General features: G+C 65.8%; 87 protein-coding genes, 2 tRNA genes and 3 pseudogenes. 41 read left to right on the forward strand and 51 right to left on the reverse strand.

Annotated features, from left to right (window positions below; genetic code table 11):
• The first annotated feature begins 168 nt into the window (after positions 1 to 168).
• The 9 genes and pseudogenes from HUK65_RS08845 to ndk all read left to right on the forward strand — a co-directional run bounded on the left by HUK65_RS08845 (position 169) and on the right by ndk (position 8,340).
• Entirely contained in the window at positions 169 to 528 is a 360-nt protein-coding gene (locus tag HUK65_RS08845) for an ArsR/SmtB family transcription factor (protein WP_179905804.1), read from the forward strand.
• Positions 506 to 976: an SRPBCC family protein gene (locus HUK65_RS08850; protein ID WP_179905805.1), complete on the forward strand. Its 471-nt coding sequence runs from the start codon at positions 506 to 508 to the stop codon at positions 974 to 976. The genes HUK65_RS08845 and HUK65_RS08850 overlap by 23 nt, the downstream gene beginning before the upstream one ends.
• Positions 977 to 1,191: 215 nt before the next feature.
• Positions 1,192 to 2,010: a hypothetical protein gene (locus HUK65_RS08855; protein WP_179905806.1), complete on the forward strand. Its 819-nt coding sequence runs from the start codon at positions 1,192 to 1,194 to the stop codon at positions 2,008 to 2,010.
• A 69-nt stretch (positions 2,011 to 2,079) separates the two neighbouring features.
• Positions 2,080 to 3,486, forward strand: a complete 1,407-nt coding sequence (locus HUK65_RS08860) for a hypothetical protein (RefSeq protein ID WP_179905807.1) — start codon at positions 2,080 to 2,082, stop codon at positions 3,484 to 3,486.
• 358 nt (positions 3,487 to 3,844) lie between these two features.
• A pseudogene (locus HUK65_RS18725) lies at positions 3,845 to 4,003 on the forward strand (IS5/IS1182 family transposase); the annotation flags it as partial.
• A 194-nt stretch (positions 4,004 to 4,197) separates the two neighbouring features.
• A complete protein-coding gene (rpe, locus tag HUK65_RS08870) occupies positions 4,198 to 4,896 on the forward strand; it encodes a ribulose-phosphate 3-epimerase (RefSeq protein ID WP_179905809.1) in 699 nt (232 codons plus the stop codon).
• Positions 4,897 to 5,063: 167 nt separating this feature from the next.
• Positions 5,064 to 5,939 carry an MBL fold metallo-hydrolase gene (locus tag HUK65_RS08875; protein ID WP_179905810.1) on the forward strand — a complete coding sequence of 292 codons (876 nt, stop codon included), beginning with the start codon at positions 5,064 to 5,066 and terminating at the stop codon, positions 5,937 to 5,939.
• 88 nt (positions 5,940 to 6,027) lie between these two features.
• A complete protein-coding gene (locus HUK65_RS08880) occupies positions 6,028 to 7,803 on the forward strand; it encodes a SulP family inorganic anion transporter (RefSeq protein WP_179905811.1) in 1,776 nt (591 codons plus the stop codon).
• A 114-nt stretch (positions 7,804 to 7,917) separates the two neighbouring features.
• Positions 7,918 to 8,340, forward strand: a complete 423-nt coding sequence (gene ndk, locus HUK65_RS08885) for a nucleoside-diphosphate kinase (RefSeq protein ID WP_179905812.1) — start codon at positions 7,918 to 7,920, stop codon at positions 8,338 to 8,340.
• Between the two features lie 174 nt (positions 8,341 to 8,514).
• Here ndk and HUK65_RS08890 read toward each other — a convergent pair whose 3' ends face one another.
• From HUK65_RS08890 to HUK65_RS08905, 4 genes are all read right to left on the reverse strand, one after another.
• Complete coding sequence (locus HUK65_RS08890; RefSeq protein ID WP_179905813.1) at positions 8,515 to 10,554, reverse strand: ASKHA domain-containing protein; 2,040 nt, start codon at positions 10,552 to 10,554, stop codon at positions 8,515 to 8,517.
• A 117-nt stretch (positions 10,555 to 10,671) separates the two neighbouring features.
• Complete coding sequence (locus HUK65_RS08895) at positions 10,672 to 11,097, reverse strand: universal stress protein (protein ID WP_179905814.1); 426 nt, start codon at positions 11,095 to 11,097, stop codon at positions 10,672 to 10,674.
• Positions 11,098 to 11,205: 108 nt separating this feature from the next.
• Positions 11,206 to 11,622: a universal stress protein gene (locus tag HUK65_RS08900; protein ID WP_179905815.1), complete on the reverse strand. Its 417-nt coding sequence runs from the start codon at positions 11,620 to 11,622 to the stop codon at positions 11,206 to 11,208.
• A 120-nt stretch (positions 11,623 to 11,742) separates the two neighbouring features.
• Positions 11,743 to 12,153, reverse strand: coding sequence for a universal stress protein (locus HUK65_RS08905; protein WP_179905816.1), 411 nt, complete (start codon positions 12,151 to 12,153; stop codon positions 11,743 to 11,745).
• Positions 12,154 to 12,375: 222 nt separating this feature from the next.
• Between HUK65_RS08905 and glmU the strand changes: the two genes are divergently transcribed.
• Both glmU and glmS read left to right on the forward strand, forming a co-directional pair.
• Positions 12,376 to 13,719, forward strand: coding sequence for a bifunctional UDP-N-acetylglucosamine diphosphorylase/glucosamine-1-phosphate N-acetyltransferase GlmU (gene glmU, locus HUK65_RS08910; RefSeq protein WP_179905817.1), 1,344 nt, complete (start codon positions 12,376 to 12,378; stop codon positions 13,717 to 13,719).
• Positions 13,720 to 15,540 (forward strand): glutamine--fructose-6-phosphate transaminase (isomerizing), encoded by a 1,821-nt coding sequence (gene glmS, locus HUK65_RS08915; protein ID WP_179905818.1) that lies wholly within the window; start codon positions 13,720 to 13,722, stop codon positions 15,538 to 15,540.
• 218 nt (positions 15,541 to 15,758) lie between these two features.
• On the opposite strand, the gene ctrA is transcribed toward glmS, so the two are convergent.
• A complete protein-coding gene (ctrA, locus tag HUK65_RS08920; RefSeq protein WP_179905819.1) occupies positions 15,759 to 16,475 on the reverse strand; it encodes a response regulator transcription factor CtrA in 717 nt (238 codons plus the stop codon).
• 94 nt (positions 16,476 to 16,569) lie between these two features.
• Entirely contained in the window at positions 16,570 to 16,848 is a 279-nt protein-coding gene (gene sciP / locus HUK65_RS08925) for a CtrA inhibitor SciP (protein ID WP_179905820.1), read from the reverse strand.
• Between the two features lie 151 nt (positions 16,849 to 16,999).
• Between sciP and mnmA the strand changes: the two genes are divergently transcribed.
• From mnmA to rsmA, 3 genes are all read left to right on the forward strand, one after another.
• Positions 17,000 to 18,142 (forward strand): tRNA 2-thiouridine(34) synthase MnmA, encoded by a 1,143-nt coding sequence (gene mnmA, locus HUK65_RS08930; RefSeq protein WP_179905821.1) that lies wholly within the window; start codon positions 17,000 to 17,002, stop codon positions 18,140 to 18,142.
• A 78-nt stretch (positions 18,143 to 18,220) separates the two neighbouring features.
• Positions 18,221 to 19,201, forward strand: coding sequence for a 4-hydroxythreonine-4-phosphate dehydrogenase PdxA (gene pdxA / locus HUK65_RS08935; RefSeq protein ID WP_179905822.1), 981 nt, complete (start codon positions 18,221 to 18,223; stop codon positions 19,199 to 19,201).
• Positions 19,198 to 20,064: a 16S rRNA (adenine(1518)-N(6)/adenine(1519)-N(6))-dimethyltransferase RsmA gene (gene rsmA / locus HUK65_RS08940; RefSeq protein ID WP_179905823.1), complete on the forward strand. Its 867-nt coding sequence runs from the start codon at positions 19,198 to 19,200 to the stop codon at positions 20,062 to 20,064. Before pdxA ends, rsmA begins: the two co-directional genes overlap by 4 nt.
• Positions 20,065 to 20,112: 48 nt before the next feature.
• On the opposite strand, the gene HUK65_RS08945 is transcribed toward rsmA, so the two are convergent.
• Genes HUK65_RS08945 through HUK65_RS08960 form a run of 4 tightly spaced genes read right to left on the reverse strand, consistent with a single transcriptional unit; the run spans position 20,113 to position 26,079 of the window.
• Positions 20,113 to 21,324: an efflux RND transporter periplasmic adaptor subunit gene (locus tag HUK65_RS08945; RefSeq protein WP_179905824.1), complete on the reverse strand. Its 1,212-nt coding sequence runs from the start codon at positions 21,322 to 21,324 to the stop codon at positions 20,113 to 20,115.
• A 9-nt stretch (positions 21,325 to 21,333) separates the two neighbouring features.
• Positions 21,334 to 23,697: an ABC transporter permease gene (locus tag HUK65_RS08950; protein WP_179905825.1), complete on the reverse strand. Its 2,364-nt coding sequence runs from the start codon at positions 23,695 to 23,697 to the stop codon at positions 21,334 to 21,336.
• The gene (locus tag HUK65_RS08955) at positions 23,694 to 24,419 is read right to left on the reverse strand and encodes an ABC transporter ATP-binding protein (protein ID WP_179905826.1); all 726 of its coding nucleotides are present in this window, start codon (positions 24,417 to 24,419) and stop codon (positions 23,694 to 23,696) included. Before HUK65_RS08955 ends, HUK65_RS08950 begins: the two co-directional genes overlap by 4 nt.
• A 58-nt stretch (positions 24,420 to 24,477) precedes the next feature.
• Entirely contained in the window at positions 24,478 to 26,079 is a 1,602-nt protein-coding gene (locus tag HUK65_RS08960) for a Na/Pi cotransporter family protein (RefSeq protein ID WP_179905827.1), read from the reverse strand.
• 170 nt (positions 26,080 to 26,249) lie between these two features.
• On the opposite strand from HUK65_RS08960, the gene HUK65_RS08965 reads away from it, so the two are divergent.
• Positions 26,250 to 27,239, forward strand: a complete 990-nt coding sequence (locus HUK65_RS08965) for a DMT family transporter (RefSeq protein WP_179905828.1) — start codon at positions 26,250 to 26,252, stop codon at positions 27,237 to 27,239.
• Between the two features lie 163 nt (positions 27,240 to 27,402).
• Here the strand turns inward: HUK65_RS08965 and HUK65_RS08970 are convergent, their stop codons facing one another.
• Positions 27,403 to 28,587 carry a trans-sulfuration enzyme family protein gene (locus tag HUK65_RS08970; RefSeq protein WP_179905829.1) on the reverse strand — a complete coding sequence of 395 codons (1,185 nt, stop codon included), beginning with the start codon at positions 28,585 to 28,587 and terminating at the stop codon, positions 27,403 to 27,405.
• Positions 28,588 to 28,773: 186 nt separating this feature from the next.
• Between HUK65_RS08970 and HUK65_RS08975 the strand changes: the two genes are divergently transcribed.
• Complete coding sequence (locus HUK65_RS08975) at positions 28,774 to 30,417, forward strand: alpha/beta hydrolase (protein WP_179905830.1); 1,644 nt, start codon at positions 28,774 to 28,776, stop codon at positions 30,415 to 30,417.
• A gap of 27 nt (positions 30,418 to 30,444) precedes the next feature.
• Here HUK65_RS08975 and HUK65_RS08980 read toward each other — a convergent pair whose 3' ends face one another.
• The gene (locus HUK65_RS08980; RefSeq protein ID WP_179905831.1) at positions 30,445 to 31,047 is read right to left on the reverse strand and encodes a riboflavin synthase; all 603 of its coding nucleotides are present in this window, start codon (positions 31,045 to 31,047) and stop codon (positions 30,445 to 30,447) included.
• Positions 31,048 to 31,241: 194 nt separating this feature from the next.
• Between HUK65_RS08980 and HUK65_RS08985 the strand changes: the two genes are divergently transcribed.
• The 3 genes from HUK65_RS08985 to HUK65_RS08995 all read left to right on the forward strand — a co-directional run bounded on the left by HUK65_RS08985 (position 31,242) and on the right by HUK65_RS08995 (position 35,856).
• A complete protein-coding gene (locus HUK65_RS08985) occupies positions 31,242 to 32,540 on the forward strand; it encodes a capsule biosynthesis protein (protein ID WP_407692426.1) in 1,299 nt (432 codons plus the stop codon).
• A gap of 197 nt (positions 32,541 to 32,737) precedes the next feature.
• Positions 32,738 to 33,784 carry a polysaccharide biosynthesis/export family protein gene (locus HUK65_RS08990; RefSeq protein WP_179905833.1) on the forward strand — a complete coding sequence of 349 codons (1,047 nt, stop codon included), beginning with the start codon at positions 32,738 to 32,740 and terminating at the stop codon, positions 33,782 to 33,784.
• Positions 33,785 to 33,819: 35 nt separating this feature from the next.
• Entirely contained in the window at positions 33,820 to 35,856 is a 2,037-nt protein-coding gene (locus HUK65_RS08995; protein ID WP_179905834.1) for a capsular polysaccharide biosynthesis protein, read from the forward strand.
• 231 nt (positions 35,857 to 36,087) lie between these two features.
• On the opposite strand, the pseudogene HUK65_RS18730 reads toward HUK65_RS08995, so the two are convergent.
• Both HUK65_RS18730 and HUK65_RS09005 read right to left on the reverse strand, forming a co-directional pair.
• Positions 36,088 to 36,261 (reverse strand): annotated as a pseudogene (locus HUK65_RS18730) (CoA-binding protein); the annotation flags it as partial.
• Between the two features lie 109 nt (positions 36,262 to 36,370).
• Positions 36,371 to 36,589, reverse strand: a pseudogene (locus tag HUK65_RS09005) (selenium-binding protein SBP56-related protein); the annotation flags it as partial.
• Between the two features lie 85 nt (positions 36,590 to 36,674).
• Between HUK65_RS09005 and HUK65_RS09010 the strand changes: the two are divergent.
• The gene (locus tag HUK65_RS09010; protein ID WP_268839354.1) at positions 36,675 to 37,466 is read left to right on the forward strand and encodes an IclR family transcriptional regulator; all 792 of its coding nucleotides are present in this window, start codon (positions 36,675 to 36,677) and stop codon (positions 37,464 to 37,466) included.
• An 84-nt stretch (positions 37,467 to 37,550) separates the two neighbouring features.
• On the opposite strand, the gene HUK65_RS09015 is transcribed toward HUK65_RS09010, so the two are convergent.
• Positions 37,551 to 37,626: transfer RNA gene (locus HUK65_RS09015), tRNA-Thr, on the reverse strand.
• 210 nt (positions 37,627 to 37,836) lie between these two features.
• On the opposite strand from HUK65_RS09015, the gene HUK65_RS09020 reads away from it, so the two are divergent.
• Positions 37,837 to 38,712 carry a hypothetical protein gene (locus HUK65_RS09020; protein WP_179905835.1) on the forward strand — a complete coding sequence of 292 codons (876 nt, stop codon included), beginning with the start codon at positions 37,837 to 37,839 and terminating at the stop codon, positions 38,710 to 38,712.
• A gap of 10 nt (positions 38,713 to 38,722) precedes the next feature.
• Here HUK65_RS09020 and HUK65_RS09025 read toward each other — a convergent pair whose 3' ends face one another.
• Positions 38,723 to 38,974, reverse strand: coding sequence for a DUF2312 domain-containing protein (locus tag HUK65_RS09025; protein ID WP_179905836.1), 252 nt, complete (start codon positions 38,972 to 38,974; stop codon positions 38,723 to 38,725).
• Positions 38,975 to 39,111: 137 nt separating this feature from the next.
• Between HUK65_RS09025 and HUK65_RS09030 the strand changes: the two genes are divergently transcribed.
• From HUK65_RS09030 to HUK65_RS09050, 5 genes are all read left to right on the forward strand, one after another.
• Positions 39,112 to 39,327, forward strand: coding sequence for a hypothetical protein (locus tag HUK65_RS09030; protein ID WP_179905837.1), 216 nt, complete (start codon positions 39,112 to 39,114; stop codon positions 39,325 to 39,327).
• Positions 39,328 to 39,414: 87 nt separating this feature from the next.
• Positions 39,415 to 39,711, forward strand: a complete 297-nt coding sequence (locus HUK65_RS09035; RefSeq protein WP_179905838.1) for an FtsB family cell division protein — start codon at positions 39,415 to 39,417, stop codon at positions 39,709 to 39,711.
• Between the two features lie 103 nt (positions 39,712 to 39,814).
• Positions 39,815 to 40,825 carry a pyruvate dehydrogenase (acetyl-transferring) E1 component subunit alpha gene (gene pdhA, locus HUK65_RS09040; protein WP_179905839.1) on the forward strand — a complete coding sequence of 337 codons (1,011 nt, stop codon included), beginning with the start codon at positions 39,815 to 39,817 and terminating at the stop codon, positions 40,823 to 40,825.
• Positions 40,826 to 40,840: 15 nt separating this feature from the next.
• Positions 40,841 to 42,226, forward strand: coding sequence for a pyruvate dehydrogenase complex E1 component subunit beta (locus HUK65_RS09045; protein ID WP_179905840.1), 1,386 nt, complete (start codon positions 40,841 to 40,843; stop codon positions 42,224 to 42,226).
• Between the two features lie 11 nt (positions 42,227 to 42,237).
• Complete coding sequence (locus HUK65_RS09050; RefSeq protein WP_179905841.1) at positions 42,238 to 43,536, forward strand: pyruvate dehydrogenase complex dihydrolipoamide acetyltransferase; 1,299 nt, start codon at positions 42,238 to 42,240, stop codon at positions 43,534 to 43,536.
• A gap of 174 nt (positions 43,537 to 43,710) precedes the next feature.
• Here the strand turns inward: HUK65_RS09050 and HUK65_RS09055 are convergent, their stop codons facing one another.
• Complete coding sequence (locus tag HUK65_RS09055; protein ID WP_179905842.1) at positions 43,711 to 45,135, reverse strand: amidohydrolase; 1,425 nt, start codon at positions 45,133 to 45,135, stop codon at positions 43,711 to 43,713.
• A 103-nt stretch (positions 45,136 to 45,238) separates the two neighbouring features.
• On the opposite strand from HUK65_RS09055, the gene HUK65_RS09060 reads away from it, so the two are divergent.
• Positions 45,239 to 46,402, forward strand: coding sequence for a M20 aminoacylase family protein (locus HUK65_RS09060; protein WP_179905843.1), 1,164 nt, complete (start codon positions 45,239 to 45,241; stop codon positions 46,400 to 46,402).
• Positions 46,403 to 46,444: 42 nt separating this feature from the next.
• Here the strand turns inward: HUK65_RS09060 and HUK65_RS09065 are convergent, their stop codons facing one another.
• From HUK65_RS09065 to hpt, 5 genes are all read right to left on the reverse strand, one after another.
• Positions 46,445 to 46,810, reverse strand: a complete 366-nt coding sequence (locus HUK65_RS09065; protein WP_179905844.1) for a VanZ family protein — start codon at positions 46,808 to 46,810, stop codon at positions 46,445 to 46,447.
• 90 nt (positions 46,811 to 46,900) lie between these two features.
• Positions 46,901 to 48,046 (reverse strand): AI-2E family transporter, encoded by a 1,146-nt coding sequence (locus tag HUK65_RS09070; protein WP_235441863.1) that lies wholly within the window; start codon positions 48,044 to 48,046, stop codon positions 46,901 to 46,903.
• A gap of 237 nt (positions 48,047 to 48,283) precedes the next feature.
• On the reverse strand, positions 48,284 to 49,174 hold the full coding sequence (locus HUK65_RS09075; RefSeq protein WP_179905846.1) for a c-type cytochrome: 891 nt from the start codon (positions 49,172 to 49,174) through the stop codon (positions 48,284 to 48,286).
• Between the two features lie 175 nt (positions 49,175 to 49,349).
• Positions 49,350 to 49,805, reverse strand: coding sequence for a c-type cytochrome (locus HUK65_RS09080; protein ID WP_179905847.1), 456 nt, complete (start codon positions 49,803 to 49,805; stop codon positions 49,350 to 49,352).
• A 98-nt stretch (positions 49,806 to 49,903) separates the two neighbouring features.
• Positions 49,904 to 50,446 carry a hypoxanthine phosphoribosyltransferase gene (gene hpt / locus HUK65_RS09085; RefSeq protein ID WP_179905848.1) on the reverse strand — a complete coding sequence of 181 codons (543 nt, stop codon included), beginning with the start codon at positions 50,444 to 50,446 and terminating at the stop codon, positions 49,904 to 49,906.
• Between the two features lie 80 nt (positions 50,447 to 50,526).
• Here hpt and HUK65_RS09090 point away from each other — a divergent pair, with 80 nt between their 5' ends.
• Together HUK65_RS09090 and rnd are read left to right on the forward strand one after the other, a co-directional pair.
• Entirely contained in the window at positions 50,527 to 50,994 is a 468-nt protein-coding gene (locus HUK65_RS09090) for a type II toxin-antitoxin system RatA family toxin (RefSeq protein ID WP_179905849.1), read from the forward strand.
• Positions 50,995 to 51,074: 80 nt separating this feature from the next.
• Positions 51,075 to 52,259, forward strand: a complete 1,185-nt coding sequence (gene rnd / locus HUK65_RS09095) for a ribonuclease D (RefSeq protein ID WP_179905850.1) — start codon at positions 51,075 to 51,077, stop codon at positions 52,257 to 52,259.
• Positions 52,260 to 52,507: 248 nt separating this feature from the next.
• Here the strand turns inward: rnd and HUK65_RS09100 are convergent, their stop codons facing one another.
• The 9 genes from HUK65_RS09100 to HUK65_RS09140 form a co-directional block, all read right to left on the reverse strand.
• A complete protein-coding gene (locus HUK65_RS09100) occupies positions 52,508 to 53,731 on the reverse strand; it encodes an acyl-CoA dehydrogenase (protein ID WP_179905851.1) in 1,224 nt (407 codons plus the stop codon).
• Between the two features lie 87 nt (positions 53,732 to 53,818).
• Complete coding sequence (locus tag HUK65_RS09105) at positions 53,819 to 54,904, reverse strand: 2'-deoxycytidine 5'-triphosphate deaminase (RefSeq protein ID WP_179905852.1); 1,086 nt, start codon at positions 54,902 to 54,904, stop codon at positions 53,819 to 53,821.
• Positions 54,905 to 55,008: 104 nt separating this feature from the next.
• A tRNA-Pro gene (locus HUK65_RS09110) sits at positions 55,009 to 55,085 on the reverse strand.
• Positions 55,086 to 55,165: 80 nt separating this feature from the next.
• Positions 55,166 to 56,026, reverse strand: a complete 861-nt coding sequence (locus HUK65_RS09115) for a MerR family transcriptional regulator (RefSeq protein ID WP_179905853.1) — start codon at positions 56,024 to 56,026, stop codon at positions 55,166 to 55,168.
• Entirely contained in the window at positions 56,026 to 56,331 is a 306-nt protein-coding gene (ihfA, locus tag HUK65_RS09120; protein ID WP_179905890.1) for an integration host factor subunit alpha, read from the reverse strand. Before ihfA ends, HUK65_RS09115 begins: the two co-directional genes overlap by 1 nt.
• A gap of 142 nt (positions 56,332 to 56,473) precedes the next feature.
• Positions 56,474 to 57,448, reverse strand: a complete 975-nt coding sequence (locus HUK65_RS09125) for a beta-ketoacyl-ACP synthase III (RefSeq protein WP_179905854.1) — start codon at positions 57,446 to 57,448, stop codon at positions 56,474 to 56,476.
• Entirely contained in the window at positions 57,445 to 58,563 is a 1,119-nt protein-coding gene (gene plsX, locus HUK65_RS09130; protein WP_179905855.1) for a phosphate acyltransferase PlsX, read from the reverse strand. Before plsX ends, HUK65_RS09125 begins: the two co-directional genes overlap by 4 nt.
• A 20-nt stretch (positions 58,564 to 58,583) precedes the next feature.
• Complete coding sequence (rpmF, locus tag HUK65_RS09135) at positions 58,584 to 58,790, reverse strand: 50S ribosomal protein L32 (protein ID WP_179905856.1); 207 nt, start codon at positions 58,788 to 58,790, stop codon at positions 58,584 to 58,586.
• Positions 58,791 to 58,977: 187 nt separating this feature from the next.
• The gene (locus tag HUK65_RS09140; protein ID WP_179905857.1) at positions 58,978 to 59,736 is read right to left on the reverse strand and encodes a GNAT family N-acetyltransferase; all 759 of its coding nucleotides are present in this window, start codon (positions 59,734 to 59,736) and stop codon (positions 58,978 to 58,980) included.
• Positions 59,737 to 59,846: 110 nt separating this feature from the next.
• On the opposite strand from HUK65_RS09140, the gene msrB (HUK65_RS09145) reads away from it, so the two are divergent.
• Positions 59,847 to 60,242, forward strand: a complete 396-nt coding sequence (msrB, locus tag HUK65_RS09145) for a peptide-methionine (R)-S-oxide reductase MsrB (protein ID WP_179905858.1) — start codon at positions 59,847 to 59,849, stop codon at positions 60,240 to 60,242.
• A gap of 100 nt (positions 60,243 to 60,342) precedes the next feature.
• Here msrB (HUK65_RS09145) and HUK65_RS09150 read toward each other — a convergent pair whose 3' ends face one another.
• On the reverse strand, positions 60,343 to 60,726 hold the full coding sequence (locus HUK65_RS09150; RefSeq protein ID WP_179905859.1) for an aldehyde dehydrogenase family protein: 384 nt from the start codon (positions 60,724 to 60,726) through the stop codon (positions 60,343 to 60,345).
• A gap of 452 nt (positions 60,727 to 61,178) precedes the next feature.
• The gene (locus HUK65_RS09155) at positions 61,179 to 62,333 is read right to left on the reverse strand and encodes a DUF418 domain-containing protein (protein ID WP_179905860.1); all 1,155 of its coding nucleotides are present in this window, start codon (positions 62,331 to 62,333) and stop codon (positions 61,179 to 61,181) included.
• 17 nt (positions 62,334 to 62,350) lie between these two features.
• On the opposite strand from HUK65_RS09155, the gene HUK65_RS09160 reads away from it, so the two are divergent.
• Complete coding sequence (locus HUK65_RS09160) at positions 62,351 to 62,740, forward strand: hypothetical protein (protein ID WP_179905861.1); 390 nt, start codon at positions 62,351 to 62,353, stop codon at positions 62,738 to 62,740.
• A 193-nt stretch (positions 62,741 to 62,933) separates the two neighbouring features.
• Here HUK65_RS09160 and HUK65_RS09165 read toward each other — a convergent pair whose 3' ends face one another.
• Positions 62,934 to 64,412 (reverse strand): NAD-dependent succinate-semialdehyde dehydrogenase, encoded by a 1,479-nt coding sequence (locus HUK65_RS09165; protein WP_179905862.1) that lies wholly within the window; start codon positions 64,410 to 64,412, stop codon positions 62,934 to 62,936.
• 255 nt (positions 64,413 to 64,667) lie between these two features.
• Between HUK65_RS09165 and HUK65_RS09170 the strand changes: the two genes are divergently transcribed.
• On the forward strand, positions 64,668 to 66,263 hold the full coding sequence (locus HUK65_RS09170; protein WP_179905863.1) for a sensor domain-containing diguanylate cyclase: 1,596 nt from the start codon (positions 64,668 to 64,670) through the stop codon (positions 66,261 to 66,263).
• Between the two features lie 254 nt (positions 66,264 to 66,517).
• On the opposite strand, the gene ilvN is transcribed toward HUK65_RS09170, so the two are convergent.
• The 3 genes from ilvN to HUK65_RS09185 all read right to left on the reverse strand — a co-directional run bounded on the left by ilvN (position 66,518) and on the right by HUK65_RS09185 (position 69,549).
• Positions 66,518 to 67,078 (reverse strand): acetolactate synthase small subunit, encoded by a 561-nt coding sequence (gene ilvN, locus HUK65_RS09175; protein WP_179905864.1) that lies wholly within the window; start codon positions 67,076 to 67,078, stop codon positions 66,518 to 66,520.
• A gap of 126 nt (positions 67,079 to 67,204) precedes the next feature.
• Positions 67,205 to 68,959 carry an acetolactate synthase 3 large subunit gene (locus HUK65_RS09180; protein WP_179905865.1) on the reverse strand — a complete coding sequence of 585 codons (1,755 nt, stop codon included), beginning with the start codon at positions 68,957 to 68,959 and terminating at the stop codon, positions 67,205 to 67,207.
• Between the two features lie 335 nt (positions 68,960 to 69,294).
• A complete protein-coding gene (locus tag HUK65_RS09185; RefSeq protein WP_179905866.1) occupies positions 69,295 to 69,549 on the reverse strand; it encodes an accessory factor UbiK family protein in 255 nt (84 codons plus the stop codon).
• Between the two features lie 111 nt (positions 69,550 to 69,660).
• On the opposite strand from HUK65_RS09185, the gene lgt reads away from it, so the two are divergent.
• The 3 genes from lgt to pgeF are packed head-to-tail and all read left to right on the forward strand — an operon-like array spanning position 69,661 to position 72,420.
• Positions 69,661 to 70,557, forward strand: coding sequence for a prolipoprotein diacylglyceryl transferase (gene lgt, locus HUK65_RS09190; protein WP_179905867.1), 897 nt, complete (start codon positions 69,661 to 69,663; stop codon positions 70,555 to 70,557).
• Positions 70,554 to 71,639 carry a class I SAM-dependent methyltransferase gene (locus tag HUK65_RS09195; protein WP_179905868.1) on the forward strand — a complete coding sequence of 362 codons (1,086 nt, stop codon included), beginning with the start codon at positions 70,554 to 70,556 and terminating at the stop codon, positions 71,637 to 71,639. Before lgt ends, HUK65_RS09195 begins: the two co-directional genes overlap by 4 nt.
• 16 nt (positions 71,640 to 71,655) lie before the next feature.
• Positions 71,656 to 72,420, forward strand: coding sequence for a peptidoglycan editing factor PgeF (gene pgeF / locus HUK65_RS09200; RefSeq protein ID WP_179905869.1), 765 nt, complete (start codon positions 71,656 to 71,658; stop codon positions 72,418 to 72,420).
• Here pgeF and HUK65_RS09205 read toward each other — a convergent pair whose 3' ends face one another.
• The 5 genes from HUK65_RS09205 to HUK65_RS09225 form a co-directional block, all read right to left on the reverse strand.
• Positions 72,421 to 73,281, reverse strand: coding sequence for an ATP-binding protein (locus tag HUK65_RS09205; RefSeq protein ID WP_179905870.1), 861 nt, complete (start codon positions 73,279 to 73,281; stop codon positions 72,421 to 72,423).
• A gap of 8 nt (positions 73,282 to 73,289) precedes the next feature.
• Positions 73,290 to 74,144 carry a twin-arginine translocase subunit TatC gene (gene tatC / locus HUK65_RS09210; protein ID WP_179905871.1) on the reverse strand — a complete coding sequence of 285 codons (855 nt, stop codon included), beginning with the start codon at positions 74,142 to 74,144 and terminating at the stop codon, positions 73,290 to 73,292.
• Positions 74,141 to 74,638, reverse strand: a complete 498-nt coding sequence (tatB, locus tag HUK65_RS09215; RefSeq protein WP_179905872.1) for a Sec-independent protein translocase protein TatB — start codon at positions 74,636 to 74,638, stop codon at positions 74,141 to 74,143. The genes tatC and tatB overlap by 4 nt, the downstream gene beginning before the upstream one ends.
• Positions 74,639 to 74,689: 51 nt before the next feature.
• Positions 74,690 to 74,923: a twin-arginine translocase TatA/TatE family subunit gene (gene tatA / locus HUK65_RS09220; protein WP_179905873.1), complete on the reverse strand. Its 234-nt coding sequence runs from the start codon at positions 74,921 to 74,923 to the stop codon at positions 74,690 to 74,692.
• 133 nt (positions 74,924 to 75,056) lie between these two features.
• Positions 75,057 to 75,902 (reverse strand): sensor domain-containing diguanylate cyclase, encoded by an 846-nt coding sequence (locus HUK65_RS09225; protein WP_179905874.1) that lies wholly within the window; start codon positions 75,900 to 75,902, stop codon positions 75,057 to 75,059.
• Positions 75,903 to 76,289: 387 nt separating this feature from the next.
• On the opposite strand from HUK65_RS09225, the gene HUK65_RS09230 reads away from it, so the two are divergent.
• Positions 76,290 to 77,771: a DEAD/DEAH box helicase gene (locus HUK65_RS09230; protein ID WP_179905875.1), complete on the forward strand. Its 1,482-nt coding sequence runs from the start codon at positions 76,290 to 76,292 to the stop codon at positions 77,769 to 77,771.
• Positions 77,772 to 77,879: 108 nt separating this feature from the next.
• Here the strand turns inward: HUK65_RS09230 and HUK65_RS09235 are convergent, their stop codons facing one another.
• From HUK65_RS09235 to dnaG, 4 genes are all read right to left on the reverse strand, one after another.
• Positions 77,880 to 78,296, reverse strand: a complete 417-nt coding sequence (locus HUK65_RS09235) for a secondary thiamine-phosphate synthase enzyme YjbQ (RefSeq protein ID WP_179905876.1) — start codon at positions 78,294 to 78,296, stop codon at positions 77,880 to 77,882.
• Between the two features lie 52 nt (positions 78,297 to 78,348).
• Positions 78,349 to 78,891 (reverse strand): hypothetical protein, encoded by a 543-nt coding sequence (locus HUK65_RS09240; protein WP_179905877.1) that lies wholly within the window; start codon positions 78,889 to 78,891, stop codon positions 78,349 to 78,351.
• A 171-nt stretch (positions 78,892 to 79,062) separates the two neighbouring features.
• The gene (gene rpoD, locus HUK65_RS09245) at positions 79,063 to 81,075 is read right to left on the reverse strand and encodes an RNA polymerase sigma factor RpoD (RefSeq protein WP_179905878.1); all 2,013 of its coding nucleotides are present in this window, start codon (positions 81,073 to 81,075) and stop codon (positions 79,063 to 79,065) included.
• A 190-nt stretch (positions 81,076 to 81,265) separates the two neighbouring features.
• Positions 81,266 to 83,221, reverse strand: a complete 1,956-nt coding sequence (dnaG, locus tag HUK65_RS09250) for a DNA primase (RefSeq protein WP_179905879.1) — start codon at positions 83,219 to 83,221, stop codon at positions 81,266 to 81,268.
• 156 nt (positions 83,222 to 83,377) lie between these two features.
• Between dnaG and msrB (HUK65_RS09255) the strand changes: the two genes are divergently transcribed.
• The 3 genes from msrB (HUK65_RS09255) (at position 83,378) to gap (ending at position 87,081) form a co-directional block, all read left to right on the forward strand.
• Positions 83,378 to 83,929 carry a peptide-methionine (R)-S-oxide reductase MsrB gene (msrB, locus tag HUK65_RS09255; protein WP_179905880.1) on the forward strand — a complete coding sequence of 184 codons (552 nt, stop codon included), beginning with the start codon at positions 83,378 to 83,380 and terminating at the stop codon, positions 83,927 to 83,929.
• 208 nt (positions 83,930 to 84,137) lie between these two features.
• On the forward strand, positions 84,138 to 85,961 hold the full coding sequence (locus HUK65_RS09260) for an SLC13 family permease (protein ID WP_179905881.1): 1,824 nt from the start codon (positions 84,138 to 84,140) through the stop codon (positions 85,959 to 85,961).
• A gap of 124 nt (positions 85,962 to 86,085) precedes the next feature.
• A complete protein-coding gene (gap, locus tag HUK65_RS09265; RefSeq protein ID WP_179905882.1) occupies positions 86,086 to 87,081 on the forward strand; it encodes a type I glyceraldehyde-3-phosphate dehydrogenase in 996 nt (331 codons plus the stop codon).
• Positions 87,082 to 87,207: 126 nt separating this feature from the next.
• On the opposite strand, the gene prfB is transcribed toward gap, so the two are convergent.
• The gene (gene prfB, locus HUK65_RS09270) at positions 87,208 to 88,335 is read right to left on the reverse strand and encodes a peptide chain release factor 2 (RefSeq protein WP_179905891.1); all 1,128 of its coding nucleotides are present in this window, start codon (positions 88,333 to 88,335) and stop codon (positions 87,208 to 87,210) included.
• A 98-nt stretch (positions 88,336 to 88,433) separates the two neighbouring features.
• Entirely contained in the window at positions 88,434 to 90,938 is a 2,505-nt protein-coding gene (locus HUK65_RS09275) for a penicillin-binding protein 1A (protein WP_179905883.1), read from the reverse strand.
• Between the two features lie 230 nt (positions 90,939 to 91,168).
• On the opposite strand from HUK65_RS09275, the gene HUK65_RS09280 reads away from it, so the two are divergent.
• Together HUK65_RS09280 and clpX are read left to right on the forward strand one after the other, a co-directional pair.
• Positions 91,169 to 91,792 carry an ATP-dependent Clp protease proteolytic subunit gene (locus tag HUK65_RS09280; RefSeq protein ID WP_179905884.1) on the forward strand — a complete coding sequence of 208 codons (624 nt, stop codon included), beginning with the start codon at positions 91,169 to 91,171 and terminating at the stop codon, positions 91,790 to 91,792.
• 169 nt (positions 91,793 to 91,961) lie between these two features.
• On the forward strand, positions 91,962 to 93,230 hold the full coding sequence (gene clpX / locus HUK65_RS09285) for an ATP-dependent Clp protease ATP-binding subunit ClpX (RefSeq protein WP_179905885.1): 1,269 nt from the start codon (positions 91,962 to 91,964) through the stop codon (positions 93,228 to 93,230).
• A gap of 240 nt (positions 93,231 to 93,470) precedes the next feature.
• Here the strand turns inward: clpX and HUK65_RS09290 are convergent, their stop codons facing one another.
• The 3 genes from HUK65_RS09290 to aroA all read right to left on the reverse strand — a co-directional run bounded on the left by HUK65_RS09290 (position 93,471) and on the right by aroA (position 96,566).
• Positions 93,471 to 94,442 carry a D-2-hydroxyacid dehydrogenase gene (locus tag HUK65_RS09290; protein WP_179905886.1) on the reverse strand — a complete coding sequence of 324 codons (972 nt, stop codon included), beginning with the start codon at positions 94,440 to 94,442 and terminating at the stop codon, positions 93,471 to 93,473.
• A gap of 127 nt (positions 94,443 to 94,569) precedes the next feature.
• Positions 94,570 to 95,172 carry a (d)CMP kinase gene (locus tag HUK65_RS09295; protein WP_179905887.1) on the reverse strand — a complete coding sequence of 201 codons (603 nt, stop codon included), beginning with the start codon at positions 95,170 to 95,172 and terminating at the stop codon, positions 94,570 to 94,572.
• Positions 95,173 to 95,213: 41 nt separating this feature from the next.
• Complete coding sequence (aroA, locus tag HUK65_RS09300; protein ID WP_179905888.1) at positions 95,214 to 96,566, reverse strand: 3-phosphoshikimate 1-carboxyvinyltransferase; 1,353 nt, start codon at positions 96,564 to 96,566, stop codon at positions 95,214 to 95,216.
• Positions 96,567 to 96,983: the final 417 nt, after the last annotated feature.

Raw genomic sequence — 96,983 nt, forward strand, 5'->3', positions numbered from 1 at the left:
GGCTCGTGTTCTACAACACCGAGCGACCGCACCTCGGATATCGCAACATGGGCCGACGACCCATCGAAACCGTCATGTCATTCGTCAGTCAAGAAGGTTAAGTGGACAACTTAGCCTTTCGGATAAGTTTTGATTGACGCCGCGTCGACAGCCCCATAACTTAGCCATATGGCTAAGCATGATTCCCTGCTGGACCTCCTGTTTACCGCACTGGGCGACCCGACGCGGCGTGCGATCCTGACGCGGCTTGCGCAAGGCGAGGCCAGCGTGACCGAGCTGGCCGCGGCGCATGATATGGCGCTGCCATCGTTCATGAAACACCTGCGCAAACTGGAACAGGCAAGGCTTATCACCACGAACAAGGCTGGCCGCATCCGGTCCTGCGCGCTGTCGGCGAATGCCTTCGCGCCAATTGAGACATGGCTGGACGCACAGCGGGCGCTGTGGACTGACCGGCTTGACCGCCATGATGACTATCTCCGCAACCTTCACAGGAGACGACAGGATGAAGCTGAACCCGAGAACTGATCTGAAACTGGAACGCACCCTTGATGCACCGCGCGCGCTTCTGTGGGAATGCTGGACAACGCCCGAACATATCAGGCAATTCTTTGTGCCCGAACCGCATCGGGTCAAGGCCTGCGAGATCGATCTGCGCGTTGGTGGACGGTTCAACACCGTGTTCGATGTGAATGGCGCCGAGATGAAGAACGAAGGAGTCTGGCTGGAGATCGTGCCCATTGAGAAACTGGTTTTCACAGATGCCTATAGCGAAGGCTGGGCGCCAAGCGAGGATCCGTTCATGACTGCAATCATTCTGTTCGAAGATGCCCCGAATGGCGGCACCCGCTACACCGCCATTGCCCGCCACCGCACCCCTGACGCCCGCCAATCGCATGAGGATATGGGTTTCTTCAGCGGCTGGGCCACGGTTGCTGACCAGCTTGTCAGCTACGCCAGGACGCTGAAACGGTGAGGGCGATGTGAATACGTCTGCAAGGTCTGGACTTCAGAGCCAGACAGATTCACCGTTGATCCAATCCACCAGAAGCTGAAATTGAACGCCTAAGCCATTGAACATGTTTGCGTGGGCAAGCAAGGCACCTTCCAAAACCCTCCGCAAGTGTCGAACGTCTGTTGACATCGCTGCGAAATACTTACTCCCTTGCGCAAGGCAGATGAGGAAAAGTGATGGTCACCAGTGAAATTGCTCGGGTGTTCAAGAACATGTCGGTGGCTGTGGTGCTGACCGTGGGGGCGGTGCCGGGCCATGCGCAAGTGGACATGCCGCTGGACGAGGTGCAGGACATCCTCTCAAGTGATCCCGCCCTCGCCACGATTACCGAAACCATCCTGATCCCTGACGAAGCTCTGGATGTGGTCAATGCCTATTACAGGCGCCTGTTCGGGACCGATGTCATCGCAGAGCACATCCGGCAAAACGTGCCTCCGAATACCATGGCGGACCTGATGGATCCTGACCTCAACCGCCATTTCCCCGCCGCATATATGATTGCGGACATGTTCCCAATGCTCTCCGAGCAAGGCGTGCGGTATCTGCTGCTCCCGGATTTGCAAACAATGTTGCGGGGCTTTGTGTATCAGATGGACGTCATGCCCGCGGAAAAATGCGACGACGCCATGAACAGACGCGTTCCCCCCGAGCAGGGCGTCGAATGGGGCCGTGCGGCGCTGATGACCATGGAGCCAGACGCGCTGGCGCAGTATCTTGACGCCAAGTATCAGAGTGTTCTCCTGGCGATCGACCCCGAACAAGGGGGGCGGATCCTGTCGCCTGATGACATGCGGGTCGCGCAAGACACTATGCTGGCAGAGATGGATGAGTTTTTCTCTCAGATTGGTGGATCATTCGCAGGCGGGCTGCAGGCATTTGAGTCGCTTCCCGCCTGTGAACAGGTCTCCAGACTGATCACACATTCGTTGGAGCTTGAGCCTGACACGCAGGATTTTGCCTTGAGGTTGCTTGTCTCGGCCGCTGCCCCGGATTGACCCCCGCGTGGCGCGGCCGGGGAGCGGGATTGCAACCGTGTAATACGAAAACAGGAGTTTGAGCGTTTGATGAAGATACGTGGGTACTTTCCGCGCCTGGGTGCGGTGATCGCTGTTGCTGTTGCTGTTCTTGGCGCGTCCTCCTTGCACGCCTCCGAAGATTTCGACCAGGCGGCGTTGCTTGCGCTTGTGAATGCCGAGCTTGAAGGCACCTCCTGGACCGCCGAATCCCTGCGTTTCACCGATGACCGCATGGAACAGCAGCAGGGAGATCAACGCCTGCTGGTGCGCGGGATGGTGGTCACGGTTCGCGCGCACCGGCCGCTCTACCGCCGGACGGAAACGGTCGATGACGTGGTCTTCGCCGAAGTGAGCGTTGCGGTCGGCGACCGGTTCGAGCTGACGGGCGATGCCGCGCTCTTCACCGGCCCGGGTGAGCGCGCGAAGGACATGCGCTTCAACAATCTGGATGATATGGCGTTCCTTGGCCGGTCGTGGGAGGGAACGCTGCTTCACTACCGTGAGCTTCTGATCGAAGGCACCGAAGAAGCCGTTGCCGCCCGCGCCGCCATCGACGCCGCGCGGGCCGAGGCCGAGGCCGCCGCCCGCGCCGAGGCCGAGCGCCAGAACGCCCTTTACGCAGGCGACTGGATCAGCCTGAGCCGCTGCGGCGCGATGGATTTCGAACACCACATCACCCTGACCCCAACCGACACCATGGGCCGCTTCACCGGCGAGGTGCGCTACCGACCCATCTACCCGGACCCGCCCTTCGCGCAGGGCAGCTATGCGGTCTCCGCGCGTATCGATCCCCGGGGCGACCGGCTTGTGGTCGATCATGAGCGCTGGATCGAACAACCCCGCGGGACGCGCATGGTCAACATCACCCTCACGCCCGAGGAGACCGGAAATGACGCGCCGGTGACCCTGACCGGCACATCCGGCGCGATCATCAGCGGGATGATCCAGGGCGTTCTGGGTGGAGTGCCGCGCGGGAACTGCAGCTATCGTCTGCAACGCCCCGATGATTTTGCGGTCGAGCGCGAGGCGACACTGGCCCCGGTGCGCGCCCTCCTGGAGCGGTTGGAGAAAGGCGTCTGGATCGACGGCAGCCAGACCGGGCCCGAACGTGACGGACGCACCGATTGGCCCGTCCGGGTGCAAGTGACCGAGATCACCGAGGAGTACATCCTCGCCACCGCCGAGTTGCGCGCCTTCCATGCCAACAGCCGCCGGGTGCTGGGCGATGTGGAATGGCCCTTCGCCCTCTTCCTCACCCGCGGGATCGAGGAGGCGGAAGTTCAATGGGGCATCCGGCAGCGACCGCGCGGTGGCGACATGCGCAATCTCTACACCCGCAGCAATTTCTGCACGGACCTGGGCCTTGCTTTGAACTCCGAAACCGGGGTGATCAGCGGCAGCAACAATGATCGCCAGGGCTGCATTGACGAATTGCGCCTGCCGCTTGTGCCCTGAACCGGGTCTCTGCTGACGGAGCAAGGAGCTGCGGGGCAAGACCGGCAAAGCCTGAAAGGTCTGCATCTACCTGAATTCATGGGCAGGGGTGGTGCAGAACCTGGCGGCTTGCCCCGCCCCGCCTGGGCCTCTTCGTCTCAGGACCCATTGATTTCAGCCTTGCGGCATGATTCACGCTCGGCAATGAGGCCGATCAATGAGCCGCCTTTCCCGGCGGACTGAGTGCAGCGGGAAAGCAGTCCGGGTGGCCGCTGAAAATGCCCGATGCCTCTGATTCACTTCGCCTTTCCGGCGCTGGGCGGCAACGCTTCCGGGGCGGAAGGAACGTGGTCAGCCGGACCTGTTCATCACCAGTTCGATGCGGGCTCGGATCCCGGACGACCATGTGCTGTTGAGGATTGATCGGGGTCTTGACCTCGCGTGGCTTCGCGCCGGAGTGACCAAGCTCGATTGTGCCGATAACGCCCGCCCTGGCATCGATCCCGAAGGTTCCGTGCGCCTGATGCTGGAATTCTTCCAGCGCCAACCGCCTTGCCTGATCGGCATGGAGCCCAGCGCCGGCGCGCACCATCGGGCGCGCGAACAGATCAGTCGCGCATGTGATCCGTCCGAGAGCGCGGGCGCCAGTTGCAGGCGCAGCGGCGCGTTCCCGCTCTGGACACTGTCGCGCCGAACCTGTCATAAGCGCGCTGAACAGACCGGGGTTTCACCATGCGCTTTTCCCGCCAGATCAAGATCGCTCCCTCCATCCTTGCCGCCGATTTCGCCAACTTCGGCGCCGAATGCCGCGCGGTTGAAGCCGAAGGCGCCGACTGGATCCATGTCGATGTGATGGACGGGCATTTCGTGCCCAACATCACCTTCGGCCCGGCCACCTGCGCAGCCATCCGTCCCCATATCCGTGGCATCATGGATGTGCATCTGATGATCGCCCCGGTGGATCCCTATATCGAGGCTTTTGCCCAGGCTGGCGCCGATATCATCACCGCCCATCTTGAGGCCGGCCCCCATATCCATCGCACCCTTCAAGCCATTCGGGCCACCGGGAAGAAGGCCGGCCTGGCCCTGAATCCCGGAACCGGGCTGGACGGGGTCGAGACCATGCTGGACATGATTGACCTGGTCTGCGTCATGACCGTGAACCCGGGTTTTGGCGGGCAGAAATTCCTTGACCTCTCGGCCAAGGTCCGCGCCCTGCGCAACCTCATCGGTGATCGCCCGATCCATATCGAGATCGACGGCGGGATCACCCCTGAAACCGCCCCCGTCATGGCCCGCGCGGGCGCCGACGTTCTGGTTGCCGGATCGGCGGTTTTCAAGGGCGGCAGCGCCGCCGCGCCTGAGGCCTATGGCCAGAACATCCGCGCCATCCGCAATGCCGCAGACCTGACCAGGGGCCAGATCGTCTGACAGCCCTTTCACCTTTGCAGAAATATCCTCGGGGGGAGGCGCCCGGAACGGGCGACGGGGGGCAGACAGCCCCCCTCCACGGTGCCGGTCACGCGCAATAACATTCAAGACTTGCAATGTGTCTAGATATTGCTATATCTCCCTCAACCGCAATGCAGGAGGCAGAGATGACCAGCACCCCACGCGCCGAAGTGTCCGCATTCTTCGACGAAGCCACATTTACCGTTTCCTATGTGGTCAAGGATCCCAGTTCCAACGCTGTCGCCATCGTCGATTCAGTGCTGGACTTCGATTACGCCTCAGGGCGCACCGACACGCGCTCGGCCGATGCGATCATCCGGCATGTCCAGGACAACAACCTGCGGGTTGAATGGATCCTCGAATCCCATGTCCACGCCGACCACCTCTCCGCCGCGCCCTATATCCAGCAGCGTGTGGGCGGCAAGATCGGCATCGGCGACAACATCACCCTGGTGCAGAACGTGTTCGGCAAGGTCTTCAACGAAGGGACCGAGTTCGAGCGTGACGGCAGCCAGTTCGACAAACTCTTCCGCGAGGGCGACAGCTTCACCATCGGTGACATGCAGGGGCAGGTCCTGCACACCCCCGGCCACACGCCCGCCTGCCTGACCTATGTGGTGGGCGAGGCGGCTTTTGTCGGCGACACGCTCTTCATGCCGGATTTCGGCACCGCGCGCTGTGACTTCCCCGGCGGCTCGGCGGAAACGCTCTATCATTCGATCCAGAAGATCCTTGTCCTGCCGGATGATACCCGCATCTTCGTCGGGCATGACTACAAGGCGCCGGGCCGTGAGGACTATGCCTGGGAAACCACCGTGGGCGAGCAGAAACGCCTGAACATCCATGTCGGCGAAGGCAAACCCGCCGAGGAGTTCGTCCGCATGCGCGAGGAACGCGACGCCACCCTGGCCATGCCGCGGCTGATCATCCCCTCGTTGCAGGTCAACATGCGTGCAGGCCAGATGCCGCCCGCCGATCAGGACGGCAATGTCTACATGAAGGTGCCGGTCGATACGCTCTGACCCGCACCGCACACCGCACACCGCCCCGCGCGAACGCGAGATCGCGCGGGGCTCCTGTCCGCCTCAGCTTCAGTTCCGGCAGTGCCCCATGCTCAACCGCCTCTTTCCCAATCTTGACTGGCTGCAGGGCTATTCCCGCGCTGCCTTCGGCAATGACCTGATCGCCGCGCTGGTGGTGACCATCATGCTGATCCCGCAGGGCATGGCCTATGCCATGCTGGCCGGGCTGCCCCCGCAGGCGGGGCTGTATGGGGCCATCGTCCCGCTGCTGCTTTACGCGGCGCTTGGCACCTCGCGCACGCTGGCGGTGGGGCCGGTGGCGGTGGTGGCGCTGATGACGGCAGCGGCGGCGGGTGAAATCGCCACCCAGGGGACACCGGGCTATCATCTGGCCGCGCTGGGGATCGCCGTGATCTCGGGCGCGATCATGCTGGCCATGGGGCTGTTCCGGCTGGGCTTCATCGCCAGCTTCCTCAGCCACCCGGTGATTTCCGGCTTCATCACCGCCGCCGGCGTGCTGATCGCCGCCAGCCAACTGCGCCACCTGCTGGGCAATGACACGCGCGGGCGCACCCTGCCCGAGATCGTGCCCTCCTTCTTTCAAAACCTTGGCACGATCCACCTGCCAACGCTGGTGCTGGGGCTGGTGGTGCTGGGCTTCCTGTTCTGGTCGCGCAAGGGGCTGGCCCCGCTGCTGCGCCGCGCAGGCCTGGGGGCCGGGGCGGCAAGCCTGCTGGCCAAGGGCGCGCTCCTTGTGGCTGTCGCAGGCTCCACATTGATCGTCTGGGCGCTGGGGCTGGACCAGTCCGGCGTGCGCGTGGTGGGCGAAATCCCGCGCGGCCTGCCGGATTTCGGGCTGCCCGCGCTGGACCTGGGCCTGCTGCAACTCCTCATCATCCCCGCGCTGATGATCGCCATCGTGGGCTATGTCGAATCGATCTCCATCGGCCAGACCCTTGCCGCCAAACGCCGCCAGCGCCTGGACCCGGACCGCGAGCTGATCGCGCTGGGCGCCGCCAACCTGGGCGCGGGCCTGTCCAACGCCATGCCGGTGACGGGGGGGCTGTCGCGCTCCATCGTCAATTTCGATGCGGGCGCCGAGACACCGGCGGCAGGCGCCATCACCGCGCTGATGATCGCCGTGGCGCTGATCTTCCTCACGCCGCTGCTGCACTTCCTGCCCAATGCCACGCTGGCCGCGATCATCGTTGTGGCCGTGGCGTCCTTGCTGGATTTCCGCGCCCTGCCGCGCACCTTCGCCTATTCCCGCGCCGATGGGGCGGCCATGGCGGGCACCATCCTCGTCACGCTCTTCATCGGGGTCGAGGAAGGGCTGCTGGCCGGGGTCGCGCTCTCGCTGGTGCTGTTCCTCTATCGCACCTCGCGCCCGCATATGGCGGTGATCGGCCAGGTGGCGGGGACCGAGCATTTCCGCAATATCGAGCGTCACCACGTCACCACCGACCCGGGTGTCTTCTCCATCCGCGTGGATGAAAGCCTGTATTTCCCCAATGCCCGCGCGCTCGAAGACCGCATCCTGCGCGCCGTGGCCGAACAGCCGGAGCTGCGCCATGTGGTGCTCAACTGCGTGGCGGTGAATTTCATCGACGCCTCGGCGCTGGAAAGCCTGGAAGAGATCAACCAGCGTCTGCGCGACGCCGGGGTGCAGTTCCACCTGACCGAGGTCAAGGGCCCGGTCATGGACCGCCTGCAGCGCAGCCACTTCCTGGATGAGCTGTCAGGCCAGGTGTTCCTGACCCAGTATGACGCCATGGCCAGCCTGTCGCCCGAACGCACCGCCCGATGCCTCGCGGCCCCGCGCGCGCAGAGTGCCCGGCAGGACACGGCCGGGCAGGGGGCCTGAGGCGCCGTTCACCCTGCCACCGCCAGGGGGCTTCCCCCCCGCCAAACCGCGTGCTAAGGCGCGCCAGACCTTGGCGCAGCCCCTGCGCCCCTCATTCCGACGGAGATACCGAATATGGCCACCGAACGCACCCTGTCCATCATCAAGCCCGATGCCACCCGCCGCAACCTGACCGGCAAGATCAATGCCAAGTTCGAAGAGGCCGGCCTGCGCATCATCGCGCAGAAGCGCATCCACCTGACCAAGGCACAGGCCGGCAAGTTCTACGAGGTGCACAAGGAGCGCCCCTTCTACGATGAGCTGTGCGAATTCATGGCCTCGGCCCCGGTGGTGGTGCAGGTGCTGGAAGGCGAAGGCGCCATCGTCAAGAACCGCGAAGTGATGGGCGCCACCAACCCCGCCGATGCCGCCCCCGGCACCATCCGCGCCGAGTTTGCCCAGTCGGTCGGTGAAAACTCAGTCCATGGTTCGGACGCGCCGGAAACCGCCGCGGCTGAAATCGCCTTCTACTTCTCGGGGCTTGAGCTGGTCGGCTGACCCGCTACCCATGACGCATACAAGGCCGCTGCCCATCCCGGGCGGCGGCCTTTTCATTGGCTTTCACATGCCAAGACCCCCAAGGCCACTGCGCCTGCGCAGCGGCAGCGCCCCCAAGGCGCGAGGGTGGGTGGGTGGGCGCGCCTTGGGGGCGCTTCTTCGCCTCGATGCAGCTTACGCCCGCCGCCGCCGCCGGCGCCCGCCTTCGGCGTCACCCCCGCCGGTGTTGAAGGACAGATCGGGCAGCTTCACCACCTGTGCCAGCTGCGGGAACGGGTCGACCGCATGGGGCATGGCGCTGGCATTCACAAAATGCTCCTGAAACCGCGGTTCGATCGCCGTCTCCACCTTGTGGATCTGCTGCACTGTTGTCTCGATCGCCGCCCGCGCGCCGGTGTTGCACAGGGCAATGCGCGCGCCCGTCCCGGCGGCATTGCCCGCGCTGGTCACTTTCTCCAACGCCGCATCCGGTATCATACCCAAAACCATCGCATGTTTGGGCGAGATATGCGCCCCAAAGGCGCCTGCCAGCACCACCCGGTCCACCTGATCCACGCCCAACTCATCCATCAGCAGCCGCGCCCCTGCATAAAGCGCCGATTTCGCCAGCTGGATCGCCCGGATATCGCCCTGGGTTACGGTAATACGCGGCCCGCCCTGGGCGCTGGCATCATGGATCAGATAGGCATGGGTGCGCCCTTCGGGCTGGCAGCGCCAGGTGCCGGTCTGCTCGGCTGATCCGATCAGCCCCGCGGCATCGACGATCCCGGCCATGCGCATTTCGGCCACCGCCTCGATGATGCCGGAGCCGCAGATGCCGGTGATCCCGGTTGCCGCGGTGGCTTCGGCAAAACCGGGCTCGTCCGACCACAATTCACATCCGATCACCCGAAAGCGCGGCTCCTTGCTGACCGGGTCAATCTCCAGCCGCTCGATCGCGCCGGGGGCGGCGCGCTGGCCAGAGCTGATCTGAGCGCCTTCGAACGCGGGGCCCGTGGGCGAGGAACAGGCCAGAACGCGGTCGCGGTTGCCCAGCAGGATTTCCGCGTTGGTGCCCACATCGACCACCAGCACCAGGTCTTCGGATTTGTCCGGCGCCTCGGACAGGGCCACGGCGGCGGCGTCAGCGCCCACATGCCCGGCAATGCAGGGCAACATGTAAAGCCGCGCGGCGGGGTTCATCGCGCTCAGCCCCAGATCGCGCGCGGGCAGCTCCACCGCGTCCGAGGTCGCAAGCGCAAAAGGCGCCTGGCCCAGTTCCACCGGGTCGATGCCCAGGAACAGGTGGTGCATGACCGGATTGCAGACCACGACAGCCTCCACCAGATCGCGGGTGTCCACACCGGCCTCGGCCGCGGTCTCTGTAATCAGCGCGTTCATGCCGTCACGCACGGCGCGGGTCATCTCCTGATCGCCGCCGGGGTTCATCATGGCATAGCTGACGCGGCTCATCAGATCCTCGCCGAACCGGATCTGCGGGTTCATGATCCCGTTCGAGGCCAGCACCGCCCCGGTGCGCAGGTCCACCAGATGCGCGGCGATGGTGGTCGATCCCAGATCGATGGCCAGCCCGCACAACGGCGCCTCGCGCAGGCCGGGCCAGAGATCGATCAGCCGCCATGCACCGCCTCGATGATCCCGGAACAGCGCCACCGTGACCGCCCATTTGCCCGCGCGCAGGGTGGGCTGAAGTTTGCGCATAACATCAATATCCGCGCGGATATCGCTGATATCCCACTGTGTTTTCAACGCCGCTGCCAGCCGCTCCAGATCGCCCGAGGGCTCGTGCATATCCGGTTCGGCCACCTCGACATAGAAAACCCGCGTTGCCGGGTCCATGACGATATCGCGCGCGGTGGCCGATTTGCGCACCACCTGGCGGTGCACCTGGCTTTCGGCGGGCACATCGATGACCACATCCCCCAGGATCTGCGCCTGACAGCCCAGCCGCCGCCCGTCGATCATGCCGCGCTTGTCCTTGTAGCGCTGTTCGACCGCGTTCCAGCCTGACAGCGCATCCGGCGCGACAGTGACCCCATGCTTGGAAAACTCGCCCACCCCGGGGGAAACCTGGCACTTGGAACAGATGCCCCGCCCGCCGCAGACGCTGTCCAGATCAACGCCCAACTGCCGCGCGGCCGTCAGAACGGGCGTTCCGGCCGGAAAGCGCCCGCGTTTGCCCGAAGGGGTGAAGATCACAAGCGGATCGGCCATGTGCATGCGCTCCTGCGGTGGCTGCCTATCGCCTGCATACAGAAACGCCCGGTCCTGAACAGACCGGGCGCGGCATTCGATGGCTGATTTGCGGCAGCCAGGGGCGCGGCGACCCGTTCAGCTAAAGCGGCGCGAGACCAGAACCGACACCGGCGAATGGCGCACCACCCGCGCCGCGGTGGAGCCGATGAAATAGTCGCTGAACCCCGGCTTGTGCGAGGCGATCATGATCAGGTCGGCCTTGCATTCGCGCGCACATTCCAGAATCTGCGTGGAGGGTTTGCCCGCCCGCAGATCAATCTCCACCTGCTTGCCCCGCGCCGTAGCGGCCAGGGATTCAAGTTGCGAGCGCACCGCCTTGCGATGATTGAGCAATTGATCCTTGGTCATGGCGGCGACCATATAGGCGGGGATCTCATCGAGCACATGCACGATGGTGATGGTCCCGCCCGGGTTGAGCATCTTGCCCGCCTTCTCGATCAGCCCACGGGTGGTTGCGCCCTTGCTGAACAGCGCGGCGGCGACAACGATGGAATCATACATTCGGTCTCTCCTGTCCCTGTGGCCGCGGCAGCGCCCGGCCATGTTGGCGCCACCTTGCCACCGGGAGGGTATAAAATCAAATCCGTTGCGCTGCTGGCGCGGCGCAATTCAGCGCGTGATCATCACCGAGGTCTGCGCATGCCGTACCACCCGTGTGGCGGTGGAGCCGATGAAATAGTCACTGAATCCAGGCTTGTGCGAGGCGATCATGATCAGATCGGCCTTCACCTCCTCGGCCGTGCCAAGGATCCCCGCCGAAGGCGTGCCATTGCGGATGACAATGCTGATGTTGTCGCCCCCCGCACCCTGCGCCAGGGTCTCCAGCTCTGCCTGCGCCTCGCGTTGGCGATTGGACATGAATTCGGCGGGAATGCGCGCGGCGGCGTATTGCGGTATCTCGTCGATCACATGGATCAGCACGATCCTGCCGCCGGGGTTCAGCATTGAGCGGGCCTTTTCGATCAGGCCGCGCGTGGTCTGACCCTTGCTGAACAGGGCCGCGGCGATCAGGACGGTATCATACATTTTTGCCTCCGGATGGGTTGGCGCAAGGAAAGGGTCCGGGCGAGTGTAACGCCCGGCAGCGCGATGCGATAGCCCGCAGCGCCGGGCCAGCAGCCCAAAGCGACATGAGCGCGCCGAAACTCAGCGCGTGATCAGGACCGACGTCTGGGCATGGCGCACGACCCGCGCCGCGGTGGAGCCGATGAAGAAATCGCTAAGTCCGGGTTTGTGCGAGGCGATCATGATCAGATCGGCATTGCTGTCCTCGGCCGCCTGCAGGATCTGCCCAGAGGCTGCGCCCGAACGGACCTCGAATTCGACCCGCGCATCAACGCCACCGGCCAGGGTCTTGAGTTCCATGCGCGCCTCGGCGTGGCGCCGGTCGGACAGATCGCGCGGCAACTCGGCGGCGATGTAGCTTGGCACTTCCTCCAGCACATGCAGCAGCCGGATTTCACCGCCTGCGTCAATCAGTTGGGTCGCCGTCTTCAGCAGCGCATTGCTCTGGGCCGAGTTGCTCAGATCCACGGCAACGATAATGCGAGAATACATGGGTGGTTTCCTTCCTGTTCCGGTCGCGTCGACAGGACGCTAGGGCAAAGCATGGCGCAAGACGTTGATCCTGGTCAAATGCCGTTTGAATCTTGGGGGTGGCAAAGCGGTCGGCGGCATTCCGCAGGTGTTGCACCCTGTCACCAAGCGTGACCAAGCCGGTCGTTGCATCCCCGCACGGGGCGGGTAAAACAGGGCAAAACAACATCGGGGCATTTGGGCATGGCGGTTTCACTGGTCATTTTGGCGGCCGGGCAGGGCACACGGATGAATTCGGACCTGCCAAAGGTGCTGCATCCGCTGGGCGGTGTGCCGCTGGTGGTGCATGCGCTGACGGCCGGGGCGGCGCTGGAGCCGGAGCGGATCGTGGTAGTGACCGGTCATGGCGCCGATCAGGTGCAGGCGGCTGTCGCAGCACATGCCCCCGATGCCGTGTCGGTGCGCCAGGAAGAACAGCTTGGCACCGGGCATGCCGTGGCGCAGGCGCGCGCTGCGCTGGACGGGGCGGCGGGCGATGTGGTGGTGCTCTATGGGGACACCCCATTCCTGACCCCGGATACGCTGGCGCGGCTGCGCGCCGCGCGCACGCACCATGATGTGGTGGTGCTGGGGTTCGAGGCGGCAGACCCCGGCCGCTACGGGCGGCTGGTCATGGATGGCGAAGCCCTGGACCGGATCGTTGAGTTCAAGGATGCCACCGACAACGAGCGCGCGATCACGCTGTGCAACAGCGGGGTGATCTGCGCCAATGGTGCGGTGGTGTTCAACCTGCTGAAGAGCGTCGGCAACGACAATGCGTCGGGCGAATACTACCTGACCGATATCATTGCCATTGCCCGGGCGCGGGGATTGCGCGCCGGTGTGGTGCGTTGCGACGAATCCGAAACACTGGGCATCAACACCCGCGCCGAACTCTCCCGGGCCGAGGCCGCCTTTCAGGCCCGCGCCCGGGCTGCCGCGCTGGAAGATGGCGTGACCCTGGTCGCCCCCGACACGGTGCATTTCGCCTTTGACACGGTTCTGGGCCGTGATGCGGTGGTCGAACCCAATGTCGTCTTTGGCCCCGGGGTGACGGTGGAATCCGGCGCCACCATCCGCGCCTTTTCGCATCTGGAAGGCTGCCACGTCAGCCGCGGCGCCGTGGTCGGCCCCTACGCCCGGCTGCGCCCCGGCACCGAGCTGGCCGAAGATGTCCGCATCGGCAATTTTGTCGAGGTGAAGAACGCCGTGATGGACCCGGGCGCCAAGGCCAATCATCTGGCCTATGTGGGCGATGCGCATGTGGGTGCCGGGGCCAACCTGGGCGCGGGGACCATCACCTGCAACTATGACGGGGTCAGCAAGCACCGCACCGAGATCGGCGCCGGGGCGTTCATCGGGTCCGACACCATGCTGGTGGCGCCGGTGCGGGTGGGCGCGCGGGCGGTCACGGGCTCGGGCTCGGTCATCACCGAGGACGTGCCCGATGAGGCGCTGGCGCTGGGCCGGGCGGCGCAGGTGACACGGCCGGGACTGGGCGCAAGGCTGATGGCGCGGCTGCGTGCCGCACGAAAGGGGCAGGCATAAATGTGTGGTATTGTTGGCGTTCTGGGCACGCATGAGGTTTCACCCCAGATCCTGGATGCGCTGAAACGGCTGGAATACCGCGGCTATGACAGCGCGGGCATTGCCACCCTGAACGGCGGAAATCTGGAACGGCGCCGGGCGGTGGGCAAGCTGGTGAACCTGTCGGATCTGCTGGTGCATGAGCCGCTGCCGGGTAAGGCCGGGATCGGGCATACCCGCTGGGCCACCCATGGCGCGCCGACGGTGGCCAATGCGCATCCGCACGCCGCCGGACCGGTTGCGGTGGTTCATAACGGCATCATCGAGAACCATCGCAGCCTGCGCGAAGAACTGACCGCCGCCGGGGTGCGGTTCGCCAGCGAAACCGACACGGAAACCATCGTGCAACTGACCGCGCAGCACCTGGCCCAGGGGCTGGACCCGGTTGAAGCCGCCCGCGCCACGCTGGCCCGGCTGGAAGGGGCCTTTGCCCTGGCCTTCCTGTTTCAGGATCAGGAAGACCTGCTGATCGGCGCGCGGCGCGGCTCACCCCTGGCCGTGGGCCATGGCGAGGGCGAGGTCTATCTGGGCTCGGACGCCATCGCGCTGGCGCCCATGACCGACCGCATCACCTATCTTGAAGAGGGTGACATGGCCGTGCTGCAGCGCGGCGCGGTCACGGTTTATGATGCGGACAACCGGCGGGCCAACCGCGCCGTCACGCATATCCGGCTGGACAACCTGCGGGTGGACAAGGCCGGGCACCGCCATTTCATGGCCAAGGAGATCGCCGAACAGCCATCGGTTCTGCGCGGCGCGCTGGAGTTCTACAGCGGCCCCGGAGATGAGGCGCCCTGCCTGCCCGAAGGGGTCGATTTCGCGGCGGCCGGGCGTGTGGTGCTGGTGGCCTGCGGGACGGCCTATTATGCCGCGCAGGTGGCGAAATACTGGTTCGAACAGATCGCCGGAATTGCGGTGGAATGTGATATTGCGTCAGAGTTTCGCTATCGCAATCCGGTGCTGGGCCCGCGGGATGTGGCCATCTTCATCAGCCAGTCGGGGGAGACCGCCGATACGCTGGCCGCGCTGCGCCACGTGCAGGGCCGGGTGGGGCAGGTGCTGAGCGTGGTGAACGTGCCCACCTCGACCATCGCGCGGGAAAGCGATGTGGCGCTGCCGATCCATGCGGGGCCGGAAATCGGCGTGGCTTCGACCAAGGCCTTCACCGCGCAGCTTCTGGTGCTGGCGCTGCTGGCGCTGCGGGCCGGGCGCGATACGGGGCGGCTTGATGCTGACACGCTGGCCGCGCACCTGCGCGATCTGGCCGCGCTGCCGGGCTTCATGGCGCAGGCGCTGGACCGGGGCGAGGCGCTGCGCGACATTGCCGCCGAACTGGGCGAGGCGCGGGACGTGCTGTTCCTGGGCCGCGGCCCGATGTATCCTCTGGCGCTGGAGGGCGCGCTGAAGCTGAAGGAAATCAGTTACATCCATGCCGAAGGTCACGCCTCGGGCGAATTGAAGCACGGGCCCATCGCCTTGATTGACCAGCATGTGCCGGTTGTGGTCATGGCTCCGCGCGATGCGCTGTTCGACAAGACCATGTCCAATGTCGCCGAGGTCATGGCCCGCCAGGGGCAGGTGATCCTGCTTTCCGACCGCGCAGGACTGGCCGAGGCTGGCCCCGGCATCGCCCACGGTCTGGCCATGCCCGCCGTGCCTGACTTGCTGGCGCCCATCGTCTATGCGGTGCCTGCGCAGTTGCTCGCCTATCACGCGGCGGTCTATCGCGGCACGGATGTGGACCAGCCGCGCAATCTGGCAAAGTCGGTAACCGTGGAATAGCGCATCGCCCTGGATTGGCGGACGGTAGGTGGCATGCGACCATGTGTCGGCCGCATGTCAGCAATCGGCCAGCCAGCGCGCAGCGGTCAATGGGGGCGGTGGTGCGACTGCGGTCGCGCCTGACTGTTCTGGTCCTGCACAGAACTCCGGAAACAGGGCCTCCACCGGAAGGTCAAGCCCCCTCGGGGCGCCAGACAGCGCCCTTTTCTTACAGGGGATCAGGCCCGCATCGCCGCGGATTGCAGTACCCCGGCATCCGCCGCCGGGTCGCGCAGCACATAGCCGCGGCCCCACACGGTTTCGATGTAGTTTTCCCCACCCGTCGCCGTGGACAGCTTCTTGCGCAGCTTGCAGATGAAGACATCGATGATCTTCAACTCGGGCTCGTCCATGCCGCCATAGAGATGGTTCAGGAACATCTCCTTGGTCAGAGTGGTGCCCTTGCGCAGGCTCAGAAGCTCCAGCATCTGGTATTCCTTGCCGGTCAGATGCACGGACTTGCCATCCACCTCGACCGTCTTGGCATCCAGATTGACCGAGACCTTGCCGGTGCGAATCACCGATTGCGCATGGCCCTGGCTGCGGCGGATGATGGCATGGATGCGCGCCACCAGCTCCTCGCGGTGGAAGGGTTTGGTCAGGTAGTCATCTGCCCCGCTGCCGAATCCCCGCAGTTTCAGTTCGGTATTGTCCTCACCGGTCAGAATCAGGATGGGCGTATCGATTCGCGCCAGACGAATCTGGCGCAGAACGTCCAGCCCCGTCATATCCGGCAGATTCAGGTCCAGAAGGATGAGGTCGTAGTCGTATAGCTTGCCAAGCTCGATCGCCTCTTCGCCCATATCGGTACAGTAAACATTGAAATTGGCGTGGGTGAGCATGAGTTCAATGCTGCGCGCCGTAGTGGGATCGTCTTCAACAAGCAGGATGCGCATAAATGTTTCTCCGGGTGGGATGAGCAGATACTCATTAATTCGCGCGTAAAGGTTAACCTCCCGTTACTGTCGCATATTATCCGCAAAGATCAACTCAAGGTTGCCGGAACCGTTGCAGTTGCGTTACCTTCAATGCCTCGGCCCCATGTTCGGCAGCAGCCTGGCACCAGCAATCGAATTCCTCATCGGACAGGGCATAGAGCTCCAACGCCTCCTCACGTTCGATCAGGCCGGCCGCAACAGCCTGGACCACCGTGATCTTGCGGCTTGCCACCCATCGGCGGGTGTCTGGCGGGGGCAGATCGGCCCGTGTCAGTATCGAACCATCGGGCAGCGTGACCGCCCGCGGACCATTGACGCGCTTGAGGTACATCGGAGTTCCCTTTCCTGCTTTATGGCAAGCAGGTTCGGCATTCAGGCTTAAGGATGAATTTATGAGCACCCGGCAACGGGGTTGATAGTGCATTGCATTTTCTTATATCTCGCCGGAATACCCGCACCGACCTCTCGCCACAGGCCCGTTCATGCCCAAGGATGCTGCACTCAATTCGCTGGGCTTTGCCAAGCCCCCCGCCGACACCCGTGTTGTGGTGGCCATGTCCGGTGGCGTGGACAGTTCGGCAGTTGCGGCCGAGCTGGCCTCCGAAGGCTATGACGTGGTTGGAATCACGCTTCAGCTCTATGACCACGGCGCGGCGCTGGCGAAAAAGGGCGCCTGTTGTGCGGGGCGCGATATCCATGACGCGCGGCGCGTGGCCGAGGCCATGGGCTTCCCGCATTATGTGCTGGATTATGAGAATACCTTTCGGGAATCCGTCATCGATGAGTTCGCCGACGCCTATCTGGCTGGCGCCACGCCTGTGCCCTGCATACGCTGCAACGAACGGGTGAAATTCCGCGATCTGCTGGAAACGGCGCGTGATCTGGATGCCGATTGCATGGCGACCGGCCATTATATCCGCCGCTTTGACGGGCCTGCGGGGCCGGAGCTGCACCGGGCCGCCGACCCGGTGCGTGATCAAAGCTATTTCCTGTTCTCCACCACGCCCGAGCAGCTGGCCTATCTGCGGTTCCCCCTGGGCGGGCTGGAAACCAAGGCCGAAACCCGTGCGCTGGCGGCCAAACACGGGCTGATGGTGGCCGACAAGCCGGACAGTCAGGACATCTGCTTTGTCCCCGATGGCAACTACGCCAAGGTGATCGAAAAGCTGCGCCCCGGCGCGGCGGACCCGGGCGAGATCGTGGATATGGAGGGCCGCGTGCTGGGTCAGCATCGCGGCGTGATCCATTACACCATCGGCCAGCGGCGGGGGCTGGGGATCGGCGGGCTGGCCGATCCGCTGTATGTCGTGCGGCTGGACCCTGAGGCACGGCGCGTCATCGTCGGCCCGAAATCGGCGCTGGCCACGCGCACGGTGCCGGTGCGCGAGATCAACTGGCTGGGCGACGCGCCCTTCACTTCGCGGCCGGAATGGCACCTGTCGGTCAAGCTGCGCTCCACCCGCCCCCCGGCCGAGGCCGTCATCCGCCCGCTGAGCGAGACCGAGGCCGAGGTTGACCTTCTGTCCCCGGAAGAAGGCGTAAGCGCCGGGCAGGCCTGTGTCTTTTACGCGCCCGAGGGCACCCGCGTCTTTGGCGGCGGCTGGATCTGGAAGGGGCGCGGCTGAGCGCGCCACCGGATTCGCTCTTTTCCCGCCCGGGCCCGGCGGTTACGGTTCCGAAACGGCGAAAAAGGGCTATGGGTGATGGCGGATCTACCCCCATTGGTGATGACATGCGGCGATCCCGCCGGGATCGGCCCGGAAACCGCCGTGGCCGCGCGCCGTTGCCTGGGCGCCGCGCTGCCCTTTGTCTGGATCGGCGACCCGGCGCATCTGCCCCCCGGCACCCATTGGCAGGCGGTGGATCAGGCGTCCGAGGCAGGGGCGCTCTCGGCCTCGGTCCTGCCGGTGTTGCCGCACCCGTTCCCGGCGCCCGCAACCCCCGGCACCCCGGACCCGGCCAATGCCGCCGCGGTGGTCGCGGTGATCGAGCGGGCGGTGGGGTTGGTGCAGGGGGGCGCGGCCTCGGGCGTTGTGACATGTCCGATCAACAAGGCGGCGCTGATCGGCGGGGCCGATTTCGGTTTTCCCGGCCACACCGAATATCTGGCCCATCTGGCGGGGGTGGACAGGGTGGTGATGATGCTCGCCTGCGAACAGTTGCGCGTGGTGCCGGTCACCATTCACATGGCCCTGCGCGACGTCCCCGAGGCTCTGACGCCCGGGCTGCTGGAGCAGACGCTGCGCATCACCCATGCCGCGCTGATTTCGGATTTCGGGGTCGCGCAGCCGCGCATCGCCGTGGCCGGGCTGAACCCCCATGCAGGCGAAGATGGCGCCATGGGGGATGAGGAAACGCGCATCATCACCCCCGTTCTGGACCATCTGCGGGCCGAAGGGCTGGACCTGCGCGGCCCGCTTCCCGCCGACACCATGTTCCACCCGGCGGCCCGCGCGCGCTATGACGCTGCCGTCTGCATGTATCATGACCAGGCGCTGATTCCGATCAAGACGGTGGATTTCTCGGGCGGCGTCAATGTGACCCTGGGGCTGCCATTCGTGCGCACGTCGCCCGATCATGGCACGGCCTACGACATCGCCGGGCAAGGGGTGGCGGATCCGACCTCGCTCATTGCGGCGCTTGGCATGGCGCAGGACATGGCGGTGCGGCGCGCGCGCCCATGATCGACAGCTTGCCCCCCCTGCGCGAGGTCATCCGCGCCCATGACCTGCGCGCCAAAAAGAGCTTTGGCCAGAACTTCCTGCTGGACCTGAACCTGACGGCCCGGATCGCGCGGGCGGCGGGTGATCTGCGCGGCGCCGATGTGTTCGAGGTCGGCCCCGGCCCCGGTGGCCTGACGCGCGGGCTGCTGGCCGAAGGCGCGCGCCATGTGCTGGCAGTGGAAAAGGACGCGCGCTGCCTGCCTGCGCTGGCCGAAATTGCCGCCGCCTGTCCCGGGCGGCTGAGGGTGATCGAAGGCGACGCGCTGGCGCTGGACCCGCTGACGCATCTGACCCCGCCGATCAAGGTTGTGGCGAATCTGCCCTATAACGTGGGCACGGAACTGCTGATCCGCTGGATGACCCCGCCGCAATGGCCGCCCTTCTGGCAAAGCCTGACGCTGATGTTCCAGCGCGAGGTGGCCGAGCGGATCGTGGCACGCCCAGGCTCCAAGGCTTACGGACGTCTGGCGCTGATGGTGCAATGGCGGGCCGAGGCGCGGATCGTCCTGACCCTCCCGCCCGAGGCCTTCACCCCGGCGCCCAAGGTCAGCTCGGCCGTGGTGCATATCACCGCGTTGGAGGCGCCGCGCTATCCGGCGAATGCGCAGGTGCTGGAACGGGTTGTGGCTGCGGCCTTCAACCAGCGCCGCAAGATGCTTCGCGCGGCGCTCAAGGGGCTGGCGCCGGGGATCGAAGGGCATCTGGAAGCCGTGGGCATTCCGCCCACCGCCCGGGCCGAAGAGATCGGGCTTGAAGCCTTCTGCGCGCTGGCCCGGCGGCTGGAAGGGGTGCAGGGGCAGGGCGGGCGAATTCAAGAGCCCTGACAACGCCTTGCGCCAGAAAGTTCATGCGGCCCCTGATGGCGCTTTTGCTCAATCATCACCCCGGTCGCGCAGGGCCGCGCCGTCATCTACTCGCGTGCCGGGGAAGGTCACCACCGTTGCGCCATTCTCGATCCCCGAAAGCACCTCGGCCATCTCGCCCTGCCGCTGGCCGATCTGCAGCGGGGTCAGGCGGGCGGTGCCGTTTTCGACCCGGAACGCGGCCCAGCCGCCGTCATGGCGAAACAGCGCGCTTTGCGGGATCTGCAGCACATCATCGCCATCCCAGATCACCACGCGGACAAAGACCCGGAAGCGCTCGCCCAGGCCCGCACGTTCCGCGGCGGGCGTGTCGAAATCCAGGATCACGCGCACGCGCTGTTCCTCGATCCCCAGGGCCGAGACCTTGGTGAAGGCCGCCGGGTCCACGCGGCGCACATGGGCGTCCAGCACGGTATCGCCGCCCCAGCGTTCGATATAGGCCCGCGCCCCGGGGCGCACGCGCACCGCATCGGTGGACAGCAGGTCCAGTTCGATCTCCAGCGCGTCCAGATCGCCTATGGTCAGCAGGGGCGCCCCGGCCTGCACCAGACGTGCGGACATGTTCTCAACTTCCAGAACCGTGCCGCTGGTGGGGGCCGAGATCTGGACGCAGCATTCGCCGGGGTCACGCTCGGGGTCGATCATTTCGGGGGTGACAAGCTGCGCCTCGGCGCGGGCAAGGGTGGCGCGCTGCAGGTCCCGCTGGGATTGCGCGGCCTCCAGCGCGGTGCGGGCGGTGCGCGCGGCGGTCTGGGCGTCCTCCAGCACGCGCTGCGGGATGATCCCGCGGACGGCCAGTTCGCGGTTGCGCGCCAGCGTGGCCTCGGCATGTTCCAGATCGGCCTGCGCGCGTTCCAGGTTGAACTCGGCCACCCGCAGGGCGGCCTCGGCCTCGGTCACGGCGGCTTCGGCTTGCAGGCGAGAGCGCGCGTCCAGCAGCGCGGGCGTGGCCGGGCGCATCACGGCGACCAGGGTTTCGCCCCGGAGCACGCGGTCGCCGACCTCGACCGGAGAGCGCATGGTGGTGCCGGTGATCGGCGCGGTGACCAGATAGGGGTCACGGGTGCGGGTGACGCCATCGGCCGCGACCGTCACCTCCATGGGGCCGCGGCTGACCTGCGCCATGTCCACGGCCACCGGGTCCGGGGTCAGCGCCCACCACAAGGCACCCGCCACGGCAACCACCCCGATCCCGCCTGCCAGCTTGCCCCAGATACGCATGTAACCCTCCTATTCCCGTGCCTTGAGCGCCAGGGCCAGATCCACCCGGTCCAGCCGCCTGCGCACCAGAAGGACCGAAACCAGCGCGGCCAGAAAGACCGCAATTGCTGCCAGCGCATAGGTGCGCCGCGAAATCGCAAAGGGAATATACACCATGTCGGTGGACAGCGCCTCGGTCATGCCTTCGGCAAACCACGTGCCCAGCACCCAGCCCAGCGGGATGGCCAGCACGGTCAGCAGCATCATCTCACCCACCAGCACATAGCCGACTTCACGCCGTGAGAAGCCCAGAACCCGCAGGCTGGCAAGTTCGTAGGAACGTTCGGACAACTGGATGCGCGCGGCGTTGTAGACCACACCGATGGCGATCAGCACCCCGATGATGGTGTAGATCGTCACCATCATCAGAAGGTTCTCGGACACGTTGTCATCGAACTGTCGGCGGACCTCGGCCCAGTCGGACAGCCCGGCCAGCGCGGGGGTGCGCTTGACCTCGGCATAAAGCGCATCCATCTGCGCCGGGTCGGCCAGCAGATGGATATGGGTCACCCGCGGGGCCATGCGCATGGCCTCGAACAGGGCGGGGGCGGCGATATGCGCCTCCTGTCCCAGCCCTTGCTGGATGACGGCGACCAGCGGCAGGTCCAGCACCTCACGCGGGGGGGACATGAGTTCGACGGCGATCATGTCGCCGGGGCGCGCCTCCAGCGTCCTTGCCAGCATTTCCGGCAGCACCAGCCCCTGCGGCGGCAGCTCCACGGGGCGGCTGTCGTCATCCACCAGCCGGTGCAGGGTGGCGCCGGGGTAATGGCCCTGCAGCGCGCTCAGGCGGTCCCGGTGGCCATGGATCAGGCGCACCGGCACCGCATAGCCGCCTTCGGCCTGCATGACGCCGGGCAGGGTCAGCGCATCGGTGACGGCGATCTCGGGGGCCGAGTCGCCCAGCGTCAGGGTCAGATGCTGGCGGTTGGACTGGGTAAAGACGCTGTCGGTCATCACCTCCAGCGCGTCGAACAGGAAATATGACGCGACCAGCACCCCCACCGACGCCGAGACCCCGAAAAGCGTGATCGCCGCACGCCCGGGCCAGCGGATGATCGAGCGCAGGATCATCATGCTGGTCTGGCGCAGCGCCAGCCAGGAAATAAAGCGGTCGGCGCGGCCGCGGCTGAACCGTGGCGGGGCAGGGGGGGACATGGCCTCGGCCGGGTTCAGCCGGACCGAGGACCAGACCGCGCGCGCGCCCCCCAGAAGGGCGGTGGCCAGCCCCAGCACCGCCGCCAGCGCCATCGGCCCGGTGCCGGTATCGCGGACCAGAAAGGGGAAGCCGAAGAACTCCTGATAGATGAACAGCATCCCATCGGTCAGCCACCAGCCGACGATGCTGCCCAGCACCACCCCCGCAACCCCGATCAGCCCGGCCAGTTTCAGGTAATGCGTGGCGATTTCGCCGGTGGTGTAGCCCACGGCCTTCATCAGGCCGATCTGCGTGCGCTCCAGCGCGATCAGCCGCGTCAGCACCATGTTGACCAGAAACGCCGCCACCAGCAGGAAGATCGGCGGCATGTAGGTGGCCAGCGCACCCAGTTGCTGCAACTCGCCATCCAGAAAGGCATGCGAGGGGTGGCGGTCACGCCCATAGGCGCCGGTGCCGCCATAGCGCGCGGTGAACTGATCCACGGCGCTGCGCACCGCGCGCGCATCCGCGCCGCGTGACAGGCGCAGCGTGATTTCATTCACCGCGCCGGACATGTTCTGCGCGCTGGCGGCGGCAGTTTCGTTCATCCAGACGATCCCGAAGCGGCGGTCATCCGGCATCAGCGCCCCGGGGCCGACGGTATAGATGAATTCAGGCGAGAGCGCCCAGCCCGCCACCACCAGTTCGCGCAACTGCCCGCCCAGGATGCCGTGAAAGCGGCTTCCCGGCTCCAGCCCGTTGCTGCGCCCGAAGGGTTCGTTGATCAGCACCTCATCAGGGTTGTCCGGGTCCGGCATCCGCCCGCGGCGCAACAGCGGGCGGTTGAGCATCCCCGCCACATCGCGCGGCAGCGACACCACACGCCCCATGGCCGGTTCCGCCATGTCCTCGACATCCAGCACCGCGTAGAAACCGATGCGTCCTTCGGCCTGGGCCACACCATCAATGGCGGCGAGTTCGCCCGCGACGGCGCCGGGGGCGCGGCTGACCGGGGCAAAGACATCGGCAAACAGATGCCGGTCATAATAGGCGGTCTTGGTGGCCATCAGGGTGCGCTGGGTGGCCTGGGCCGCCACCAGCAGCATGATCCCGCAGCCCAGCACCAGCGCAATGGCCAGGGTCTGCGCCCAGATGCGGCGCAGATCGCGCAGCAGCTTGCGGTCCAGCACCTTCACCAGGACACCTGCGCCGGGGCGATCTTTTCGGTGTTCACCTCATCCCGGATCACGCGGCCATCGGCCAGCACCACCACCCGGTCGGCAATGCGCTGGATATCGGCGTTATGGGTGATCAGCACCGTGGCCGTGCCCATGTCCGCATTCACCTGCGCCAGGGCTTCAAGCACCTGCACCCCGGTCTTGCTGTCCAGCGCGCCGGTGGGTTCATCGCACAAGAGAACCTCGGGGCGTTTGGCGATGGCGCGGGCGATGGCAACGCGCTGCTGTTCGCCGCCCGAAAGCTCGGCCGGGAAATGGTCCATCCGGTTGGGCAGGCCCGCGCGCTCCAGCGCTTCCTCGGGGGTCATGGGGTTGCGGGCAATTTCGGTCACCAGGGCCACGTTTTCGCGCGCAGTCAGGCTGGGCACCAGATTGTAGAACTGGAACACAAAGCCCACATGGTCACGGCGAAAGGCCGTGAGCTGGCGGTCGCTGGCCCGTGTCAAGTCCCGGTCACGGAAGAAGACGCGCCCTTCGGTCGGGGTGTCCAGCGCGCCCAGGATGTTCATCAGTGTTGACTTGCCGGAGCCCGAGGCCCCCAGCAGCACCACCATCTCGCCCTCGGACAGGGTCATGTCCACACCGCGCAGAGCATGCACGGCCACCGCACCGGTGCGGTAGACCTTGGTCACCCCCTCGGCGCGGAATACCGGGCCGGAACTGTCGGGCTTGCTGCGCATGGGTTTCCCCTATGCCAGGATCGGCGAAACTGTATTTGATCTGGCTCAAACCAACCGGTCAAGCCACATCAGGCGCGGGGTTACGATCGGCCCTTGCCTCACCGGGGCCTACGGTGGCCGAGGGGCTGGCCAGTGCCGTGTAATGCAGGATCCGTTCGGCATGGGCCGAAAACCGCCGCAACCATCGCAGGCTGTCGGTCAGCGCGAAGAGCCGCGCCGGGGGCAGGCCAGAGCGCATGATCTCGCGCCGCAGCCGCTGTTCGCGCGTGGCCAGCCTGCGGTTGAGCTGCTCCAGCCGCGGGTGCACGTCTTCACCGGCGACATGGCGCGCCAGCACAGCGCCCAGATAGCGCGCAAAGCGGCGCAGTTTGGGGTCCGACATGGCCGAAGTCATGCGGTTCTGCTGCCCGGCGCGATAGAGCAGGCGGGTCAGATGGTCCTGCATGTGCAGCAGGGCCTCGTTGCGCTCCAGATCGGGGTCGCGGTCAGGCGGCAGGGAAATCTGCGCCTGGAAATCATGCATCTCTTCCAGCGCGGCGCTGCAGTCGGCAATGACCGCGGGCAGGTGCTGCGGGCTGGCACCCGGGCGCATGGCCTGGGCAAGGGCAGAAAAGAGATGCCGTTCAACGGCTTGCGCGGTGTTGTTCAGCGCGTCCAGCGCTGCCGGAGGTTCAAGGAGCACCTGCTTGTCCAGCGCCGCGGTCATGGGGCGCGGGCCTTCGGGGATCAGCCGTTCGATCATGGCGGCAAAGGGGCCGACCAGCGGCAGCATGACCATGGTGCCGATCACGTTGAACCCGGTGTGAAACACCACCAGCGCGACCTGCGCCGCCTCGCGCGAGGCGCCGGCGCCCATGATACCGGCCACCACATCGATAAAGGCCAGCGCAAGCACACCGCTGATCACATGATACAGGATATTGGCAACCGCGGTCCGCCGCACGGCAATCGACCCGCCGATCGCGGCCAGAAGCGGGGTGAACGTGGTGCCGATATGCATGCCGATCACCAATGCCGCCGCCTGGTGAAAGCTGACCGAACCGGTGGCCAGCAGCACCAGCGTTGCCGCCACCCCGGCGCTGGAGGATTGCGTGACCACAGTCACCACCACCCCCAGCATCAGCAATTGCAGCCGTCCCGCCAGGGTCGGGGCAGGGAAGCTGTCCGGCGTCAGGCGATCCTCATAGGCGGCCATTCCGTCCTGCATCAGATCGATGCCCAGAAACACCAGGCACAGCCCCGCGACCGCCATGGCCACCCGCGCCGTCTGCCCGCTGCTGAGCACCCGTAGCAACGCCGCGCCGAACAGCAGCGGCAGCGCCGCCGCCGCCAGCGGCAGCCGGAACCCCAGGAACAGAACCATCCAGCCGGTGATGGTGGTGCCCACGCTGGCGCCGAATATGATGCCCACCGCCTGGTGAAAGCTCAGCATCCCGGCGCCGACAAAGCCCACCGTTGTCACCATGGTCGCCGTTGAGGATTGCACCGCCGCCGTGGTCGCAGCCCCGGTCACTGCGGCCGAAAAGGGGGTGCGCGCGAACCCCGAAATCACGCTGCGCGACCGGTCCGAGGCCAGTTGGCGCAGGGAATCTGTCATCGTCTGCATCCCGAACAGGAACAGCCCGATACCCCCAAGCAGCGCAAAAAGATCAGTCGTCATGCTGCTGTCATATACAGCGCTTTCGCGCTTGCCCAGTGGCTTGCAGCCATATTCCGATGCCGTGGCCTTGAACGGTGCCAGACAGCCGTGTTAGCGCTAATGTCAATGCCAGGTCTTCTGGCAACGTCAGAAATGCCAGGTCTTCCGGCAACACCAAATCGGTCTCCGCCATGACACCGTTCTTATACACGACTCGCGGTCCCTTGCTGGCCTTGCTGGCGTTCGCGCTGTTTTCCGGCCATGACGCGGTGATCAAGACGCTGGGCGGGTCCTACGCGCCCATTCAGACCGTGTTCTTCAGTGTGCTGCTGGGGCTGCCGCTGGCCATGGTGATGCTGATGCGCGACCGCACCGACGGCACGTTGCTGCCACGGCACCCGGGTTGGACCGCGGTGCGCACGGCGGCGTCGGTGGTAACAGGGGTGTCAGTCTTCTACGCGTTTTCCGTGCTGCCACTGACACAGGTCTATGCAATCCTGTTTGCCGCGCCACTGCTGATCACCGTGCTGGCGGTTCCGATCCTGGGCGAACGGGTCGGGCTGCACCGTGCGGGTGCCGTGCTGGTGGGGCTGATCGGCGTGCTGATCGTGCTGCGCCCGGGCGGGGGCGATGGCATGAGCCTGGGCCATGGCGCCGCATTGCTGGGCGCCGTGGGCAGCGCGCTGGCGGCGATCATCGTGCGCCGTATCGGCACCGAGGAACGCAATGTCGTGCTGCTACTATATCCGATGATGGCCAATCTGGTGATCATGGGCGCAGCCTTGCCCTTTGTCTATCAGCCCATGCCGTTGGGCGACTTTGCCGCTGTCGCGGCCATAGCCGGGTTGGCCTTTGTGGCCAGCCTGTGCGTGATCGCGGCCTACAAGGCCTCCGAGGCGGCACTGATCGCGCCCATGCAGTATTCGCAGATCCTGTGGGCGACGCTGCTGGGCTGGCTGTTCTTTGACGAATTGCCTGATGGCGCCACCGTGCTGGGGGCCGGGGTGATCATCGCCAGCGGCATCTATATCCTGACGCGCGAGGGGCGGGCCAATGTCTCGGCCAACCGTCCGGTCCTGCAGACGCGCCTGCGCCCGGATACCGGCACCATGCCGCGCGCCAGTTCCATGGAACAGATCGGCAGCGACGATCACAGCCCCGACGCATCGCACGAGCGCTGACAGCCAGCGCCTTCGCGCCGGGCAGGCCGGATCGCGGCCGGTATCACCGGATATCAGTGGATCAAGAAATCCCATAATCAGTATTATGTTATATAACTGGTTATAACCGAACGGGGCTGCTCGGCGGCATTGTCATTGTTTTCAATTCATTACCGCCGGTGTTTCACGCCCTGCCTGCGTTACTGATTGCCGCTTCGAACTCGGCCTTCAGGGTTTCGATATCCTCGATCCCAACCGAAACGCGAAAGAACCCTTCGGTTATGCCAAGTGCGGCGCGGGCCTCGGGCGTCAGGCCGCGATGCGAAGATGACGCCGGATGCGACAGCGTGGTGTTCACATCGCCCAGCGTCGGCGCAAAGGCGATGTCCGGCGCGGCGCGGGTCAACGCGTTGGCTTGCGCGCGCCCGCCGTCAAGCTCGAAGCTGACCATATGCCCGCCCCGATCGCCGAGGATGCAGCGCGCCCGGTTGTGATCCGGGTGATCCGGGCGCAACGGATAGAGCACACGGCGTATGCCGGGCAACCCGGCCAGATGGTCCGCCAGAGCGCGGGCATTGGCCTCCGCCCGGTCATAGCGCAACGGGAACGTCAGCAGGCCACGCTCGGCCAGCCAGCAGTCAAAGGGGCTGGCGGTCATGCCGGTGGTGACCGCGAAATCGGTGATGGCGCGCTGCACATCCGGGTCAGTTGCGGCGATATAGCCCAGCGTGGCATCCGAATGCCCGGCCAGGATCTTGGTGACGGAATGGATCACGATATCGGCGCCCAGATCGATGGCCCGGCAGCCGCGCGGCGTGGTGAATGTGTTGTCCACAGCCAGCAGGATGCCACGTTCGCGGGCCGCGGCGGCGATGGCCTGCATGTCGGCCACACGCAGTGTCGGGTTGGACACAACCTCCAGCAGGATCATCCGGGTTTCGGGGCGGATCGCGGCGATGAATCGCTCGGCATCGGTGGGATCTGACAGCGACGTGGCGATGCCCAGCCGTGGCAGGTCCTGCCCCATCAACCGCAACGACCGGCCATAAAGCTGATCGCCGCCAATCACATGGTCGCCGGTCCTCAGAACGCCCATCAACGCCGCCGTCACCGCCGCCATGCCGGATCCGGTCATGATCCCGTCCGACACGCCTTCCAGAGCATCGATGCGCCGGGCCAGGACGGTCGCATTGGGGTGGCCTTCGCGCGCATAGGTATATCCGTGCAGCCGCCCTTCATACTGCGCGTCGAGCGTATCCGGGTCCGGCGAGGCATAGACGACCGAGGGCTGGATCGCCGTTCCCACGGGCCGCGAGGCGCTTTCGGGCCACAGGTTCAGGCGGCGGGTCGGATCGGTCAAGTCGGTCATCGGAGGCTCCGGTCTGTGATGCGGCTGTGTGCCACGGCGCAGGTTGTTGCGCAAGTGCGTGATCGGCTGTCGCATGACCTGCGGAACCAATTGAAACCGCCTGAATTATCTATCAGAACAGGCTGTGCGCCGGTCCCTTGTCGGGGGCTTGGACGTCAGGCCTCTATCTGGTTGAATGAAGCGCACATGGAACCGCCCTTCTCGCATCAATCGCTGTTTGCGCCGCTGGCGCCGCTGGCGCTGGTCGCTGCGGCAGCGGCCTTCACGGCCTCGCTGACGCCGTCGCTGATCCCGCGTGAGGGGGTGACACAGGGCATTCTGGCGGGGATCGCCTTTCTGGCGGTCTATGGGGCGGGTGTGGCGCTGGTGGGAGTCTGGCGCTGGCTGGGGCTGCCGCGCTGGCGTCCGGCCTGGTTGTCGTGGCTGGCCTGGGCGGTGGCGGCGGGCACCGTCATCTTTGGCCTGGCCCGGGTGACAGGCTGGCAGAATGCCGTGCATGCCGTTTCAGGGATGGAGCCGGTGGAAAGCGCCCGTCCGTTTACCATCGCTGCCGTTGCAACGCTGATTGTTGTGCCGGGGTTGATACTGGGACGGATGGCGCGGATGCTGGTGGTGGCGGCTGCCAATGGCATGGCGCGGTATCTGCCGGACCGGGTTGCGTTGCTGGGCGCGCTTCTGATCACTGCCACGCTGTTCTGGACATTGGGCAACGGGGTTCTGGCAGGCGCGATCCTGCGGTCGCTGGATCGCGCAGCCTTGCAGGTCAACACCCTGATAAACCCGGAAATTGACCGCCCCACCGATCCGGCGAAAACTGGCGGTCCCGGGTCATTCCTGGTGTGGGAGGAACTCAGCGCCCCGGGGCGCGCGCGCATCGCCGCTTTCCCCGATGCCGGGCAGATCGCCGAGGTCACGGGCCAGCCCGGGCGGGACCCGGCGCGGGTCTATGTGGGCCTTGCCTCGGCCGAAACGCCCGAGGAGCGCGCGGAACTGGCCTTGGCCGAGCTGATCCGCACGGATGCCTTCTCGCGCGAGATCCTGGTCATCGCCACGCCCACGGGGCGCGGCTGGATCGACCCCGGAAGCCTGTCGTCGCTGGAATTCCTGTGGCGCGGGGACGTAGCTTCGGTCAGCGTGCAATATTCTTATCTTCCCAGTTGGTTGTCGCTGCTTCTTGAACCTGAATATGGGGTCGAGACCGCGCGCGAAACCTTTCACCGCGTCTATGAACACTGGCGCGAACTTCCGCCCGAGGATCGCCCGCGCCTGTATCTGCATGGCCTCAGCCTGGGCTCGTTCAACTCCGAATTGTCCGCCGATGTCTGGGATATCCTGCCCGAGCCTTATGACGGTGCCTTCTGGGCCGGGCCGACCTTTACCAATCCGCTGTGGCAGCAGTTCACTGCCCGGCGCACCCCTGACAGCCCCGCCTGGCGTCCGGTGGTTCAGGACGGCTCGCTCGTGCGGTTTGCCACGCAGCAGGGCATTCCTGACCACGGCGATGCACCCTGGGGTCCGCTGCGTATCCTCTATCTGCAATACCCTTCTGATGCGATTACGTTTTTCGAGCCCGAGACGCTCTGGCGCAGGCCGGCATGGCTCAGCCCGCGGGCGCCGGATGTTTCGCCGGCGTTTCGCTGGTTGCCGGTGGTCACCTTTCTGCAGCTTTTCACGGATCTGACCGGATCCTTCCGCACGCCGATTGGCGTCGGTCATGCCTATGCGGGTGAGCATTATCTGGACAGCTGGCTTGCACTGACCGAGCCGGAAGGCTGGGATGAACCCACGCTGGAGCGTGTTCGCACCTGGTTCCGGGCGCGGGGGCTCTGACCCCCCTGCCCCTTTATCTCTTCCAGATCAACGGCTTGCGCTGTTTTCCCAATCCCGCAGCCGCGCCACGTAACGCGCCAGCGTGTCGATCTCCAGATTGACCAGATCGCCCTGCGCCGTATCACCCCATGTGGTGACCGTCTTGGTGTGCGGGATCAGGTTCACGCCGAACTCGGTGCCGTCAACCTCGTTCACGGTCAGGGATGTCCCATTGAGCGCCACCGACCCCTTGGGCGCGATGAAGGCGGCAAGCTCTGCCGGTGCGCGGAACCGGAACCGGGTGCTGGCCCCTTCATCGCGCAGCTCCAGAACTTCGGCCACGCCATCCACATGGCCCGAGACGATATGGCCGCCCAGTTCATCGCCGACCCGCAACGCGCGCTCCAGGTTCACACGCTTGCCGACGGTCCAGCCGCCCAGGTTGGTCTTGGCGACCGTTTCTGCCGAGACCTGCACCTCATACCAGTCCGGGCCAAGCGCCACCACGGTCAGGCAGACCCCGTCCGACGCGATCGAGGCGCCAATGTCGATGCCGCCGGTATCATAGCGGGTTGCGATCCGCGCGCGCAGGTCGCCCTCGTGCTGCAACTGCGTGACGGTGCCGATATCGGTGATGATGCCTGTGAACATGCGCGTGCTCCTGTTTCGATTGCGCAGGTATAGCCTTGGACCGGGGGGAGCAAGAGCGCCCTGCCCGCGCCTTGCTGCATTGCGCCATATTATTGACGCATTCTCTTGGAATTTTAACGAAATCCAAGGCACCATGACGTTCCAACCCTTTCGGGGCCAGTGCCCGATGTGCGGAGTACCGATTTGACATGACCATGGGTTTGACGGGCGACAACCGGCGGTTCCTGTTCCTGCAGGGGCCGCATGGGCCGTTTTTCGGACGACTGGGCCGGATGGTCCAGGCCTCTGGCGCGACGGTCTGGCGCGTGGGCTTCAACCGCGGGGATCAGGCGTTCTGGCCGGACCGGGACAGCTACATTCCCTATCGCGGCGCACCGGAAGATTGGCCTGACACACTGTGCAAGCTCCTGGATGAAAAGGAAATTACGGATATCGTCCTCTATGGCGATGTTCGTCCCATCCACGCGCGCGCGGTGGACGCGGCACGCGCGCGCAATGTCACCGTGCATGTCTTTGAAGAGGGCTACATGCGCCCCTATTGGGTGACCTATGAGCGCGGCGGCTCCAACGGAAACTCGCGCCTGATGGGGCTTTCGGTGGATCAGATGCGCGCGGCGCTGCAGGGTTGCGATATCGACCAGCCCGACCCGCCCGCACATTGGGGCGACATGCGCGAACATATCTTCTACGGGGCGCTGTATCATGCCTTCGTGCTGCTGCTGAATCACGGCTACCGGCAGTTCAGACCGCATCGTGCCCTGACCGTGGCGCAGGAATTCCGTCACTATATCAAGCGGTTGTGGGCCATGCCTCTGACGTCGATCGAGCGGCGCGTGGCGCAGTGGCGTATCCGCAATGCAGGCTTTCCCTATCATGTGGTGCTGCTGCAACTGGCCCATGATTCCAGTTTCACCGCCCACAGCAGCTTTCGCAGCATGGAGGAATTTCTGGAGGTCTGCATCCGCGGCTTTGCCGAAGGCGCCCCGCACCATCACCACATCGTCTTCAAGGCCCATCCGCTGGAGGACGGGCGCGAGCCGATCCGCCGCATCCTGCGCCGTCTGGCCCGGGACTATGGTCTGGAAGCGCGGGTGCATTACCTGCGCGGCGGCAAGCTGGCCAGCCTGCTGGACCATGCCCGCAGCGCGGTGACGGTCAATTCCACCGCCGCGCAACAGGTGCTCTGGCGCGGAATGCCGCTGAAGGTCTTTGGCAATGCGGTCTATGGCAAGCCCGAGTTCGTCTCTGACCAGCCGCTGGCCGAATTCTTTGCCGCCCCGCGCCGTCCCGATGCGCGGGCGTATCGGGACTATCGGCATTTTCTGCTGGAAACCTCGCAGGTTGCGGGCGGTTTTTATTCCTTTCGCGGGCGGCGGATGTTGCTGCGCCAGGTGGTGGATATGATGCTGGCCCCCGATGATCCTTATGAGGCGCTGGAGCGCGGAAGCGCGGCGCCAAGGCAACAGTTGCGGCTTGTCCGCCCAGGCGGCTGACAATCAACGCTTGGAGAACACGGCGATTTTCGCTACGTTGCAAAAAAAGACCGAGGCGGTATTCCGAAATAATAAGGCAGTTCCGAAAAGGAGCCCGAGCAGTGATCGACAGAATTCCCCTCAGGGCCAGTACTCTGGCCCTCGCCGCGTTTGTGGGCCTTGCGGCAGCCTGCACCCCGCCCCGCTCCGGGCCCAGCATGGATGAAATCTTCTCCGGCTCGGTCCTGCGTGAAGGGGACGCTTATATTGTTGCCGTCAACCGGGCCGTTGCGCGGACCGCGGCGCAGGTGCCCTCGATGGGCTTCAGCACCGGGTTGCGACAGGGCGCCTTGCTGGGCGGCGACACCATCCAGCCCGGTGATACCATCACCCTGAACATCTTTGAAAACGTTGCCGAGGGGCTGTTTGCTGGCCCCGAGGTGAACAACGCCATCCTGACCGAGGTGCAGGTGGACGATGCGGGCTTTGTCTTTGTGCCCTATGCCGGACGCATCCGCGCCGCCGGGCGCACCCCCGAAGCCCTGCGCCGCAACCTGAGCGAGGTTCTGGACGAACAGACCCCGGACCCGCAGGTCATGGTGTCCCGCGCGGGCGGCGATGGCAGCACCGTTACCGTTCTGGGCGAGGTCAACGCCCAGGGGGTCTATCCGATCGAACGCCCGACACGGCGGCTGAGTGCAATGATCGCCGCAGCCGGCGGCCCTGCAATTCCGGCCGAGCGGGCGGTTGTGCGTCTGACACGGGGCAAGCGGCAGGAAAGCGTGTTCCTCAATGACATCCTGGAAACGCCCTCCTTTGACATCGCCCTGCGCGGCGGCGACCGGGTCCAGATCGAAGGCGACCGCCGGGCCTTTGCCGTCCTGGGCGCCACCGGGACCTCCAGCCGGTTGCCCTTCGAAGCGCCGGTGATCTCGGCCATGGAAGCGATTGCCATGGTCGGCGGCCTCGACCCGCTGCGCGCCGATCCGAAGGGCGTCTTCGTGTTCCGCGACGAACCCGAGGAAATGGCCCGCGCCATTCTGGACGACCCCCGGATCCTTGGCGAACAGCGCTTTGTCTACGTTCTGGACCTCACCGCACCCAACGGCATGTTCAACGCCCGCGACTTCAAGATCCGCGACGGCGACACCGTCTATGTGACCGAAGCCTCTTCGGTTGCCTGGTCGCGCCAGATCGCAGCGCTGACCGGCACGCTGTCCGCGGCCGGAAGCGTGCAATCGCTGGCCGAAGGAAGCACCGACTGACCCAGCGCGTGCCGACAGATCAACCCGCCGCCCGAATGCTGCGCGCGTTCAGCGGCGGGTTTCTGTTTCCCGCTGCCCAACCGCGCCGCATCCGCCGCATTCTGGCACTGGCGGGCTGGCCCCTGCGCCCGGGCTGGCCGGGACGTGATGACGCGGTGGCCGCCTGGGGGCATGGCCCGACCGCCTGGCGAGCCGAGGCCGTAGCCGCGCGCAGCGGCGCGCAGCTTGTGCGGATCGAGGATGCGTTCCTGCGCTCGGTCCTGCCCGGGCGCATCGGGGGGGAGCCGCCCCTGGGCCTGATGATTGACCCCACCGGCGGCGCGCATTACGCCCCGGCCCGGCCCTCGGCGCTGGAGCAATTGCTGGCCACCCACCCGCTGGATGACCACGCCCTGCTGGAACGCGCCCGTATCGGTGCGGCCCGGTTGCAGGCACTGGATTTGTCCAAATACAACGGCCATGACCCCCACGCGCCCCTGCCGGACCCGGGTTATGTGCTGGTCATCGACCAGGTGCGCGGCGATGCCTCGCTCCGCCATGGGGGTTTGGATGGCCCGCTTCCGCCCAACATTTTCCGCGAGATGCTGGTCACCGCCCAGGCGGAAAACCCCGGTGCGCGGGTGGTGATCAAGACCCACCCCGAAACCGCGGGCGGACACCGCATCGGGCATTTCACCGCCGCCGATGCGACGACGGATCGCATGACGCTGCTGGACACGCCGGTGTCGCCCTGGCAACTTCTGCAGGGCGCGCAGGCGGTCTATACGGTATCGTCGCAATTGGGGTTCGAGGCGATCTTCGCCGGGCACCGCCCGCGGGTGCTGGGGCTGCCCTTCTATGCTGGATGGGGCCTGACGCGCGATGAGACCCCCCATCCACGCCGCCGCCGCACCCTCAGCCGCGCCCAGCTTTTCGCCGCCGCCATGCTGCTGGCCCCGGTCTGGTATGACCCCTGCCGTGACCAGCTTTGCCGGTTCGAGGACGCGCTGGACCATCTGGAGGCCCAGGTCCGTGCCTGGCGCGAGGATCGCGCGGGCCATGTGGCGCTGGGGATGCGCCTGTGGAAGCGCGCGCCGTTGCAGCGGTTCCATGGCCGCTGGCGGCGACTGCGCTTTGCCAGCGATGACGCGCAAGCCGTCGCCCGCGCCGGGGCCGAGGGGCGCGGTATCCTGGTCTGGGCCGGGCGGGAAAGCGCCACGCTTGCGCAAACCGCGGCTGGCCTGCCGCTGCGGCGGGTTGAGGACGGGTTTCTGCGCTCACGCGGGTTGGGGGCGGAGCTGATCCCGCCCATGTCGCTGGTGGCCGATGACCTGGGCATCTATTACGATCCCACGCGCGAAAGCCGGCTTGAGCGGCTGATTGCGACCGAACCGCCCCCGGGGGGCCGCGCCCGTGCCGAACGGCTGGTTCAGGCGCTGGTTGAACGGGGCGTATCAAAATACAATCTGGGCACCCCGCCGCCGGATTTGCCGCCCGGGCACCGAATTCTGGTGCCGGGCCAGGTTGAGGATGACGCCTCGATCCGCTTGGGCGCTGTGGATGTGCGGACCAATCTGGACCTGCTGCGTGCGGCCCGCGCCGCCAACCCCGATGCGGTGGTGATCTACAAGCCGCACCCGGATGTCGAAGCCGGCCTGCGCCCCGGCATCATCCCTGAGCCCGAGGCCCGCGCGCTGGCCGTTGTGATCGTCACCCACACCGACCCCGCCGCCCTGCTTTCGCGGGTTGATGAGGTCTGGACCATCACCTCGCTCACGGGGTTCGAGGCGCTGTTGCGCGGCAAGCCGGTGGTCACCCTCGGGCGCCCCTTCTACGCAGGCTGGGGGTTGACCCGGGATCTGGCGGCCCAGCCAGCCCGGCGCCGGGCGCGGCCGGACCTGCTGGCCCTGGTCCATGCCACCCTGATCGCCTATCCTCGCTACATGGACCCGGTGACCGGTTTGCCCTGCAGCCCGGAACTGGCCCTGCACCGGCTGGCCCATGGACCGGTGGCACAAGGCGGTCCCGCGCTGCGCCTCCTGTCGAAACTGCAGGGCCTGCTGGCCAGCCAGGCGCATCTGTGGCGACGCTGACTGCGCGGGAAATGGGGGCGAGCGAGGTGCCCCTTGCCCGGAGCAGGTTTGTGACCGCTTGGCCGAGGAGGACCGGGCCAGGGTCTTCAGCGCCGCGGGCCGCGAAGTCGCTTGAGCGCAGCACGCGCTAGATTGCGAGGTCAAGCCTGGGTTTCCAAAGGGGCGGAACAGTTCGATCTTGGGGCAGCGGTCCATGACCACTTTCAGCCCCGCATCCTCGGCCAGCCGCGCCGCGCGGTCATCATAGACGCCGATCTGCCCCCAGAGGTCCTTGGCGCCGATTGCAATGGCCTGTTCGGCGATGCCGTACAGCTCTGCACTGGGTCGAAACACCACGACCATATCGACCGGGCGGCCGATCTCCTGGAGCGATCGATAGACTGGAAGGCCGCGGATCTCGGTCACCCTGGGGTTCGGGTTGACCGGCAGGATCTCATAGCCCTCGGTGATCTGTCGGTTGCTCAGCGCGACCTGTCAGCGCTGATCCACGTCACCCCTGGTCAGCCGGGCGGCGCAGGTGATGCAGCTCATCCCCGATCGCGGGCATCTCCAGCCGGTGAATCACCTGGGAACAGGTCGGGCTGTCCGGATCGGCGTCCACCGTTGCCAGATAATCCGGCTTCTGGATGCCGGTCCCGGTGTATATGGCGATCGTATAAAGCAACTTCTCCCGAGGGGCCCTGATCGCCTCGGCGGAGCTTGCATAGCCAGGTCCGCAACACGCTCCGTCCATGGCGAATCCCTCCCTTGAGTCCCCTGAAATCCTGTAAATCGAAAAACCTTGTATTATGAATTGAGAAAACCTGCGTCTTGAACGTCTGACACTGATCCTTGAGATCGTCGGCCAGAAGGGCGCGGCAACGTTGGCCGATATCTGCACCCATTCGGATCTGCCCAAGCCCTCGGCCTATCGGCTGGCGCAGGACCTGGTGGGTGCGGGGCTGCTGGAACCCGTGGCCCGGGGCCGGTTCGCCATCGGCAACCGACTGAAACGGATCACACGTTCCGAGCAATCCGACCGTGCCCTGCTGGAGATCATTGCCCCTGCCCTCAAACAGGCGGCCACCCGGCACGGTGCGGTATTCTTCCTGTCGCGCTTGCGTGGCCGGGCGGTGGAAATCATCCACGTGGAAACCCCCGAAAGCGGCGTGTCTTACCTGCATCCCGGACTTGGCAAGCGTCCGCTTCATGCCTGTTCCTGCTCCAAGGCGGTCGCCGCATTCTCGAGCAATCTACGCGCGACCGGGGCTCTGGAGGGGCGGCTGAAAGCCTTTACCGAATTCACGCTCACCCGGGTCGAAGATCTGGAGGCGGAACTTCAGGTGATCCGGCAACGCGGCTACGCCGAATGCGTTGAGGAGATTGATCGCGGCATGTGTTCGGTTGCGGCCCCGCTGGGAGAAACCGGTTTTGGCGCAACCATGTCGATCGGCGCTGCAGGCTCCACACGCGTGTTTAGCCCGGCATTCCGTGCAAGGATGGGGCAAGAGATCATCGCGCTGACCCGCGCAGTTGCGGCGAGCCTGGGCGGACTGGATCTGGATGAACCGGCCCGCCCCGGGCAAGCCCGTCAGGGCGACACTTGGGCACCGATGCCGCAAGCCCGGTGAAGCGCACAGGATGCGCACCGACATGCGCGATCAGGGTCATTTGCTGACATCAGCGCGGATGACGCATGGTGCGGCCTGGATGAATGGTGCCGGCTGAGGGACTCGAACCCCCGACCTTCGGTTTACAAAACCACTGCTCTACCAACTGAGCTAAGCCGGCCCGGACCCTGCATAGGGCGAAAATGCGGCGGGCTCAAGCCACCGTTTCCAGGAAAGGGCAGCGGCGGGAGCGTGCTGCCAAACCGTCAAGAATACGCCTTGCAGCCGCCATATTGGATGGCCAGACTGCACCATGCACGGGCAGTGCCGCACCCGACCCTGATGCACGGTGTCGTTGCGGCCAAAATCGGACAAAGGCTTCGGAGCAGGCATGAAGATATCCCTTCACCTTGGCGCACATCTGACCGACGATGACCGGCTGTCACGCTGCCTGATCAAGAACCGCGATCTGCTGGCCGGGCAGGCGATTGCCGTGCCGGGGCCCGGCAAATATCGTGAACTGTTGCGCGCGGCGACCGAGCGGCTGCAGGGGGCGCGTGCCAGCGCCGAGACAACGGCGGCATTGCTGGATGATATCCTGAACATGGATGGCGCCGAGCGGATGGTACTGTCATCGGCGGAATTCCTGGGGCCGCGCGGCTGGGCGATCCGCGATTCGGCGCTCTACCCCCAGGCCGCCGAGAAATTTTCGGCGCTGCGCAACCTGTTCCCCAATCACCCGGTCGAAGCCTTCCTGGCCGTGCGCAACCCGGCCACATTCATGGCGTCACTGGTTGATGTGGCCCATGACAAGGCGCGCGAGCGGATCCTGAGCACCACCACCCCCGCCGATCTGCGCTGGTCAGCCGTCGTCAACGCCATGCGCACCGCCTGCCCCGATGTTCCCCTGACGATCTGGTGCGATGAGGATACGCCATATCTGTGGAATGACATCCTGCGCGCGGTCAGTGCCCACCCCGATGGCATCACGCTGCGCCATACTTATGACTGGTTCGCCCAGGTCATGCGCCCCGAGGGTCTGGAACTGATGCTGAATTGGCTGGAGCACCACCCCCCCCAGACCGAGGATCAGCGCCGCCGGATCATCAGCGCCTTTCTGGACAAGTATTTTGATGCCGAAAAGGTGGATGTGGACCTGAACCTGCCCGGCTGGACCGAGGACATGGTCGAAGTCCTGACCGAGCTTTACGATCAGGACATGGACGCAATTCGCGCCATCGAGGGCGTTCGGGTGCTGACGCCCTGAGCGCGGCGCGTCACTCCATCCCCAGCGCGGCCTTGTAGACCTCCAGAATCGCCTCTTCTTCGGCGATTTCATCGGGCTTGCGCTTGCGCATGGCGATGATCTTGCGGATCACCTTGGTGTCATAGCCCCGGCCCTTGGCCTCGGCCATGACCTCTTTCTGCTGGTCGGCAATGTCCTTCTTCTCGGCTTCCAGATGCTCGAACCTTTCGATGAACTGGCGCAGTTCATCGGCTGTGACGCTATAGGCATCGGGGGTGTTCATGGTCGGCGCTCCTGCCCTTGATGATTTTCCCTGTTCCTAATTCGGTCGCACGGGCGCCGCAAGCCTGCCCGCAGTCGCAGTTGCGCCTTGGCCGGAACCGCGCTAACCCCGTCCTGTGCTTGGTGACGGAGGGCAGGATGGACTGGCTGATCTGGACAGGGGCGGCAGTTTCGCTGGCGGGCGTCGGTGCGCTTGTCTGGTGCATCCTGTTTGCCATGCGCGCCCGGCGTGAAGCGCGCGACGAAATCGACCTGCGCGCCCGGCTGCAGCACGCGGTTCTGGTGAATTTCGGGGCCCTTGCGGTGTCGGTGCTGGGGCTGATGATGGTCGTCGTCGGGATCTTCATGAGTTGAGCCGGGCGACCCGCCGCAGGGGATTCCCTTGGGCGCTGGACTGTGGCATAGTTCCTGGAACAACAATTCCAGGCAGGTCGCAGGCACATGAAACGGAACCGATCGGCATTTGTCGTGGCGCTGCATGTCACGGCGCTTGTGGTCATGGGCGGGTATTTCGGCTTTGCCGCCGTGCAGGGGGATTACGGCCTGTTCAACCGCATCCAGATCGAAGCCGAAAACGTGACCCTGCGCAGCAAGCGGGACGCGCTGCAACAGGAACTGGCCCAGTATCAGAACCGCACCCGCCGCCTGTCCGAGGACTATCTGGATATCGAGCTTCTGGACCAGCAGGCCCGCCAGGTCCTGGGCCTGATGCACCCGTCCGAAATCGTCATCCGCTGACCCCCGCGGCGGCTTTGGAAAACGTCTTTGCCCCGCAGCGGATAATGCGCTATCAAATAGTTTAACACTGAACTATTGGCCGCAACAACAAGGGGCGACCGCGATGGCTGCGCGAAAATCGACTGCAAAGTCCAACATTTCAAAGGATGAGCTGCTTGGCTACTACCGTGACATGCTGCTTATCCGGCGATTCGAGGAAAAGGCCGGGCAGCTTTACGGGATGGGCCTCATCGGCGGGTTCTGCCACCTTTACATCGGCCAGGAAGCGGTTGTCGTAGGGCTGGAAGCCGCCGCGAAGGAAGGCGACAAGCGCGTCACATCCTACCGCGATCACGGGCATATGCTGGCCTGCGGCATGGATCCCAATGGCGTGATGGCCGAACTCACCGGCCGTGAGGGGGGCTATTCCAAAGGCAAGGGCGGCTCCATGCACATGTTCTCGAAAGAGAAACATTTCTACGGTGGCCACGGCATCGTCGGCGCTCAGGTGCCAATCGGTGCGGGCCTTGCCTTTGCCGACAAGTACAAGGGCAATGACAATGTCACCTTCACCTATTTCGGCGATGGTGCGGCCAACCAGGGCCAGGTCTATGAAACCTACAACATGGCGATGCTGTGGGACCTGCCGGTGATCTTCGTGATCGAAAACAACAAATACGCCATGGGCACTTCGGTCCAGCGCGCCACCAAATCCCCCAGCCTGTGGGAACGCGGCGCCGCCTATGGCATCCCCGGTGAGGAAGTGGACGGCATGGACGTGCTGGCCGTCAAGGCCGCCGGCGAAAAGGCGGTGGCCCACTGCCGCGCCGGCAAGGGGCCGTATATCCTTGAAATCATGACCTATCGCTACCGTGGCCACTCCATGTCCGACCCGGCCAAGTATCGCACCCGTGACGAGGTCCAGAAAATGCGCGAGGAACGCGACGCCATCGAACATGTGCGCGACCTGCTGCTGCAGGGCAAACATGCCACCGAAGATGACCTCAAGGCCATCGACAAGGATATCAAGGCTGTGGTCAACGACTCGGCCGAATTCGCCAAGGAAAGCCCCGAGCCCGCGCTCGAAGAGCTCTGGACCGATATCTACGCCGATGACGTGCCGCAGAACGCCTGAGGGGAGAGGAAACACATGGCAACCGAAGTATTGATGCCCGCCCTTTCACCCACGATGGAAGAGGGCACGCTCGCAAAATGGCTGGTCAAGGAAGGCGACACCGTCGCCGCCGGCGACATCATCGCCGAGATCGAAACCGACAAGGCCACCATGGAATTCGAAGCGGTGGATGAAGGGACCATCGGCAAGATCCTGGTTGCCGAAGGCACCGAAGGGGTGAAGGTCAACACCCCCATCGCCGTGCTGGTCGAAGAGGGCGAAAGCGCCGACAACATCGACACCGGGTCCGAGCCCGCGCCGTCAGCCGCCCCGGCGGCTGACGCCGGCGACAAGGCGGCCCCCGAAGGGGGCTCCGCGAAGGCCGCCCCCCCCGCACAACCAAAGCCGGACACCAGCCCCGACTGGCCCGCGGACACGCCGATGAAGAAACAGACCGTGCGCGAAGCCCTGCGCGACGCCATGGCCGAAGAAATGCGCCGCAAGGATGAAGTCTTCGTCATGGGCGAGGAAGTCGCGGAATACGAGGGCGCCTACAAGATCACCCAGGGGTTGCTGGACGAATTCGGCGCCCGCCGCGTGGTGGACACGCCTATCACCGAACACGGCTTCGCCGGTATCGGCGTCGGCGCGGCCTTCGGCGGACTGCGGCCCATCGTCGAATTCATGACCTTCAACTTTGCCATGCAGGCCATGGACCAGATCCTCAATTCAGCCGCCAAGACGCTCTACATGTCCGGCGGCCAGATGGGCTGCCCCATTGTCTTTCGCGGCCCCAACGGCGCCGCCGCACGCGTCGCCGCCCAGCACAGCCAGTGCTACGCCGCCTGGTATTCGCATATCCCCGGGCTGAAGGTTGCCATGCCCTACTCCGCCGCCGACGCCAAGGGCCTGCTGAAATCCGCCATCCGTGACCCCAACCCTGTGATCTTCCTGGAAAACGAAATCCTCTATGGCCGCAGCTTCGACGTGCCGGATATCGATGACCTGACCATCCCCTTCGGCAAGGCGAAGACCTGGCGTGAAGGCTCGGACGTCACCATCGTCAGCTTCGGCATCGGCATGACCTATGCGCTGGAAGCCGCCGAGAAACTGGCCCAGGACGGGATCGAGGCCGAGGTGATCGACCTGCGCACCCTCCGCCCCATGGACACCGACGCCATCCTCGCCTCGGTGCGCAAGACCAACCGCCTGGTCACGGTCGAGGAGGGCTTCCCCCAATCCTCGGTCGGCAATTACATCACCTCGGTGGTGATGGAGCACGCGTTTGACTACCTTGACGCCCCGGTGATCAACCTCACCGGCAAGGACGTGCCCATGCCCTATGCCGCCAATCTGGAAAAACTTGCGCTGGTGACCACCGATGAGGTGATCGACGCCGTGCGCAAGGTCACCTATCGCTGAGGGAGGGTACCATGCCAACAGAAATCCTGATGCCCGCCCTCTCGCCCACCATGGAGGAAGGCACGCTGGCCAAATGGCTGGTCAAGGAGGGCGACACCGTCGCCTCCGGCGATATCCTGGCCGAGATCGAGACCGACAAGGCCACCATGGAATTCGAAGCCGTGGACGAAGGCACCATCGGCAAGATCATGGTCGCCGAGGGCACCGAAGGGGTGAAGGTCAACACCCCCATCGCCGTCCTGCTCGATGACGGCGAAAGCGCCGAGGATATCGACACCGCCGCCGATACCCCCGCGCCCGAGGCCCCCAGGGCCGAGGCGGGCGCGAAGGCGGCCCCCAGCGGGGGCTCCGCCGCGCCCGCTCCCTCCGCCACGGCGCCCGCGGCGCCCAAGGGCGGTGACGGTAGCCGCATCTTCGCCTCCCCCCTCGCCCGCCGCATCGCCGCCGACAAGGGGCTGGACCTGTCGCAGATCAAGGGCTCCGGCCCCCATGGCCGCATCGTCAAGGCCGATGTCGAAGCCGCCAAAGCTGAAACCGCCCCGGCGCCAGCCGCGTCCCAACCCGGCGCCATGCCCAGCGGCCCCGCCGCCGACGCCGTGGCCCGCATGTTCGAGGGGCGCGAGTATGAAGAGGTCAAGCTCGACGGCATGCGCCGCACCGTCGCCGCCCGCCTGACCGAGGCCAAGCAAACCATTCCGCATTTCTACCTCCGCCGCTCGGTCGTGCTGGACCCGCTGCTGAAGTTCCGCGGTGAGCTCAACGCCCAGCTTGAAGCGCGCGGGGTGAAACTCTCGGTCAATGACTTCATCATCAAGGCCTGCGCCCTGGCGCTGCAGGACGTCCCCGACGCCAATGCCGTCTGGGCCGGCGACCGCATCCTGCGGCTCAAACCCTCGGATGTGGCCGTGGCCGTGGCGGTCGAAGGCGGGCTGTTCACCCCCGTCCTGAAGGACGCCCACGCGAAAACCCTCTCCGCGCTTTCGGCCGAGATGAAGGACCTCGCCACCCGCGCCCGCAACCGCAAGCTTGCCCCGCATGAATATGTCGGCGGCTCCATGGCGATCTCCAACCTCGGCATGTTCGGGATTGAAAACTTCGACGCCGTCATCAACCCGCCGCATGGCTCCATCCTGGCCGTGGGCGCCGGGGTGAAACAGCCGGTAGTCGGCAAGGATGGCGAACTGGCCGTGGCCACGGTGATGTCGATGACACTCTCGGTCGATCACCGCGTGATCGATGGCGCCCTGGGGGCGGAATACCTGAAAGCCGTGATCGGCTATCTGGAAGCGCCGATGCTCATGCTGGCCTGAAGCCTCCAGCGCCGGGCGCAGCGATGCCGTCGCCCGGCGTAACTTCAGTTTCGCCCCACCGCTCCCCCATTCGACCATCCGCTGACCGGCGCCCGCGCCGGTCAGCGCCCCCGAGGCGCGCAGGGTGGGCGGGTGGGAGCGCGGCTCGGGGGCGCTTCTATCCACCCATCCGCTTCATTCCGCCGCCCGGGGCTGGATCGGCGGCAGAACGTCATCAGGGATTGGGCAGATATAGGGCGTGCGCGCCAGCCGCCCCTGATGCTCTTCCTGCGCTGCCGCCAGAAGCGCCGGGTCCGCGATCAGCTTCTGCGCCAGCCGCCCCATGGCGCTGGCGGCATGGGTCATCCCCTTATGTGCCGCTGGCATCTTACCCTGCGCGGTGGTCTGCCAGCTATGCCCCGGCGTGCCGATCGCATGGGTCGCCACCAGAACCTCGGTCGTCGGCACCGCCCAGGTCACATCGCCCACATCCGTCGATCCCACCATGACCTGCCCGCCCGGGCGCATGGGCACCACCCCGTCAAACAGCGGCGTATCGGGCTCGGGGTCACGCGCCACGCGGGCATAGGCGGTGGCTATGTCGCCCTCGGTCAAAGTCGCCTGAATCCGCGCGGCAAAGGCCCGGTCGGCATCGTCAAAAGGCACGCCACCGATCTCGTCCAGAACATCCTGCATGGCGCGGTCCATGGTCAGGTTCTCAAGATGGCTGGAGACTGCGCTGAAAATCCGGTCGCTGACCTGCGTCTCGGTCATCAACGCCGCCCCCTGCGCCACCTTGCGCACCCGCGCCACCAGCTCCTGCACCGTTGCGGAACTGAGCGAGCGGATGGAATACCGCACCTGCGCCCGCCCCTGCACCACATTCGGCGCCTTGCCGCCCGCGTCCAGATAGGCGTAATGGATGCGCGCATCCGCGGGCATATGCTCGCGCATGTAATTCACGCCGACCGACATCAGCTCTACCGCGTCCAGCGCCGACCGGCCCAGATGCGGCGACATGGCCGCGTGCGAGGACCGCCCCGCAAAGGTGAAATCGATCCGCGTGTTGGCCAGCGCCAGCGGGTCATCCACCATGGTAAAGCAGTTGGGGTGCCAGGTGATCGCCGCATCCACATCGGCAAAGGCGCCCTCGCGCACCATGAAGGCCTTGGCGGCGCCCCCTTCCTCGGCCGGGCAGCCGTAGTAGCGCACGCGGCCGGGGGTGCCCGTGGCCTCCAGCCAGTCCTTGACCGCGCAGGCCGCCAGCAGCGCCGCAGCCCCCAGCAGGTTGTGCCCGCAGCCATGGCCGTCGCCCCCCGGCACCAGCTCCTGCGGCTCGGCGATGCCCGAAACCTGGCTCAACCCCGGCAGGGCGTCATATTCGCCCACAATGGCAATCACCGGCCCGCCGCTGCCCGCCTCGCCCATGACCGCCGTGGGGATCCCGGCCAGCGCTTCGGTCACGCGGAACCCCTTGGCGCGCAATGTCTCGACATGCGCATCGCAAGAGGCATATTCCGCATAGAGCGTTTCCGGCGTGTCCCAGACCCGGTCCGCCAGCGCCGTCAGGTCCGGCGCGTGCTGCGCGATCCGCTCCAAGATGTCCGATGTGTTCTGCATGGCAAAGCCTCCTGTTCCGGTGTGCAGTGAACCCTGCCATGCGCCCCTTGTCCAGCCCCGCGCCCTGCCCTAAGCTTCGCCCAATTCAAACCCCGGAGTCCCCATGCCCATCCGCAACCGCTTTTCTGAAATGCTGCCCGAACTCAGCGCGTTCCGGCGTGATCTTCACGCACATCCTGAACTGGGCTTCGACTGTTTCCGCACCGCCAGCCGCGTCGCCCAGGCCCTGCGCGAGATGGGCTGCGACCAGGTTGTCGAAGGGATCGCGAAAAGTGGTGTCGTGGGCGTGATCAAGGGGCGGCAAGCGGCCTCGGGCAAGGTGGTGGGCCTGCGCGCCGATATGGACGCCCTGCCGATCCACGAAGCCACCGGCCTGCCCCATGCCTCGACCATCCCGGGCAAGATGCATGCCTGCGGCCATGACGGCCACACCACCATGCTGCTGGGCGCCGCGCGCTACCTGGCCGAAACGCGCAATTTCGACGGCACCGTGGTGCTGATCTTTCAGCCCGCCGAAGAGGGCGGCGGCGGCGCCAAGGTCATGTGCGACGAAGGGCTGATGGAGCGATTCGGCATCCACGAGGTCTACGGCATGCACAACCGCCCCGGGCATGACTTCGGCGAATTCGTCATCCGCTCGGGGCCGTTCTATGCCTCGGCCGATGAGTTCGAGGTCAGCATCGAAGGCCGTGGCGGGCACGCTGCCAAGCCGCATGACTGCATCGACCCCACGGTGGCCGCCGCGCAGGTGGTGCTGGCGCTGCAAACCGTGGTCAGCCGCAACACCGACCCGGTGGCGCAGGTCGTGGTGTCGGTCTGCACCTTCCGCACCGAATCCGAGGCGTTCAACGTCATCCCCCAGCGCGTGCTGCTCAAGGGCACTGTGCGCACCCTGACGCCCGAAACCCGCGACATGGCCCAGGCGCGGATCACCGACATCCTCACCCACACCGCCGCCGCCCATGGCGCCCGGGCCGAGGTCAATTACATGCGCGGCTATCCGGTCATGGTGAACCACGCCGCCGAAACCGAGGTCGCCATGAAGATCGGCCGCGGCGTCACCGGGCGCTGCATCGAAGGCCCCTACAACATGGGCGGCGAGGATTTCGCCTATATGCTGGAGGAACGCCCTGGCGCCTATATCGTGCTGGGCGCGGGGCCGGGGGCAAAGCTGCACCACCCGGAATATGATTTCAACGACGAGATCATCCCCATCGGCGCCAGCTGGTTTGTGGGCATGGTCGAAGAGCGGATGCCCGCTCCCTGAAGGCAGCGCCGGGGCGCTGCCTGCGGCCATCCGGGAGCGTGATCAGCGCCGCGCCAGCGCAATCGCACGCTTGACCGGGCGATGCAGTATCCATCCCGCGACCCCGCCTGCCAGCGCACCAAACCCGTTGGCGACCATATCGCCCACAGAGAACCCGCGCCCGACCAGCGGTTGCAGGAATTCGATCAATATCCCCAGGCCGGTTGCCGCCGGCACCAGCCATATGGCACTGCGCGGGTAGACCACGCAGACCGGCAGCACCACGGCCATGAAGCCCAGGAAATGATGCAGCTTGTCGCTTCCGGGAATGTCCTTCGGCATCTCGGACGGTGGGGTCAGCGTTCCCACCAGAACCATCAGCGTGGCGATGACGGTCATGACCCAGGCGTAAGTGCCAAGTCTGTGCATGAAGGCTCCATAATGGGCAGGGCGACAGGATCAGGCCCCACGCCCGCGCGCCAGCAAAAGGCGCGCAGCGGCGGCGTGACCCGCGTTCGGTCAGGACGCGCGGCGTTCGGATGGTCCGGATACGACGGCGGTGTATTTGGCCTCCGCCTCGGCATAGCTTCGCGCCGGAGGCTCGGCTTCGGGCGCTTTTTGCGGGGAAGGCGTGATCAGCGGTGGAAACTCCTCTTCTTCGGGCAGGCCTTCGCGTGACAGCAGCACCGCCATGGGTCTGGCCGAGGGGATGTGCGAGCACACGATCATCGCCCCCACCATGATCGGAACCGCCAGGAACATGCCCGGCACCCCCCAGACCGCCCCCCAGAAGGACAGCGACACGATGATCCCGAAAGAGGACAGCCGCAGCGTCTTGCCCATGAGCATCGGGTCGATGACATTGCCCAGCATGAACTGGATCATCCCCGTGAGCACAAAGATCAGCAGCGCCGTTTGCGGCTCTGGCAACTGGATATAGGCGACCAGGGTCACCACCAGCGTGGCCGCGATGGACCCCACGGCGGGGATGAAATTCAGCACAAAGGTCAAAAGCCCCATGGCCACAGCGAACTCGAGGCCAAAGAAGCTCATCATCAGAAAGATCGCCAGGCCGGTGACCGAGCTGACCGCCGTCTTGACCAGCAGATAGCGGTTCACCCGGCGGATGATCGAGGCGATGATGCGGCTCACCCGCTCGGCCTTGGTCCTGTCCGACAGCAGATTCTCCAGCTTGGTGCCGAACCAGACCCGTTCGGCAAACAGGAAGCCCACGAACAGGATGATCAGGATCGCATGCGACAGGATGGTGCCCGCCTGCCCCGCCGCCTGGCGCAGATAGCCGGACACCTGAATGGTCTGGACCGTGGCCAGCACCGCGGCCTCCACATCATCGCCCATCCAGGAAAACATCTGCGCCACGGCACGCTGGGCGTCTTCGGTATAGGACAGCGTCGTGGTCAGCACGGTGTTGATCTGCGAGAGCACAAGGCCCGCAAGAATCAGTATCCCCGATGCGATCAGAAACACCGCCGCGATCGAAGCCAGCCAGTTGGTGATCCGCAGGCTGCCGATCCGAAGCCTTGAGATCGAGTTGATCGCATCCGAGGTGAGCGAGAACAGGATGATCGCAATCGCCAGCGAGATCAGGATGAACTTCGCCTGCACCAGCAGGAACAGAACCACCGCAAAGGCGATGATCCCCATCAGCCAGGTCTGCAGCCTGAACTTCTCACCAAAGGTCAGGCGCAACGGGCCGTTGGCGGCCGATGTCTTGTCGGTCGGGTTCATCTGCATTCCCTTGTGCGCACGGGGCCCACCCGGGCCACACCCTCCTGATTATGCGGTGCTGCAAGGGTCATGGCAAGGTCGGCCAAGCCGCAGCAAGGCAGCCCGCCCCCGGGTTGCCCGTCAAATCGACATCAGCCAGCGCTTGCGCAGCCGTCACTCCAGCGCCAGCAGATACGCGGCAATGGCGTCACGATCCGCAGGCGTCAGCCGCGCCATGGCGCGCACCACCGCTGCCATCGACCCGCCCGCCACATCGAATTCCGGCGTGAACCCGCTTTCCAGATACAGCGCAATATCCTGCCGGGACCACCCCAGGGCCCCGGGTGTAATGCCCGGGATGCGCCCGTCGCCCGAGGGGTTCGGCGCACCCTCCATCCAGGCGGCGCGGTCCAGCCCGCCAAAACTGTCGCGCGGGGTGTGGCATTCGGCACAATGGGCCAGCGCCTCGACCAGATGGCGCCCGCGCTCCACCTCGGGGCTCAGATCGCCCTGCAAGACCCAGTCCTCCCCAAGGTATCGCGCCTTCCACAGGCCGATGCCACGCCGGAACGTGAAGGGAAAGGCCAGCTCATGCTCGGGCGCCACGGCGTCACTGGGCGGAAGCGTGGCGATGAAGGCCTGCAGATCGGCGATCTCCTGCAGATCGGCCAAGGCATATGCGGTGTAGGGAAACGCCGGGTAGTAATGCGCCCCCTGCGGCGAGATGCCGCGCATCATCGCATTGGCAAAATCGGCCCGGCCCCAGGTGCCGATGCCATGATCCGGGTGCGGGCTGATATTCGGGGCGATGAAAACCCCGAATTCCGTTTCAAATCGCTGCCCGCCTGACAGCACGGGGGCGTCGTCATCCTCGGCCCCCGGGGCACTATGGCAGCCCGCACAGCCCCCCGCCCAGAACACGCCCGCACCGCGCTCCGGATCGGCGTCCAGCGCCATGAGCGTGGCGATATCCGCATCATCCAACCCTTGCGGACGTGTGAGCCACCAGAACCCGGCACCCGCCAGCAGCGCCAGACCGAACACGAATACGGCAACCCGTTGCATCAGCGCTGCCCGCTGCCTTGCAAACCATGCGACCTGTCTGCGGTGCGCGCAGTCTGCGCAACCCGGACCGCAGGGGGCGACCCGCCCCCTGCCACCGCACGCAGTGCCAGAAGGCTTGCGCGCGCAGCATGCGCGCGCTCCGCTGGATCACAGCCGCGCCGCAACAGGCGAACGCTCACCGCTCAGCACGATTGGCATCATGGCAGGCGGCGCAGGCCGCGCCCAGCTGTCCCACGGCAGGGCGCAGGGCGTCCAGACCGTCACCCGCAACCGCCTGAAGTGACTCGGCCGCCTCCTGCAGGGCCACGAATTTCGCGGTGAAATCGTCCAGATCCTCCCAGATGCCGGGCAGCGCACGGGTGCCTTCGATGCTGGCGTTGTCGGTCCCTTCGGGCCACATCCGACCCTGATCATGACGCGTCAGGTGATAGAGATTATCGGCAGCGGTCTGCGCCGCATCGGCATCATAGTCCATACGCCCCTGCGCCATGGAGCCCACCACCGCCAGATTATGCGCATACAAGGTAAACTGGGCCTGGCGTGCATCCACGGCCGGATTGGTATCGGCCAGCACCGCGCCAGCCGTGGCGAGGCCCAGAATCGAAGCAAGAAGGGGCGTGCGAAAAGGCATGTAAGGACTCCGGGTTGATGTAACACGCGGCACGGTAGGGCGCGCTCGGCGCCCTGTCAAAACGCACAAACGTGATTTCTTCGCGCCCAGTGCGTCATTCAGACGTCATCGAATCGGACCTTGCCGATATAGGGCAGGTTGCGGTTTCGCTGTGCATAATCGATGCCATACCCCACCACGAATTCATCCGGGATCTCGAATCCGGTCCAGGTGGCACGGATGTCCACCTCACGGCGCGAGGGCTTGTCCAGAAGCGCACAGACCTCCAGCCGCGCCGGTTCGCGGGCACGCAGCATGCCCACGACATGGTGCAGCGTGAAGCCCGTGTCCACGATATCCTCGACGACCAGCACGTCACGGCCTGCAATCTCGCCCGAAAGGTCCTTGAGGATGCGCACCTCACGCGAGGATTTCATCGCGTTGCCATAGGAGGAGGCTTCGAGGAAATCGACCTCGACCGGCAGGTCAAGTTCACGCACCAGATCGGCGATGAACACGAAGGAGCCGCGCAGCAGCCCCACCACCACCAGCTTGTCCGTATCGCGGAAATGGGCCGAGATTTCGGCGGCAAGGTCTTCGACCCGCGCGGCAATGGACTTGGCGCTGATCATTTGGTCGATTACGTACTCGGCATGCGTCATGGCGGCCCCTTGATTTTTGGACGCCACTCTAGGACATGAGGGCGCTGCCGAAAAGAACCTGTGAAAGCCCTACGCCTCGCATGCCGAAACATAACGAATACCGCCACATGCCCTATAGCGCGCAGCAGATCTTTGATCTGGTGGCCGATGTGGCCCGCTACCCGGAATTCCTGCCCTGGACATCGGCCGCCCGCATCCGCGCCCGCCGACCGATCGAGGGCGGCGAGGAAATCGACGCGGATCTGGTAATCTCGTTCAAGGTGTTTCGAGAGCGGTTCACCAGCCGGGTGCAGATGTATCCGGACCAGGGCCTGATCAAGACCACCTATCTGGATGGCCCGTTCAAGTACATGCATTCCAGCTGGTCCCTGCGCGCGGCCGAGGATGGCGGCTGCATCGTTGATTTCCATGTGGATTTCGAGTTCCGCAGCGCCATGCTTCAGCGGCTGATCGGGGTGGTGTTCGATCAGGCCATGCGCCGCATCGTCGCCGCGTTCGAAAAGCGGGCCCGGGCGCTTTACGGGCCGGGCGGCCAGCCTGCAGCCTGAGCCCCGGGCGCGGGGGTTTCCAAGGTCGGGGCTTTGACATATGACGGTTCGGTCACTTGCCCCCGGGGACCGCCGACCGCATGAAGATCATCACCACCACCGACGACCTGGCCGCGTTCTGTGCCCGCGCCCATGCGGCGCCCTATGTCACCATCGACACCGAATTCCTGCGCGAACGCACCTATTACGCAAAACTGTGCCTGATCCAGATGGCATTGCCGGGACCGGATGGCCCAGGTTCGGGCGAGGCGGTGATCGTGGACCCGCTGGCCGGGGACAAGGGCCTGTCGCTGGCGCCCCTGGCCGAGCTGATGCGCGATGAAACCACGGTCAAGGTCTTCCATGCCGCCCGCCAGGACCTGGAGATCTTCTATTTCGATCTTGGGGTCATGCCGCGACCGCTGTTTGACACGCAGGTGGCAGCCATGGTCTGCGGGCATGGCGATCAGGTGGGGTATGAGACGCTGGTGCGCAAGCTTGCCAAGGGTCAGGTGGACAAGGCCTCGCGCTTCACCGACTGGTCGCGCCGCCCGCTGTCGGATGCGCAACTGGCCTATGCGCTGGCCGATGTGACCCATCTGCGCGTGATCTATGAGAAGCTGGCCGAACAGCTGGAGGCCACGGGCCGCGCGCCCTGGGTCGATGAGGAGCTGGAGGCGCTGACCGACCCGGAAACCTATGTCACCCGCCCCGAGGACGCCTGGAAGCGGATCAAGACCCGCTCCAACGGCGGGCGCTTTCTGGCCATCGTGCGCGAGTTGGCGCGGTTCCGTGAGAACCACGCGCAGTCGCGCAATGTGCCGCGCGCGCGGGTTTACAAGGATGACGCGCTTCTGGAACTGGCCTCGTTGCGCCCGGCCACGATGGAGGATCTGGGCCGCGCGCGGCTGCTGTTGCGCGATGCGCGGCGCGGCGACATTGCCCAGGGGATCCTGCAGGCCGTGGCGGATGGACAGGCGTTGAGCCCGACCGAGTTTCCCGAAACCCCACCCGACCGGGCCGCGCTGCAGGTCAATCCGGCGCTGGCCGATCTGCTGCGCGTGTTGCTCAAGGCCTGTTGCGAATCCGGGGGGGTGGCTCAGAAGCTGGTGGCCTCGGCTGCGGATCTGGATGCCATCGCCGCCGGAGAGCGCGATCTGGCAGCCCTGCGCGGCTGGCGCCGTGAGGTATTTGGCGCGCATGCGCTACGGCTGTGTGAGGGGGCGCTGGCACTGGGTGTGCAGGGGCAATCGGTCCGGATGATCAACCTGACGGAGCCCGGCTGAAAGCTGGAGCTTGATGGCAAGGCACCGCTTGCGCCCATCCTTGGGCCGCCGTGGCAGGCGTTTGAAGCGCCCCCGAGCCGCGCCCCACCCACCCACCCTACGCGCCTCGGGGGCGCGGCCCGGCGCGGGCGCCGGGCGCACAGGGTGGCCGATGTTTCGGCGCTGTCCATGGCCAGGTCAGGCGGTTGGTTGCGGTGACGGCTCGGGCGCGGCGCGCCCGAGGTTTCAGGGCATTCGGCCCAGCCCGTTCAGAAGAACGCCTGCAGACCGGTTTGCGCGCGTCCCAGGATCAGGGCGTGGATATCATGCGTGCCCTCATAGGTGTTCACGGTTTCCAGGTTCATCATGTGGCGGATGACCTGGAACTCTTCGGAAATACCGTTGCCGCCATGCATGTCGCGCGCCACCCGGGCGATCTCCAGCGCCTTGCCGCAGTTGTTGCGCTTGATCAGGCTGATCATTTCCGGCGCGCCCTCGGCCGCGTCCATCAGCCGTCCGACCTGCAGCGCGGCCTGCAGGCCCAGCGTGATTTCGGTCTGCATGTCGGCCAGCTTCTTCTGGAACAGCTGCGTCTGCGCCAGCGGCTTGCCGAATTGCTTGCGGTCCAGCCCATAGCTGCGCGCGGCGTGCCAGCAGGTTTCGGCCGCGCCCATGACGCCCCAGGCGATCCCGTAGCGGGCACGGTTGAGGCAGCCGAACGGGCCCTTCAGCCCCTCCACATGCGGCAGCAGCGCGCCCTCGCCGACCTCAACCCCGTCCATGACGATCTCGCCGGTGGTCGAGGCCCGCAGGGATTGCTTGCCGCCGATCTTGGGCGCCGAAAGCCCCTTCATGCCCTTTTCCAGCACAAAGCCCCGGATCTTGCCGCCATGGGCGTCGGATTTGGCCCAGATCACGAAGACATCGGCGAAGGGGCTGTTGGAAATCCACATCTTGGAGCCGCTGATGCGGTAGCCGGTGGCGGTTTTCTCGGCCCGGGTCTTCATGCCCGCGGGGTCTGACCCCGCATCAGGTTCGGTCAGGCCGAAACAGCCGATCAGCGCGCCGGAACACAGGCCCGGCAGGTATTTCTGGCGCTGGTCCTCGGTGCCATAGGCATAGATCGGATAGATCACCAGCGAGGATTGCACCGACATCATCGAGCGATAACCGGAATCCACGCGCTCGATCTCGCGCGCGATCAGGCCATAGGTGACATAGCCCGCGCCCAGGCCGCCGTATTCCTCGGGCAGGGTGGCGCCCAGCAGCCCGGCCTGCCCCATCAGCGGGAAGAGTTCGGGTGCAGCGGCTTCGGTGCGGTAGGCATCAGTCACGCGGGGTTGCAGCTCGGACTGGGCAAAGGCATGGGCGGCATCGCGCAGCATGCGCTCTTCTTCGGTGAGCTGGCTGTCCAGGCGCAGCGGGTCATCCCAGGTGAAGCGGCCCAGATCAGGCTTGTCCTTCGGCTTCAGGGCGGGGGCATCGAGGGCCATGGTCATCCTCCGGTCGGTCAGAAAAATTCGTTCTGTGGTATCATGGCGCGCCGGCAAAGATAAGCCATAAGGCGCCTATCTGACGGCTCAGGCGGCGCGGAAATGCTTGGACAGTTTCAGCCCCTGCCCCTGATAGTTCGACGCAATCTGCGCGCCGTAAAGCACCGAAGGGCGCGATGCCATGCGCTCATACACCAGCCGCCCCACAACCTGCCCGTGTTCCAGCACAAAGGGCGCTTCATGGCAGCGGACCTCCAGCACGCCGCGCGCGCCCGCGCCCCCGGCGGCGGAATGGCCGAAACCGGGATCGAAGAACCCGGCGTAATGGACCCGGAATTCGCCCACCATGGCCAGATAGGGCGCCATTTCGGCCGCGTAATCGGGCGGGATATGCACGGCTTCACGGCTGACCAGAATATAGAACGCGCCGGGGTCCAGGATCAGCTTGCCGCCATCGGTCTGTAGCGGGTCCCAGAAATCCAGCGGGTCATAGGCGCCGATCCTGTCCAGATCGATCACCCCGGTGTGCGGCTTGGCGCGATACCCCGCCAGCCCGCCGGTGGCCGGGCGCAGGTCCACGGAAAACCCCAGCCCTTCGGAGATCACCGCCTGCCCCGAGACCAGACCAACCTGCGCATGCAGCGCGGCAAGGGCGTCATCCTTCAAGACCGCCTGCCCGCGCCGGAACCGGATCTGGTTCAGCCGCATCCCGGGGCGCACAAGGACCGAGAATGACCGCGGGCAGATTTCGGCATAGAGTGGTCCGGAATAGCCCGCGGGCACTCGGTCGAATTCAGTCCCTTCGTCGGTGATGACCCGGGTCAGCAGGTCCAGCCGTCCGGTGGAACTCTTGGCATTGGCCACGGCCTGCACATCCCCCGGAAGCGCCAGCGATTCCATCAGCGGGACCACATAGACGCAGCCTTTCTCCAGCACCGCGCCAGAGGTCAGATCCATGGAATGCATGCCGAATTCATCCAGCCGGTCACGGACCGCCCGCCCCTGCCCGGCCAGGAAGGACGCCCGCACCCGGTGCGCCACCGCGCCAAGCCGCAGGTCCAGGCTGGCGGGCTGGACCTGATCATCGCCCAGGGGGGTGGTCGCAGAAATCTGGCCAGCGGCGTGCATCTGGCGCAGGTCATAGTCCGGCAGAACGCCTGGCTGTGCGGTCATCAGAGGCCCCCTTGAGCACGCAATCCCTGCGCTCTTACACGGGTGGGGCCCCATGGGAAAGACTTGAGGAAACCCAAGGGGTGGTAGCTGCAATCGAAATGATTTGGTCGGGCTAGCAGGACTCGAACCTGCGACCTTCCGTCCCCCAGACGGACGCGCTACCAGGCTGCGCCATAGCCCGAACACCGGCGTGTTTAGCGGATTGAGCGCCGGGGGCAAGGGAAAATATTGCCCGGGTTCCGCGTTCATTCCGCCTTGCGGCTACCAGCGCCGCACACCGCTTGTTTCGGACATGCGCTCCAGCAACGCGTCAAGCCGCCGAGAGGCAGCAACCAGCGCGGGACGGTGCGGCGCTGCCTGTCCCGGGCGCATCCCACGCAGGCGCAGGGCCAGGCGCGGCGCGGCGGGTGAGTCGCCATCGCGGGCGGTGGCCTCGGGCTCGGCATCGGTGGCCTCGGGCTCGTTGACCTCATCATCCGCACTGGTCGCATCGACGCGCGCGGCGTCGGACCCGGTGGGGGCGTGAACAGGGTCGCGCCCGTTCGCAACGGCGTCTGCGGCGGTTTCGGCGGGGTCCTCGGCCTCGGACGGCGGCGCATCGGGCGCGGCCACAACCGGGTCAGCGGCGGTTTCCTCTGGCGTTTCGGCGGCGCGGGTGTCCGCAGGTTCCTCAGGGGGCTGCGGGTGCTCTTGCGCCGCGGGCGCCGCCGGAGCGGGGTCCTCAGGCGGATCAGCCGCCATGGGCGTGTCCGATACCGGCACGCGGGCGTCATCGGTCGCAACCTCGCCCTCGATGGCCGAAGCGTCCAGCTCCACCGCATCGGTTTCGCCACCGATCTGGGCAACCATGGCCGGGGGCGCCATCCCGGTCACATGGCGGGTGCCCTTGTCCGACAGCATCTTCTGCACGCCGCGAATCGTCATGCCCTGGTCATGCAGAAGGCTGCGAATCCCGGCCAGCAGCAGCACATCCGAGGGCCGGTAATAGCGCCGCCCCCCTGCCCGCTTCACCGGTTTGACATGCGAGAACTTGCTTTCCCAGAACCGCAACACATGTGCCGGGGTCTGCAGGATCTCGGCCACTTCGCTGATGGTCCGGAATGCCTCGGGCGCCTTGCGCATCAACCAGCCCTGTTACCGCTTGCAACCCGATCCTTCAGAATATGCGACGGTCGAAAGGTCAGCACGCGGCGCGGATCGATCGGAACCTCTTCGCCGGTCTTGGGATTGCGCCCCACCCGCGATCCCTTGTCGCGCACGCTGAACGTGCCAAAGGACGAAATCTTGACCTGCTCGCCGCGCACCAGCGCGTCCGAAATATGCTGCAAAACGGTTTCGACCAGTTGCGCCGATTCGTTGCGTGAAAGTCCAACCTCGCGGAAAACGGCCTCGCTCAGATCCATCCGCGTCAGAGTGTTTTCGCTCATGCCTTGCCCCCCAGCTGAGCCAAGAACATGGGACAAGGCAGATTCCGAGTCAATATCAACGCCTTGAAACGCGGCCTTCGCAGAGTGGTTTAGATTTCCGATGCGCGGAGAATCGCCACGGACAGGACAGGGCACCCCGGCCCTACCAGCGAAGGGCCACGGCCCCCCAGCTCAGCCCGCCGCCGATGGCCTCCAGCAGGACCAGATCACCACGGGAAAAGCGCCCTTCGGAGGCAGCGACCGACAGCGCCAGCGGGATCGACGCCGCCGAGGTATTGCCATGGTCCTGCACCGTGACGACGACCTTCTCCATCGGCAGGCCCAGCTTCTGCGCGGTGCCACGGATGATGCGCAGATTGGCCTGATGGGGCACGACCCAGTCAACATCCTGCGCCCCCAGGCCGGTGCGTTCCAGCGCGGTCTGGGCCGTGGCGGCCAGCTTTTCCACGGCATGGCGGAAGACCTCGCGCCCCTGCATGCGCAGACACCCTGCGGTGCCGCTGGTGGATACGCCCCCGTCCACATACAGCAGATCCCGGAAACGCCCGTCCGAATTGAGGTCCGTGGACAGGATGCCACGGTCATCCGACCCCCCGGCGCCCTGCTGCGCCTCCAGCACCACGGCGCCGGCGCCATCACCGAACAGGACGCAGGTGCCGCGATCGGTCCAGTCCATGATGCGCGAGAATGTCTCGGCCCCGATCACCAGCACCCGGTCGGCCTGGCCGGACAGGATCATGCCATTGGCATTGGCCATGGCAAAGACGAAGCCTGCACAGACCGCCTGCACGTCAAAGGCAAAGCCCCGGGTCATGCCCAGACCGTCCTGGACCTGGGTTGCCACGGCGGGAAATGTGTGATCCGGGGTTGAGGTCGCCACGACCACCGCGTCGATGTCACCGGCTGACAGCCCGGCGTTTTCCAGTGCCGCCCGCCCCGCATGGATCGCCAGATGCGAGGTGAACTCACCCGGTGCGGCGAAATGGCGCCGCTCGATCCCCGAGCGCGACCGGATCCATTCATCCGACGTGTCCAGCGTCTTGGCAAATTCGGAATTTGGAACCACGCGCGCGGGCAGATAATGCCCGGTTCCAATGATCACTGACCTGCGCGTCATTCCTCCCCCTGTCCGTTCTTGCCTGCAACCGCAATCGCGGCGCGATGCTCCTCGGCGCTCCGGGCAACGGCGGCCAGCCGTTCGGACATGCGCCCCTGAAAACCGGATTGCGCCAGTTGAAAGGCCAGCTTGATCGCCGCGGAAACCCCGGTTGCATCGGCGCTGCCATGGGATTTGACCACCGTGCCGTTCAGCCCCAGGAACACACCCCCGTTGACCCGGCGCGGATCAATCCGTTTCTGCAACCGCCGGAAGGTGCCGATGGATGGCAGCGCCGCCAGCCGCGACACCCAAGAGGCCGAGATTTCGGCATGCAGCAGATCGCGAATCAGGCGGGCCGTGCCCTCGGCGGTCTTGAGCGCGACATTACCCGTGAACCCATCGGTCACGATGACATCCACATGCGCGGCCGGGATGTCCGACCCCTCGACAAAGCCGACGTAATCATATCGCCCGATTTCGCTCATGGCGGCGATCAGGTCATGCGCCTCGCGGATTTCGCTGCGGCCCTTGTGGTCTTCGGTGCCGACATTGAGCAGCCCTACCCGCGGCCGGGACACATTGAAGGCATTGCGGTAATAGGCCGTGCCCAGCAGGGCGTATTGCATCAGATTGTCCGCGTCGGCGCGGATATCGGCGCCCACGTCCAGCATGACGTTGTAGTCACGGCTGCCACGCTTCGGCCACATGCAGGCAATCGCCGGGCGGTCCACACCCGGCAGCTTGCGCAGGCGCAGCATGGACAGCGCCATCAACGCGCCGGTATTGCCACAGGACACCGCCGCAGCGGCACCCCCGTCACGCACCGAATCGACGCAGGACCACATGGACGTGTCCTTGCCATGGCGCATGACATGGCTGGGCTTTTCGTCCATGGTCACCACACCGTCGGCATGGGCCACGGTGGCGCGCTCCCTGAGCTCGGCATGCTTGTCAACCAGCGGCTGCAGCACGGCGGCATCGCCGTGCAGCACCAGTCCAAGCTGCGGGTTCTTCCGGGCGGACAGCACGCAACCGGCCACAACCTCCGCCGGGCCGGTATCACCACCCATGGCATCGACCGAAACGCTTATCTTTCGGACCGGTGCAGCATGGGCGGTATCACTATGGGTCATTGCGCAGCGCCCGCGCGCGCTCAGGCCGCGTCGTCGTCCAGATCGACGTCGGCGGCCTGGGCGACCACTTCGCGGTCATTGTAGAAGCCGCAGGACGGGCACACATGATGCGGGCGCTTCAGCTCACCGCAGCTGGGGCATTCGTTCGGGTTTGCGGCAACCAGCGCATCATGGGCCCGGCGCATGTTGCGGCGGGAGCGGGTTACGCGGTTCTGTTGCACGGCCATGGGTTCAACCTCGGGTATCTGTCGTGAATGGGCCCGCGCCAGGCGCCGGACCCGGGGAATCTTGGATCGGTTCGGTCGATACGGGGGATGCCATACACCGCCGGGGTACATGTTCCAAGCCCTGTTCGCTCGAGCGCCGGACCATAGACGTATTTTTCCGCAGCGCAAGGGGGCGCGCGCAGCCCTGTCAGTGCGCGGCCAGCGCCGCCAGGGCCCGCAGCCGCGCCTTGCGCGCGGGGGGGATTGTTGCCGTGTCCACCAGCGTCAGCACATGCAGCGTGTCCAGATCCCGGTCAATGACCGCGTGGTCCGACACCCGCCCTCCAAGCGCCAGATAGCTGCGCAGCAACGGGGGTATCCCGCGCGGCGAGGGGGCCACCGCGGCAACCGGCTGTTGCAGCGGCGTGGTTTCGGATGCGGCCGGACCGGGGGCGATTGCGGGCCGCGCCAGGTGATGCGCCGCCAGCCAGGCCAGCGCCGGAGCGTGGCGGTCTGGCTCGGCCCCGGGAAAAGAGCTGCATCCCATCAGCAGCCGGGCCCCCATGGCATCGACCAGTGCGGCCACCTCGCCCAGAAGCAGGCGCGGAATGTCGGGGACATGGCGGACTGCCGGGGCAAGGCAGAAGCGCCCCAGTTCCAGGATCGGCGCGCCGACATCGGCCAGCCCGCGCAGATCATAGAATTGCGCGCTGTAGCCCCGGTTCGCGGCAGGGCCGTCGGGCAGGATCAGCACCCGACACGTGGCCACGACGGTCCCGCTGCCCTCCTCCCGCACCACCAGATGCCTGGCCTGGGGGTCGAACGCATCGGCATCCGGCCGACCGGCGCGAAAGACCCGTGCACGCAGGGCCAGCGCAGCCCGCAAGGTGCTGGCCGAACGTGCTGTGGCCGCGCCATAGCGCACAGGGCTGAGCGAGGTCGTTGCGGCAAGGCTGCTGGCGGGCATGGGGATCCCCCTCTGTTCACTGTGCCGGATGGCCAGGGCCTCTGGTCCGGGGCACATAGACTCCTAGATCATATAGGGAAATGACAGTATTGCGAAGCAAGGGAGCTGACATGAGTTTTCCGGTCGAGAAAAGCGATGCCGAGTGGCGCGCGCAATTGTCGGATCTGGCCTATAAGGTGACCCGCAAGGAAGGCACCGAGCGCGCCTTTTCCCATGATGACTTTCCAAAGGTGCCGGGGCGGTTTCATTGCATCTGCTGCGGACAGGGACTGTTCGATCAGACGCAGAAGTTCGACAGCGGCACGGGATGGCCCTCGTTCTGGGCGCCGATCGACGATGAGGCCATCGGGACGCGCGTGGACCGAAAGTTCTTCATGCGCCGCACCGAGGTGCATTGCAGCGGCTGTGGCGCGCATCTGGGACATGTCTTTCCTGACGGCCCCCCGCCCACCGGCCTGCGCTACTGCATGAATGGTGTCGCTATGGAATTTGTCCCCGACGCGTGACCTTGCAGTTGTGGCCGCTGGCCCCTCTGCGCCCCCGGGCGTCGCCCACCCGCCCACCCCGACGCCCGGGGGCGCAGAGGCGCGGAACCGCAGCAGTGCGTCATTTGTCCCGCGACAATATGCGCAATGTCTCCAGGTCCGGATGCCGCTGCAACAGCCCCCCGGTCCCGGGGCCATCGCCTTGCAACAGCGCCACAGCCCCCGGGGACACCCCCAGGGCATGCAGCGCATCAAAAAGAACGGTCGCGGCAACGGCGCCGCCGGGCGCGGGCTTGATGATCAGCGGACGCCCGCTGCGCAACACGCTTTCGACCAGCAGCAATTGTGCGCGCGGCATCAGGTCCGCAGGGAACAGCAACGCCACAGGCCGCCGGTCCGTGACCAGATGTTGCAATGCGCCCTCGGCAAGGGACCGGCCGGCTGCGCCGCATTCGGCGCGCTGTGCCCGCTCTAGCGTCGCCTCCAGGGCGCCACTGTCCTGCATGATCCTTTCGGCTAAGGCAGCGCCTGCGGCCGCCCCCGCGCCAGAAACGGCAAATGCGCGCGCATGGAGAAGCGCCCGCTCAACATCCAGAGGCCCGGCAGGCACGATCTGTCCCGGACACCTGCCGCAGGCCAGCCGCACCGGGTTCCCTCCGGTTGCCAATGGCGCACGCCAGCCACCTCCGACATAATGCGTGACCAGCTTTTCCCGTAAATCGTCCACGATCCCAGGATCAAGATGCCCGGACATGTCCACCTGCACCTCACCTAAAGACCATGACGCTGCACATGGCCCATTCTTTATACACCGCGCATCAGGCCCACAAGCCAGAGCCTTGGCAAAACACCATCACACCGCTGCCACGCGCGCCTGAGCGCCCTCGGGGCGCGAGGCGGCCGCGTCCCCCCTCGATGGGGGGCAAGGCCGCGCCCCGCCACCAGGGGAGAGCAAGCTCATCCGACCTGACGCGCCCCGTGCAGAGGCTGCACTTCCAGCCGCGTAAGGCTGCGCCAGACCCATTCCCACGGCCCATAGAGGAAATGCCGGAACCAGAGCTGTGCGAACCCCGCCAGCACGGTAAATATCCCCAGCGCGACACCCGCCACCTGCACCGTTCCCAATTGGCCGATCAGCTGCAGCCCCCAGCCATAGAACACCGCCTGCCCCAGCGCCGCCGACATCAGATAGGCCGTCAGGCTCATCCGCCCCAGCGGCGCCAGCGCCTGGTGCAAGGGCGCGGCTCCGGGGCGCTGCAACAGATGCGCCAGCAGCATCAGATACCCAAGCGCCATCACCGGCGTGTTCAGGTACCGCACGGACATCACCCCCGCAGCCTCGGGCATCAGTTTCAGACCCAACCCCAGCGCCAGCAATACAACACCCCCGCGCAGCAGCCGATCACGATACTCGGGCAGCCGCCGCAGCAGCCCTGATTTCCCCACCGCCAGCCCCAGCAGGAACAGACCCGACAGAATGAAGAACCGCAGCACCAGCATGCTGTCGCCCCCCTCCGCCGCGTTCATCACCATATGCCAGTTCTGCCGGATCGTATCGACGAAGGAGGAGGAGGCATAGGCATCCAGACTGTCCAGATGCCCCTTCGGAACAGGCTTCGGGCGCTCCAGCCCCGCCAGACCCAGAACCGCCGGTCCCGCCAGGATCAGCGCGCCCGAAATCCACAACAGGACCCGAGCTGACAATCGCGCAGCCAGCGGCAGGATCACCCCCAGCGCCGCATAGGACATCAGGATATCCGCCCAGAACAGGAACACCGCGTTGAACAGGCCGATGACCCCCAATACCGCCAGCCGGCGCAGGAACATGAGCGCCGCAGGCCCGTCCGCCCGGGCCGCCCTGCGCATGATCAGGCTGAAGCTCAGCCCGAACATGAAGGAAAACGCCGCCAGCGCCTTGCCCTCCAGGAACACGGTAATGAAACGCCAGGCCGCCAGATCGAACGGCCCCAGCATCGCCGCGCGCAATTCGGGGGTCATGTAGGCGAGCCCGGCCATCGTCATCATGTTGACGACGATCACCGCTGCCAGCACGATGGCGCGCAGGGTATCCACCAGGGTATGACGCTCGCGCTCGGCGCCTGATGTGCTCAAGGGTCCATCCTCCTGCCATGATGCGCCGCGCCCCGTTCGGCCCGCGCGAAACCGGAAAATACCCTTCTCAATGTCCGCCGCCACACGCGGTTCCATGGAAAGTTCGTGACCGGCAGGATCCCGCCGATCGCAGCTTGCAGATCACCGCTAAACGGCCCGGCCCTTCAGGCGGCATCTTCATTCAAGCCAGCCTGCCATGTCTTGCTGCGGGCCAGTGCGGCGAAGCTTCGGATTGCGGCATTGGTTTTCTCACAGCGCAAGGCGATATGCCGGAATTTCTGAACCTGTTGAAAAAGCACTCGACCCAGCGGGTGAACCACATGCCAACGGAGTTCCACTGCCCCGGTTTCGGCGAAAGATCGCGCCCGGTCGAGGCGATCCGCGCCCGCCACAAGGACAAACGATGACCTGTGGCGCGTCGCAGGACAGGAAACCGTTTGAACGCAATACATCTCAAGCGCCACACTGCCTGCTGCGGACACGCAGCAGGCAGCGCCCCCGAGGCGCGCAGGGTGGGTGGGTGGGCGCGGCTCGGGGGCGCTTGCAACACCAGCCAGCAGGCAAGCTGTCGGGGCTCGAAGGCCCCGGCACGCCAAGCTGTCAGGTGCTCAGGCAGATGTATTTCATCTCCAGGTAATCCTCGACCCCGTGGCGCGAGCCTTCGCGCCCCAGCCCCGACTGCTTGACCCCGCCAAACGGCGCGACCTCGGTCGAGATGATGCCCGTGTTCACCCCCACGATCCCGTATTCCAGCGCCTCCTGCACCCGGGTGATCCGGCCCACATCGCGGGCGTAGAAATAACAGGCCAGACCAAAGATCGTGTCATTGGCATAGCCGACCACCTCTTCTTCGCTCTCGAAACGGAACAGCGGCGCCAGCGGGCCAAAGGTTTCCTCCTGCGCGACCTTCATCGATTGGGTAACACCGGTGACGATGGTGGGCTCAAAGAACGCCCCGCCCTTTGCATGCCGCTTGCCGCCGCTGACCAGAGTGCCGCCTTGCGCCAGCGCGTCGCTCAGATGCTCTTCCACCTTTTCGATCGCGCCCTCGTTGATCAGCGGGCCCAGGTCGGTGCCATCCTCCAGCCCGTCGCCGACCTTCAGTTTCTCAACCGCCGCCTTCAGCTTTTCGGCAAAGGCGTCATAGACCCCCGCCTGCACATAGATGCGGTTGGCGCAGACGCAGGTCTGGCCGTTGTTGCGATACTTGCACATGATCGCGCCCTGCACCGCAGCATCCAGATCGGCGTCGTCGAACACGATGAACGGCGCGTTGCCGCCCAGCTCCATCGAACATTTCATCACCTGATCGGCGGCCTGACGCAGCAGGATGCGGCCCACCTCGGTGGAGCCGGTGAAGGTCAGCTTGCGCACCGTCGGGTTCTCGCAGAACTCCTTGCCGATATCCGAGGACCGCGAGGAGGGGATCACCGACAGCACGCCCTCGGGCACGCCGGCGCGTTCGGCCAGCACCGCCATGGCCAGCGCCGAAAGCGGCGTTTCCGCCGCCGGGCGCGCCACGAAGCCGCAGCCCACCGCCAGCGCCGGGGCGACCTTGCGCGCGATCATCGCGTTGGGGAAATTCCACGGCGTGATCGACGCGGCCACCCCGATCGGCTGGCGGATCACGCTGATGCGCTTGTCGGGCTGATGGCCGGGGACGGTCTCGCCATAGATGCGCTTGGCTTCCTCGGCGAACCATTCGACAAAGCTGGCGCCATAGGCGATCTCGCCCTTCGCCTCGGCCAGGGGTTTGCCCATTTCGGCGGTCAGGATCAGGGCCAGATCATCGGCATTGGCCATCATCAGGTCGTACCAGCGGCGCAGGATGTTGGCGCGCTCCTTGGCGGTGCGTGCGGCCCAGGCGTGGCGGGCAGCGTCCGCTGCGGCAATGGCGCGGGCAGTTTCCGCGCGCGACAGGTCCGCCACCCGGGCAATCACATCGCCGCGCGCAGGGTTGCGGACCTCGAAGGTGGCGCCGTCATCGGCATCCACCCATGCCCCGGCGACAAAGGCTTGTGTGCGCAGCAGGTCCGGGTCCTTCAGCATCGCGGCCAGATCGGTCTTGGTGTCAAGCATGACGCCCTCCTGTTCAGGATTTCGGTTGCCGGCACCATAGCCGCAGGGCGCAGGGATTTGCCAGCCCACATGCGCACCACGGGCGGCGTGCAGAAACGAAGCCTTAACCTGCGCGGGATAACCTATGGCACAAAGGCGTGTGGCGCCCGACCGGGTTGCCCGACCGGGTTGCCCGACCGGGTTGCTCGCCCGGGTTGCGCGCCCGGACCCCCGGGGGCCAGGCACCGCCCCGCAGCACAGTTTGAAAGGCCGCGCATGGATGGACACACCCCCGGGTCGCAGGACACAAGCCACACATACCCCGAGTCAGACGGCACCGAGCCCCCCCCGCCACAGCCACGAAATACGCCCCCCCCTGGCTCCGAGGCTGAGCAGCATTTCTTCGCCCAACTGGCCCTGCACCATGGCGGGGACGGTGTCGTGGTCACCGATTCACTGCGGCGGACCCTCTGGATCAACCCCGCCTTCTCCGCCCTGACCGGCTACCAGCTGGAGGATCTGCTGGGCAAGGACCCCGGGGAGGTTCTGCAAGGCCGCGACACCGACCCGGATACCGCCGAACGCATCCGCGAGGCCACGCACCACCGGCAGGAACTGCGCTGCGAAGTGCAGAACTATACCCGCAGCGGCACTGCATACTGGGTGGACCTGCGCATCGTCCCCGTCCATGACGACACCGGCCGCCACACCCATTACGTCTCTACCCTGCGTGACATCACCGAACGCAAGTCTCTGGAAGACCAGAATGAGGAAATGCGCCAGGCCGAGGCCATGCGCCAGGACGAACGCCAGCTTCTGGCCCAGACCAGCGAATGGCTTTATTCCGCGCGCTCATCCGATGAGCTGATGATGGTCGTGCGCCGCGCCATGCATACGCTCATCCCCGAGGCCGATGGCGCGCTCTATGTCTACGCCACGGCGCGCGACACGCTGGATCTGGCCGCAAGCTGGGGCTCCATGCCCGCATTCACGCCCCGCATCGCCCCGGATGACTGCTGGGCGCTGCGCCGCGGGCGGGCCTACAGCTACGGCATGAAGGCCATCGAATTTCCCTGCGATCATGTCCATGGCGACGCTCCGCCCCCCTTCTTCTGCCTTCCCATCATCGCGCATGGGGAAACCATCGGCCTGCTGCACCTGCGCTTTGACGGGTTCGAGGAAACGGGCATGCTGCGCCACATGCGCGAAGGGGTTCTGCGCAACCGCTGGGAACTGGGTCTGATCTGCGCCGAACAGATCAGCCTGGCGATCGCCAATGTGCGCCTGCGCCATGAATTGCACGATCGATCCGTGCGCGACCCGCTCACCGGGATCTGGAACCGCCGCTGGTTTCTGGACGCCATGCAGCGCGCCTTGCGGCGCAACAGCACAACCGGCAACGCGCTCAGCCTGATCCTGCTGGATGTAGACCATTTCAAGCGGTTCAACGATGACCACGGCCATGATGCCGGTGATCTGGTCCTGCAAGCGGTCGGCGAAGTCTTGCGCGATCACCTGCCCGAACACTGCCAGCCCTGCCGACTGGGGGGGGAGGAATTCGTGATCCTGTGTAATGATACCGACGCCGATGCGGCCGCCGCCCTGGCGGCCAGGATCGCCACCGCCCTTTCCAGCCAGACCCTGCAGCATGACCGGAGCGCCTTGCCGCCCGTTACCGTATCGGGCGGCATTGCAACCGCACCGCACCATGGCCAGACCGCCGAAGGACTGCTGCGCGCCGCCGATCAGGCCCTTTACGCGGCCAAGAACAATGGCCGGAACCGGATCGAATGCGCCAGAACGCAGGTGGAGCAGATAGCCACGCCGGCAACACCCGGCAGCCAGAATCAGTCAATTCAGAAAGGTGCCTGACCCGCAGACGGGACCACCTTGGCCGAAGCCGTTATCGGGCACCTGTCGGGGCGCTGCGTGTCGCGGTCAGCATCAATGCAAAGGGTCACTGCACCGCCCCTCCCCGGGCGCGGGCCCTGAGGCCACCTGTGCAGCGCATCCCTGTGGCAGCCGGGTTCGCGGGGCTATGCCTCCCCATTCCCACAGCGCCCCGAACGCAGCGCGCTGAACAGCAGCGCAGGACCAGACAGGGCCGTGCAGCGGGAAACCCGCGCCTACTGCCCCCGCGACAAGGCCGCAACCCCGGTCCGCGCCACTTCGCGCAGGCCCAGCGGGCGCATGAGTTCGGCAAAGGCATCCACCTTCTCGGGCGTGCCGGTCATCTCGAACACAAAGCTTTCCAGCGTCGAATCGACCACATTGGCGCGAAAGATCTCGGCCAGGCGCAGTGCCTCGATGCGTGGCTCCCCCTTGCCCGCAACCTTGAACAGCGCCAGTTCGCGTTCGACCGAAGGCCCTTCGGTGGTCAGATCGTGCACCTCATGGGTGCTGACCATGCGTTCGAGCTGCGCCTTGATCTGGATGATGACCTGCGCGGTTCCGGTGGTCACGATCGTGATACGCGAGCGGTGCCCTTCGTGATCCACCTCGGCCACGGTCAGGCTGTCGATGTTGTAGCCGCGCGCCGAGAACAGGCCGATGACCCGCGCCAGAACCCCGGATTCGTTGTCGACGATGATCGCCAGCGTGTGGCGCTCCAGCCGCTCGGCATGCGGATCACGCAGATCATAGGCCGAATGCTTCGACGATCCTTTTTCGATGTTCAGAGGGGACATCCGTTTTCCTTGGACTTGTTTGTCATTGTCAGAAGCCCCCGCCACCCTGCCCCCGAACGCCCGTGCCGGGGCGTGCGGGTGGGTGGGTGGGGCACGGCCCGGCACGGGCGTTCGGGGGCATGCGGCTCAGACCAGAACTGCGCCCTTGGCGCCGATCACGCCCTGGGTTTCCGCCTCGCCCAGGATCATGTCGTTATGGGCATTGCCGGACGGGATCATGGGGAAGCAGTTTTCGTGCTTTTCCACCAGACAGTCAAAGATCACCGGCCCGTCATAGGCCAGCATCTCGCGGATCGCGTCATCCAGATCCTCCTCTGAATCGCAGCGGATCCCCTTGCAGCCAAAGGCCTCGGCCAGCTTGACGAAATCGGGCAGCGCCTCGGACCAGCTGTGCGAATAACGCTCGCCATGCAGCAACTCCTGCCACTGACGCACCATGCCCAGACGTTCGTTATTCAGGATGAACTGCTTGATCGGCAGGCGATACTGAACCGCCGTGCCCATCTCCTGCATGTTCATCAACCACGAGGCCTCGCCCGCGACGTTGATCACCAGCGCCTCCGGATGCGCCACCTGCACACCGACCGAGGCCGGCAGGCCATAGCCCATGGTGCCCAAGCCCCCCGAGGTCATCCAGCGGTTCGGATCCTCGAACCCCAGATATTGCGCCGCCCACATCTGGTGCTGGCCAACCTCGGTGGTGATGTAGCGATCCATCTCCTTGGTCAGCGCCTCCAGCCGCGCCAGGGCGTGCTGCGGGCGGATTATGCCCGTGCCCGGCTTGTAGGCCAGGCAATCCACGGCGCGCCATTCGTCGATCTGGCTCCACCAACGCTCCAGCGCGGGGCGGTTGACCTTGCGCCCGCGCGCGCTCCAGATTTCCAGCAGATCGGCCAGCACGTCCGAGACATCCCCGATGATCGGCACATCCGCATGGATCACCTTGTTGATCGAGGACGGGTCGATATCGATATGCGCCTTTTTCGATCCGGGGCTGAAGGCGTTGATCCGGCCCGTGATCCGGTCATCGAACCGCGCGCCGATATTAATCATCAGGTCGCAGTCATGCATCGCCCAGTTGGCTTCATAGGTGCCGTGCATCCCCAGCATGCCGATCCATTCGCGCCCCGAGGCCGGATAGGCGCCCAGCCCCATCAGGGTCGAGGTGATCGGAATCCCTGTGGCCGCCACCAGCTCGCGCAGCAGGCGGCTGGCCTCGGGGCCGGAATTGATGACGCCACCACCAGTGTAGAACACAGGCCGCTCGGCGGTTTCGATCAGCGCAGCGAGTTCTTCGATCCGGGCGCGGTCGCCCTTGACCTGGGGGCGGTAATGGCTCGTGCGCGCCTGTGGTTTTTCGACATAGGCGCCAGTGGCGAATTGCACGTCCTTCGGAATATCCACCAGAACCGGGCCGGGGCGCCCGCTGGCGGCCACATGGAACGCCTGATGGATGGTCTCGGCCAGCTTGTCGGTATCCTTGACCAGCCAGTTCATCTTGGTGCAGGGGCGCGTGATGCCGACGGTATCGGCCTCTTGAAACGCGTCCGAGCCGACCATGAAGGTCGGCACCTGCCCGGTCAGAACCACCAGTGGGATCGAATCCATCAGCGCATCGACGATTCCCGTCACCGCATTGGTGGCGCCAGGGCCCGAGGTCACCAGCACCACGCCGGGTTTGCCGGTCGAACGCGCATACCCTTCGGCGGCATGCACCGCGCCCTGTTCGTGGCGCACCAGGATGTGACGGATCTCATTCTGCTGGAACAACTCGTCATAGATCGGCAGCACGGCGCCGCCCGGGTAGCCGAAGACCACCTCGACCCCTTGCTCCTTCAGTGCTTCGATCACCATTCTCGCGCCGGTCATCTGACCTGTCATCGTCCCTTCTCCATCTCCTCGCGCCGCAGTCTGCGCTCCCCGTTCTGCGGTCAAAAAAAGCCCCCGTGTCGGAACCGGGGGCGCATGGGTATACCTGTCAGGGTGTCCGTTACCGGCCCATGCGCCATGTCCCTACAATTACCAGAAGGCCGTGCACTGTTCAGTCCATCCATCAAGACAAAGGGCTTTCCCCTTGCCTGCGGAACCTAGGCAGGTTGGCGGGGACCGTCAACCGGCAAAACACAGCAATCATGTCGCGTAGGCGAAGTTTTTTTTGCATTTGTTGCGCGAAGGCGGTGCAAAGCGACACCCTGCCCCGCCGGCCCGGCATGGTTTCAGCCGCGGTCCCTGATCGCCGCTTCCAGGGCATCGATCCGCGCCTGCAGGGCGGCGTTTTCCTCGCGCGCTTTCTGGGCCATGGCGCGCACGGCGTCGAATTCCTCACGCGTGACAAAATCCCGATCCGCCAGCCAGCGGTCCAGCAGCCCCTTGAAGGCGGTTTCCGCCTCGGACCGCGCGCCCTGGGCGACGCCCATTGCGTTGGTCATCAGTTGTGCCATGTCGTCCAGAAGCTTGTTGCGGGTCTGCATGTGGTCTCTCCGATCTGCTGGGACTTATATGTGACCAAGGGCCACGGAACTCAAGGTTGACTTCCGCCCGCGCGGGGCGTCACACAGTCGCGCAACCTCAGGACGGACCCCATGCTCCTTGCCATCCCCTTCCCCGATATCTCGCCCGAATTGTTCGCCATTGATATCGGCAATTTCCGTTTTGCCCTGCGCTGGTATGCGCTGGCCTATATCGTGGGCTTTCTGGCCGGGTGGTGGCTGATCATGGCGGCCATGAAGCGCCCCGCGCTCTGGCCCGGCGGGCAGGCACCCATGGCGCCCGGCGCGGTGGAATCGCTGCTGACCTGGGTGATTCTGGGCACCATCCTCGGCGGACGGCTGGGCTTCGTGCTGTTCTATCAGCCCGGCTATTACCTGTCCTACCCCGCCGAGATCCTGCGCGTGTGGGAAGGGGGCATGTCCTTTCACGGCGGGCTGGCGGGGGTGGTCCTGGCCGGGTTCATCTGGGCGCGGCGCAACGGGGTGCCGGCGCTGCAACTGGGCGATGCCATGGCCATGGTCGCGCCGATCGGGATCGGCCTGGGGCGGCTGTCGAATTTCATCAATGCCGAGCTGTGGGGCCGCCCGACCGAGGTTCCATGGGGCGTGATCTTCCCCGGCCCTGCGGCGCAAACCTGCCCCTGGGACTGGCCCCACGCGGTCTGCGCCCGCCACCCCACGCAGCTCTATGAGGCCGCGCTGGAGGGGCTGCTGCTGGGCGCGGTGGTGCTGTGGCTGGCCTGGCGGCGCGGCGGGCTGCGGCGGCCGGGTCTGCTGACGGGCGCGTTCATCGGCGGCTACGGGCTGGCGCGGTTCATCGTCGAATTCTGGCGCGAGGCCGATGCCCAGTTCATCACCCCGGACAATCCCATGGGGCATGTGCTGTCGCTGGGTCCGGTCGGCCTCAGCATGGGGCAATTGCTGTCGCTGCCGATGATCGCCGTGGGGCTGTATCTGATCTGGCGCGCACCAAGGACCGCCCCGGCGTGACGGCGCTGGCCAATCTTCTGCGCCGCCGGATTGCGGCAAACGGGCCGATCACCCTGGCCGATTACATGCGCGACTGCCTGCTGCACCCCCAGCACGGCTATTACGCCACCCGGGACCCGCTGGGCGCCGCGGGCGATTTCACCACCGCGCCCGAGATCAGCCAGATGTTCGGCGAGCTGCTGGGGCTGGCCCTGGCCCAGACATGGCTGGATCAGGGCACCCCCACCCCCTTCACCCTGGCCGAGCTTGGCCCCGGCCGTGGCACATTGATGGCCGATGTGCTGCGCGCAACCCGCGCTGTGCCGGGCTTCCACGAAGGCGCACGGCTGCACCTGGTCGAGGCCTCGGCCCCCCTGCGCGCGCGTCAGGCCGAAACCCTGGCCGCCTATGCGCCGACCTGGCATGACAGCGTGAGCACCCTGCCCCAGGCCCCGTTGTTCCTGCTGGCCAATGAGTTCTTTGACGCCCTGCCCATCCGCCAGTTCGTCCGGCGCGGCGATGGCTGGGCCGAACGCATGGTGGGGCTGGCCGAAGGCGCGCTGACCTTTGGCCTGTCGGACCCCGCGCCGCTGGCCGCGCTGGCGCATCGGCTGGCCGATACCGCCGAAGGCGCCATCGTCGAAACCTGCCCCGAGGCCGGGCCGATGATAGCCCAGGTCGCCGCCCGCATTGCCCGTCATGGCGGCGCGGCGCTGGTGATCGACTATGGCGACTGGCGCTCGAACGGGGACACGTTGCAGGCCCTGCGCGGCCATGCCTTCGACCTGCCGCTGGCCCACCCCGGGCAGGCTGATCTGACCGCGCATGTGGATTTCGAGGCCCTGGCCCGTTCCGCTGTCGCCGCGGGCGCCGCCCATGCCCCCCTGACCCCGCAGGGCGCCTTTCTGGAGCGTCTGGGCATCACCGCACGGGCGCAGACCCTGGCGCATGGCCTGACCGGGCGCGCGCTTGGATCCCATATCGCCGCACATCGGCGCTTGACCCACCCGCAGGAAATGGGAAACCTGTTCAAGGTGCTGGCGCTGCACCCGCAGGGCAGCGCACCGCCGCCCGGAACCGAGACACCGGAGCCGAGATACTGACGCCAGGGACCGTTTGATGACGCTTGAAATCCTGACGACTGACGCGCTTTTGCCCCTGCGACACGGGTTCTTCACCCGGCGCGGGGGGGCGTCCTCGGGGGTTTATGCGGGGCTGAACTGTGGCGGCGGCTCGGGCGATCAATCCGACAGCGTGCAGTTGAACCGTGCCCGCGTCGCCCGGGCCCTGGAGATTGCGCCTGCGCATCTGATCACCGCCCATCAGGTCCATTCCGCCGATGTGGTGCCGGTCACTGCCCCGTGGCCGGACCCGGCCAACCGTCCGCGCGCCGATGCGCTGGTCACCGCCACGCCGGGGCTGGCGCTGGCGGTGCTGACCGCCGATTGCCAGCCCGTGCTGATGGCGGATGCCGAAGCCGGGGTGATCGGCGCGGCCCATGCCGGTTGGCGCGGCGCCCTGGACGGGGTGCTGGAGGCCACGGTGGACGCCATGGAGCGCCTTGGCGCCCGCCGCGCGCAGATCCAGGCCGTGATCGGCCCCTGCATCAGCCAGCGCGCCTATGAGGTTGGCCCCGAACTGCTGGAAGATTTCATGGCCGAAGACCCGGCCAACAGCCGCTTCTTCGCCAATGGCGCGGGCGACCGCTATCAGTTCGATCTGGCGGGATTTGGCCTGCACCGGTTGCGGCAGGCGGGTGTGGGTCATGCCGAATGGACCCGGCATTGCACCTATTCGGACCCTGTGCTGTTCTATTCCTACCGCCGTTCGGTCCACGCGGGCGAGGCCGATTACGGGCGCCTGATCTCGGCCATTCGGCTGTAGCTAGGCGCCGTTCAGCGCCACCCCATGGCGTCCGGCCAGATCGGTAAAGAACTGCCACGCCACGCGCCCCGAACGGCTGCCGCGGGTGGCCTGCCATTCGATCGCCTCGGCGCGCAGCACATCGGGGGCCACCTGCAGGCCATAGGCGGCGCAATAACCGTCGATCATGGCCAGATATTCATCCTGATCGCAGGGATGAAAGCCCAGCCACAACCCGAAGCGGTCCGACAGCGAAACCTTCTCCTCCACCGACTCGGAGGGGTTTATGGCGCTGGAGCGTTCGTTTTCGATCATGTCACGCGGCATCAGATGGCGCCGGTTCGAGGTTGCGTAAAGCACCACATTCCCAGGCCGGCCCTCAACCCCGCCGTCCAGCACCGCCTTGAGCGATTTGTAATGTTGGTCATCATGGGAAAAGGACAGATCATCGCAGAAGAGGACGAACCGCTCTTGCCGTGCCGCGCGCAGATGGCTCAGCAATCGCCCGATCGAGGGCAGATCCTCACGCTGGATTTCCACCAGTTTCAGGTGGCTTGAAGGCTCTTCTTCAAGTGTCGCAGCATGCACGGCCTTCACCAGCGAAGACTTGCCCATCCCCCGCGCGCCCCACAGCAGCGCGTTGTTCGCCGGAAGACCGCGCGCGAATTGCAGCGTATTGGCCAGAAGCGTGTCACGCGCGCGACTGATCCCCACCAGCAGGTCCAGCGCCACGCGGTTGATGCGCGCCACAGGTTCCAGCCGCTCAGGGCCGGTGTGCCAGACAAAGGCACTGGCCGCCGACAGGTTCGGCGCTGGCGGCGGCGGCGGGGCCAACCGCTCCAACGCCTCGGCGATCCGGCGCAGAGTATCATCGTTTGACATCTGATCCTTCATACGCCGGCCTCATCCTCATCCATCAGGCCCTGGGCGCGCAGTTCTGCGTTGCGCTTGCGCTCCACCCGGCCGACCAGCAGGATCGACAGCTCATAAAGCCCGTAGACCACTGTGAACAGGATCATCTGGGTGATGACATCCGGCGGGGTCACCAGTGCCGCAAGCGTCAGGATACCGACCATGGCCCATTTGCGCCCGGATTTCAGCCCATCCACCGACACCAGCCCGGCCTTGCCCATCAGCGTCAGCAGCACCGGCAACTGAAAGCACAGGCCAAAGGCAATGATGAAGCGCGTGGTCAGGCTGAGGTATTCATTCACCGACCCCTGAAAGGTCACCCCCGCCTGCGCTATCGCCGATCCCTCGCCCACCGTATCAGGGTCCAGCATCATCCCGCCAACCTGCTGGAAGTTCAGGAAGAAATTGAAGGCCAGCGGGGTGACGATGTAAAAGGCAAAGGCCGCGCCCAGAAAGAACATGACCGGCGAGGCCAGCAGGAAAGGCAGGAATGCGTTCTTTTCGGAGCGGTAGAGCCCCGGCGCCACAAAGCGCCAAAGCTGCGTGGCAATCACCGGAAAAGACAGCACGAAGCCGCCCAGCATCGAGATGCGGATGGCAACAAAGAAGCCCTCCTGCAGCTTGATCAGGATCAGGTTGCACTCCTGGCCGCGCACCTCCAGCGCCGAACAGAGCGGCTTGGTCAGGAAGTTGAAGATAGGGTTCCAGATGGTGAAGCACAGCACCATCGCCACCACAAAGGCCAGCAGCGACCACATGATGCGCGAGCGCAGCTCGGCCAGATGCTCGATCAGCGGCGCGCCCTTGTCGTCGATATCCTGATCGGCACTCATGAGGGTTTTTTCTCGTTGCTGGTCTCAGCGCCGCCCGAGGTTGCGTCGGCCTGCGGCGCGGCGGCCGTGGACGGCTCTCCGGCGGCGGCTGAAGCCGCCCGCGCGCGCGCCTCGTCGCGTTCGGCGCGCAGCGCTGCCATTTCCCGCTCTATGGCGTCGCGTTCGGTATCGGCGGCGGCTTCACCCTCGGCCGAGGGCGCCTTGCCGGTTTTCTTCTGCTTTGCGGCCCAGTTCCGGGGGTCCTTGATGTCGCGCAGCTCGTCCAGGCCCATGCTCTGCGAGGATGTCGCCTTGCGCAGGTCGCGCGCCACATCCTTGACGCCGGTGTCGTCGGCGGCGTCATCCATCGCCCGCTGGAACTCACGCGCCATGTTGCGCGCCTTGGCCGTGAACTGGCCCAGGGTGCGAAACATCTTCGGCAGGTCCTTGGGGCCGACCACGATCAGGGCGACCACGCCCACCACCAGAAGCTCGGTCCAGCCGATGTCAAACATCCCCTGCGCCCCCCGTCACCGGCCCGGGCCGGTGTGTTGCTGCGTTCCGCCTCAGACCTTGTCCTTTTCCTCGGTCTGGCTCTGGGGCGTGACATCGCGCGCGGTATCGGCAGCTTCGGTCGACTGGCTTTCGATCTCCTCGGTGCCGTCCTTCACGCCCTTTTTGAAGGCGGTGATGCCCTTTCCGACTTCGCCCATCAGCGTGGCGATCTTGCCGCGGCCAAACAGCACCAGGACCACAACGGCGATGATGACAAGACCCGCGGGGCCGATATTGTTGAGCATGATCTTCTCCCTGTGCGGGGGCCGCGCCCCCGGCTGGTGTCTTCAGGCCTGTATGTATGAATAATTTCGGTCCATTCAAAGCCCCAAAATGGGCCGCGCGCCAATATTGGCGCCCTGAAACGCCCCAGGCCCCCTAGCGCACGACTGTCAGATGCGGCGCCATGGCATCGTCTGCATGCACCCGGTTGCGCCCTGCCTGCTTTGCGCCGTAAAGCTGCGCATCGGCGGTTCGCAGCAAGGCGTCGGCGCTGGCAAGGCTTTCGCCCACGGCGGCCACGCCGAAGCTGGCGGTGACCTTCAGCGTCTCATGCCCGGGAAATGCCGTGACCTCGATCGCGGCACGCACACGCTCGGCCACGTCCAGGGCCTCTGGCATCGACACGGCCAGAAGAATGCCGAATTCCTCGCCCCCCAGGCGACCGAACGTATCATAGACGCGCAGCTGTTGCGCCGCAACACGCCCCACTTCCTGCAACACCCGGTCGCCCACGCAATGGCCCAGCGTGTCATTGATCCGCTTGAAATGGTCCAGGTCGAACAGGATCAGCGACAGGTCTTCGCCACTGCGGCGGCTGGCCGCAATGGCCTTGCGCAGGTCGGTTTCGAAAACCCGCCGGGTCATGGCTCCGGTCAGCGGATCGCGGCTGGCCTGCTGCCAGAGTTCGAACTGCTCCACGATCAATGCGGCGAAGCCCTGCAACAGGGTCTGTTCGCGCTGGGTGAACATCCGATCCGCCGAATCGAGCACCCGCAGCGCCCCGATCAGCGTGTCATCGCGCATCAGCGGCACCGAGATGAAGCCCCGCTGCACCCCTGACGTCCGGATCAGGTCACTGGCATCGAAAGAGATCGACACCGACGATACACTCAGAACCGATCTGATCAGCCCGCGCAGATTGTCGAATTGCGCCGGCGCCGGGATCCATTTGGGCGCCGGATCCGGCGCACCGATCAGGCGCGGCTTGGGCGCTGGGCGCATATGCGCGTTATTATCAAGGGGATCGGTCCGCTGGGGGCCGTTCATGTTCTGCCGCTCCTGCCTGTTTCCGTTCGGCGTTATCATCCGCCGTTCCGGGCAAAATTACGGCGGTTTCGCGCGCCGATGCTGACGAAGCCAGACAGACGCATCACCACACTGTTTACACTTCCTTAACTTGCCAGAAACGCACACCGAACGCCAGCCCCGATGTCAGGACAGCGCCGCCTGACGCTGGAATTGACCGCGCCGGGTTTTTTCGCTACGACAAGGGCCAGCGCCGACCCGGAGCGGACCGAACCGCCGCGTTCGCGCTGACCCGACCGCGGGACGCGACAGGCAAGCGTCTCAAGTTATTTTGCGGCCCGATGCCGCAAGCCATGGACGCATATGACCAAATTTTCCGACCTGAAGCTGGACCCAAAGGTCCTCAAAGCCATTGCCGAAGCCGGCTATGAAACCCCGACGCCCATCCAGGAGCAGGCGATCCCCCATGCGCTGGAGGGCCGCGATGTGCTGGGCATTGCCCAGACCGGAACCGGCAAGACTGCCAGTTTCACCCTGCCGATGATCACCCGGCTGGGCCGTGGCCGCGCCCGGGCGCGGATGCCGCGCTCACTGGTGCTGGCGCCGACGCGTGAACTGGCCGCCCAGGTGGCCGAGAATTTCGACATCTACGCCAAATACACCCGCCTGACCAAGGCATTGCTGATCGGCGGCGTGGCCTTTGGCGAACAGGACAAGCTGATCGACCGTGGCGTGGATGTGCTGATCGCCACGCCCGGCCGCCTGCTGGACCATTTCGAACGCGGCAAGCTGCTGCTGACCGGGGTTGAGGTGATGGTGGTCGATGAGGCCGACCGCATGCTGGACATGGGCTTCATCCCGGATATCGAACGCATCTTCAAGCTGACGCCTTTCACGCGCCAGACCTTCTTCTATTCGGCCACCATGCCGCCCGAGATCGAGCGCCTGACCAACACCTTCCTGCAGGGCCCCGCGCGGGTCGAGGTCGCCCGCCAGGCGACGGCGTCCGAGACCATCGAACAGGCGCTGGTGGAGTTCCGCCCCTCGCGCCGTGACCGGGCCGCCAGTGAGAAACGCCGCCGCCTGCGCGATCTGATCGAAGCCGAGGGCGAACGCCTGACCAACGCCATCATCTTCTGCAACCGCAAGGTTGATGTGGATATCCTGGCCAAGTCCCTGAAGAAATACAAACTGGACGCCGCCCCGATCCATGGCGATCTGGACCAGTCGCTGCGGACACGCACACTGGACCGCTTCCGCAACGGTGAGCTGAAATTCCTGATCGCCTCGGATGTGGCGGCGCGGGGGCTCGATGTTCCGGCAGTGAGCCATGTGTTCAACTTCGATGTGCCGATCCACCCCGAGGATTACGTTCACCGTATCGGCCGCACCGGGCGCGCCGGGCGTGACGGCAAGGCCGTGACCATCGCCGCGCCTGCGGATGCAAAATTCGTCACCGCGATCGAGGATTTGCTGGGCAAGCCGCTGCCACGGGCCGAAAGCCCCGCGCAGACCGCGGACGCGCCCGCCGAAGACACGCCCACCGCACCCGCCGCTGATACCGCCGCGGCCGAGCCCAAGCGCCGCCGCCGTGGAAAGCCCGCCGAAGCCAAGGCCCAGCCCGCGCCCGAATCCGTGCAGCCCGAACCTGTGAAGGCCGAAGCCGCCCCGGTGCCCGCCGTCGCCGCCCCCGAGCCCGAGCAAACCGCCAGGCCTCGTGCCGAGCCGAAGCCCCGCGCCCAACCCCGGCGCGGCGAGGACAAGCGCGACGACCGCCGCGGCCAGGTTGTCGGCATGGGCGATCACGTCCCTGATTTCCTGTTGCGCGAATTCCGCGCCAGCTGAACGCCGGACCATTCCGAACCCGCCATTCGGACTCCAAGGCCCCGCCGCACCCTGCGCCGGGGCCTTTCTGTTTGGGCAAGGATGCCGCCCGGAGCATCCCGCCCGCGCTCAGCGCAGCATGGCCACCACGTTGCGCCGATGGGGCTGCGTGCGGTGTTCGACCACATAGACCCCCTGCCAGGTGCCCAGCATGGGGCGCCCCTCCACCACCGGGATGCTCAGCGTGGTCGGCAGCAGCATCGCCTTGATATGGGCGGGCATGTCATCCGGTCCTTCGATCGTATGGGTCAGCCAGCGCATGGCGGGATCATCCCCCATCGGCACCTGGCGCCGCAGGAATTCGATCAGGTCCACCTGCACATCCGGGTCCGCGTTTTCCTGGATCAACAGACTGGCCGAGGTGTGCCGGATCATCAGCGTCAGCACCCCATCCCCGCCCGGCCCCCGTTGCAACCACTCCCGGACCTGCCCGGTAATCTCGGTCAGGCCGGGGCCGCGTGTGGCAATGGTGAAAACCGTATGCATGTATCCCCCCGGAATGGCCGCCCGCAAAGCGTGGCCCGCGCATGCAGGCGCGTCAAGCTTGCGCCGCGGCGCGTTCGATCAGCCTGACATCAGGCGCCACCTGAGCAATAAAGGGGCGCAAGGCATGCCGTGCTGGCAGCCCAAGAGCGTAATCGGCCACGGCTTGGACCGCCGCCCAGGTCTCCGGGTGACGCGGCGCCTGTGGGTGCGAATCGCCCAGGAAATTGACGTAGAGCAGCCGCGCATCGATGCCATGCTCCCGCAGAAACCAGAGATGCGCCAGCCGGTTCGCCTGCTGATAGAGAACGCGGCACCAGTCCGAACGCGCATCCGCCCCCAGCGCCGTCTTCACATGCTCCAGGCTGGCTGCAATCCGCCGAAGGGACGTTGGCCCCGCGGCGCATGGGGTCGAAAGGGCCTCGGGCACATGGGCCTTGGCTTCGACCAGAACCACACCGCCGGGAAACACCGCAAGCCCGTCCCAACGCGGGCCGGAGCGCGGCCAGAACCCTGCCAACGCATCCTCCAGATGCCCAAGGTCCAGCACCTTCAGAAAGGATGCGTCCATGTATTCGGCGAAATCATCCGCGAGCACGGGTGCACGCCATTGCAGACGGGGCCAGTCCGCGGGCTGCAAGAGGTCAGGGCAGCTTCCGACACCGAGCTGCAACCAGCGCTGACTGCCACGCAACGCGGGCCTCTGCGCAATTCTTGTCACTTCGCCCCCCGCAAAAAAAGGTCAGGCGCCCGAAGGCGCCTGTTTCGTTCACTGATCCAGAAAGCTGCGCAACTTGCGCGAGCGTGACGGATGTTTCAGCTTGCGCAGCGCCTTGGCCTCGATCTGCCGGATGCGTTCGCGGGTGACGCTGAACTGTTGTCCGACCTCTTCCAGCGTGTGGTCGGTGTTCATGCCGATGCCGAAACGCATGCGCAGGACCCGTTCCTCACGCGGGGTCAGGCTGGACAGGACGCGGGTAGTGGTTTCCTTCAGGTTTTCCTGAATGGCACTGTCCAGCGGCAGGACGGCGTTCTTGTCCTCGATGAAATCGCCAAGCTGGCTGTCTTCCTCATCGCCGATGGGGGTTTCCAGGCTGATCGGCTCCTTGGCGATCTTCATCACCTTGCGAACCTTGTCCAGCGGCATCTGCAGCTTTTCGGCCAGTTCCTCGGGCGTAGGCTCACGGCCGATTTCATGCAGCATCTGGCGCCCGGTCCGGACCAGCTTGTTGATGGTCTCGATCATATGCACCGGGATGCGGATGGTGCGCGCCTGATCGGCGATCGAGCGGGTGATCGCCTGCCGGATCCACCAGGTGGCGTAGGTCGAGAACTTGTAACCGCGGCGGTATTCGAACTTGTCCACCGCCTTCATCAGGCCGATGTTGCCCTCCTGGATCAGGTCCAGGAACTGCAGCCCGCGATTGGTGTATTTCTTGGCGATGGAGATCACGAGGCGCAGGTTGGCCTCCACCATCTCCTTCTTGGCCTGGCGGGCTTCCTTTTCGCCCTTCTGGACCTGCCCGACGATACGGCGGAATTCGCCGATATCGACGCCCACATACTGGCCGACCTGGGCCATGTCGTTGCGCAGATCCTCAACCTTGTCGCGCGACCGCTCCATCAGCGCCTGCCAGCCGCGCCCCGGATTGGCGGCCATCTTGTCGCACCAGGTCGGGTCCAGCTCCTGTCCGCGCCAGGCGTCGATGAATTCACGCCGGTTGATACGGGCCTGATCGGCCAGCTTCACCATGGCGCTGTCGATGGACATGATCCGCTTGTTGATGCCGTAAAGCTGGTCCACCAGCGCTTCGATCCGGTTGTTGTGCAGGTGGAGCGAGTTCACCAGCACCACGATCTCGGAGCGCAGTGTCTGGTACTCGCGTTCCTCACGCGCGGAAAAACGCCCCTCTTCCAGAAGGGTCGCATTCATGCGCAATTCCTGCATCTCCGCCAGATGACCGTAATCCTGCGCAATCCGGTCCAGCGTTTCCAGAACCCGGGGCTTGAGCGCAGCCTCCATCGCCGCCAGCGACATGTTGGACTGGTCGTCCTCATCGTCGTCGTCGTCAGTGTTGCGGATGGGGTTGCCGTCGGCGTCAAGCTCGGGCTCCTCCCGCGCGGGGGCGGCGGCGGCGGGGGTGGGCGTGTTGGCATTCGCCGCGACAGGCCGGTCAATGCCTTCACCAACCTGCAGGTCCGCGTCCTCGTCCAGCGCATTGCCGAAGGTGGCGTCCAGGTCGATCACATCGCGCAACAGAACGTCTTCGTTCAGAAGCTCATCGCGCCAGATGGTGATGGCCTGAAAGGTCAGCGGGCTTTCGCACAGCCCCGAGATCATGGTGTTGCGCCCGGCCTCGATCCGCTTGGCGATGGCGATCTCACCCTCGCGCGAGAGCAGTTCGACCGACCCCATTTCGCGCAGATACATGCGCACCGGGTCATCGGTCCGGTCCAGCTTTTCGGTTTCGGTGGTTGCAACCGCCACCTCGCGCGAACTGGAGGTTTCGACAACCGCGCCACCGGCAGCAGCGTCGCCTTCCTCGGTCTCGTCATCCTCGATCACGTTGATGCCCATTTCCGAAAGCATGGACATCACGTCCTCGATCTGCTCGGACGAGACCTGATCGGGGGGAAGTACCTGGTTGAGCTGTTCGTAAGTGATGAAGCCGCGTTCCCGCGCTGCCGAGATCATCTTCTTGACCGAGGCCTGGCTCATGTCCAGCGAGACTTCGGTGTCCTGATCTTCGGTCTTGGTGTCGTCCGTGTCCTTGGCGGCCATGAAAGCTCCTGCGCGGCGAACTGATTCGGTTCGGACATGTGTAGCGAATCAACGCTGCGAATCACAGCGTCGGCGTGTCCGATATGCCGCATTTAGGAAATGCGGCGCAGCATTTCCAGCACTCTAGGGCGATTCACTGCACGAATCGGGTCGAATCATGCAGAAGCGCCACGCCATGGGCAGATGCTCGCTAGCGCTTGCGCTTGACCCAGACCTGTTTGTCGATCAGCTCTTGCAGCCTTTGCGAGAGTTCGGAGCGATCCTCACCCAGATCGCGGGTGTCCGAAAGCCCCGAACGTTCCGTGCGATGGCGTGCGGCCGCGGCCTGGCCCAGCCGCCATGTGACCCCTTCATCGGCAACACGGGTCAGATCCTCCATTGCCTCACGGGTTTCGGCCAGGGCGCCACGGCGGGCAGAGAGCATGGCGAATTCCTCCTCCAGGCAGGCGCGCACAAGCTCCGGGTCAGCGTCCGGGCGCACCGGCGGGGCAATGCGCACATGCGGGATCGACAGCAGCGCGTCCAGCGCATCGCCCGCCCTTTCGGCAAGCCGCCCGCGCAGGTTGCCGGGATCGGCCACATGCTCCAACAGGATCAGACGCAGGCGTTCATGGCCCGCGTCACGCATCTCGGCGCGCTCCAGCGCAGGTTCGAAATCCGGCAGATGCGCCGGATGGGCGATCAGCACCGCCAGTATGATTGCCTCATGCAGGTGGTCGGCCACGGCGTCATCCGGCCCGGCGGCCAGCAGCGTGCCGCGCGTGCCCGCCAGGGGCGCCGCAGGGAATGCCCGGCGGCGCCCGCCCGCCATGCCGCCGCCCCCGCGCCAGCTGCTCTGTGGCGCGCGGGGGCCGCGGGCGGGGGCAAAAGCCTCATAGCGCAGGCGACGAAGTTCCTCGGCGTAATGGCCGCGCAGGCTCTGGTCCGTGATCCGGCCCAGCGCCGCACGCAACCGCGCATCCAGCGCCGCACGGCGCTCGGGGCTGTCCAGCACCTGGCCCTCGGTCTCGCGCTGCCACAGCAGGCGCACCAGCGGCAGCGCGCCATCCAGCAGGTTGCGCATGGCCCCTGCCCCGCCGGCACGCAACAGGTCATCGGGGTCCTGGCCTTCGGGCAGCATGACAAAACGCAGCGACTGTTCGGGGCCGATCAGCGGCAGCGCCACATCGATCAGCCGCCAGGCGGCACGCAGCCCCGCCTTGTCCCCGTCCAGCGCCACCACCGGCTCGGGCGAGAGGCGCCACAGCAGGCGCAGCTGATCCTCGGTGATCGCCGTGCCCAGGGGGGCGACGGCCGCGCCAAACCCGGCAACCGAAAGAGCGATCACATCCATGTAGCCTTCGGCCACGATCAGCGGCCCCGGCCCCTTGGACATGGCCGCGCGGGCGCTGGCGGCGTTGTAGAGCGAGCGGCCCTTGTCAAAGAGCTCGGTTTCCGGCGAGTTGAGGTATTTCGCCCGGGCATTGGCGCTGAGCGCGCGCCCGCCAAAGGCGATGCAGCGGTCGCGCAAATCGCGGATGGGAAAGATGATGCGCCCGCGAAACCGGTCGAAGGGCGCGCCGCCGTCATCGGCGCGCGCGGCCAGCCCGGCATCGATGATCAGATCCGGCGCAACCCCTGCCCCGGTCAGATGCGTCCACAGCGCCTGACGGGCATCCGGCGCAAAGCCCAGGCCGAAGCGCTCCACAGTCTCGCGCGAGAGGCCACGCCCCTCCAGATAGGCGCGGGCCTCGGTTGCTGCGGCGGTGGAAAGCTGCATGCGAAAGAACCGGGCGGCGGCCTCCGTCACCTCGACCAGCTGGGCACGGCGGTCGGCCTTTTGCGCGGCGGCGGGATCGCGGGCGGGCATGGTCATCCCGGCCTCGCGCGCCAGTATCTCCACCGCCTCCATGAAATTCAGGTTCTGCGATTCGCGCAGAAACGTCAGGGCATCGCCCTTGGCGTGGCAGCCAAAGCAGTAATAGAAGCCCTTCTTGTCATCGACATGGAACGAGGCGCTCTTTTCCTGGTGGAACGGGCATGGCGCCCACATGTCCCCCTTGCCGGGCTTGGACTTGCGCATGTCCCATGTCACCGCCCGCCCGATCACCGATGCGATCGAAACGCGGTTGCGCAGTTCATCCAGAAAACCAGGAGGCAAACTCATGGGCGCCAATATCTGCCTCTGGCGCGCGGCTGTCCAGCGCGATGCGCGGCCGGTGCGCACGAAAGCGTGACCGGGCGTGCGTCCTTCACGTGGCATCCTGCGCTAGATACCGGGTATGACCGGGCATGGCCCGTCAAGGATCGAAGGAGGTGCCGCATGTTCACCCGCCGCAAGTTGCTGCTGTTCGCCGCCGCCCTGCCCGTTGCCGGGGCCGCCGGATATGGCGCCCTGGGCCTGCGCGAGGTGCGCGCCGCCGAGGGCAGCTTTCCCTTTACCCTGACCGAGGACGAATGGCGCGCACGCCTGACGCCCGCGCAATACGCAGTGCTGCGCGACCATGCCACCGAACGCGCCTTCACCAACGCGCTGATGGGCGAACGCTCCCCCCTGCTGGAGGAAGATCGCCCCGGCACCTACAACTGTGCCGGCTGCGGCCAGGCGCTCTATCGGTCCGAGACAAAATACGACAGCCGCACCGGCTGGCCCAGCTTCTGGGCCGAAATCGAGGGCACCGTGGGCACCATGGAGGACCGGAGCTTCTTCATGGTCCGCACCGAAGTGCATTGCGCCAATTGCGGCGGCCATCAGGGGCATATCTTCAATGACGGGCCGCAGCCGACGGGCCTGCGCCATTGCATCAACGGGCTGGCCATGACCTTTACGCCCGACGCGACCGGGATCGAGGAAGGGCATCCTATCCCGGCCTGAACGCGCTTGGCCGGGCCGGGCTGCGCGCCTGCGCGTCGCCCACCCACCCACCCCGACGCGCAGGCGCGCGGGTGCACGGGGGTTGGCTTGTGTCAGCACGCGGGCGACGTTGGGGCACGCGCCAGCGCCGACGCCGTCCCCGTTTGCAGCGCCGGACGACAGCTTCTATGCTGCGGTGCAACGCCACAGTCGAAGAGCTTGCCTGCATATGACCCTTCCCCTGGCCATGGTCCTTGCGCTGTTGGCGGTGGCCATCGTCCTGTTCGCCATCGGGCGGCCCCGGATGGATGTGGTGGCGTTGGTGATGATGGTGGCGCTGCCGCTGACGGGCGTGATCACTGTCCCCGAGGCGCTGGCCGGGTTTGCCGATCCCAATGTCATCCTGATTGCCGCGCTGTTCGTCCTGGGCGAAGGGTTGGTGCGCACGGGCATCACCGCGCGCATGGGCGACTGGATGACCCGGCGCGCGGGGGCCTCGGAAACCCGTTTGATCTTCTTCCTCATGGTTTCGGCGGCGGCGCTCAGTTCCATCATGTCCTCGACCGGGGTTGTGGCGATCTTCATCCCCATCGTTCTGCGCATGGCGCGCCGTATGGGGGTGCCCGCGGGGCGGTTGATGATGCCTCTGGCCATGGCCGCCATGATCGCGGGGATGACCACGCTTGTGGCCACCGCGCCCAATCTGGTGGTCCATGGCGAGCTGGTGCGCCGGGGCCTTGATGGCTTCGGCTTCTTTGCCTTTGCCCCCTTTGGGGTGCCGATCCTGGCGCTGGCGATCCTGTACATGTTCGTGGCGCGGCGCTACCTCGGCCAGTCGGCGCAGGAAGAGCCTGCGCCGCGCGCCTCGATCCGCGAGTGGATCGATGACTTCGCGCTTGAGGGGCGCGAGATGCGGCTGCGGATCGAACCCGGTTCTGTCCTGGCGGGGCGGCGGCTGGACCAGCTGGACCTGCGCAGCTCCGCAGGGGTGAACATCGTTGCCATCGAAAGGCCCGGGCCGCGCCGCACGGAACTGCGCCTTCCGCGGGCGGGGACGGAGCTGGCCGCGGGCGATGTCCTGCTGCTGGATGTGCTGGGTGATCACGCCGATATCGACCGTTTTGCCGCAGCCAACCGCCTGCGCGCCCTGCCGCTGGGGCAAGGCTATTTCACCGACCGGCGGCAGGATCTGGGCATGGCGCAGGTGATGGTGCCGCCGACATCAACCCTGGTTGGCAGGTCCGTGGTCCAGACCGCCTTTCGCACAAAGCGTGATCTGGCCGTCATCGGCATCCGCCATGGCGCGACCCCTGTCACCGGGGCGATTGTTGATGAACCCTTGCGCGCGGGCGACACCCTGCTGGTCATGGGCACCTGGAAAGCGATCCGGCGTCTTGCCAGTGAACGGCGTGACCTGATCCTGCTGGACCTGCCCGAAGAGGCCGACGAGATCGCCCCCGAAGCCGACCGCGCCCTCGCCGCGCTGGCCATCCTGGGGCTGGTGGTGGTGCTGATGGTCACGGGGATCGTGCCCAATGTGCAGGCTGCGTTGCTCGGTTGCCTGCTCATGGGGCTGTTTCGCTGCATCGACATTGCCGGGGCCTATCGCGCGATCAACTGGCAGACGCTGGTGCTGATCGTCGGCATGTTGCCGTTTTCGCTGGCCCTGACCCGGACCGGGGGCGTGGACCTGGCCGCGACCGCCCTGACCGACGCGTTGGGGAACGGCAACCCGCGGCTGGTCATGGCGGCGATCTTCGTGTTGACAACGATGCTGAGCCTGTTCATCTCGAACACCGCAACCGCCGTGCTGATGGCGCCGGTGGCGCTGGCGATTGCCGATACGCTGGGCGCCTCGCCCTACCCGTTTGCCATGACCGTCGCGCTGGCGGCCTCGGCGGCTTATATGACGCCGGTATCCTCGCCCATCAACACGCTGGTGGTGGGGCCGGGGAACTATCGCTTCATGGATTTCGTGCGCATCGGGACGCCGTTCTGGCTGATCACACTGGCGGTGGTGCTGGTGATGGTGCCAATGGTGCTGCCCTTCTGACCCCGCGCTTTGCCGCGCATCCGCTGCAGGCTACGGTTGACAGAGCAGTTGGAATCGCTTTGTTAGCGGTAACTGCCGCGCGCCGCCGGGCCGCGCGGCCCCGCCAGACCCTGGAGGCTTCACCATGACCACACGCATCGCCATCAACGGATTCGGCCGCATCGGCCGCCTTGTCCTGCGCGCCCTGATCGAAACCGGGCGCGATGATCTGGAGATTGTCGCCATCAACGACCTTGGCCCGGTGGAAAGCAATGCCCATCTGCTGCGCTTCGATTCGGTCCATGGCCGCTTCCCCGGCACCGTCACGGTGACCGGCAATACCCTTGATGTCGGCCGCGGCCCCATCACCGTCAGCGCCGAGCGTGACCCCGCCGACCTGCCGTGGGAGGATATCGACATCGTGCTGGACTGCACCGGCATCTTCAAGGGCGACAAGGCGCTTGTGCATCTGGACAAGGCGAAGAAGGTGCTGGTCTCGGCCCCGTCCAAGGGCGCGGACAAGACCATCGTCTATGGCGTGAACCACGCCATCCTGACCGATGCCGACCGCCATGTGTCGAACGCGTCCTGCACCACCAACTGCCTGGCGCCGGTGGCCAAGGCGCTGCATGACGCGGTGGGCATCACCCGCGGCTTCATGACCACGATCCACAGCTATACCGGCGACCAGCCGACGCTGGACACCATGCATTCGGACATGTATCGCGCCCGCGCCGCCGCCATGAGCATGATCCCCACATCGACCGGGGCCGCGCGCGCGGTGGGTCTGGTGCTGCCGGAGTTGGCGGGCAAGCTGGACGGGGTCGCCATCCGGGTGCCCACCCCCAATGTCAGCGTGGTGGATTTCACCTTCGAGGCCGCCCGCGACACAACGGTCGAAGAGATCAACGCCGCCGTCACCGCCGCCGCCGAAGGCCCGATGAAAGGCATCCTGGGCGTGACCGATCAGCCCAATGTCAGCCAGGATTTCAACCACGACCCGCATTCCAGCGTCTTCCACCTGGCCGAAACCAAGGTGCTGGAGAAACGCATGGTCCGCGTGCTGTCCTGGTATGACAATGAATGGGGCTTTTCCTGCCGGATGCTGGACACAGCCGCTCTGATGGGGCGGCTCGGCTGAACCCCTTCCCTGCCCGGCCATGCCGGGCAAAGCGCCCGCCGTCGGCGCGCAGGGTGGGCGGGTGGGCGCGGCTCGGGGGCGCTTCTGCGCCCTGCCAGCCAGAACCGCAAAGCCGAAAAAGCGTGCTCAGTCCTCGGCCTGCGCCTCGGCGCGGGACTTGCCGGCCACATCCATGGCCAGGGTTGCGGCCATGAACCGGTCCAGCCCGCCATCCAGCACGCCCTGGGTGTCCGAGGTCTCGACCCCCGTGCGCAGGTCCTTCACCATCTGATAGGGTTGCAGCACATAAGACCGGATCTGGTTGCCCCAGCCCGCATCGCCCTTGGCATCGTGCTGGGCCTCGATCGCTTCGGTCCGCTTGCGCAGCTCCATCTCATAGAGCCTTGATTTCAGGGCATCCATGGCAATCGCGCGGTTCTGGTGCTGAGATTTCTCGGAACTGGTCACCACGATCCCGGTGGGAATATGCGTGATCCGCACCGCCGAATCCGTGGTGTTCACATGCTGCCCGCCCGCACCCGAGGACCGATAGGTATCCACCCGGATGTCCGAAGGGTTCACCTCGATCTCGATGTTGTCATCCACCACCGGATAGACCCAGACCGACGAAAACGATGTGTGCCGCCGCGCCGCGCTGTCATAGGGCGAGATGCGCACCAGCCGGTGCACCCCGCTTTCGGATTTCAGCCAGCCATAGGCATTGTGCCCGCTGATCTTGTAGGCGGCCGAACGGATGCCCGCTTCCTCGCCTGCGCTTTCGGACATCAGCTCCACCTTGTAGCCGCGCTTTTCGGCCCAGCGCACATACATCCGCGCCAGCATCGCCGCCCAGTCGCAGCTTTCGGTGCCCCCGGCCCCGGCGTTGATCTCCAGAAAGGTGTCGTTCCCGTCAGCCTCGCCATTGAGCAGCGCCTCGATCTCCTTTTCCGCCGCGCGCGCCGCCAGCGCCTTGAGCGCGGCTTCGGCCTCGCTCACCACATCGCTGTCGCCTTCGGCCTCGCCCAGTTCGATCAGATCGATATTGTCCTGCAACTCGGTGGACAATTCGCGATGCACGGACATGGCATCAGCCAGCACCTGACGGTCCCGCATCAGTTTCTGAGCGCGGGCCGGATCATTCCACAGGTCCGGGTCCTCGGTCATGGCATCGAATTCTTCCAGCCGGTGCGCCGCGGTATCAATATCCATGCGCTGGCCCAGCAGGGTCAGCGACTTGCGGATCGCATCGATGGTGGATTGCGTTTCTGCGCGCATGTGGGTCCGTTCCATGGCTGGGATTTGCGGTCTGGGCCCCCGTGCTTACCCCGGCCAGCGGCGCGGGGCAAGCGCCCGGCAGGGCTGCCCGGCCGGGGTCAGTAAAGCCCGCCGCTGGAGACGGTGCCGAAATCCGCCCCGGCGCCGCCGCCCCCCCCGCTGCTGCTGCTGCCACCGCCCGACTGTGCCGGCGCCGAGTCATAGAGCGGCAGGTTCGAGCCCATGGCAAACCCGCCGTCGATCATCGCCGCCAGGCCAAAGATCGGCTCTTCGCCCTCGCGGAAGAATTCCGAGATCACATTCGGCCCGGACGCGTCATCGGACAGCCGCGCGCCGGAATGACGGTCGATATTGATGAAATACCCGCCCGAAGGGACGGCAAACCGGGTGCCGCCATGGCGCTTTACGGCCTCCTGCATGAAGGCCTGGAACACCGGGCCGCACAGCCCCCCGCCCGAGGCCCCCCGCCCCAGCGGGCGCGGGCGGTCATGGCCGATGTAGCAACCTGCGGCGATGTTCGAGGTATACCCCACGAACCACACGTCGCGCGCCTCGTTGGTGGTCCCGGTCTTGCCGGCCACGGGCACGGGCAGGTTGATGGACCGCCCCGTGCCACGCTGAATCACCCCCTCCAGCATCGAGGTCAGCTGATAGGCCGTCACGGCGTTCATCACGCGTGGCCGTTCGGTGGCAATCCAGGGCGAGGCATTGGGCGGCAGCCCCGCCTCGCTGCATTCCACGCAACTGCGCTGGTCATGGCGATACACAGTGCGCCCCCAGCGGTCCTGCACCCGGTCCACCAGCGTCGGCTCCACCCGCTCGCCGCCATTGGCGAACATGGCATAGGCGGCGACCATGCGGAACAGGGTCGTTTCCTGGCTGCCAAGGGCATTGGCCAGGTTGGTTTGCGCCCGATCGAACACGCCGAAACGTTCCGCATAGCGGCCCACGGTATCCATCCCGATTTCCTGCGCCATGCGCACGGTCATCAGGTTGCGCGACATCTCGATCCCGGTGCGCACCGGCGTGGGGCCGTAGAAACGGTTGCTGGCATTGGTGGGGCGCCACAGGCCCTGGGCGGTGTCCACCTCGATCGGGGCATCGACAACCACAGTGGCCGGGGTAAAGCCCGAATCCAGCGCCGCGGCATAGACAAAGGGCTTGAAGGCCGAGCCCGGCTGGCGCTGCGCCTGGGTGGCGCGGTTGAACACCGAATGCTGGTAGGAAAAGCCCCCCTGCATGGCCAGCACGCGGCCCGTGTTCACATCCATCGCCATGAACGCGCCCTGCACCTCGGGGACCTGGCGCAGTGACCAGCGCAGGAAGCTGCCGTCACTGTCGGCGGTTACGGCGCGCACATGGACCACATCGCCCACGTCCAGATTGTCCGACAGCGACCCGCGCGCCCAGTTGATGTCCGCCCGTTCGATCTCGCCGGGCTCATCCACATCCTCGATCCCCAGCAGGGCGCGGTCGGGGCTGACCTCCAGCACCACGGCGGCGCGCCAGGTGTTGCCCAGATGGATGTCACGGGCCACATCGGCGCGCGCCAGCGCCGGGCGCCAGGTGTCCTCGCTGTCCAGCAGCGCGGCGTCGATGACCTCGCCGGTGCCGCGCCAGCGGCCCTGCTGGCGGTCATAGCGTTCCAGGGCCTCTTGCAGGGCCAGGGCCGCATAACGCTGCAGGTCCGGGTCCGCGGTGGCGCGGATGCTCAGCCCGCCGCCAAAGAACTCCTCCTCGCCAAAGGTTCCGGACAGCTGGCGGCGGATTTCATCGGTGAAATAGTCGCGCGGCGGCAGCGACTGCCGGAAGCTGTCGATCTCGCCGCCCTGCACCGTTTCCAGCGGGCGGGCGCGGGCCTCTTCGAATTCGGCGCGGGTGATGAAGCCATTGTCCAGCATCTGCCCCAGCACCCAGTTGCGCCGGGCCGTCACCCGCTCGCGCGCGCGGACGGGGTGATAGTCCGAAGGCGCCTGCGGCAGCGCCGCCAGAAAGGCGGCTTCATGCAGGTCCAGCTCATCCAGTGTCTTGTTGAAATAGCTCTGCGCGGCCGCGGTCACGCCATAGGAGTTCTGGCCCAGAAAGATCTCGTTCATGTAGAGTTCAAGGATCTGATCCTTGGTCAGGGTCTGCTCCACCCGCGTGGCCAGGATGATCTCCTTGATCTTGCGCTCTCCGGTGCGGTCGCCGGACAGCAGGAAGTTCTTCATCACCTGCTGGGTGATGGTCGAAGCCCCCCGCACCGTCTGCCCGCGCGAGGCCACGGCTTCATAGGCGGCGGCGGCGATGGCGCGGCCGTCAAACCCGGTGTGTGAATAGAAATTGCGATCCTCGGCCGAGATGAAGGCATTCTTGAGCATCTCTGGCATGTCATCGACGGGGGTGAACAGGCGCCGCTCATGGGCGAATTCATCGATCAGCTGCCCCTCACCGGAAAAGACACGGCTGATGCTGGGCGGCGCGTAGGAGGCCAGCTGTTCATGGCTGGGCAGGTCCCGCCCATACATCCAGAACACGCCGCCAATGGTCAGCGCAACAAAGAAGAGGGCCAGCACCACGAAACTGAAGATGCCGCCAAAAAAAGAAAGGATGATCCGAAGCACGCGCCCGACCCTGTGATGTGAGACCTGCTCCTTATACAGCGCCCGCTGCCAATGGTCAAAACCGCGCCGCCCAAAGTCGCCGGTTCCGGCGGGGCATGACGTCACGTTCGCTTGAACGCCCGCGCCGGACCTGCCGCCCTTGCGGCCCATGGGGCGGGGCACTAAGACTATCGCAACACGTCACCGATACACCGGGGCACTCCCCCGGGAACCAAGGGCAGGAAACCGACATGCAAGATCCCGTAGAAACCTACATGAATCTGGTCCCCATGGTGGTCGAACAGACCAGCCGCGGTGAGCGGGCCTATGACATCTTCTCGCGCCTGCTGAAGGAGCGCATCATCTTCGTCACCGGCCCGGTGCATGACGGGATGGCAAGCCTGATCGTGGCGCAGTTGCTGCACCTGGAGGCCGAGAACCCCTCCAAGGACATCTCGATGTATATCAACAGCCCCGGCGGTGTCGTGACCTCGGGCCTGTCGATCTATGACACCATGCAGTATATCCGGCCAAAAGTCAGCACGCTTGTTGTGGGTCAGGCGGCCAGCATGGGGTCGCTGCTGCTGGCGGCCGGGGAAAAGGGGATGCGCTTTTCGCTGCCCAATTCGCGGATCATGGTGCACCAGCCCTCGGGCGGGTTCCAGGGGCAGGCGACCGATATCTCCATCCATGCGCGCGAGATCCTGGAACTGAAGGAACGCCTGAACCAGATCTACGTCCACCACACCGGCCAGACCCTGAAAAAGGTCGAGGCCGCGCTGGAGCGCGACAACTTCATGACCCCGGAAATGGCCAAGGACTGGGGCATCATTGACGATATCGTGACCACCCGCGAACCGGCCGAGGAAAGCTGAGGCGCGCTTCATAAACCGGCAACGGATGCGCATTCGCACAGGCAGGACAGGCGGGGGCAAATTTGGCATTGTCCCCGCCGCCCCCCTGACTTAGTCTTTAGAGGAATGCAGGCGTGTTGCCCGAAAAGCTGCGCGTCTCGCTTCGAACACGAGGCCACAGAGGTAACCGATGGCAAATTCCAGCTCCGGCGACAGCAAGAACACGCTTTATTGCTCGTTTTGCGGCAAAAGCCAGCACGAGGTGCGCAAGCTGATCGCAGGGCCGACTGTGTTCATTTGCGACGAATGTGTCGAATTGTGCATGGACATCATCCGCGAAGAGACGAAAAGCTCAGGCTTCAAATCCTCCGAAGGTGTGCCGACCCCGCGCGAAATCTGCGATGTGCTGGATGATTATGTCATCGGGCAGATGCACGCAAAGCGCGTGCTGTCAGTTGCCGTGCACAACCATTACAAGCGCCTGAACCATTCCGGCAAGGCCGGCGATATCGAGCTGTCGAAATCGAACATCCTGCTGATCGGCCCCACCGGCTGCGGCAAGACGCTGCTGGCGCAGACGCTGGCGCGCATCCTCGATGTGCCGTTCACCATGGCCGATGCGACCACCCTGACCGAAGCGGGATATGTGGGTGAGGATGTTGAGAACATCATCCTCAAGCTGTTGCAGGCCTCGGAATACAATGTCGAACGCGCCCAGCGCGGCATCGTCTATATCGACGAGGTCGACAAGATCACCCGCAAGTCCGACAACCCTTCGATCACCCGCGATGTGTCCGGCGAGGGGGTGCAGCAGGCGCTTCTGAAGCTGATGGAGGGCACGGTGGCCAGCGTGCCCCCGCAGGGCGGGCGCAAGCATCCGCAGCAGGAGTTCCTGCAGGTGGATACCACGAATATCCTGTTCATCTGCGGCGGCGCCTTTGCCGGTCTGGACCGGATCATCGCCCAGCGGGGCAAGGGCAGCGCTATCGGCTTTGGTGCCGATGTGAAGGACGAATCCCTGCGCGGGATCGGCGAGACCCTGAAAACGCTGGAACCCGAGGATCTGCTGAAGTTCGGCCTGATCCCGGAATTTGTCGGCCGTCTGCCTGTGGTTGCGACCCTGACGGACCTGGACGAGGACGCGCTGATCACCATCCTGACCGAACCGAAGAACGCGCTGGTCAAACAGTACAAGCGCCTGTTCGAGATCGAGGGCGCCGATCTGAGCTTCACCGACGAGGCCCTGCGCGCCATTTCCAAGCGGGCGATCGCGCGCAAGACCGGTGCGCGCGGGCTGCGGTCCATCATGGAAGACATCCTGCTGGACACGATGTTCGAGCTGCCCGGCCTGCGCAACGTGAGCGAGGTTGTGGTGAACGAGGAAGCCGTCACATCCGAAGCCAGCCCCTTGATCATCTATGCCGAAGGCCAATCCCGCGAGCCCGCCAGCGCCGGCTGAGCACGCGCCTGTCACGCTTCCTTGGCAGTTGTGAAAATGAAACCGCAAGGGTCTAGGACTCTTGCGGTTTTTCCTTGTATCCGGTCGCGTGTGGGCGGTTCCTCAAGACCGAGCATTTCCCTGCTTCCACGGGTAGCGGGGTAGCGCCCCCGAGCCGCGCCCACCCACCCACCCTGCGCGCCTCGGGGGCGCTGTCCGGCGCAAGCGCCGGACAAGGAATGATGGCATTCTGGCGCGGTGTCAGTAACGGGCCGTCTGGTCCACCAATGTGATCATGCGTTGATCAGTCTGCCAGTGCCGCGCATTGTCGATGAACAGTTGCAAGGCACGCTCCAGATAATGCGGCGACGTGCCCGAAACATGCGGCGTCAGCAACACATCCGCGCGATTCCACAGCGGCGAGTCCTCGGGCAGGGGTTCGGTTTCGAAGACATCCAGCGCTGCGCCGCGCAAATGGCCGCTGTCGAGCAGGTCCAGAACGGCCTCGGGTTCCACGACCCCACCGCGCGAGATATCCACCAGCACCGCCCCCGGAGCGAGGCTTGAAAGCAGCGCGTGATTGACCATTCCCTGCGTCGCATCGGTCAGCGGTACACAGACAACCAGAGCATTCACAACCCCCAGATGCGCGCGGGCGGCGTCGAAGTCCAGCGTCATATCCGCCCAACCCTGCGGTTCAGGGCGACGCTTGACCGCAATCACCTGCATGCCGAAGACCCGCGCCCGCTGCCCCACCATGGCACCGATTGCCCCGCCACCCAGGACCATCAGCGTCTGTCCGCTCAGTTCATCCTGCCAGGCCCGCTGCCATGCGTGTGTGCGCGACTGCTCGATGTAGCGGTCAAATCCCTTGCAAAAATGCAGCAACGCTCCAATGGCGTATTCGCTCATCTGCGGGCCGTGGATGCCACTGCTCTTGGTCAGGGTCAGGCGCGACCAATCAACCGGCATCTCCCAGATCCGCTCCACCCCGGCCGACAGGAAATGCACCCATTCACACCCCTTGATGCGCGCCAGCGCCTCCGGCAGCCAGGGCAAGGTCGGCGCAATGACCGCCTGAAACACGTCCTCGGGCACCCTGTCGGGACGGTCTGCGCAGACGACATCCGCACCGGGAAAGGCTGCGGTCAGATGCCGCTGCACCACTTCCGTCTGCGCCTGCAGCACGCTTTCATTCTGCAGAAACAGAATTCTCTCTGGACTGCGCGGCATGTGGCCTCTCCTTGATCTGGTTCTGTATCGCCCCTTGCGCGCCGACAGGCGCGCCCGGCCCAACGGGATGACCGGCGCTTGCGCCGGGAAGACGGGCGGGAGCACCCCCTCCCAGCTGGGTGTCAACCTAACCGGGCAAGCGCGCCTGCACCAATGCGACGGCACGCGCCACCGCATCATCGATGCTCAAATCGGTGGTGTCCAGTTGCGCGGCATCCTCGGCCGGGCGCAAAGGAGCATCGGCGCGGCCCATGTCGCGGGCATCGCGGGCGCGAACCTGTTCCAGCACCTGCTCAAATGTCTCGGGCGCCGCCGTGCCGCCCTCTTCCAGCCAGCGCCGTCGCGCGCGGATTTCGGGCGAGGCCGTGACGAAGAGCTTCACCTCGGCACCCGGGCAGATCACCGTGCCGATATCGCGCCCGTCCAGAACCGCCCCCCCCGGGCGCCGGGCGAAATCGCGCTGAAACGCCACCAGTGCTGCGCGAACCTCGGGGATGGCCGCCACTCGGCTGGCGGCTTCGCTGGCGGCCAGCCCGCGCAGGTCATCGCGCGCCAGATCCGCCGCGCCCAGCGTCTGCGCTGCGGCCACCGGATCCCCCCCCTTGACCCCCACCGCACGATACAGAAGCCCCGTATCCAGATGGGCAAAGCCGAAATGATCGGCCAGCGCGCGTGAGATCGTGCCCTTGCCCGCTGCAGCTGGGCCATCAATGGCGACGGTAAACTTCATTCGGCTAATCCCTTCGGTTTCAATTCAATTTGTGATGAACTTCAGCGCGTGCCATGGCGCAGATCGGCGCCGAGCGCGGTCATCAGCGCCTCGAATGCGGGAAAGGAGGTCGCGATCGGGCTGGCATCATCCACGGTGATGGCGCGACGCGACACCAGGCCCAGGCACAGGAAGCTCATGGCGATCCGGTGGTCCAGGCGGCTTTGCACCTGCGCGCCCCCTTCGATGTCTTCGGCACCGCAGCCATGAACGCTCAGGCTGTCCTCGGTTTCCTCGACCCGCACGCCACAGGCTTCAAGTCCCCGGGCCATGGCGTCGATTCGGTCGGATTCCTTGACCCGCAGTTCACGGATCCCGCGCATGACGGTGGTGCCCTGGGCGGTCGCGGCAAGGGCCGCAAGGATCGGGTATTCATCGATCATGCTGGCCGCGCGGTCCGGCGGCACGGTCACCCCGTGCAGGGGTCCGCTGTTGCGCAGGCGGAGGTCTGCCACCGGCTCTCCGCCTTCTTCGCGCGGGTTTTCAAAGGCGATATCGGCACCCATCTCTACCAGCGTGCGATACAGGCCATCGCGCGTGGGATTGCGGCTGACGCCGGGGATGGTGACCTCGGACCCCGGAACCATCAGCGCCGCGCAGGCCGGAAAGGCGGCCGAGGACGGGTCACGTGGGACGGCCACGGTTTGCGGTCGCAACTCCGGCTGGCCCTGCAGGGTGATGACCCGGCCCTCGGGCGTGTCCTCGACCGTGAGTTCCGCGCCAAAACCGCGCAGCATCCGTTCGGTATGATCGCGTGTGGGTTCAGCCTCGATCACCACCGTGGCGCCGGGTGCGTTGAGCCCCGCCAGCAGCACCGCCGATTTGACCTGGGCCGAAGGGACCGGCAGCGCATAGCGTACCGGCACCGGATCTGCCGCGCCGATGACGGTCATCGGCAGCCGCCCGCCCGAACGGCCAAAGGCCCGCGCCCCGAAAAGCGCCAGCGGATCGGTGACCCGGCCCATGGGTCGGCTGTTGAGGCTGGCGTCTCCGGTAAAGGTCACCGTGATTGCTGTGGTGGCCATGGCCCCCATGATCAGCCGCACGCCAGTGCCGGAATTGCCGCAGTCAATCACCTGCTCCGGCTCGGCAAAGCCCCCCACGCCGACGCCCTCGACACTCCATGCGCCGGGGCCATGGCGCGTAACCGTGGCGCCAAAGGCGCGCATGGCCGCGGCGGTGTCCAGCACATCCTGACCTTCCAGCAAGCCGGTGATCTGCGTCCGGCCAACCGCCAGCGCCCCCAGGATCAGCGCGCGATGGCTGACAGACTTGTCCCCGGGACTATCCACCTGTCCCCGCAGCGCAGGGCTTCGGTGGGCGGTCATGGGTGTTGCGGGGCCATGTGCGGACATCTGGGGCCTTTCTTCTTTTCCGGGCGCGGGCGCGCGGGCGGCAGAGAAACCGCAGCCCCCGGCCCCGCGATGCCAGCGCGTGATAGCGCAGCCAGCGCGGGGCGTCCATAAGCTGCCGCGCAACCGACCCCTCGCGAAGGGCGCCTGCAGCGGCGTTGCGCATCCGGGGCCGAAAGGCGCAGAGCCGCACCGCCTTCCCACCTTGGCAGATCAAACCGAACCGCCCTCCCCCGCGCCGCCTGCCGGAAGCCAACTCTCCCGCCCGTCTTCCGCGTCCCTTGCAGGGACACGTCATCCCGTTGGGCCGGGGGGGGGGGGGGGGGGGGGGGGGGGGGGGCGCCCCCCCCCCCCCGGGGGGGGGGGGGGGGGGGCGGCGGGGGGGGGGGGGGGGGGGGGGGGGGGGGGGGGGGGGGGGGG

Origin of the sequence: Rhabdonatronobacter sediminivivens (genome assembly GCF_013415485.1) — a bacterium.
Classification (GTDB): Bacteria; Pseudomonadota; Alphaproteobacteria; order Rhodobacterales; family Rhodobacteraceae; genus Rhabdonatronobacter; species Rhabdonatronobacter sediminivivens.

Excerpts from the sequence above, each read along its gene's own strand:
- HUK65_RS08845 (WP_179905804.1), top strand. The coding sequence starts at position 169 with ATGGCTAAGCATGATTCCCTGCTGGACCTCCTGTTTACCGCACTGGGC.
- HUK65_RS08850 (WP_179905805.1), top strand. The coding sequence starts at position 506 with ATGAAGCTGAACCCGAGAACTGATCTGAAACTGGAACGCACCCTTGAT.
- HUK65_RS08855 (WP_179905806.1), top strand. The coding sequence starts at position 1,192 with ATGGTCACCAGTGAAATTGCTCGGGTGTTCAAGAACATGTCGGTGGCT.
- HUK65_RS08860 (WP_179905807.1), top strand. The coding sequence starts at position 2,080 with ATGAAGATACGTGGGTACTTTCCGCGCCTGGGTGCGGTGATCGCTGTT.
- rpe (WP_179905809.1), top strand. The coding sequence starts at position 4,198 with ATGCGCTTTTCCCGCCAGATCAAGATCGCTCCCTCCATCCTTGCCGCC.
- HUK65_RS08875 (WP_179905810.1), top strand. The coding sequence starts at position 5,064 with ATGACCAGCACCCCACGCGCCGAAGTGTCCGCATTCTTCGACGAAGCC.
- HUK65_RS08880 (WP_179905811.1), top strand. The coding sequence starts at position 6,028 with ATGCTCAACCGCCTCTTTCCCAATCTTGACTGGCTGCAGGGCTATTCC.
- ndk (WP_179905812.1), top strand. The coding sequence starts at position 7,918 with ATGGCCACCGAACGCACCCTGTCCATCATCAAGCCCGATGCCACCCGC.
- HUK65_RS08890 (WP_179905813.1), bottom strand. The coding sequence starts at position 10,554 with ATGGCCGATCCGCTTGTGATCTTCACCCCTTCGGGCAAACGCGGGCGC.
- HUK65_RS08895 (WP_179905814.1), bottom strand. The coding sequence starts at position 11,097 with ATGTATGATTCCATCGTTGTCGCCGCCGCGCTGTTCAGCAAGGGCGCA.
- HUK65_RS08900 (WP_179905815.1), bottom strand. The coding sequence starts at position 11,622 with ATGTATGATACCGTCCTGATCGCCGCGGCCCTGTTCAGCAAGGGTCAG.
- HUK65_RS08905 (WP_179905816.1), bottom strand. The coding sequence starts at position 12,153 with ATGTATTCTCGCATTATCGTTGCCGTGGATCTGAGCAACTCGGCCCAG.
- glmU (WP_179905817.1), top strand. The coding sequence starts at position 12,376 with ATGGCGGTTTCACTGGTCATTTTGGCGGCCGGGCAGGGCACACGGATG.
- glmS (WP_179905818.1), top strand. The coding sequence starts at position 13,720 with ATGTGTGGTATTGTTGGCGTTCTGGGCACGCATGAGGTTTCACCCCAG.
- ctrA (WP_179905819.1), bottom strand. The coding sequence starts at position 16,475 with ATGCGCATCCTGCTTGTTGAAGACGATCCCACTACGGCGCGCAGCATT.
- sciP (WP_179905820.1), bottom strand. The coding sequence starts at position 16,848 with ATGTACCTCAAGCGCGTCAATGGTCCGCGGGCGGTCACGCTGCCCGAT.
- mnmA (WP_179905821.1), top strand. The coding sequence starts at position 17,000 with ATGCCCAAGGATGCTGCACTCAATTCGCTGGGCTTTGCCAAGCCCCCC.
- pdxA (WP_179905822.1), top strand. The coding sequence starts at position 18,221 with ATGGCGGATCTACCCCCATTGGTGATGACATGCGGCGATCCCGCCGGG.
- rsmA (WP_179905823.1), top strand. The coding sequence starts at position 19,198 with ATGATCGACAGCTTGCCCCCCCTGCGCGAGGTCATCCGCGCCCATGAC.
- HUK65_RS08945 (WP_179905824.1), bottom strand. The coding sequence starts at position 21,324 with ATGCGTATCTGGGGCAAGCTGGCAGGCGGGATCGGGGTGGTTGCCGTG.
- HUK65_RS08955 (WP_179905826.1), bottom strand. The coding sequence starts at position 24,419 with ATGCGCAGCAAGCCCGACAGTTCCGGCCCGGTATTCCGCGCCGAGGGG.
- HUK65_RS08960 (WP_179905827.1), bottom strand. The coding sequence starts at position 26,079 with ATGACGACTGATCTTTTTGCGCTGCTTGGGGGTATCGGGCTGTTCCTG.
- HUK65_RS08965 (WP_179905828.1), top strand. The coding sequence starts at position 26,250 with ATGACACCGTTCTTATACACGACTCGCGGTCCCTTGCTGGCCTTGCTG.
- HUK65_RS08970 (WP_179905829.1), bottom strand. The coding sequence starts at position 28,587 with ATGACCGACTTGACCGATCCGACCCGCCGCCTGAACCTGTGGCCCGAA.
- HUK65_RS08975 (WP_179905830.1), top strand. The coding sequence starts at position 28,774 with ATGGAACCGCCCTTCTCGCATCAATCGCTGTTTGCGCCGCTGGCGCCG.
- HUK65_RS08980 (WP_179905831.1), bottom strand. The coding sequence starts at position 31,047 with ATGTTCACAGGCATCATCACCGATATCGGCACCGTCACGCAGTTGCAG.
- HUK65_RS08985 (WP_407692426.1), top strand. The coding sequence starts at position 31,242 with ATGGGTTTGACGGGCGACAACCGGCGGTTCCTGTTCCTGCAGGGGCCG.
- HUK65_RS08990 (WP_179905833.1), top strand. The coding sequence starts at position 32,738 with ATGGATGAAATCTTCTCCGGCTCGGTCCTGCGTGAAGGGGACGCTTAT.
- HUK65_RS08995 (WP_179905834.1), top strand. The coding sequence starts at position 33,820 with ATGCTGCGCGCGTTCAGCGGCGGGTTTCTGTTTCCCGCTGCCCAACCG.
- HUK65_RS09020 (WP_179905835.1), top strand. The coding sequence starts at position 37,837 with ATGAAGATATCCCTTCACCTTGGCGCACATCTGACCGACGATGACCGG.
- HUK65_RS09025 (WP_179905836.1), bottom strand. The coding sequence starts at position 38,974 with ATGAACACCCCCGATGCCTATAGCGTCACAGCCGATGAACTGCGCCAG.
- HUK65_RS09030 (WP_179905837.1), top strand. The coding sequence starts at position 39,112 with ATGGACTGGCTGATCTGGACAGGGGCGGCAGTTTCGCTGGCGGGCGTC.
- HUK65_RS09035 (WP_179905838.1), top strand. The coding sequence starts at position 39,415 with ATGAAACGGAACCGATCGGCATTTGTCGTGGCGCTGCATGTCACGGCG.
- pdhA (WP_179905839.1), top strand. The coding sequence starts at position 39,815 with ATGGCTGCGCGAAAATCGACTGCAAAGTCCAACATTTCAAAGGATGAG.
- HUK65_RS09045 (WP_179905840.1), top strand. The coding sequence starts at position 40,841 with ATGGCAACCGAAGTATTGATGCCCGCCCTTTCACCCACGATGGAAGAG.
- HUK65_RS09050 (WP_179905841.1), top strand. The coding sequence starts at position 42,238 with ATGCCAACAGAAATCCTGATGCCCGCCCTCTCGCCCACCATGGAGGAA.
- HUK65_RS09055 (WP_179905842.1), bottom strand. The coding sequence starts at position 45,135 with ATGCAGAACACATCGGACATCTTGGAGCGGATCGCGCAGCACGCGCCG.
- HUK65_RS09060 (WP_179905843.1), top strand. The coding sequence starts at position 45,239 with ATGCCCATCCGCAACCGCTTTTCTGAAATGCTGCCCGAACTCAGCGCG.
- HUK65_RS09065 (WP_179905844.1), bottom strand. The coding sequence starts at position 46,810 with ATGCACAGACTTGGCACTTACGCCTGGGTCATGACCGTCATCGCCACG.
- HUK65_RS09070 (WP_235441863.1), bottom strand. The coding sequence starts at position 48,046 with ATGGGGATCATCGCCTTTGCGGTGGTTCTGTTCCTGCTGGTGCAGGCG.
- HUK65_RS09075 (WP_179905846.1), bottom strand. The coding sequence starts at position 49,174 with ATGCAACGGGTTGCCGTATTCGTGTTCGGTCTGGCGCTGCTGGCGGGT.
- HUK65_RS09080 (WP_179905847.1), bottom strand. The coding sequence starts at position 49,805 with ATGCCTTTTCGCACGCCCCTTCTTGCTTCGATTCTGGGCCTCGCCACG.
- hpt (WP_179905848.1), bottom strand. The coding sequence starts at position 50,446 with ATGACGCATGCCGAGTACGTAATCGACCAAATGATCAGCGCCAAGTCC.
- HUK65_RS09090 (WP_179905849.1), top strand. The coding sequence starts at position 50,527 with ATGCCGAAACATAACGAATACCGCCACATGCCCTATAGCGCGCAGCAG.
- rnd (WP_179905850.1), top strand. The coding sequence starts at position 51,075 with ATGAAGATCATCACCACCACCGACGACCTGGCCGCGTTCTGTGCCCGC.
- HUK65_RS09100 (WP_179905851.1), bottom strand. The coding sequence starts at position 53,731 with ATGGCCCTCGATGCCCCCGCCCTGAAGCCGAAGGACAAGCCTGATCTG.
- HUK65_RS09105 (WP_179905852.1), bottom strand. The coding sequence starts at position 54,904 with ATGACCGCACAGCCAGGCGTTCTGCCGGACTATGACCTGCGCCAGATG.
- HUK65_RS09115 (WP_179905853.1), bottom strand. The coding sequence starts at position 56,026 with ATGCGCAAGGCGCCCGAGGCATTCCGGACCATCAGCGAAGTGGCCGAG.
- ihfA (WP_179905890.1), bottom strand. The coding sequence starts at position 56,331 with ATGAGCGAAAACACTCTGACGCGGATGGATCTGAGCGAGGCCGTTTTC.
- HUK65_RS09125 (WP_179905854.1), bottom strand. The coding sequence starts at position 57,448 with ATGACGCGCAGGTCAGTGATCATTGGAACCGGGCATTATCTGCCCGCG.
- plsX (WP_179905855.1), bottom strand. The coding sequence starts at position 58,563 with ATGACCCATAGTGATACCGCCCATGCTGCACCGGTCCGAAAGATAAGC.
- rpmF (WP_179905856.1), bottom strand. The coding sequence starts at position 58,790 with ATGGCCGTGCAACAGAACCGCGTAACCCGCTCCCGCCGCAACATGCGC.
- HUK65_RS09140 (WP_179905857.1), bottom strand. The coding sequence starts at position 59,736 with ATGCCCGCCAGCAGCCTTGCCGCAACGACCTCGCTCAGCCCTGTGCGC.
- msrB (WP_179905858.1), top strand. The coding sequence starts at position 59,847 with ATGAGTTTTCCGGTCGAGAAAAGCGATGCCGAGTGGCGCGCGCAATTG.
- HUK65_RS09150 (WP_179905859.1), bottom strand. The coding sequence starts at position 60,726 with ATGCAGGACAGTGGCGCCCTGGAGGCGACGCTAGAGCGGGCACAGCGC.
- HUK65_RS09160 (WP_179905861.1), top strand. The coding sequence starts at position 62,351 with ATGATGCGCCGCGCCCCGTTCGGCCCGCGCGAAACCGGAAAATACCCT.
- HUK65_RS09165 (WP_179905862.1), bottom strand. The coding sequence starts at position 64,412 with ATGCTTGACACCAAGACCGATCTGGCCGCGATGCTGAAGGACCCGGAC.
- HUK65_RS09170 (WP_179905863.1), top strand. The coding sequence starts at position 64,668 with ATGGATGGACACACCCCCGGGTCGCAGGACACAAGCCACACATACCCC.
- ilvN (WP_179905864.1), bottom strand. The coding sequence starts at position 67,078 with ATGTCCCCTCTGAACATCGAAAAAGGATCGTCGAAGCATTCGGCCTAT.
- HUK65_RS09180 (WP_179905865.1), bottom strand. The coding sequence starts at position 68,959 with ATGACAGGTCAGATGACCGGCGCGAGAATGGTGATCGAAGCACTGAAG.
- HUK65_RS09185 (WP_179905866.1), bottom strand. The coding sequence starts at position 69,549 with ATGCAGACCCGCAACAAGCTTCTGGACGACATGGCACAACTGATGACC.
- lgt (WP_179905867.1), top strand. The coding sequence starts at position 69,661 with ATGCTCCTTGCCATCCCCTTCCCCGATATCTCGCCCGAATTGTTCGCC.
- pgeF (WP_179905869.1), top strand. The coding sequence starts at position 71,656 with ATGACGCTTGAAATCCTGACGACTGACGCGCTTTTGCCCCTGCGACAC.
- HUK65_RS09205 (WP_179905870.1), bottom strand. The coding sequence starts at position 73,281 with ATGTCAAACGATGATACTCTGCGCCGGATCGCCGAGGCGTTGGAGCGG.
- tatC (WP_179905871.1), bottom strand. The coding sequence starts at position 74,144 with ATGAGTGCCGATCAGGATATCGACGACAAGGGCGCGCCGCTGATCGAG.
- tatB (WP_179905872.1), bottom strand. The coding sequence starts at position 74,638 with ATGTTTGACATCGGCTGGACCGAGCTTCTGGTGGTGGGCGTGGTCGCC.
- tatA (WP_179905873.1), bottom strand. The coding sequence starts at position 74,923 with ATGCTCAACAATATCGGCCCCGCGGGTCTTGTCATCATCGCCGTTGTG.
- HUK65_RS09225 (WP_179905874.1), bottom strand. The coding sequence starts at position 75,902 with ATGCGCCCAGCGCCCAAGCCGCGCCTGATCGGTGCGCCGGATCCGGCG.
- HUK65_RS09230 (WP_179905875.1), top strand. The coding sequence starts at position 76,290 with ATGACCAAATTTTCCGACCTGAAGCTGGACCCAAAGGTCCTCAAAGCC.
- HUK65_RS09235 (WP_179905876.1), bottom strand. The coding sequence starts at position 78,296 with ATGCATACGGTTTTCACCATTGCCACACGCGGCCCCGGCCTGACCGAG.
- rpoD (WP_179905878.1), bottom strand. The coding sequence starts at position 81,075 with ATGGCCGCCAAGGACACGGACGACACCAAGACCGAAGATCAGGACACC.
- dnaG (WP_179905879.1), bottom strand. The coding sequence starts at position 83,221 with ATGAGTTTGCCTCCTGGTTTTCTGGATGAACTGCGCAACCGCGTTTCG.
- msrB (WP_179905880.1), top strand. The coding sequence starts at position 83,378 with ATGTTCACCCGCCGCAAGTTGCTGCTGTTCGCCGCCGCCCTGCCCGTT.
- HUK65_RS09260 (WP_179905881.1), top strand. The coding sequence starts at position 84,138 with ATGACCCTTCCCCTGGCCATGGTCCTTGCGCTGTTGGCGGTGGCCATC.
- gap (WP_179905882.1), top strand. The coding sequence starts at position 86,086 with ATGACCACACGCATCGCCATCAACGGATTCGGCCGCATCGGCCGCCTT.
- prfB (WP_179905891.1), bottom strand. The coding sequence starts at position 88,335 with ATGCGCGCAGAAACGCAATCCACCATCGATGCGATCCGCAAGTCGCTG.
- HUK65_RS09280 (WP_179905884.1), top strand. The coding sequence starts at position 91,169 with ATGCAAGATCCCGTAGAAACCTACATGAATCTGGTCCCCATGGTGGTC.
- clpX (WP_179905885.1), top strand. The coding sequence starts at position 91,962 with ATGGCAAATTCCAGCTCCGGCGACAGCAAGAACACGCTTTATTGCTCG.
- HUK65_RS09290 (WP_179905886.1), bottom strand. The coding sequence starts at position 94,442 with ATGCCGCGCAGTCCAGAGAGAATTCTGTTTCTGCAGAATGAAAGCGTG.
- HUK65_RS09295 (WP_179905887.1), bottom strand. The coding sequence starts at position 95,172 with ATGAAGTTTACCGTCGCCATTGATGGCCCAGCTGCAGCGGGCAAGGGC.
- aroA (WP_179905888.1), bottom strand. The coding sequence starts at position 96,566 with ATGTCCGCACATGGCCCCGCAACACCCATGACCGCCCACCGAAGCCCT.